This window comes from Agrobacterium sp. V1, assembly GCF_030518355.1.
GTDB classification, from domain to species: domain Bacteria; phylum Pseudomonadota; class Alphaproteobacteria; order Rhizobiales; family Rhizobiaceae; genus Agrobacterium; species Agrobacterium cucumeris.
This window is the reverse complement of sequence record NZ_JAULSF010000002.1, coordinates 1,263,970-1,378,910: the sequence shown is the minus strand read 5'-3', so window position 1 is coordinate 1,378,910 and position 114,941 is coordinate 1,263,970. Positions and strand designations below refer to the sequence as shown.

The window sequence follows — 114,941 nt, the reverse complement described above, 5'->3', positions numbered from 1 at the left end:
AAGGGATCCTGGAAGATATATTGCACTTCCTGGCGCATGCGGAAGCGCTCCCCAGCCGACATCTGCGAATAGCTGCGGCCATTAAAGGCAATTTCACCTGACACGGCTGTCTGGAGCTGCTGGATGGTGCGGCCGATGGTGGATTTGCCGGAACCGGACTCGCCCACCAGCGCCAGCGTCTCGCCGGCGTGAATATCGAAGCTGACCTTCTGTACGGCGCTGCAACGGTGCGTCGCCTTGCCGAACAGGTTCTTGCGGATATCGAAACGCACGAACAGGTCCTTGACCGACAGAAGCGGCTTGGCGTCATATTTTGCGGTGTTTTGCACGCGCTCCTCGCCGATCACGACCGGCTGGCCATCCTGCAGCACGGTAAGCGGCAGGCGCTTGGGAAACTCTTCGCCGGTCATGCTGCCGAGGCGCGGCACGGCGGAAAGCAGGGCGCGCGTGTAAGGGTGCTGCGGGTTGGCAAAGATGTCTTTTACAGGACCTTCCTCGACCTTCTTGCCTTTCCACATGACAACGACGTCATCGGCCATTTCCGCCACCACGCCCATATCATGTGTGATGAAGACCATGCCCATGCCGAGCTTCTTCTGCAGGTCGCGCATGATGTTGAGGATCTGCGCCTGAATGGTAACGTCGAGCGCCGTCGTCGGCTCGTCGGCGATCAAAAGCTTCGGCCGGCAGGCGAGCGCCATGGCGATCATCACCCGCTGGCGCATACCGCCGGAAAGCTGGTGCGGGTAGCGTTTCAGAAGCTCGGCCGCATCGGGCAGTCGCACCATTTCGAGAAGTTCGCGGGCCTGCGCCATGGCAGCCGTCTTGCCCAGCTTTTCATGTAGCATCAGCACTTCGCAGATCTGGTCACCGATGGTGAAGACCGGATTGAGCGAGGTCATCGGCTCCTGGAAGATCATGGCGATCTCCTTGCCGCGGATCGATCGCATCTCTTTCTGCGATGCCTTCAGCAAATCCCGGCCTTCAAAGAGGATACGGCCAGTGGGGTAAGTCGCGCCCATCATGTCTGCAAGGCGCATGGTGGACAGCGAGGTGACCGATTTTCCCGATCCGGACTCGCCGACGATCGCCACGGTCCTGCCGGCTTCCACGGAAAAGGAGATGTCGTCCACGACGCGGCTGTCGCCGAACTCGACGCTCAGGCCTTCGACCGAGAGGAGGGCGTTGCGGTTTGCGGCAGTCATGTCAGCGTCTCCGGCTTGGCGTGCGCGGCAATTCTGGCGCGGCCATCTGAATTATGGAAGGGCAAAAGGGCATCGGACAGGCGCGAGCATCAAGCGTGGCGCGAAAGAAGGCGAATGTCGCGGAAAAGCGCATGGTGGCTCACGCCGCCTCAAGGGCGCAATGCGCATCGGATGAGGCCGGCAGGCGCGGATATTGCGATCTTGCCCCGGCTCTGAAAGCCACCGCGTCGGTGCCGGCAAAACGCCCGGCATCGGCCCCGGAATCGATGTTGCGCATGAAACTGTATTCCCCACCCTTGTTTTACAAAAAAGCTAACAAAAGCCGACAATCATGTCCAGAGTGTTGAACAATTTTTGTGTAATGCTCTACAAATGCGCAGGTGCATTTATTTTGGGCGCGGGTGTCCCTGATTGTTCGGAGCGCGTGCCACGCTTCGTCAGGGCTTATTTTCGGGGAAGACTGTCGCCGGTCGGCGAGTGACGGAGATCGGTGACAACTCCGATATGTTCGACCTTATCCTCGGGCTTGACCCGAGGATCCATAACCCGTTGAAGTCGATGGATGCTCGGGTCAAGCCAGACGATGGCGGAGGAAGCATAAGCGGGCAAATTTTATCGCGATGCCGCAGTGGTAGACGATTGTATCGTTGCCTGTGTCACAGCGGATAAACAGTAATGCAACAGGGATACCAACATGACGAATAGAACGGGCGCTGTCAGATTATCCGGTTTCCTGCGTTGCGCATCGGTGGAGGATATCCGGGTTGTGGAAATCCATCTTCCCGAACACCTTCGTCTGACCAGAGCGGAACCTGGCTGTATTTCCTTTGACGTCACTCAGACCGACAATCCTCTGGTCTGGCGGGTAGAGGAACTGTTTGCCGATCGCGCCGCCTTTGATTTCCATCAGCAGCGGACGCGGGCATCGGAGTGGTTTACGGCCACCTCCGCCATTCCACGGGATTATGAGATAACGACACTGGCTTGAATGCGGGTTGGCCGCAGCGACATTCCTGTCGGCTGCGGCCTGATCGTATCGTGACGATGCCTATTCCCTCGGCATGCCGACCGGCGGGGCAAGGCGCCGCTGAGCGGCAATGCGGAAGGGTGCGTTCATGGCGCCATAGCCGGAATAGGCGCCACGCCGCTCGATAATCTCGAAGAAGAAACCTTCACCGAAGGTGCGGCTGTAGATCTGGAAATATTCGCCGTTGTCATCGCGGTCATAAAGAATGCTTGCTTCTCGCAGGGAATCGGAAAATTCCGGTTCCAGACCAAAGCGGGCTTCCAGATCGTCGTAATAATTGCGCGAGATCGGCAGGGCGTGGAAACCGCGCGCCTGCATTGCCTTGGCTGTCGCGAAAATATCATCGGTGGCAAATGCGATGTGCTGGATGCTGGTGCCGAAACCCTCGGCCAGAAATTTGCCGGCGAAGGTCTTGCGGTTATCCGCACCGTTCATGGTCAGGCGGAAATGCGGTGCCGGCACGCTTTCGATCGCCTGACTGCGCACCAGCCCGCCGGGATCGACCACATCAACCATCGGTGTGCGGCGGGTGGAAAACAGCGAGGTGTAAAATAGAAGCCAGGTCAGCATTTCATCATAATGCGTTGTTTGCGCAAGGTGATCGATGCGCTTCAGGCCGGCATTGTCGGCTGCTTTCTGTCCCTGCGTCGGCACAAATTCATTGTCCCAGATGGAAGCGAGCGCCGGCGAAGCATCGAGAAAATAGATGACGCCGTTGCCCACGCCCTGAATGGCGGGAACGGCGACTTCACCCGTCTTGCGCGGTTCCGTGAAGGTCGGCGCGCCGAGCGCTTCGGCCCGGGCAAGGGCCGCCTGCGCATCATCCACCTTCAGGCCAAAGGCATAGGCATTGGTGCCGTGGATGGAATAGGACGCGCCAGCGAAACTGTCGCCTTCATCGCTGGTATTGATGACAATGCGGATATCGCCCTGCGTATAAAGATCGACATCGCGATTGCGATGCTTGCCGGTTCTTTCGAAGCCGAGCGTGGTGAGCAATGTCTCCAGATGGGGCTTTTCTTCCGGTGCCGTGGTGAATTCGACGAATTCCACCCCTTGCGTTTGCACCCGTTCCGGCATGGCCGGCACATCGATGCGAATATCAGGCTCGAGACGACGCACCTGATCCATGAGGTTGATGAGCGAACGGTGCCCGTCTTCGGCGAGCAGGCGGGCTGAGCCACCACGGAACTGGTCGTTGAAGATTTCCAGCGACAGCGGGCCGCTATAGCCGGTGGCGGCGACGGCGCGCATGAAATCCACGACAGGCAGATCGCCTTCGCCGGGCATGTTGCGGAAATGACGGCTCCAATAAAGCAGGTCCATGTCGATCAGCGGCGCATCGGCCAGCTGCACGATGAAAATCTTGTCGCCGGGAATGGAGCGGATCGAATTGGGGTCGATCTTGCGCGACAAAGTGTGGAAACTGTCGAGAATGATGCCGACATTGGCGTGGTCGGCGCGGCGCACCACCTCCCAGGCATCGCGGTGATCGCTGATATGGCGGCCCCAGGCCAGCGCCTCATAACCGACACGCACGCCATGTTTGGCCGCAAGCTCGCCCAGTTGATGGAAATCGGCGGCGGCGCGGTCGATGCCGCCGAGCGACACGGGTGACACGTTGGAGCAGATCAGCATCAGATCGGTGCCGAGTTCGCCCATGATGTCAAATTTCCGCTGGGCGCGTTCAAAGGCGCGGGCGCGGTGCGGCTCCGGCATGCCCTCGAAATCGCGGAATGGCTGGAAAAGCGTGATATCCAGCCCATGATCGGCGGCCAGCGCCTTCACCTCGCGCGGGGAGGCGTCATAGGTCAGGAAATCGTTTTCGAAAATCTCCACGCCGCTGAAGCCCGCCTTGGCGATGGCCGCCAGCTTTTCGGGGAATTCGCCGCTGATCGATACGGTTGCAATGGATGTGCGCATTGGCATGCCGTGTCTGCCTGTGTCATAGCTCGCCATATTGCCTTCCTTTTCAGCCTTATGTACTGATTGGTTAATAATCAGGGCGTGACCGAAGGCCGCTGCCCCACCGATGGAATGGATGATGACCAAAAGCGCAATTTCGAACGGAACCCGAGACAGCCGGCAGGCGAAGCGCGATCCGGAAGGGGTTCGCCGCGACATTCTTTCGGTGGCCATGGAGGAGTTTTCGCAGAACGGTCTCTCCGGCGCCCGCATTGATGAAATTGCGGCCCGCACGCGCACGTCCAAGCGCATGATCTATTATTATTTCAGCGACAAGGAGAGCCTTTATCAGCGTGTGCTGGAAGAGGCCTATGCCAAGGTGCGCGGCGGTGAGAGCGATCTGGAGCTGGACGACCTGGAGCCGGCGGCGGCGCTCGACAAGCTCTGTCGGTTCACCTTTGATCACCACCGACGCAACCCGGCTTTCATCCGCATGGTGATGATCGAGAACATCCATCACGGCCGGCACATGCAATCGTCGGAAACGATCCGTCAGCTCAACCGGCCGGCCATCGATGCGCTGGAAAGCGTGTTGCTGCGCGGCCAGAAAGGCGGCATCTTCCGCGATGGCATTGATGCGCTGGAACTGCACTGGCAGATCAGCGCGCTGTCTTTCTTCAACGTTTCGAACGCCGAGACCTTTTCGTTCATCTTCGGCGATAGCCTGTTTACCGAAAAGGGCCAGGAGACATTGTCGCGGCATGTCAGCGACATGGTGCTGCGTTATGTGCTGACGCCCGGCCATATCACGACGATCGGGAAAAACGGTTGATGAGATGGCGAAGCGCCACCTCGTAACCTTCGATGCCGAGACCGGCGATTACGCCTTCGGCGCGGGTCGAGACGTAGGAATGGTGGCGGAAAACCTCGCGTTTGTGGATGTTGGAAATATGAACCTCGATGACAGGTGCTTCGAAGGCATTCAGCGCATCGAGGATCGCCACTGACGTGTGGGTAAAGGCGCCAGGATTGATGACGATGCCTGATGACTTGCCGCGCGCTTCGTGAATCCAGTCGATCAGCTCATATTCGCGGTTGCTCTGTGCAAAGAACAGCTCATGGCCGGCAGCATCGGCCACCTTGCGGCAGTTGGCCTCCACATCGGCCATGGTCTCATGGCCGTAAATTTCCGGCTGGCGCTGGCCGAGCAGGTTGAGATTGGGTCCGTTCAAAACAGTAAAAAGGCTCATGCTACGCCCTCCGCCATGCAAAGCTCGGTGAAATGTGCCGTCATGCGCTCAGCATCCGGCTCGCGGCCGCAAAAAAGGCGGAACGCGCCGACGGCCTGAAACACGGTCATGCCGCCGCCGGGCAGGGTGCGACAGCCTTTTTTCGCTGCCGTCGCCAGAAGTTCCGTGACGAGCGGCATATAGACGATATCGGCCACCCAGTGCCGCTGTTCGATGAGATCTGCCGCAACCGGCATGCCGGGATAGGCGGGCATGCCCATCGGCGTCGCATGGATGAGACCATCAGCGAAGGGCAGGGAGGCAGCCGGGTCTTTGACGGCAAAGGCGCGGCCCTCGCCGAAACGGGCGTTGAGTTCACCGGCAAGCCGCTCCGCCCGCGGGAAATCGCGGTCGAAAATATCGAGACGGGTGATGTCGAGCTTCAGTGCGGCATGGGCCACCGCCACACCCGCCCCGCCAGCGCCAACCAGCAGCGCCCGGTCACGTTTCGCATCCGGCAGGCCGCGCACGAAACTTTCATAAAAGCCGTACCAGTCGGTATTGTGGCCGATGCGGCGGCCCTCCTTGAAGACCACGGTGTTGACCGCGCCCAACATGCGGGCATCGTCAGAGAGTTCATCCAGATGCGGAATAACCGCCTGTTTGAACGGGTGGGTGATGTTGGTACCGGCAAAACCGCGCGTTTCCAGCTCGTCGAGCAGATCGGGAAGGGCGCTTGCCGGCAATTGGCGGGCGGTGACATCCACCAGCTCATAGGAATAGTCGAGCCCATGGGCCGCCCCTTCGCGCATGTGCAGCGCGGGCGACTTGGAAAGCTGGATATCGGCGCCTATCAGGCCGACCTTGAAGGATTTTGTTTCTGTCATGATCGGGTCGTTCGTCGTTTCGGGGCAGGCTCGCCTGCCTTCAGGTTGCTGGCGAGGTATTGAGACCTCTCCTTCGTCACCTCCCCGGGCTTGACCTGAGGATCCATAGCCCGTGGAAATCAGTGGTTCCTCGTGTCAAGCCCGAGAATGACGTTGCGTATGCCGTGAGGTCGCCGCAAGTCTGAGGGCAGATGGACGAACCTCAGTGGTGGGCGAGAATTTCGCCGAGGAAGGTGCGGGTGCGCTGGTGCTTGGGGTCGCGGAAGAACTCGTCCGGCGGGCCTTCCTCGATGATCTCGCCTTCCGACATGAAGATCACGCGGTCTGCCACCTGCCGGGCGAAACCCATTTCATGGGTGACGCAGATCATCGTCATGCCGTCACGGGCAAGACCGATCATGGTGTCGAGCACCTCTTTCACCATTTCCGGGTCGAGCGCCGAGGTCGGCTCGTCGAACAGCATGGCTTTCGGCTCCATGCACAACGCCCGGGCAATCGCTGCGCGCTGCTGCTGGCCGCCGGAAAGCTGGGCCGGGTATTTATCGGCCTGATTGAGAATGCGTACGCGCTCGAGATATTTGCGCGCCGTCGCCTCCGCATCAGCTTTCGACAGGCCCTTCACCCGCATGGGGGCCAGCGTGCAGTTTTCCATGATGGTCTTGTGCGGGAAGAGATTGAAGCTCTGGAACACCATGCCCACCTCGCGGCGAACCGCATCGATGGCGCGGCTGGAATCCGAAAGCGTGGTCCCCTCGACCGTGATCTTGCCCTCCTGGATTTCCTCCAGATGGTTGATGCAGCGGATGAGGGTGGATTTTCCCGAACCGGACGGGCCGCAAAGGACGATTTTTTCGCCCTTGCGAACCGTCATGTTGACATTTTTAAGCGCATGGAAGGCTCCATACCACTTTCCAACCCCTTGAAGGGCGATAAGCGGAACCTCGGCAGTGGCGGATTGCGGCATGGAAACCTCCTGCTTACTTCACGGTGAACGGGATGTCGGGCAGGCTGTCCGGGAAGGCCGGAACTTCGCGCTTCATCCACTTGTCGTAGATCTTGGCCAGCTGGCCATCGGACTTGATCTTGTCGAGGAAGGCATTGACGGTCTCGTTCCAGTCCTTTTCACCCGGGCGGGTGCCGGCGCCGTTATAAAGCGTCGTCAGATCGAACTTCGGCTCGTATTTGCCTTCGGCCGCCTTGTTCAGCCGGTCACCATAAAACTGGTTGCCGCCGACAACCTCGACCTGGCCGGAAATCAGCGCCTGAATATTGGCGGCGTCATCGTCGAAACGCAGGATATTGGCCTTTGAGCCAGCGCCTGCCGTGATCGAAGTGTCCATCGCGCTCGACTTCGGCACACCGACGGAAACGCCGGTCAGATCGTCATAACCGGCGATCTTCTTGTCTTTCGGGCCATAGACGGACAGCACGTTGCCGGCATAGGGCTTGGAGTATTGAATGGTCTTGGCGCGTTCGGCGGTCATGCCCATGGTCGCGAACAAGAGGTCGACCTTGCCGGTCAGAAGTGCCGGAATACGGTTGGCCACGGCAAGCGGCACGAATTCGACCTTGACGCCGAGATAATCGGCAAAGGCCTTGCCGATATCGGCATCGAGACCGTCCTGCACGCCGCTGGAATTGACGAAGCCCCATGGCGAATTGTCGCCCTGGATGCCAATGACGACCTTGCCCTTGGCTTTTGCCTCTTCCACCGTGCCGGCGAAAGCATCGACCGGGGCGACAAAGGGCAGGGCAACCGTTGCCGCGGCAAGCGCGAGCAGGGCGCGGCGTGAGAATTTCATGCTGGTGGTTTTCATCTTTTGCTCCTCCTTACAAAGCTGATGAGATGGTTATGGTTATTAACGGGAATTGGCCTGCATCCGTCTCTCCACGCCCGCGCCCCACAGGGAAAGCGGCCAGCAGATCAGGAAATAGATGATGCCGACGATGGCAAAGACGGTGAGCGGGCGGAACGTCTGGTTGGAGACGATCTGGCCGGCGCGCGACAGCTCGACGAAGCCGACGATGGCCGCAAGCGAGGTGCCCTTGATGAGCTGCACGAGGAAACCGATGGTCGCCGGCAGCGAAATCTTGAAGGCCTGCGGCAGAACCACGTCCTTCATGCGGGAGATATAATGCAGGCCAAGCGCATTGGCGGCCTCCGTCTGGCCCTTCGGCACCGCCTGGATGCCGCCACGCCAGATTTCACCCAGAAAGGCGCTGGCATGCAGGGTGAAGGCGATGGCGACAGCAATCCAGGCATCGACATTAAGGCCGGCAAGCGCCACGCCGTAATAAACCACGAAAAGCTGCATCAGGAGCGGCGTGCCCTGGAAGACGGCGATATAACCGGTGCTGGCGCGCTGGATCGCCGGGCTTTCGGCAACACGGGCAAGCGCCACGCAAAGACCGAATATGCCACCGCCGATAAAGCCGATGACCGTCAGCGCCAGCGTCCATTTCAGGCCTTGCATCAGGAAGAAGAGTTCGTTGGGACCGATGGATTCCATTGTCTTTTCCTCACTTGACCGGATAGCTGAAGGATGCGCGGGAGATGAGCGAGAAGATGCCCATCATCAGCGAGGAAATGACCAGATAGAGCAGCGTGATCGAGAAATAGACCTCGAACGACCGGAAGGTGTCCGCTTCGATCTTCTGGGCCACGGATGTCAGTTCGTAAGCGGCGATCGAGGTGCAGACCGAGGTGGTCAGCGTCAGCATGATGAACTGGCTGGTGAGCGACGGATAGACCGCCCGCAGCGCCGGTTTCAGAATGATGTGGCGGAATATCTGTGACCGGTGCAGGCCGAGCGCCAGCCCCGCCTCCACCTGTCCCTTGGGAATGGAATCCACGCCGCCGCGAATGATTTCAATGGCATAGGCACCGCCGTTGAGAGCCAGCGCAATGATGGCGGTAACGGTGGGGTTAAGCTTGATGCCAACCTGCGGCAGAGCGAAGAAAATGAAGAATATCTGCACCAGAAACGGCGTGTTGCGGATGGCTTCAACGAAGCCAATGACCAGACCGCGCAGCAGTTTGAACCGCGAACGACGAGCGACCACGCCGAGAACCCCGATGACGGTGGCAAGCGACATGCCGGCAATGGCAAGGCCGATCGTTGCCAGACAGGCCAAAAGCAGCTCGGGCAGGCGGTCCACGACCACCGAAAAATCGAGACTGTAAGACATTCTTCCTCCCAACCCCTTCGGGCCCGGACAGGCGTTTCGCCTTGTCCTTATCGCTTTTGGAACCTTTCGGCGCCAAAGCCCTCCATTCGTCTGACCATGTCCAGAAGGTTCTTTTTCTCATCTGCGGCACGGCTTCAACATGATTGTTTGTACCAGTTAGTTCATTTTTGTGTCAAGCGCTTCACCCTGTTAAAAAGCAGCTGAAAAGCCGTTTTTTCTACATTCGATATTTTTAAGAAAATCTTTTTTTATCAATGGCTAACGCGCAAAGGCGCAAGCGTTTTCAACGCGCGAAAACCCTGCCGCCAATGAGGTGACGTGAGGGGCATGAGAAGCTGATTTTAATCAAAAACCCGTGGGTCTTGCAGCTAGCCGTCTTCCGCGCCGAGCCTGTCTATCTGTCCTGCGACGCGTTCGGCGATCAGCAGGGACGCCCCCGTTGCCGTCACCATTTGCGGCAGTGTCATCCATTCCAGCATCCAGCCCGCGCCTGACCTTTCCTGTTCATGGACAAGCGACTGGTGCAACGCGGAGATCTGCACGGCGTTGAAGCGTGCCAGTGTCACCAGCGTTTCGGCATTGACCGGGTTCTGCTTGTGCGGCATGGCCGAGGAGCCGCCGCCGCCGGAGAGGCGGATTTCCGCGCCGAGTTCGGCCATCAGCGCGATATCCTGGCCGAACTTGCCGAGCGCGCCGCTGATGAGAGACAGCAGATTGGCGAATTCGGCAATGCCGTCGCGCTGGCTCTGCCATTGCGGCCTGTCGGCAAGGCCAAGGCGTTTTGCAAGATCGGCGCGGACCGCGCCGGCATTGTCGCCAAGTTTTTCCAGCGTGCCGGCCGCGCCGCCGAACTGAAGGGCAAAGCCGTTCTGCGCAAAGGTTTCAAGCCGCAGCAGGTGGCGCTCCAGCGGCGCGATCCAGCTTGCCGCCCGGTCGGCGACGGTGATGCCGATGGCGGCCTGCATGCGGGTATAACCCGTCAACGGGTTATGGCCGTCGCGGGAGGCGAGGTCACCGAGCGTATCGATGAGGTGGCCGAGGCGGGTCGTGATGATTTCCACCGCCACCTTCAGCCGCAGCATCAGACTGGTATCGATGACATCCTGACTGGTCGCGCCGAAATGCACCTTGTCCGCCGCCTTGCCGGCGACTGCCGCCCGCATCTGCCGCACCAGTTCCGGCACAACCACGCCATCCTTTGCGACGCCATGGCGAAGCGCCGTCATATCGGCCGCAAAGCTCGAAAGTCCCAAAACGATGGCTTCCGCCACCTCGTCCGTAATGATGCCGGCCTCCGCTTCCGCCTCAGCCAGCGCCATTTCGAAGCGGACCATTGCGTCGATATCCGCCTTTGCCGAAAACAGTTCGACGATCTCGCTATCACCGAAGAGGCCTGACAGAAACGGATGTTCGAAGGGGGAAAGGCTCATTTCACTCGTCCGTTGGGCTCAGATATCGAAAAACACGGTTTCGCCTTCGCCCTGAAGGCGGATATCGAAACGATAGATACTTCCCTCTTCCTTCTTGGCGACAAGCGTGGCGATGCGGCTTTTCTGTTCGACGCGGGCCAGAACCGGGTCGGCCGCATTGGCCTCCTGTTCTTCCGGGAAATACATGCGGGTCTGCAGGCCGATATTGATGCCGCGCGCCACGATCCAGAAGGTGATGTGCGGCGCCATCGGCCGACCGTCGCGGAACGGCACCATGCCCGGCTTGATGGTTTCGAAGATGAACTCGCCGGTATCCATGTCGCCGGGGGATCGACCCCAGCCGATGAAATTCGGATCGGCCTTGCCGCGTGTTTCGCTCGGGCTGTTGTAATAACCGTCCGTGTCGGCCTGCCAGATTTCGATCAGGGCGTCCTTCAGCGGCATTCCCGCGCCGTCATAGACCGTGCCGCGCACACTGATGCGCTCACCGCGCGCCCTGTCGTTATAAAGCGGACCGGAACCGAGATCCTTTTCGAACACGCCTTCGATGCCGACGAAATTGGGCGTGCAGCCGATATGCACATAGGGTCCCGCCGTCTGCGAGGCGGTTTCCTTGAAATAATTGAGCGGCTGAACCATGGTCAGTTGCCCTCCATGCGGTTTTCGAAAAGGGTCGAGCGGCGACCGCGCAGGACGATATCGAACTTATAGGCCAGCATGTCCATCGGCAGCGTCGCATTCATGTCCAGCGGCGCGATAAGCCGTTTGATGGCATCCTCATCCGGAATGGTCTTGACGATGGGACATTTCCAGATCAGCGGATCGCCCTCGAAATACATCTGGGTGATCAGCCGCTGGGCAAAGCCGTGACCGAAGACCGAGAAATGGATATGGGCCGGCCGCCAGTCATTGACGCCGTTCGGCCAAGGGTAAGCACCCGGCTGGATGGTCTTGAACCAGTAATAACCATTCTCATCGGTGATCGTGCGGCCAACGCCGCCGAAATTCGGATCGATGGCGGCGAGGTAGCTTTCCTTTTTGTGGCGGTAGCGGCCGCCGGCATTGGCCTGCCAGAACTCCACCAGCGCGCCATCCATACCGCGGCCGCGTTCGTCCAGCACCCGGCCGTGCACCAGAATGCGCGGGCCAACCGGCATTTCGCCGGGGCGGGCATAGTTGAGGATGAGGTCGTTATCCAGCGGGTTCAGCATGCCATGGCCGAAGACGGGGCCGGTGATCTCGCTCTTCGTACCTTCCAGCGAAATCAGCGCGCGCTGCGGCGAGCGCAGGATCGAAGTCTTGTAGCCGGGCGCATAGGCGAGCGGATGAATGTCGCGGTTGCGCGCGAAGAACGGCCCGGTTTCGGGCGGCTGGTTGCTCATTTCGTCTCCTCCCCATCGCCAGAATTATCAGTGTCAGAATTATCAGGGGAACTATCGGCCTTCATGCTGGCGAGGGCAAGCTTGGCGATCTTGAAAGCATGGTTGGCGGCGGGCACGCCGGCATAGATCGCCACATGCAGCAGCGCCTCGCGAATATCGGCTTCGGTGGCGCCGGTATTGGCGGTGGCGCGCACATGCATGGCCAGTTCCTCATCCTGCCCCAGCGCGGCAAGCAGGGCGATGGTGACCATCGAGCGCTCGCGCTTTGTCCAGTGATTGCCGGACCAAACCGTGCCCCAGGCGGCTTCGGTGATGAGCCGCTGGAAGGGCTGGTCGAAGCCGGATGTCATGGTCTGCGCCCGGTCGACATGGGCGTCGCCCAGTACCGAGCGGCGGGTCTTCATGCCCTGTTCGAAACGTTCATTCTTGTCGATATGGTCCGCCATCGGTCAATGCTCCGGCAAGGTATTGAGAAAAATGCACGCCGCCTGCGCATAGGTGAGCGGCTGTTCAAGGCAGGGAATATGGCCGCAGCCGGCAATGGTGACAAAGCGGCTTGCGGGAATGAAATCTGCCAGCGACTGCACCAGTTCCGGCGGTGTTGAGCCGTCCTGATCACCCGCGACGCAGAGTGTGGGCACGGCGATGCGGCCCGCTTCGTTGGTAAAATCAGCATCGCGAATGGCTGCGCAGGTGCCGCTGTAACCGGCTTCCGGCTGCTGCGAAAGCATGTTGCGCGCACCGGCATAGGCAGCATTGTCAGGCTGGCGAAACGCTGGCGTGAACCAGCGCTCCATGATGGGATCGACCAGCGAGACGAGGCCATCGGCGGCGATCTTGTCGATGCGAGCGTTCCACATCTCGGCCGTGCCGATCTTGTGGGCGGTGTTGCTGAGCACGAGTGCGCGCACCAGATCGGGACGGCGGGCATAAAGCCCCTGCGCAATCAGTCCGCCGACCGACAGGCCCCAGATGATGGCGCTTTTGACGCTGAGGTGATCGAGAAGTTCGATCAGGTCACCGGCATGATCGTCTATCGAATAGGGCGCGCGTCCGACATCCGAAAGTCCATGGCCGCGTTTGTCGTGCAGCACATAGGCATAATCATCGCCAAGCGCTTCGGTGACCGCATCCCAGATGCGGAAATCGGTGCCAAGCGAATTGATGAAGGCGATGACCGGCTTGCCGCTGTCCAATCCCTTGATGCGATAATGGATCACAGTCTCGCCGCAGCGCAGAAAATGCATGATGTGCTCCTCCTGCCCGGGATATTGCAAGCCGGTTCCGGTTAAGTAAAATGACATTATCGATGAAAATCATAACCTATGGATTATACGAGCGATGGTCGACCAGCGTATCAAGTTCCGCCACCTGCAGACTTTCGTGGAGGTGGCGCGCCAGAAAAGCGTCATCCGCGCCGCCGAAATCCTGCATGTCAGCCAGCCGGCGGTGACGAAGACCATCCGCGAGCTGGAAGAGATTCTCGGCGTATCATTGTTCGACCGGGAGGGGCGCGGCATCCGCATCAGCCGTTATGGCGAGGTGTTCCTGCGCCACGCCGGTGCGACGATGACGGCGTTGCGACAGGCGGTCGATTCGGTCTCGCAGGAGGCGGCACGGGCCGGTCCGCCGGTGCGGGTCGGCGCTCTGCCCACGGTTTCGGTGCGGATCATGCCGCAGGCAATGGCCGGTTTCCTGGCGGAAAAGACCGGCAGCCCGGTGAAGATCGTGACGGGCGAAAACGCCGTGCTTCTGGAGCAGCTGCGTGTCGGCGATCTTGACCTCGTCGTTGGGCGTCTCGCCGCGCCGCAGAAAATGGCGGGCTTTTCCTTCGAACATCTCTATTCTGAAAAGGTGCGCTTCGTGGTGCGCGCCGGCCACCCATTGCTGTCACCCGGCCTTTCGGTGTTCGATCACCTGCATGAATATCCGGTACTGATGCCGACACGGCAATCGGTGATTGGCCCTGTCGTCGAGCAGTTCCTGATCGCCAACGGCGTGCCGGCTCTGCCGATCCGCATCGAAACAGTATCCGACGCCTTCGGCCGCGCCTTCCTGCGCACCAGCGATGCGATCTGGATCATCTCCGAAGGCGTCGTGGCGGCGGATGTGACGGACGGCATTCTGGTGATCCTGCCGGTCGAAACCGGCGATACCAGCGGCCCGGTGGGGCTGACGGTCCGGGCCGATACGCAGCCCTCCCTGCCGCTTTCGCTGCTGATGCAGGCTATTCGCGAGGCGGCGGGTGAGTTGCTGGATGGGAGGACTGAAGGGTAAATACACTCTCGACGTCATCCTCGGCCTTGTGCCGAGGATCCAATCACGTCGAATAAAATCGATCGGTTGCAGATCCTCGGGGCAGGCCCGAGGATGACGTCGACGCAAATGGCGTGGCTCCTAATATGGAAGCCCGACATAATTCTCCGCAAGCGCTGTCGAGGCGGCGCGCGATTGCACGAGGTAATCCAGTTCCGCTTCCTGAATGCGCTGGCCGAAATCCCCCGTATCGGGAAAACGATGCATCATCGTCGTCATCCACCACGAGAAGCGCACGGCCTTCCAGACGCGGGAAAGCGCCTTCTGCGAATAGGCATCGATGCCGGCTTCAGATTTTTCGCGATAAAATTCGATCAGCGCCTCGCTCAGATAATGCACATCGCTGGCGGCAAGGTTCAGGCCCTTGGCGCCGGTCGGCGGCACGATATGGGCGGCGTCGCCGGCCAGAAACAGCCGACCAAACCGCATCGGTTCACTGACGAAGGACCGGAGCGGCGCGATGGATTTTTCGAAGGACGGGCCGGTTACCATTTCATCCGCATGGCTTTCCGGCAGACGGCGGCGGATTTCATCCCAGAAGCGCTCGTCGCTCCAGTCCTCCGGCCGGTCCTCCAGCGAACATTGGATGTAATACCGGCTGCGCGTGTTTGAGCGCATGGAACAGAGGGCAAAACCGCGCGGGTGGTTGGCATAGATGAGTTCGTGATTGACCGGCGGCACATCGGCCAGAATGCCGAGCCAGCCGAAGGGGTAGACCTTCTCGAATTCCTTGATCGCGCCTTGCGGCACGGATTTGCGGCTCACTCCGTGGAAACCGTCGCAGCCGGCGATGAAATCGCAATCGATCCGGTGGCTTACGCTGTCTTTCTGATAGGTGACATAGGGGCTTGCGCCATCGAAATCATGCGGCTCGACATTTCCGGCGTCGTAGATGGTGACGAGGTTTGCCGCTTCGCGCACATCCATCAGATCATGCGTCACTTCGGTCTGGCCATAGACCATAACGCGTTTGCCGCCCGTCAGATCGAACAGATCCATGCGGTGGTCTCGGCCGTCAAAGGTCAGCGAAAAACCGTCATGCGGCAGGCCCTCGCGGCGCAGGCGCTTGTCCGCGCTGACCTTTTCCATCAGCTGCACGGTGCCTTCTTCCAGCACGCCGGCGCGAACACGGCCGAGGATGTAATCCTTGCTCACCCGATCGAGAATGACGGTCTCGACGCCGGCTCCCGCCAGAAGCTGGCCAAGCAGCAGCCCCGATGGGCCGGAGCCGATGATGACGACCTGTGTGCGCATTGTTTCCTCCCGAACTTGTCTCCGGTCAAGAAATTGACCAAGGCGGGTCACAAGCTCAATGGACTTTCCGGTCCGTAAATTGCACAATCCGACCATCAGGCGGAGGAGTGGGGTGAGATGCGGGCGACTGCCAATGAAGGGCTTTATGGCGAAGAGGCCTTGCAAGGCACCGATTTTCGCTTCCATTGCGAGACGCTTTTTTCACGAAGCAGCCTGCACCGCTTTGAAATCGGCCTGCACCGTCATGTCGCCTTTCTGCAAATCTTGTACATTTTTGGCGGCGAGGGCGATGCATTGCTGGATGGCCGCATCGAACCTATCCGCCCGCCGGTCGCCATCATCGTACCGCCGGGTTTCGAACATGGCTTCCGCTTCTCACGCGATATTGGCGGGGTGATCGTCACCATGCTGCCGGGGTCGCTGCCGGCATCGGTGCAGGCGTTGTTGTTGCGAAATTTCCAGCAGCCGGTGCTTTTGCCCTTGCGGGATTTTGCCGAGAAAGACTATCTGCGCAGCGGTTTTGAACGGATTTCCGCGGAATATGAGGCGCGCGAGATCGGTCGCGATGCGATGATCGAAGGCCAGCTCGCCACCGTGGTTGCGTTTCTTTCACGGGCGGCGCGACCGCTTCTGGAAACCAGCGGCGAGGGCCTTGCCGAGCAACGTTTCGAACGGTTGCTGTCGCTGATTGCCCGCCATATCCGCGAGCCGCGAAAAGCCGGGTTTTACGCGAAGAAACTCGGCTTTTCAGAAACCCATCTCAACCGACTCGTCCGTTCGGTCTCCGGCCTCAGCCTGCAGCGGCTGATCGCTCGGCGGCAGATCGAGATCGCACAGCAGGAACTGATCTTCACGGTTTCCAGCGTGCAGATGATCGCCGAAGGGCTTGGTTTTGCCGATCCCGCTTATTTCAACCGCTTCTTCAGGCGGGAGACCGGTATGACGCCGCGCGCCTGGCGGCTGGAGGAGCAGCGCAAAATGGGTGATATGGGCGGGCGGCTGACACCGCCTCAGTCTCAGGCCAGCATTCGCGCCAGTTCCCGCTGAACGGAAAGAAGCGCCGGCAGATAACGCTCCACCAGTTCCTCCATCGAGGCGACTGAAGCGGCGAGCCCGACATTGAGCGCGGCAACCGTCTGGCCACGCATGGTTTTCAGCGGCACGGCGATGGAGCGAAGACCAATCTCCACTTCCTGATCGATCAGCGCATAACCGCGATGGCCGGTCACCTCGATTTCGGCAAGCAGGGCTTGCATGTCGGTGATCGTGTTTTCCGTGCGGGCAACCAGCCGCGAAGCTCCGAGAATGTCGCGTTGCCGCTCGGGTGTTTGTGCGGAAAGCAGAACGCGACCCATGGAGGTGCAATAGGCGGGCAGACGCGAACCCGGCATCAGCGCAATCGACATGACCCGCTGTTGCGCGGCGCGGGCGACATAAACGATTTCCGTCTCGTCCAGGATCGAAACCGACGTGCTCTGGCCGATCTCTTCCGAAAGACGGTCGATGAGCGGCTGGACGATCTTCGGCAGCGGCATGGTGGCCAGACAGCCGGTGCCAAGCCGCAGCACTTTCGGCGTGACGGTGAAGAACTTGCCGTCATAGGCGGCATAACCAAGCTCCGAAAGGGTCAGCAGACAGCGGCGTGTGGTGGCGCGGTCCAGCCCGGCGATCTCGGCGGCGTCGGAGATGGACAGGCGCGGGCGCTCGGCGCTGAAAGCCTCGATCACCCGCAATCCCTTGGCGAGACCGCCCATCATGTCTCTTTCGCTGACAGCCATGCCCAAGCTCCATTTGTGCGATATACGAACAAAAATCATATAACGCACAAAATCCTTGCCGTCGAGGCGATTTCGGCCTTACCTCATGGCCACGCAGCCTTGCCGGTTCCATCCGCCTGGCTGGATGGAGGTTTTGAGAATGGACAAGACAATCAAGAGCGCGGAAGAGGCGCTTTCCGGCATCGGTGACGGTGCGACGATCATGATCGGCGGTTTCGGCGGCTCCGGTGCGCCCATCGAGCTGATCCACGCGCTGATCGACAGAGGACCAAAGAACCTGACCGTCATCAACAACAATGCCGGCAACGGCCGCATCGGCATCGCCGCGATGATCGATGCCGGCATGGTCAGGAAGATGATTTGCTCCTTCCCGCGCTCTTCCGATCCGCGTGCCTTTACAGACCGGTATCTGGCCGGTGAAATTGAGCTGGAACTGGTGCCGCAGGGCACGCTTGCCGAGCGCATCCGCGCCGGCGGTGCGGGCATTCCGGCCTTCTACACCCCGACCGGTTTCGGCACGGAACTGGCTGAAGGCAAGGTTATCGCGGAATTCGACGGCCGCTCTTACGTTCAGGAACGCTGGCTGAAGGCGGATTTCGCCATCGTCAAGGCCGAGCTTGGCGATACCTATGGCAACCTCACCTACAACAAGGCGGGGCGCAATTTTAACCCGCTGATGTGCATGGCCGCGAAGACCACTATCGCGCAGGTCTCGAAGATCGTCGCCGCCGGCGAGATCGACCCGGAGCATGTCGTGACGCCAGGCATTTTCGTGAACGGCGTCGTGGAAATTCCCGATCCGCAACAGGAAGAAGTCCTCATTCGTGCGGGAGTAGCCTACGCATGACCCAGACCATCGACACCCGTGAAGACATCAAGCTTTCCAACGCCCAGATCGCGTGGCGCGCGGCGCAGGACATCGAAGACGGTGCTTACGTTAATCTCGGCATCGGCTTTCCCGAAATGGTGGCGCGCTACCAGCCACCCGGCCGTCAGGCGATTTTCCATACCGAAAACGGTATTCTCAATTTTGGCGAAGCGCCGCCGGAAGGTGAAGAGGACTGGAACCTCATCAATGCCGGCAAGAAGGCCGTGACGCTGAAACCCGGTGCCGCCTTTTTCCACCATGCCGACAGCTTTGCCATGGTGCGCGGCGGGCATCTGGATGTGGCGATCCTCGGGGCCTATCAGGTGGCGCAGAATGGCGATCTCGCCAATTGGCGCGTTGGCTCCAAGGGCGTGCCGGCGGTCGGCGGCGCCATGGATCTGGTGCATGGCGCCAAGCAGGTCTTCGTCATCACCGAACATGTGACCAAGAACGGCGAACCGAAGCTCGTTGAAAAATGCGCTTTCCCACTGACCGGCGTTGGCTGCATCACCCGCATCTATACCAGCCATGCCGTCATCGACGTGGTGGATGGCCGTTTCGTGCTGCGCGAGAAACTGCCGGCGATGACGTTCGATGAATTGCAGGCCATGACCGGTGCGCCGCTTCATGTCGACGGCGAGGTCGCCGATCTCGTCGCCCCGGAACTTTAAGGAAAAACCGATGACCGACGCATTCATCTGCGATTATATCCGCACCCCCATCGGCCGCTTCGGCGGCGCGTTGTCCCCGGTGCGGGCCGATGATCTCGGCGCGGTGCCGCTGAAGGCGCTTGTCGAGCGCAACCCGTCCGTTGACTGGGAAGCCGTCGAAGATGTGATCTTCGGCTGCGCCAATCAGGCGGGTGAGGACAACCGCAATGTGGCGCGCATGTCGCTGCTGCTTGCCGGTCTGCCGGTTTCCGTGACCGGAACGACGATGAACCGGCTGTGCGGCTCCGGCATGGATGCCATCATTGCAGCCGCTCGCGCCGTCAAATCCGGTGAGGCCGAATTGATGATCGCCGGCGGCGTGGAAAGCATGAGCCGCGCGCCCTTCGTTCTGCCCAAGGCGGAGAGCGCCTTTTCGCGCAATGCCGAAATCTATGACACCACCATCGGCTGGCGTTTCGTCAACCCGCTGATGAAGGCGCAATATGGCGTCGATTCCATGCCGGAAACGGGTGACAATGTTGCGGTCGATTATCAGGTCTCGCGCGAGGATCAGGACGGCTTTGCTGTGCGCAGCCAGCAGAAGGCGGCGGATGCGCAGGCCAATGGCCGTCTCGACAAGGAAATCGTCTCGGTGACGATCCCGCAGCGCAAGGGCGATCCGCTTGTTGTCTCTAGAGACGAACATCCGCGTGCGACCAGTCTTGAGGCGCTGGCGAAGCTGAAGCCGGTCAACAGGCGCGATGGCGCGACGGTGACGGCGGGTAATGCGTCTGGTGTCAATGATGGTGCCGCCGCGCTCATCATCGCTTCAGCGGAAGCGGCGAAGAAATACGGTCTGACGCCGATTGCCCGCATTCTCGGCGGTGCCGCCGCCGGCGTGCCGCCGCGCGTCATGGGCATCGGCCCGGCCCCGGCCTCGGCCAAGCTCCTGGCGCGGCTCGGGTTGAAGCAGGAACAGCTTGACGTGATCGAACTCAACGAGGCCTTTGCCAGTCAGGGCCTTGCGACGTTGCGCCAGCTTGGTATTGCCGATGACGATGCGCGGGTAAATGCCAATGGTGGCGCGATTGCGCTTGGTCATCCGCTCGGCATGTCCGGTGCGCGCATTGCCGGCACGGCGGCGCTCGAACTTTCGCTGACCGGCAAGCGGCTTGCGCTCGCCACCATGTGCATCGGCGTCGGGCAGGGTATTGCCGTGGCGCTGGAGCGGGTCTGACGGGACAAACGGCTTCGGTATGGGGATACAGGCGAGTGCTGTCGTGATAAGACGCAGCCTCAGCATTTTTCCCATGACGCTCGCCACCATATCCCTTCACCATGTTGGATTCCATCATCATCCGTGACATGTTTTGCGAGATATGACGGGAATCTTTCCGCCTGCGGGAGCCAACATGAAGCGTCCAACCATCACCGATGTCGCAAAAGCCGCCGGCGTCAGCGTCGCCACCGTCGACCGGGTGCTGAACGGCCGCCTGCCGGTGCGGGAGGAGACCGCGCGGCGGGTGTTTGAGGCGGCGGAGAAGGTCGGCTTTCATGCCACCAACATCATTCGCCAGCGCATGCTGGCCGATATGCCGTCCTATAGTCTCGGCATCATCCTGCGCAAGGAACGGCATGCCTTTTACCAGACCTTCGCCGACGAGCTGGAGCTTGCGGCGCGTAACGTCCGGGATCGTCATCTCAATCTGCGCATCGAATTCGCCCAGTCGGGCGAGCCGGGCGAGCTTGCGGCGCTGCTGACCGGCATGAAGGGCCGTGCGCAGGCGGTTGCCGCCACGGGGCCGGACCATCACGATGTCACGGCCGCTGTCGAGGGGTTGAAAGCCAAGGGTATACCGACCTTTTCGCTGCTGTCTGATTTTGCTCAAGGCGTGCGGGAGGCCTATCTCGGCGCCAACAACATGAAGGTGGGGCGCACGGCGGCCTGGATGATCTCGCAGCTGGCGCGCAGCAAGGGCAAGGTACTTCTGCTGCTGGGCGGGCACCGTTTCCACGGCCATTCGCTGCGCGAAACCGGCTTTCGCAGCTACATGCGGGAATATGCGCCGGAATTTGAGGTGATGGATGCCCTCATCACGCTGGAAACGCGTCGCCTGACCTATGAGCTTGTCATGGACACCATCGCCAAGCACCGCGATCTCGTCGGCATCTATTGCATCGGCGGTGGCATGGAAGGGGTGATCGAGGCGCTGCAGCAGGAAAACCGGCAGGAAAACATCGTCTGCCTCGTGAATGAACTGACGCCCGAATCCCGTCAGGCGCTGCTGGAAAGGCGCATCAGCGGCGTTTTCCAGACACCGTTACGCGAGCTATGCACCGACCTTCTGGCCACGATGGTTCACACCATCGAACACGGCATGGCGGAAACGCCGGGACAGCGTTTTGTGCCTGCACATCTGTGGGTTCCTGAGAGCCTTTGATGGTTTGATGGATTCCATCATAAATCCGATGCCCGTTTCTATCAGGCTTGATGGTTTCGGCGGTCTCTGACGCGTTGACGCCGGGGCCGGACTAGGAAATCTTGGCCGCCGGTGGAACGGGCAGGAGGCCGGACCCACACGACATTAGATTATTTCAAGGCTGTTTGACGCTGCGGGTTTTTCTTCGCGGCGAAGGCCAGCTTTTGCCGGAAGGCGGTGGCGGCGCGATGCGCTCAGGCCGGCTCGACCGGTTCTTTTCAAAGGGGTTTGGAGGAGAACGACATGAAAAGACATTTCGCAATTGCAGCTTTCGCCACGATGCTGGCAACGGGCGCTTCGGCGCAGACCGTCGGCGTTTCGATGGCCCTGTTCGACGATAATTTCCTGACCGTGCTGCGCAACGGCATGATCGATTATTCCAAGGGCATGAGCGGCGTTTCGCTGCAGGTCGAGGATGCGCAGAACGATGTCGGCAAGCAGCTGAGCCAGGTGCAGAACTTCGTCGCTGCCGGCGTCGATGCCATCATCGTCAATCCTGTCGATACGGACGCGACCGTAGCACTTTCGCAGGCCGCTGCCGCCGCCGGCATTCCGCTCGTTTACGTCAACCGCCAGCCGGTCAATCTCGACAGCCTGCCGGACAAACAGGCCTTTGTCGCCTCCGATGAAAAACAATCGGGCACCCTGCAGACGCAGGAAGTCTGCCGGCTTTTGAAGGAAGCGGGCAAGACGGAAGCCAAGGCGGTGGTGATGATGGGCGAGCTTTCCAACCAGGCCGCCCGCATGCGCACGCAAGATATCAAGGATGTCGTCGCCACGCCCGAATGCAGCTTCATCAAGCTTGTCGAGGAGCAATCCGCCAACTGGTCGCGCACGCAGGGCTCGGACCTGATGACCAACTGGCTTTCAGCCGGCGTTGAATTCGATGCCGTCATTTCCAACAATGACGAGATGGCCATTGGCGCCATCCAGTCGCTGAAGGCGGCAGGCCGGTCGATGGACAGCGTCATCATCGCCGGCATCGATGCCACGCAGGACGCGCTTGCCGCCATGGCGGCGGGCGATCTGGATGTGAGCGTTTTCCAGAACGCCGCTGGCCAGGGCAAGGGTGCGCTGGATGCGGCGCTGAAACTCGCCAAGGGCGATGCGGTGGACAAGAAGGTCTTCGTACCCTTCGAACTCGTCACGCCTGACAACCTCAAGAACTATCAGGCCAAGAACTGAGCCATCCAAGAAATGAGCCATGGCCTTGCCCAGGCGGCTTCTCCGCTCCCGGGGAGTGCCGCCGGGCAGGCCGAACGCGCCGGAGCCGGCAGGATGGCCGGCTCCGGCGACACGACATGAAGCAACCAGCAGCGATTTCCGTGGGAGGAAACCTTGAAGAAACTATTGATGTCGACGGCACTCTGCATTTTCGCGACACCGGCCCTTGCCGAGACCCGTATCGCGGTGTCCATGACGTCTTTCGACAATCCGTTTCTGACGATCCTGCTCAACGGCATCAGGGCCGAGGCCGGGCGCGATAAAAATATCGAGCTTCTGGTTGAGGATGCCCAGCTTGATCCGTCGAAACAGCTCAATCAGGTGCAGAATTTCATCGCCAATGGTGTCGACGCTATCATCGTCAATGCCGTGGATGGCGACGCCACTGCCGCAATCACCAAGGCCGCATCAGCCGCCAAAATTCCGCTTGTCTATGTCAACCATCCGCCGGCCGAGTTGGAAACCGGCCTGCCTGACGGAACGGCCTTTGTCGGTTCCAACGAACTCGATTCCGGCACCATGGAAGCTGAAGCCGCCTGCAAGCTGATGGGCGGCAAGGGCAAGGCCGTCATCCTGATGGGACCATTGGAAAATCACGCGGCGCTGGTGCGCACCAAGGATGTCGAAACGGTGTTTTCCAAACCGGAATGCAAGATCGAAATCCTCGAAAAGCAGACAGCGAACTGGAGCCGCACGCAGGCGCAGGACCTTGTCTCCTCCTGGCTGACGGCGGGCATCCAGTTCGATGCCGTCATCGCCAATAATGATGAAATGGCGATCGGCGCCGCGCAGGCCCTCAAGGCAGCGGGCGTTTCCATGAAGGATGTCGTCATTGCCGGCATCGACGCCACGCCGGACGGTCTTGCCGCCATGCAGGCCGGCGATCTCGACATCACCGTTTACCAGAATGCGACGAAGCAGGGCGAGGTCTCCGTCCAGACGGCGGTGAAGGCCGCTGCCGGGCAAGGTACCGAGAAGACGCTCTGGGTGCCGTTTGAACTCGTCACCCCGGAAAACATGTCCGCCTACGCGAAATAGACGGGGCTTCGGCCCCGTTCGTTTATCACTACACTGGAAACAGCCATGAAACATACGCTCGACCCCCACATGTTCCGACACCTTTCGCTGGCCGAGACCTGCCGCAAGGTTGCCGAACTCGGCTATGATTACGTCGAACTTTCGCCGCGTCCGGATTTTCTCTCGTGGTGGACACGGCCCAAGGTCTATCCCGAACGGGTCGCCGAATTCAAAAAGGCGTTGAAGGACCATGGTGTCGGCCTCGCCACGCTGCAGCCGATGTATCGCTGGGCAAGCCCTTACCCGGACGAATGGGAGGTGGCGATCGACAATTGGAAACGCGCCATCGAGATTGCCGTCGAGATGGAATGCCCGATGTTCGTTTCGGAATTCGGCCGTGGCGGCTCGCCGGAGCGCAGCCTTAACGACCGTTCCGGCCTGCACCGCCCGGAAACCTGCGAGGCGCAATTCTTCCGCGCCATGGATATTCTGGTGCCGATCCTCGAGCGGGAAGGGCTGGTGCTGTCGCTTGAGGCGCATCCCGAAGACTGGATCGAGGAAATCGCCCCGGCCATCGACATCATCAAGACCATCAATTCCAAGGCGGTAAAGGCATCCTTCATCGCGCCGCACACGTTCTTTTACGGGCCGGACATGGTGGCGAACCTGCGCGCGACCGAGGGCCATCTGGTGCATGTGCGCCTTGCCGACACCTATGACCACAACAAGTCGTCGCAGCTGCGTTACATCGTCAATCCCCCCGGCTCGAAGGTGAGGGTGCATCAGCACACCGATTTCGGCCAGGGCGAGATCGACTGGGAAACCTTCTTTGCGACGCTTGCCGACATGAAATTCGATGGCGTGCTGTCGAACTGCGTCTTTGCCTGGGAAGACCGCGTCGATGAAAGCGCGCGGTTCATGCTCAGCGAAACCCGGCGATACGTCGCCAAATACTGGAAATGAGGTTTTTCAGATGACTGTCAGAATTGGTGTCGTCGGCACCGGCGCAATCGGGCGTGATCATGCCCGCCGTATCAACAAGGTTCTGGGGGGCGCGAAGATCGTTGCGCTGAGCGACGTCAACCGCGCCTCGGCCGAGGCGGTCAAAAACGACATCGCCCCGGATGCCGTCGTGTTCGCCACCGGCGAAGAGCTGATCGCATCGCCGGACGTGGATGCCGTGCTCGTCACCTCATGGGGCGCAACCCATGAGCAATATGTGCTGGCGGCCATTGCCGCCGGCAAGCCGTGCTTCTGCGAAAAGCCGCTGGCGACAACGGCCGAAGGCGCAAGACGCATCGTCGACGCCGAGGTGGCGCATGGCAAACGGCTGGTTCAGGTGGGCTTCATGCGCCGTTACGACGCCGGTTACGTGGCGCTGAAAAAGGCCGTGGCTAACAGGATCGGCGCGCCGATCATGGTGCATGCCGCCCATCGCAACCCGACGGTTCCGGAGCAATATGTCACGCCCATGGCGATCCATGACACGATGATTCATGAGATCGACGTGCTGCGCTGGTTGCTTGACGATGACTATGTTTCGGCCCGCGTCCTCTTTCCCCGCTCCGCCGCCCGCAGCCATGCCAAGCTGAGGGACCCGCAGATCGTCATTCTGGAAACCGCCAAGGGCACGATCATCGACGTCGAAATCTTCGTCAATTGCCACTACGGCTATGATATCCAGTGCCAGGTGGTGGGCGAAGACGGCATTGCCAGCCTGCCGGAGCCGATGTCGGTGCAGACCCGCCTCGGTGCCAAGCTGCAGAACGATATCCTCACCGACTGGAAGGATCGCTTCATCGCCAGCTACGATGTCGAACTGCAGGATTTCATCCACGCGGCGGCAAAGGGCACGGCGTCCGGACCGAACTCCTGGGACGGGTACGTGGCCGCTATCACCTCTGACGCCTGCGTGGCCGCGCAGGAGAAGGACGGGGCGGCCGTCGCAATCGAACTTCCCACCCGTCCCGCCCTTTATCAGTGAGGTCTTTCATGCGTTTTGCCATCAACCACATCACCGCGCCGAAGCTTTCCCTTGAGGCGTTCTTCGCGACAGCCCGCGAACTCGGCCTCACCGAAGTCGAAATCCGCAACGACCTGCCAGACATCGTCGGCACGGTGAATCCGGCCGAGGTAAAAGCGGCGGCCGAAAAGGCAGGCGTGACGATCATCTCGATCAATGCGCTTTACCCCTTCAACGTCTGGTCGGGCGACCTGCCTGCGCGGGCCGTCGTGATGGCCGATTATGCGGCGGCAAGCGGCGCGAAGGCGCTGGTCATGTGCCCGCTCAATGACGGCACGGCGGTGTCTTTTGATAATCTCGTCACGGCGCTGAAGGCCATGAAACCGATCCTCGAGGAACGCGGGCTGACGGGCCTTGTCGAGCCACTCGGCTTCCCGGTCTCCTCGCTGCGCACCAAGGCCGAGGCCATCAAGGCCATCGACGCGGCCGGTGGCGGCGATGTCTACAGGTTGGTGCACGACACCTTCCACCACCATCTCGCAGGCGAGACCGAGTTCTTCCCGGAGCGAACGGGACTGGTCCACATTTCCGGGGTGATCGATCCCGCCGTCTCTGTCGCCGACATGCTCGACGCCCACCGCGTTCTGGTGGATGGCGGCGACCGGCTGGAGAATGTCGCCCAGATCAGGACGCTCGAGGCGGCCGGTTACAAGGGACCTTACAGCTTCGAACCCTTCGCGACGGAAGTGCACGACCTGAAAGACCCCGCCGCTGCCGTAAAGAGCAGCATCGACCATATCTCCCAGGCGCTCTGACCGCCTTGCCGCCCGTGGTTCGCCGCGGGCGGCGTTTCTTGCGGGGGATTAAAAACCCAAAGAAATCAATTCCGCATTTACGGATGATGCTGTAGTCTTCCGCAGATTAGAGAGCAGCAAACGGGCAAGGGTATTCTTCAGATCGACTGCGTGAGGCAGGCTTTCTGCCCGCACCGTCCGAAGAAGAGTGGTTGAATTTCCCCTTTATGAAAATAGACAGGAAAACGACGCTTAAGGACGTGGCGCGGGAGGCGAATGTTTCGCTGAGTACCGCTTCGCATGCCCTCAACGGCACCGCGCCCTTGACCGCACAGGTTCGCGAGCGGGTGCTGGAGGCGGCTCGCACGCTTGGTTACCTTGAAAACCGCCGGCAGAAGGCGACCATCGCCACCCTGCGTGTTGTGTTGCTCGCCATGACCAATGACGCCGCGCCGCAGAGCGATCTCAACATGGTCAGCTGGACGATGCTGAACGGCTTCCGGCGCGAATGCGAGAAGCGTGGCATTCGCATCGTTCCCTTTGTCAGCACGACGAGCCGGCTCGATCCCGTTTCCGTCGCGGAGGCTGCCGATGCCGACAATGTCGATGGCATTGTGGTCTTGAATGATGACAGGTCGCAACTGGTCGAGGCGCTGTCCGCGCTTGGCAGGCCGGTGGTGCTGATCAATGGCGAAGACCCGGCCATGATCGTTGATACGGTGACGGCCGAAAACCGTTTTGGCGCGCGGCTCGGTATCGAGCATCTGCTGTCGCTCGGACATCGCAATATCCTGCATATCACCTGGAAGGGCCGCACGACGATCCGCCGCCGGTATGATGGCTATAGCGACGCCTTTCTGGCGGCGGGACTGACGGTTCCGGCCGATATGGTCATGGAGGTGGAAAGCTACGAGCCGGAATGGGGTGAGGCCGCAATCCGCCGCCTGCTGGCCGAGACATGCCCGCTTAGAAACGCGACGGCGATCTTCTGTGCCGCTGACAATCTGGCGCTCGGCTGCCTGAAGGCGCTGACGGAAGCCGGTATCCGGGTTCCCGACGATGTCTCGGTGCTGGGTTTTGACGATATCATGCCGGCTGCCTTCAGCGCGCCGCCGCTCAGCACCATACAATTGCCCGCAGACCGGTTAGGCGGTGCCGCCCTTTCGTTACTGGAGCAGCGGCTTGTGGCGGCCGATCCGACCAGGCCGGCGCATCGGCTGGAACTTGGTTGTCGGCTGGTTTTAAGGGGCAGCATCGCGGCGCCACCCAAGTAGGGCGGTGGCGGCTCTTTCTGGTGGCCATATGCTTTGGGGCGGTCATCCGTCATTCCGGCCTTGAGCCGGAATCCAGCCAGCCCAAGTCCTTGGGCTGAAAAGACTCCTTTCGCCGCGCAGACGCGCGTCGGCTGGATACCGGCTCAAGGCCGGTATGACGGAGGGGATGGGCCTGCGTCATCCGAGTTGCCAACGGGGCTGCGGTTTCACCGCAAGCCGTATTGCTCCCTTTACTTCATCCCCGTGCCGGCAATTCCCGTCGTGATGTAACGCTGCAGGAACAGGAACACGACGGTAACAGGTGCGAGGCTAAGGAAGGTCATGGCGAGAATATAGTGCCATTGCACCGAGAACTCGCCCTGGAAGGCGTTCAGCCCCACCTGCAGCGTGAAGTTCTCGCGGCTGCTGAGAACGATCAGCGGCCAGAGGAAGTCGTTCCAGCGCCACAGAACCGAGAAGATGGCGAGAACCGCGAGCGCCGGCGCCGTCAGCGGCAGGATGATGCGCCAGAAGATACGGAATTCGCTGGCGGCATCGACGCGGGCCGCCTCGATCAGCTCATCGGGAATGGTCAGCATATATTGCCGCAGCAGGAACACGCCGGTTGGCGTCGCCACGGTGGGGATGATGACGCCCCAGAGATTGTCGACGAGACCGACGCCGACGATGACGAGATAGGCCGGCACCATGACGACGGTGAGCGGGATCATCAGGGTGGAGATGATCAGCACGAAAATCGCCTTTTCGCCGCGGAAGCGGTATTTCGAGAGGGCAAAGGCCGCCATGGCATTGACGATCAGCGTCAGGATGGTCGCCACGAAAGTGACGAAGACCGAGTTCTTGAGGAAGGTGAGGAAGCTGAAGCGGGTCAGCGGATCGGTGAAGTTCTCTGTCGCGATGGTCAGCTTCTGGACGGGCGTTATTTCCCGTGTATCAACGCTGACCGGCGGGCCGGGATTGGCCGGGTCGACCATCTGGGCTTTCAGGCCAACGCGGCGGACCATGGCCATTTCCCGCTCCACGCCATCGATGGTGGCTTTCCACAGGCTGAGCTGTTTGTCGTAACCTGGCACCTCCACCTGTACGGCGGCGCGTGGCAGAAGGCTTGGCGGAAACCGGGTGATTTCGGCTTCCGGCTTCAGCGATGACATGGCGGCCCAGACGACCGGGATGAGGACGGCGAGCGTGCCGCCGATGAGCCAGACCCAGGACAGGATATCGGTAAGGCCGATCCGGCCGGGGCGGCGGGTGCGCGTGAGGAACGCGACGGCGTTGGACATGGTCAGGACTCCATCTTTTTGCCGAGGCGCAGCTGCACGAGGGTGAGTGCGAGAAGCACAAGACCCATCAGAACCGATGCGGCGGAGGCAAGGCCGAACAGCCTGAGATCGCTGCCGAAGGCCATCTGGTAGATATATTGCACCACGAATGTATTGGCCGTGCCCGGCCCGCCGCCATTTGTCAGAACCCAAGCCTCATCAAAGATTTGCACCGAGCGGATCATCAACAGGATCAGCACGACGAGCAGGTTGGGGGCGAGCAGCGGCAGGGTGATACGCAGCAGCGTGCGCCGGGGCGAGGCGGCGTCGATGGCGGCGGCTTCGTAGAGGTCTTTCGGGATTGCCTGAAGGCCGGCCAGCAGGATGAGCGTATAAAAGCCCATATGGAACCAGACCGAGACCACCACGACGAAGAAGCGCGACCAGCCGACATCCAGCAGGAAGATTTCCGGCGGCACACCGAGCATCTGCAGGAAGGCGTTCAGCAGGCCGTTGCGGTCTAGGAACCATTTCCAGATAAGGCCGATGACGACCGGCGACAGCAGGACCGGATAAAAGAACATGGCGCGGAAGAAGCCGCGTGCCGCAATCGCCCGGTTGAGGATCAGCGCGGTGACCAGCGCGACGAACAGCGTCGCGGTGACATTAAAACCGACGAACCACAGCGTGTTCCAGATCGCCGTCCAGAACAGGGATTCCCGGCAGCTTCCGGGGTCCATATAGCTCTGGCAATCGAGCAGCTTGCCGAAATTTTCGAGCCCGACGAAGGGGCGGTCGCTGATCAGGAGTTCGGTGCCGCCGGTAAAGGCGTAACCGACGGCAATCGCAATCGGCAGGAAGGTGAAGATGCCGAACAGGACGAGGTTCGGCATGAGGAAAATATAAGGCATGCGCTTTTTGCCGATCACCCGCTCTATGAAGTTAAGCGGCACTTCGGCGATCGCCATCACGGCGTCGAGCGCGCGGTCGGACAGTCTGGCAAGCTTCTGATTGGCCATGCTACCCTCTCCCCTGGCTGTTGAGACGCGGCAATGCCAGTTCCGTTACGGGATCGAAAACGTGCACCCTTTCAGGCGCCGGCATGATCTTCAGCACCGAGCCGGAAGCCGGCGCAAAATGGCCCGCCTGATGCACGATGATCTGCTCTTTCTGGCCCTGAAGATTGCCATAGAGATAGGTCTCGGTGCCGAGGCTTTCGTGGTACTGCACCTCGAAGGGCAGGCCGGCATTGTCGGTGATGGTGAAATGCGAAGGGCGGATGCCCGCCAGAACCGCCTGTCCGGGAGATACCTCTCCCGGTTCGACGAGGCAGGGCAGGGAGACGCCGTATCCGGGGTCGATGGCGATGTTGCCGTCGCTGTCCCTGGTAATTGTGCCCTTGAGAATATTCATGCGCGGCGAACCGAGGAAACCGGCAACGAAGAGGTTGCGCGGATTGTCGAACAGCTGGAGCGGGCTGCCCACCTGCTCGATGCGCCCGGCGCGCAGCACCACGATCTTGTCAGCCATGGTCATGGCTTCCACCTGATCATGGGTGACGTAGATCATCGTCGTCTTGATATCGCGGTGCAGGCGGGTGATTTCGGCGCGCGTCTGCACGCGCAGCGCCGCATCGAGGTTCGACAGCGGCTCGTCGAACAGGAAGATGTCAGGCTCGCGCACGATGGCGCGGCCGATGGCGACGCGCTGACGCTGGCCACCGGAAAGCTGTTTCGGCTTGCGGTCGAGATAGGGCTCGATGGCCAGCATGCGCGCCGCCTCGTTGATGCGGCTTTCGATTTCCGCCCGCTTGAAACGCAGGTTTTCCAGGCCGAAGGCAAGGTTCTTGCGCACGCTCATATGCGGATAAAGCGCATAGGACTGGAACACCATGGCGATCTTGCGCTCGGCCGGCGACAGGGCGCTGACATCGCGCCCGCCAATGCCGATGGTGCCTGACGTGACATCCTCAAGGCCGGCGATGATGCGCAGCAGTGTCGATTTTCCGCAGCCCGAGGGGCCGACGAAAACGACGAACTCGCCGTTTTCGATCTGAAGATCGATATCATGCAGCACATGAACGGCACCGAATGCCTTGTTGAGATTTTCTAGTTTCAGACTTCCCATCACCTGCTCCCTTCGGACAAGTTCGTCATCGCGACGATCTCTTGTTTATTCCAGCCCTCGGGCAAGGGCGTCGTTCTTTTAATGGCGACATCGCGTGCCGCAAATCCTTCCACGCCGGCAAGATAGACCGCCGGCATTCCACCGGGATAATCTTCCAGACCGACGATCCTGCCTTCGGCATCCCGCGTCCAGGCATTGGCGCGGCCTGCCGCATCGGGGCTTGGGGCAATATCGGCATTGGTGGGGCGCAGATCATATTGCAGACCGGTGCCCAGCTTGCCGGGCTGCTGCGACAGCGTGATGCGCTCCAGCCTGACATTGTGGATGCCGGCTTTCGACGTGGCGACGAGATTGATTGCGCCTTCCATGGAGCCGCTCAGATCTTCCACGACCAGATTGTCGACGCTGCCGGCCTGACGCTCGGGGCGGCGGTCGACGACGGTGACGGTCACAGCCTCGCCGGAGCCCCAGAAGCCTCCCGGCGTTTCGTGGCACTCGGCCTCGATCCGTGAAAAGCGGATATTGCGCATGGCACCGCCATCCCGGGAGAAAAGGCCGATGCCGCGATTGGACTCGACGATTTTGCAATCCTCGAACACCACATTGGTGAAATCGCCGAAGGATTCCGTGCCAAGCTTCAGGGCGCAGCTGACGCTGGAAACGATGCAGCGGCGAACCGTGATGTCATCGCAGACGCCGACCGCCTTGCCGTCCGGCCCGGCGCTGGTCTTCAGGCAGATGCCGTCATCGGCAGTCGAGATAAAGCAATCCTCGATCAGCGCGCGCCGGCAGGCATCCAGCACGATGCCATCCGTATTGGGCAGGCGGCGGTCGTTTTCGATGCGGAGATTGCGGAAATTGAGATCGTCGCAATCGACCATATGCAGCGTCCACATGGGCGAGCCATTGACGAAGAGGTTTTCAAGGCGAATGTTGCGGCAGGCTTCCAGCACCATCACGCGTGGACGCCGTGCCGCCGGGATATAGGTTCCCATAGCCTCGTCATCGCCGGTGATGAAGTGCTCGCCGCCGGCCTCGATGCGGCCGGGGCCGGTGACGGCGATGTCGCTTGCGCCCCGGGCAACGATCATGCCGCGATTGGATGCCTCGGCGATCACCGAAACCGTTGTATGGGCATAGGCCTCGTAATCGGAAACAGGGGCGAGCACCGCATCTTCGGCAAGGTGCAGCTCCACGCCGCTCTTGAGCTGCAGGCCGCCGCTGATATGGCGACCGGCCGAAAGCGACACGCGACCGCCACCCGCTGCCGAGACCGTATCGATCGCCCGCTGAATGTCGGCCGTGGCATCACGGCCATCGGTCGTGATGGTGATGTCTGATTGCGCGCTCATGATACCTGCGGCCTTTTCAGGAACACGTCGATCAGCAGCAGCATCGTCAGCGCCTGCCCGTAGGGCGTCGGTAGATTGGGAATGCGGCGGTAGAAATCGAGATCATGGCCCATGGGGGTACCATCGGAGACGCCGTGAACAACGCCTTCGTCATCGATGTTGCCGAGCACCGCCTTCAACGCCCGTTCCGCATACGGCCGGTTCTCTTCTCCGAGAATGCCGGCTTCGATGCCACGCAGAATGCCATAGGCGATGCCTGATGTGGCCGACGTTTCCACCGGCGAGGTCGGGTCGTCGAGCAGCGTGTGGAACATGCCGTCTTCGCGCTGATATTGGCGCAGCGATCGCACCTGGCTTGCCAGCACATTGGCGAGGAAACGCCTATCCTTTTCGTCAAGTGTCGGCACCAGTTCGAAAAGTTCGGGAATGGCAACCGTTATCCAGGAATTGCCGCGCGCCCAGAAGGCATGAGCGAAATTGTGACGGCCGTTGAAGGTCCAGCCGTGATACCAGAGCCCGGTGACGGGGTCCGAGAGATAACGCGTATGGACCATGAACTGGTAGACCGCCTCGTCGATCCAGTCCTGACGTTTGCAGACGACGCCGGCGCGGGCGAGGAACAGACATGCCATGAACAGCGTGTCGTCCCAGAGTTCTCCCTCATTCAGCCGCTCCTTGACGACGTGCTGGAAGCCGCCATCTTCGGTTTTCGGCAATTTATGCACCAGCCATTCGGCCCAGTCTTCCACCAGCGTCCGGAAATCCGGCCGGTCGACATGTTCGGTGAGGATGACAAGCGGCAGCATCGGGGCGGAACTGTTGATCTGGCGCGGCGGCAGGCCACGTTCGATCTGCCAGCCATACCACGTCACGAGGTCATCCAATGCCTTCCGGTCGTTGGCGGCGAGCGCCCGGCGCAGGAAGCCGTAAAGGCCCACACCCACTTCCCAGTCCCACTCATCGAACTGGATCTTGCCATCGGAACTGCCGCTGACCAGACCTTCCTGAATGCCCTTGAGGCGGCTGAAGGCGGCGGCGACATTGTCGATCGTCGTCCTGAGAGTGTCTTTTTCCATGCTTGGCTGGTTCATCTGTCAAATTCCGCTAGGAGCATTTCCAGTAAAAGCGGGGATCGCTTTTACGTCCGGACAATGCGTTAAAACAAAGAGCTAGAGCGTTTTCGCGTTTCGCAGAAAAGCGGAAAGGCTCTGGGAGTAGAATGGTTGTGCCGCGCCGCCCGATGCGGGGTCGGCACTGTCGAAGGTGATTTCCGGCTGGGGCTGGTCGTGGTCGAAGGCCATGACCTGCCCGCCAATGGTGAATGCGCCGTCCCAGGTCAGGGTAAGCTCAGCTCCGCCCGGCGGCGTGACCGAGAGCAGCCGGCTTTCGGCATCGAAGGTGATCTGCGTGGCGAGGATTTTTGCCCGGAAGCGGGAGAAGGCTTCCATATCCCCGCAGCCGATGATGCCAACCCAGCCGGCGCGGCGGCCGGGCGATCTGACCTCGCGATTGGCGGTGGCGCCGGCAGTGATGGGCTGAAGCCCGTTCGTCGCATAAAGTGCGGCAAAGCCGCGGCTCGAGCGGGTGATGAGCCAGTTGCCTTCCGTCAGCACCTCGTCCAGCCCGTCGCGGCCGAGATAGGCATGGGTCCAGTCATTGCGGTGATCTTGCGTATCGAAGATCAGCATGGCCAGATCGCGATGTTGCGCCACGCGCGGCAGGATGCCGCTCCCCGCCCAGTAGGAGGGGCGCTGGGTGCCCCACGGATCGTCTTCGCCCGGATGATTGACCCAGAGCCGCGCCATCGGGTGGCCGGCGAGTTTGATATCCATGACGTGTTGCTGATGGCCCTTGCGGCCGGTCTTGTGGTCGACCACGGTGGAAAGCTGCGCGGCCTCGTTCTTGAACAGCACGAGCTTGCCGGGCTCCAGCCCCTGCGCGTAACGCGCCTCTACCATGCGGCCGCCCTCAAGCTGGGAAAGGGCGGCAAGATGTGCCGGTGGCAGGTAATCGCCGCAGCAGAACATCGGCAGAGAGGCGACGCCGTTGTTGAGCCAGCCTTGGCCGAAGGCGACCTCGGCGAAGGGTGCCAGTTCCGTCAGCGGCCCGGCGCGCAGCTCCTTGTCATAGGCTCTGCCCTGCGAACCGGAGGGGACGCCGCCGAGCGTATGCAGCGCGATCATTTCGAAGATGAGATCGAGCTGGTAGCGCGCACGTGCTGCAAGCTCCGGTCCGGCCCAATGTTCGATGGCGAGAAGGCCGATGAAATCCACGGGATAATAGGCGGCCGAATTCCATTCGGCGAGGCCGTGCGCCTCGACGCTGTCGAACCAGCGCTCCAGCCGGTCGGCGGCGAGCGCGGCCTGCTCTCTGCCGGTGCGGCCGGAGGCGGTGAAGACGGCGTCGGGCAGATAGTGTCCGGCGAGCAGCTGGCTGGTGTGGAAGCAGAGAACATGGTTCTCGCTCCAGAACCACATGACGTCGTTACCCGACTCGTCCACCCAGTAGCGATAGCCAAGGATCGAAGCGTCGATCCGCGCTCGCATTTCGGCCGGCAGGCGGTCACTATGGGCGCACACCAGCCAGAGCAGCGGGATCATGATGAAATCGGAGCAGTCCTCGCGCCGGTCGATGGAGCGCAGCGTCGCATCGACAATGCCGCCGATGGTTTTGAAGTCATCGCTGCCGGTGGCGACCATCGCCAGCGCCCGGCCGATGCGCCATGCGCCGAAACGGGCGCTGAAGGAGAGGGCGGCCTTTTTTCGCCCGTTGATATCGGGATTGGAGGTTTCCGGCGCTATATCATGCATGAAGGCTGCGTCGATGACGCGGGTGACCGTTCCCGCGCCCGAGCCCATGGTGATCCTGACGCCATGATATCCGTCCGAAATGCCCGTCGTCTCGGGGATTGTCAGCGTGGATTGCCCGGCCTTCAGCACGGTATCGACTTCCGCCAGCGCGGCGCGTTCATGCCCATGGCTTTTGACCGCAATGTGCACGGGCAGGTCGCGCGCAGGGGCTGCTCCGAAAACCAGTTCGAGGGCGGTACCGCAAAACACGTCGCGTGCCGGGCGAACATCGCGCACCAGCGCGGCAAGGCGCTTCGTTTCTTCGCGGTCGAGCGGTACCGGCAACACGACTGTCAGCGGCGTCGAATCGATAACCTCAAGCTCGAAGAACCAGATGATGTCGCGTTCCGCCAGATCCTCGCAGAGCAGCAGCACCTCGTTGTCGCCGGCCGCAAGGTCGAGCGTCACATCGCTGTTGGTTTCGACATTACGGATAAAAGGTTCGAAGCGCACCTGTTCAGCGCCGTTCACCCAGATGCGGACGCCGCCGCAGGTGCGCAGCCGGAAATGTGCTTTTCGTGCTGTGTTGCTGCGGAAGGTGCCTTTCAGCCAGCGCTGCACATGAGTGGGAACGTGCCAGAAACCGGTGAATTCGACGCGGCGGTTGGAACCCGGCAGGTTGAGGTGAGACACCGCAAAGCCACTCTCGGGCGCGATGTCGCGGCCGATCATGGTCTGCTGGAAAGCCTTGCGGCAGGGAAGGTCGCCGACATCGACGAAACCATTGATGAAACGGTAATTGACCCGGTCTTCCGCCGGTGCGGGTGTGCCCGGAAACGATGTCTCCACCGGATCTGAGACGATCCAGGCGGTCACCGTCTCGCCGTCGGCGACGGTATATGTTGGCTGCGACGCATCCGTCGCCAAAGGTCCATCCGTCATAATGGATCGCCTCCCTTCGATCTTTATGAAATTATTTTCACAATTCGATTTTCGCTTTTTCGCGTCGATTTGTGCGATTTATGTAAAACAAACAGCTTGACGTTTATTCTGTCAAGCCGCAAAACAGGATAAATCGAATTAAGCAGAGGAGCTTCTATTCGATTTGTGAAAATATTTTCATTGGGAGGATGAGCATGATGAAATTGTTTTCGGGCGTCAGCGCCCTTGTAATTGCCTCCGTCGCCGGTCTTGCAGCCGCGCAGGCCGAGACCCGCACGATCACTTTCCTTTTTACGGATGACGACCAGGGTTACGTGCAGCGCATGGCCGACCTCAGCAAGGAGTTCGAAACGGCCAATCCGGGCGTGAAGATCAACTTCGTGTCTTCGGGTTACGACGCCGTTTCCAAGCAGCTGCCGGTACAGCTGGCGGTCGGCGAAGGCCCTGACATTGCCAAGATCACCGACTGGCAGCTTGCCCCCTATTATCTCGACATGCGGCCTTACATGAAAGATGCGGAGGCCTTCGCAAAGCTGCATGGTTCGAGCCTCAATCAGCTTCGCCTGCCCAACGTCAACGATCCGCAGTCGATCAACGGTTACATGGCGTCGCAGACGCTGAACCTGCCCTTCGTCAACAAGACGCTGTTCGAGCAGGCGGGTGAGCCCTTGCCCGGCCCGACCGCGAAATTCAGCGAGATCGTCGAGGCTTCCGCCCGCGTCGCCAAGGCGACCGGCGTGCAGATCCCCTTCACCATGGACCGTTCCGGCCACCGCTTCTCCGGCGGCGCTTTCGCTTACGGTTCGAGCTATGTGAAGGACGGCAAGTTCAGCTTCCCGGATGATGCGGCGAAAAAATACATCGCCGATATCTATTCATGGACACAAAATGGCAGCTTCCCCAAGGAAATGTGGGGTGCCGCCGGCGGTTCGCAGTACAAGAACATGGGTGACGAATTCGTCAACGGCAATGTCGTGACCTATCTGGCCGGCAACTGGATGGTGAACCCGTTCCAGAACAAGATCGGCGACGCCTTCGAATGGACGGCGATCAATGCGCCCTGCGGCGATGCCGGATGCTACGCCATGCCGGGCGGCACCGCGATTGTCGGCTTTAAGCGTACCAAATATCCTGAAGATGTCGCTCATTTCGTCGAATTCCTCGGCTCCGAGAAGGTGCAGCGGGAAATCGCCGAGAACTATGTCGTCCTGACCGGCGCTGAAATCGTCGATCCGCAATACAAGCTGAAGAGCGAAGATGCCAAGGCGGCGATGAAGGTCTTCCTCGACAACAAGAAGAACGTGCCGCAGGCGGCTCGCGATTTCGAGCGCGCCAAGGGCGGCAGTGCCATGTATCAGCAGATCGTCCAGCGCATGAGCCAGCTGATCGTCGGCGAGTTGACGCTTGACCAGACCTATAAGGTCCTGGCTGACGATGTCGCCAAGATCAACGAGGCCGTTGCGGTCAAGAAGTAATTGGCCCGGCATCCGGCTTTGCCGGAGTAACGAAGCCATTGAACCCTATGCCCGGAGCCGGTCTTCGGGCATATCTCTCCGCTTTTTCCGGGCGGATATTGCCACATATGCTGTCTCGATCAGCATCATCGAAAAACTGAAATACGCTCCGTTTAAGCCTGATGACGAGGCGCGCGGAACGCTGCGCCGCCTGTTTTCGTCACGCGTCACTCGCTGAAAATCATAGGATTCGTCATGGCCAGACTGAAGATGTCGTCTTTATTTTCCGCACGCTCGAGCCTGCTCGCCTCCGTCGCATTGCTAATTCTGGTTCCGGGCGCGCAGGCGTTCGATCGCACCGGCCCGGCAGGTCAGGGTTATGCCATCACGGTGCCAGAGCCTGCCGCGACCTATCCGCTGCCGCTTGCCGACAATTATCGCAACCAAACCGGCAAGAATGAGAAGGGCGAGGACGTCCGCGCCTATGACGACCGGGACAACCCGATCATCGAAATCCTCTCGGGTTTTAACCGCATCTGGACGCTCGGCGATGAAAAATGGGCGGATGGCGGCGCCAATGGCGATGGTCCGGCGGATTTCAGCCATGTGAAGATTGTCGATCCCGCCGTCTGGCAGGAAAACATGCGTTACGTATTGTCCGTGACCGGGGAAAACCGCACCCGCGCTGCGGCTTTTGAAGCCTATATGAATGATCGCCGTTCACAGGGTTACAGCGTTATCGACGGCATGGGCCCGCTCGCCGACTGGTATCGCGAAGGCGCGGGCGCGACGACGACGATCAATCATACGCTTTCGGATTTCGATCCGAACGAGGTGATCACCCGCAAGGAGGACGACAAGGGCACCGAGGCGGGTGCGGCCGATAGCGAGCTGAAGGATTTCGTCGCTTTCATGAAGGTGATCCGTGGCCCGGAAGGCACGACATCGCCGGCGAAATATTTCTATTCCACACCGCGGCCCTGGCGCATGAATGACAGGGGAGAGGTGATCGAAACCGGTAAGGAAACCATCGGTGACCGTTCATTCGAAAGCTATGACAGCGACGCTGGCGTCATCGTGCCGGCACTGAAATATGCGCGGGAAAATCGCGGCCGCGCCAAGGATGGCGGTTTTCCGAGCGGTCACACCAACGCCGCCTATCTGGCCGCCGTCGCTTATGCCTATGCCGTGCCGGAGCGCTTTTCCGAATTGCTGACGGCTGCCTCCGAACTTGGTGAAAGCCGCATCGTCGCCGGCATGCATTCGCCGCTCGACGTGATCGGCGGCCGCATCACCGCAACCGCCATGGCCGCCGCCATGTTGCAGGACCCGAAAAATGCCGAGGTGAAGAAGGCCGCGCATGAGGCCTTGCAGGCCTATTTCGCCAAACGTCTGCCGCAGGGTCAGTCGCTCATCGATTTTGCCCATGGCGCAAAGCCGGATGTTGACCGGTTCGCGGATGCGGCGGCAAACGCGGCGGATTATCGCAGGCGCATGACCTTTTCCTTCAGCCGCGACAAAGCCGTGGGTGACGCGCCGATGATGGTGCCGAAAGGGGCCGAGGTTCTGCTGGAAACACGCCTGCCTTATCTTGATGCCGCAGAGCGGCGTGCCGTTCTGTTCTCCACTGGTATCGAGGCGGGTTATCCGCTGCTTGATGACAGCAATGGGTGGGGTCGCATCAATCTGGTGGCCGCCGCCGGTGGTTATGGCGCGTTTGATGGCGATGTTGAAGTTACGATGGATGCCGCCGCCGGCGGCTTCAACGCGGCAGACCGCTGGACGAACGACATTGCCGGGGCAGGGCGTCTCGTCAAATCCGGTAGCGGAGCGCTGACGCTCAGCGGTAATAACAGCTATGGTGGCGGCACAATTCTAAGGGATGGTGCGCTGATAGTCTCGTCTGCCGATGCGCTTGGAACCGGTGGCGTGCTGGTCAGCGGCGGCACGCTTTCGCTAACGGCAGGCAAGGATGTCGCCATCGGCGGTGATTATGCGCAGTCGGGCGGCATATTGGCGCTGGATCCGCAAAAGGCTGCTCTGCGTGTTAAAGGGAATGTGGTGCTGGACGGCGCGACGCTGAAGCTCGCTTTCGATGGTGGCGCACCGGGTGCCGGCACGCGCCTCGATGTGATCGCCGCCAATGGTCTGACCGGGACATTCGCCACGATCGATGCGGGCAATGTGAAAGTACGACCGGTCTATACCGGCTCGGCACTGTCCGTGGTGGTCGAATAGGCCATGATGCAATGATAGAGGCTGCCGCAACCCTCCGGTTACGGCGGCCCAAAGGATCTGCGGGGAACTGCAGGAAGACCACCCTACAGGAAGTACCGGACCCTCAGTGGCAATAGTGCGGCGCCGATGGCGGACGGATCGCCGACCGTTTCGCTGAGAACCAGCTTCGCCTCCTTCGGGCCGACACCATAACGGTGTTCGCGCTGGGACGGCATATGCGTGCGTTCGATCATCATCTGGCCGAGTGCGCGTGGCAATTGTCCGCCAAAGACGATGGCCTGCGGATCAAGTACCGCGATCAGGCTTGCAACCAGCCGGTCCACCTGCGGCATGGTTTCGGTCAGCCATTCCTCGACTCCTGGCCACGCCGGATCAAACTGCCGATAGAGTGTTTCAATCGAATGGATATCGACGCCGTTTTTCTGCAGGGTGGCGATCAGATATTGCAGCGCCGGCCGCTTGGGCGATTCATCGGGGCTGTATATGCCGCTGAATTCGCCGGCATTGCCGTGAAAGCCGTGAAACGGTTGGCCGCCGAGGATCAGTCCGCCGCCGAAACCGTAGTTGAAGGACAAGTAGGCAAAAGTCTCGCACCATGATCCGACACCGCGAAGGCTCTCGCCGATCGCCCCCGTGGTGGCATTGTTTTCCAGCCAGACCGGCAGGTGGAATTTTTCCTCAAGGATAGGCTTCAGGTCCATCAGCGACCAGTCGCGCAATGGCTCCGGCGCGTTGAAGGCGCGGTCTTCCGACACGAAGAAACCCGACATGGAAAAACCGAGGCCCAGCAGGCGCTTGCGCGGGATGCCGTGTTCTGCCAGCAGCCTTTCGAGGGCCAGCGACAAGGCCGCAAGCGTCTCTTGCCGGTCCTCCGGAAGCATCTTCAGCTTTTCCTCGACAATCACGTCACAGCGGAAATCGGCGATGCAGATCACCACGGAGTCGGTGTTGATGGAAATGCCGAGCGAATAGGCTGCCTCCGGCACCAGCTCGATGGTGGGGCTCGGCTGGCCACGTGTGCCCTTGAGCGGCGCGCCGGTCTGCAGAAGTCCGCGCTCCAGCAGGCCTTCGATCAGCCGGTGCACGGATTGCTGGGTCAGGTTGGTGTGGCCCGTGATCGATGCGCGGGCGATGGGCCCATGGCGGCGCACGATATCCAGAATGAGACGCTCGTTCTCGCTGGCAAGCGCCTGGCGATCGAAGGTCTGGTGCGGCGTCTGATCTGTTGTCATGGCCTTGGATAACGGCTGCGCGGAGCGGCGGCAACATGGGGCATTGGTTTGCGACAGCATTTTTCACTGGACTGTCACAAATATTACACTTAGAGTGTATTAATAAGAGGCCGGTCAACAACGGGTCCTCAGGAGGAACCATTCAATGCGCATGAAATTTCTTGCGACCGCCGCGCTTGCGCTGGCGACGACGGCAGCGCCGTGCCTTTCGGCTGACAGCAATATGAAAAACCTCGACTTCGATCTGTCGAAGGTCACGCGCGACAATTTCTATGAGATCGTCGTTCCCGCCGCCAAAGCCGAGGGCGCGGTGACGATGTATAATTTCGCCGGCAGTTTCGCCGATACGTGGAAGGAGCTGATCAGCCGTTTCGAAGCCAAATATGGCATCAAGGTCGCCTATAGCGACGTGAAGGGCGATCAAGCGAACCAGCAGCTCATCGCGGTTCAGGCGGCAGGGCAGGATTCGCCGGTTGATGCCTATTTCGCCGGTGGCGGCAGTTATCCGCTTCTCTCCTCCAAGGGGGTTGTCGGCAATATTGCACTGACGAAAATCCTGCCGAACATGGCCAATTACAATCCGGAAATGGCCGAAACCGTCTTCGGCAAGCCGCATGGCGGCAGCTTCCCGCTGGTGCATCTCAACCAGACGGCTATCGGTTATGACTCTGCCTTCGTGAAAGCCGAGGATGTGCCGAAGAGCTTCGAGGACCTGCTGGTCTGGGCCGAAAAGAACCCCAAACGGCTTGGCGTCACCCTGCCGGCCAAGGGCGGTTCGGGCGGCGGATTCATCTATTCGGTGGCGCTCAATTATCTCACCGGCGACTGCCGCAAGCAGCTGACCAACTATAACCAGACGCTGCAGCAGGCCGAAGACTGGGCCATGGAGTCCGAGTGCCTTACACCTGTCTGGGACTATTACCGCCGTCTTCTGGCCGTGGCTGAACTGACCAATGGCAATGCCGATACGCTCAACCTCATCAACAACCAGCAGCTTCACATGGGCACCGTCTGGGAAGATCAGGTCATGAGCTTCCTCGGCACCAAGCAATTGCCTGACAGTTTCCGCGTCACGCTTCTGGAAAAAGGGCAGGTCGGCTCTGGGGACGCCATGTTCGTGCCGGCCAACGCAAAGAACGTCGCTTCGGCGCTGCTGCTGATCGATATGGCCATGAGCAAGGAATTCCAGCTCTGGAAGCTGGAAAACAAGGCTTCCCGCTCTCCGCGCACGGATGTCACTAATGATCTGATGCCGAAGGCGGTGCAGGAGCATGTTCTGCCGCAGAGTGTCTATCCGCGCCTGTCGCTGCCAGCTTTCTGGGACATGTCGACGGCGCTTGCCGAAGCGCTCGATGAAAAAGTCCTCAACCAGTAACGCCGTTGGGATTGCCGGATCGTGTGCCGCAAGTGGCTGCACGGTCCGGATAGCCTTGGTCAAAAATATGAGGGAGGCTCGCCATGGGTGAACTCGAGATCAGCAATATCAGCAAGGATTACGGCGCCAGCCGGGCGCTTCATCCCGTATCGATCACCGTGGAGCGGGGCGAATTCGTCACTATTCTTGGGCCTTCGGGTTGCGGCAAGTCGACGCTTTTGCGCATCCTCACCGGCATCAGCCAGCCATCGGGCGGCGAAATCCGGCTGGGTGGCAAACGCATCGATCAGGCGCCGCCGGAAGCACGCGATATCGCCATGGTGTTCCAGTCCTATGCGCTTTTCCCGCATATGTCGGTCGCCAAAAATCTCGGCTTCGGGCTGAAGATGAAGAAGGTCGCGAAGGATGAGCGGGTGCGGCGTATCGCCCATGCGCTTGATATCTGCAATCTCACCGGGCTGGTGGATCGCATGCCCCGGCAGTTGTCCGGCGGCCAGCAGCAGCGGGTGGCGCTGGCGCGCGCCATTGTCATGCAGCCAAGCCTGCTTCTGTTCGACGAGCCGCTTTCCAATCTCGATGCCAAACTTCGCGATACGCTGCGCCATGAGCTGACCGAGCTTCACCGCCGCATCGGCGCGACAAGCCTTTATGTGACACATGATCAAGCCGAAGCCATGGCGATGTCGGACCGGATCGTCGTCATGAATGCCGGCCGGGTGGTCGAGATCGGCACGCCGCTCGAGCTTTACCGCGCGCCGAAACACGCCTTTACCGCCGGCTTCCTAGGCCAGACCAATCTGCTGCCCGTATCCGCCGAGGGCCAGCAGGCGCAGTTGCCCTGGGGGCAGTCCGTGACGCTTGACCGGGTTGCTGCCGGCAATGTCCAGATTTCCGTTCGTCCGGAGAACATCCACATCCGCGCCGATCAGGCCGGCGAGGGCACGGTTTCCGCCGTTTCTTTCATGGGGGCCAATGCACTCTATACGGTCGAGATCGGCGGTCGTCAGATCCGGATTAGCCAGTCCGGTGCTGAAACTCTGATCGATGCCGGGCAGAAGGTCGCCCTGCAGTTTCCCGGCTCGGTCCATCTTCTCGATGACAGGATGGCGGGGGAGGCGGCATGATGACCGGGCTCCTTCGAAACAGGCGCGCCCAGCTTCTATTCCTGCTTTTGCCGGGTGTTGGGTATCTTCTGGTCTTCTTCGGCGGGCCGCTGCTGTCGGCGCTGATCGGCAGTTTCAGGCAGGAGGATGGCAGCTTCACGCTGATGTTCTACCAGCGGATTTTCACCCGCGCGTCGATGATCCGTGGTCTTGCGACCTCCATCTATTACGGCGTCATGCCTGTCATCGTCTCGCTTGCGGCCTCGGTGCCGCTGGCGCTTCTGATCCGCAAGAGCTTTCTCGGTCGAAAACTGTTCAGCGGCCTCTACAAGCTGCCGATGGCGGTGCCGGGCATCATCGTCGGCCTGATGGTGATCGTCGTTTTCGAAAGGGGTGGGTTCCTCGACCGGCTGGTCGCGCCGCTTGGGATCGAACTGCCCAAGCTCGTGCGTGATGACTGGGGCATCGGCGTCATTCTCGCCAGCGTCTGGAAACAGATACCCTTCATGACGCTGATCATCACCAGCGCCTTTGCGGCCATTCCCGAGGATATACGTTATGCCTCGCGCACGCTTGGCGCGTCGCGGCTGAAGACATTTTTCTTCGTGGAAGTACCACTCGCCATGCCCGGCATCACCGCTGCCATTCTTCTGACCTTCATCGGCTCCATGGGCTCCTATGCCATTCCCGATATCGTCGGCCCGCCGACGGCCCGGCCGCTTTCGGTGCTGATGATCCAGGAGTTCAATCAGGGCCGCTTTAATCAGGTCTATGCCATGGGCATGGTGCTGAGCCTCTTCGCGGTCTCCGTCCTCATTCTCTATTATTCGCTGACATCCCGCATCGGCCCCGGCCAAACCCGCGGAGACGCATGATGAGCGCTATCACCATTGAACCTACCCTCACTCCCCGTCGCCGTGCCTTTACGCCGGAGGACAGGATTTTCGTCTCCATCGGGCTTTATGGCGCGCTGACGCTCGCCATTGCCGTGCCGCTGGCTCTGATGTTCCTCTGGAGCATTGCCGACGGCTGGTCGCCGCCGCTTGTCGTGCCGGAGCATTACACCACGGCGCGCTGGGCGGGCATTCTCGGCGATGCAAGCCTCATCCGCGCCGCGATCAACAGTATCCTCATCGCTGTCGTCGTCACCTTCCTGACGGCAGCCATAGCGTTACCCACGGCCTGGGCCATGGCGCGTTTTCCCTTCCGGCTGAAACGGCTGGTGGAGATTTTTATTCTGGCGCCGATCATCATTCCGGGGCTGGTCGTCGCCGTCGGCATCGGGCAGATGTTTCTTCTCTTCGGCCTTGCCTATTCAGTAACGGGGGTCATTCTCGTGCAGATCGTCGGCACCCTGCCGCTGATGATCCGGCTGATGACGGCGGCGCTGGAGACCATTCCAGACGATCTCATCCATGCCGCACGCTCGCTTGGCGCGGGCACTGTCGGCATCGTCCTGCACATCATATTGCCGCTGGCGGTGCCGGGCCTTCTCGCCGGCGGGCTGATGTCTTTCATCGGCAGCTTCGAGGAATTCGACAAGTCCTTCATCGTCGGGGCGCCTGTTGTCGAGACGCTGCCGATCAAGCTCTACATGTATCTCGACCCCTATTCGATGCAGCTGCCGCTCGCCTCCATCGTCTCCTTCATCCTGCTTCTTCCCGCACTCATCGTCTTCATCATCGCCGGCCGCATCCTGCGCGACGATCTGATGGCGGCGGGCATGGGGAAAATCTGATCCGGGCGCTCAAACCCGGTAATTGCAACGTCCGAAAGTGAAAACCATGCACCAAACCCTTGCAGCCTCCCGTAAGACCTCCAATCCCTGCAATGTCCTAGCGCTTTGCTCACGCGACAATCCGGCCATCCTCACCGTCGCCCATCGCGGATTCTGGACCGCCACCGCCGAAAACTCGCTCGCCTCCGTCCGCGCCGCAGTTGCGGCCGGCGTGGAGATGATCGAGATAGACACGCAGGCGACGGCCGATGGCCGGCTGGTTGTCATTCATGACGAAACGCTCGACCGCACCACGACGGGCAAGGGGACCGTGAGCGCACTGCCTTTCGAGGTGGTCCGCGCAGCGAGGCTGAAGGCCGGCGCGGGCGGCGATGCGGCTGGCGTGACCGATGAATGCGTGCCGACGCTGGAAGAATTGCTGGAGGAGGCGCGTGGCAAGATCACCGTCAATATCGACACCAAATTCACCCGCGATCTGCCACAGGTCATGGAAACCGTGCTGCGGCTCGGCGTCGAGGATCAGGTGCTGGTGAAAACCGATATCGATCCCGAGGCCGATCGTTTCGAGGTGCTGGAGACTGACTGGTTCGGCAAAATCCCGCATATGCCGATGTTCCCGGTGAGAAAGGGCAAGTTTGCCGAGGACCTGCGCCGGATCGAAGCCTTGAAGGCGCCGATGATCGAAGTGAAATTTACCGATATTGCCGATCTGGCCGAAGGCCGTGACGAGATGGAGCGCCAGAACATCCGCCTGTGGATCAACTCGCTCGACGTTTCCCATTGCCTTGATTTCAACGATACGCGTGCGCTTTCAAATCCGGAAGCCGTCTGGGGTGCACTTGCCGGGGCTGGCGTCGGCGCGATCCAGACCGATGAAGTCGAAGCCTTCACCAACTGGCTGAAGGCGGGCGCCGGCGAGACGGGCAGGGCGTGGACACGATGAACGAGCGTCTCGAACGCGCCGTCGCCATCATCGAGGAAGCGATGGGCCTTGCCCTTCGCTTTTTCGAGGCCCGCGACGCCATCGCCACCCGTACCAAGGGTTTTCAGGATTTCGTCTCGGAAGCCGACACCACTGTCGAAAAGCTGGTGCGCGACCGTCTGGCGGCGGCCTTTCCCGGAGAAACGGTGCTGGGTGAAGAAATGGGCGGCGTCGCCGATGACGCTTACTGGATCATCGATCCCATCGACGGCACCGCCAATTTCCTGCGCGGTTCGCCGCTCTGGGGCATCTCCCTCGGCTTCGTGCGCAACGGCCGGCCGGAACTCGGCGTCGTCGCCATGCCGGTTTTCAAGGACATTTATGCGGCGGCGGATGGAACCGGGCTGATGCTGAATGGCAAGCCGCTTGCCCGCCATGTGCCCTTCGAGGATGTGCAGGTCATGTCGCTTGGCGACAGCGCCGCTGCCGATGCGGAAGAGGTGGCGGCCTTCAACATCGGGCTTCGGCATGCGGGCTGGGTGGTGGAATCCATCCGCTCGACATCGATCGGCCTTGCCTTTGCCGCGCGCGGCATCTTCGACGGCCATCTGCAGAAGCTGACGACCATGTGGGATATCGCCGGCGGCGTCGTTCTCGCAAGGGAAGCGGGCTTGGACGTCCGTATCGGAACACGCCCCGGCAGCGACATCCCCTGGGTCGCAGCCGCGACACCGGCGCTGATGGCGGTGACGGAAGGGCTCTGGCCGGAGATCAGGGGAAAAGTGCCGGCGGAGCCCGCGTGAATCTCCTGAAATGCAGAAGCCGGGTGCTCTTCAGACACTCGGCATCCTGCTGCTTTCTGAAGGTCAGTGTTTGCGGGCGAGAGCGACGGCATCCGCGCCGGCTGGAAAGTGGAGCTGTCCCGAGTTGTCATGCACCGCGCTCCAAACCGCTTCGGCGACATCACTTTCATGGGTGGTCAACGCCGGTTGGGCAAAAGTCTCAAGAATTGGTCCTGCGAAGCCCATGTAATCTTCGGGAAGCAGCTGCTCAAACGGCAGAATGGCGTTGTTCGTGAAGCTGGTTGTCGGGGCATAACCCGGCTCAACCAGCTTCACGCCAATGTTGAAATGCGCCAGTTCATGCGTGAGCGAACCGGTAAATCCCTCAATAGCCTGCTTGCTGGCGGTATAGGCGGCGGCAAGCGGGAAAGAAGCAAGCGTAACACTGGACGTGACGTTGATGATCATGCCGGACTGGCGTTTTCTCATCTGCGGGATGACCGCCTGTGTCATGGCCATCACACCGAAGCTGTTGGTGTCGAAGATCGTGCGCACCGCCGACATTGGTGTAGCCTCAAAGGCACCGACCATACCGATGCCGGCATTATTCACCAATACGTCAATCGGGCCGGCCGCATCGATCGCTGCCGCAATGCTATCCTCGTCTGTCACATCCAGTGACAGCACGCGCAACCGGCCGGTATCGTCAGCAAAGCGGGCAGCGTTTGGACGCCGCATGGTGGCGATGACGTTCCAGCCGCGTGCGAGGAACAGTTCGGCAATCGCTTTGCCATAACCCGACGACGTGCCGGTGATGAGGATGGTGTTGGTCATGGTAGATCTCCGTTGTTGATGTGCAGGAGATAGACGGGCTGAACTGGATGGTATATGCTCAAATGGCTATTATTTGTTATTGATCGTCCAAACATGGATCCTCTCAGCGATATCGTCGACCTTTTACGACCCAGCGCCGCCGTCTCGAAGCCGATTTCCGGCAAGGGCAGATGGGGAGTGCGCTATCGCCCGCATGATGCGCCGGGTTTCGCGCTCGTCCTTGCCGGTGCGGCGTGGGTGATGATGGAAGGCCGGGCTCCTCTCAGGTTGACATGCGGAGATTTCCTGCTTCTGCCTACAACGCCCGCTTTTTCGCTTTGTAGCGAGACCGATGTCGAATGTGTTCCCGTCGAACCGCAGGAGCGGGCTGTCCGCCATGGCGAACAGGAGGGGGCGCCTGATTTTGTCGCGCTGGGCGGAAGCTTCAGGTTCGAACGCATCAATGCTTCACTTCTGCTGTCACTGATGCCCGAAATGATCTACGTGCCGGCAGAGGAGAAAGGCGCATCGCGGCTGGCGCGGCTGATCGAGCTACTGTCAGAGGAGTGCGCCGGCGAAGATCCGGGCAAGGAGCTGATCATCCGGCGCATGCTGGAAGTCCTTCTGGTGGAAGCGCTGCGCCGGCCGGGAGCGGGGAATGCGGCAATTCCCGCGGGATTGGTAAAGGCAATGCGTTTACCCGGCCTTGCCCGCGCATTATCGGCGATGCATGAAGATGTTCGTGTGGGCTGGACGGTTGCGGAACTGGCGGGAATCGCCGGCATGTCGCGTTCGGCCTTTTCCGCGCGTTTCGTTGAAATGGTGGGCTGCGCGCCGATCGAATATCTCGCCCGGTGGCGGATGGCGCTTGCCAGGGATGCGCTCATGAGCGGGGTAAAATCGCTCGACCGCATTGCCGATGAGATCGGCTATGAATCCGCCAGCGCATTCAGTACCGCGTTCCGCCGGAGAATGGGCGTTGCTCCGGGAAGCTTTGCCCGGGCAAACAATGACGATCGTCCCCATTCCACGGCTTTTCTCTAGCTATTGCCCTCATGGTAGCGCCTGAAACTCTTTAGGAGTTGGCTCCGCGTTCCTCCTTGACGGTATAGCCGCGTTCGCTCCAGAGCAGGGCCCTGCGTAGCGGGTCAGACGTCGCTTCAATGATGGCCCCGACAAACAGGATATGGTCGGCGGCATCGATGGAGCCGACAAGTTCGCAATCCAGGGATAGCAGCGCGCCGGCAAGCTTCGGGTTTCCCGAAGGCCAGAGACCCCAGTCGCCAACGGAAAATCGGTCCGGCAGGTTGCCTTTTCCGGCAAATACGTCGGCAATTTCCTCCTGTCCTTGGGCAAGTGCTGCGACGGAGAAACGTCGGCTTGCAGCGACGAGATCAACCATGCGGCTGCTGGCATCGATGGAGATCATCAGATACGGGGGCTCGGCGCTGAGCGGCATGAAGGAGGTGATCGTTCGTCCGACCCTTTCTCCGGCATGGGAGGCCGTGGCCAAAGCCACGGTAAAGGCAAGGGCGGCCATCGCGTCCTTGAATTCGCGGGGGGAAATCGTCGGTGAAACGGTGCCTTTGAGCGGAATATGCGTATGGCTTATCACGCTGCCATCGATCAGCCTGAGATTATGAGACATGTATTGCCGGGCTAACCGCCCGCTCCCGGGTTCTTGGAAAAAATGGAAAACTTGGCTGCGGCGCCATTCATGACGTCCGCATTATCAGGCGACTGCCTTTTCTGGTGTACGCGCGGCCAGATGCCCGAATAGTGGCGATTGAGGTCGAGCCAGACATGCAGCCCGGCTTCGGTATCCGGCCGGATTGCTGCCGCAGGACATTCGCGCTCGCAGATGCCGCAATCGATACATTGGTCGGGATGAATAACGAGCATGTTCTCGCCTTCGTAGAAACATTCGACCGGGCAGACTTCCACGCAGTCCATGTATTTGCAGGCGATGCAGTTTTCGGTGACGACATAGGGCATTGAAACGCTCGAATGAAGTTGCAGCCGGACGGCGGCTGTCCGGCTGCGCCTGACCCGGCCAGCCGCACGAGGGCAGCGGCAGAGGCCGGATCGGTGGGGCTCAGATCAGAGGCGGGCGGCCACGGCCTGCCAGTTCACCAGATTGTCGAGGAAGTTCTCGATATAGGCCGGGCGCTTGTTGCGGAAATCGATATAGTAGCTGTGCTCCCACACATCGCAGCCGAGAAGCGCCTTCTGGCCGAAGCACAGCGGATTGACGCCGTTTTCGGTGCGGGTGATTTTCAGCGTGCCGTCGGTATCCACCACCAACCATGCCCAGCCCGAGCCGAACTGTGATGCACCGGCGAGGGCGAAATTCTGCTTGAACAGCGATACCGAGCCGAAGGATTGCGTCAGCGCATCCTCAAGCGTCTTAGGGATGGCGTGATTTCCCGGTCCCATGATCTCCCAGAAGAGATTGTGGTTCCAGTGCTGGGAGGCATTGTTGAAGATGCCGGACTGGGCGATTGCGCCCTTCTCATAGGTGCCCCGGACGATGTCCTCGAGGTTGCTTTTCTCCCATTCGGTGCCTGATATCGCCTTGTTGAGATTATCGACATAGGCCTTGTGGTGAAGATCGTGATGAAACTTCAGCGTCTCTTCAGACATGCCCGAGGCAGCGAGCGCATCATGGGCATAGGGGAGGTCGGGAAGCTGGAAAGCCATGGGGTATCCTTTGTCAACTGTTCGCTCAAGAGCATGAAATGAGCCTTGCGGAAACAAGGTGACAATACTTCTAGGAGCTCAACCATGGTTGAGGTCAAGAGGTTTTTTTCATCGGGAGGGGATGGCGTGTTCACTCACGTCTGGCACGTCAAACTCAAACCTCGGTATCATCCTTCCCGGGATCGATCCTGAGGGAACCACGCCCGTCTCTTTGGCACCCATGCGCTTATAGAACGAGGCAGCACCGGGATCGGATTCGATGAGAAGGGTCCGCCTGGCATGATCCCGGCAGATCGAAATCGCCCACTGGAAGAGAGCTCGCCCTGTGCCCAGCCCCTGCAACCTCGGTTCGACGAAAAGAGCTTCGAGTTCGGCGGCGCTGCTTTCTTTAAGGGATAGCTGGGCGACGCCCGCGAGCTCCCCTTCGGCAATCGCGACCTGAAAAAATGACTCGCGCATTTTCCGGGGGGTGATTGTCAGCTCTAAACGACAGGCACGCAGGAATTCCTCATCATAACCCCACACGGCCTTCGATCGCAGACAAAGTTCTGTCAGCGCGTCTGCTTCCGCAAACGATGCCGCTCTAAGCGTCAGCATCTCATCTCTCCGGGGTGGGTATGTCTATATCTATCGTAAGCGATCGATATCATCGCCGCCTGCCGCTCTCCAGCCGTTACAACTTCGGGCTGGTGTTGACGTTGGTTCTGCTTGATATTTTGGGCGGTGGTGCACATCATCGCCTCCATTCTTGCGAAGCGGGAGAAATTCATGGCGAGAGCCGTTGGAATTGGTGGCGTTTTCTTCAGGGCCGGGGATCCCGCCGGCCTCGCCGAATGGTATCAGAAACATCTCGGCATAGACAATCTGCACATATCCGTATGGCAGCAGGAGGCCGGAATGACCATCTTCGGGCCTTTCGCTAGGGATAGCGATTATTTCGGCCGTGATGAACAACAGTGGATGATCAATTTCCGGGTCGATGATCTCGATGGTCTTATCGCGAAGCTCACCGCAGAGGGTGTCAAGGTAGAGACCCGGGCGGAGTGGGATTCGGAAGTCGGCCGTTTTGCCCGGATACATGATCCGGAAGGCAACCCAGTGGAATTATGGGAGCCTGAGGCGACCTGATGGCGATTTATCTGTCGCTGCCCGGGGTTTGGGGCAATTGTGGAGGCGAGAAAACAATCATCTCGTTGAAAATGTTGTGGCGCGCTGAAATACGTGCCTTCGGCGCAGAGCCCGCAAAAATCCAGAACAGCGCGATTTCTGACTAGCGCTCTGCCCGCTTCACCATCTCAACCCATTCCCCCAGTGCTTTCCGGATGGCCGAGCCCGCATCCTCACCACGGGTGAACGCCCACCAGGTGTGGGCCCCTTGCCAGACGGCCGCCATCTGCCAGCCAAGCCTTTCGGCGTTTCTGTCGTCGGCCGTGATCCGGCGTCCGAGCGCACGGGCAAGTGTTTTGCCCCAAAGTGCTCCCCGCGCTCGCAAGGATGGATTGCGAATATCTTCTCTCAGCAGCAGCAATCCATCACTTGCATTCTGTTCTGCGGCATCGCTGGGCATGAGCCGCAAGAGCAGGGAGATGGCGCCTTCAGGGTTCAGCGGTTCCTCGGCGTCGGCCGCGTCCGTTTCGGCCTGCAACCTGTCCCATGCGCGCAGAAGTACGGCCTCCACAAGGTCTTCGCGTTTGCCGTATCGCTGCACCAGCGTTGCGGCGGACAGGCCGCAGGCCTTTGCGGCTGCGGCAAAGGTCATACCATCTGGTCCGGTTTGCAACATGAGGGGCAGCAGCGCATCCAGCGCCTTCTCATCGGAAATCAGCTTGTGTCTAGGCATCGTCTATATATAAACGTATATTCATTTATAAATCAAGGAGAACAATATGGCTGTCATTCGTGGATACATCGCGACGAGTTTGGATGGCTTGATCGTCTCGGGAGACGGCTCCCTCGACTGGCTCTTCAAATATGACGACATGGACCTCGGCGAGCATGATTACCGACTGTTCCTGAAGGGGATCAGGACCGTGGTCATGGGACGGGCGACTTATGACTTTATCGCCGGCGAGGATTCACCGTGGGCCTATGGAGACCAGCGTGTCATCGTTGTCACGTCGCGCCCGATTGAACGACCGAAAGGACCGCTGGAAATCTACGCCGACGTCGATGCGCTGATCGCGGAATTACGCGCGCTCGAGGACGGCGATGTCTGGATGCTGGGCGGCGGCCGGTTGCAGATGGCCTTTATGGAGCGTGGTGCGCTGGATGAGATCGAGATTTACGTTATCCCCGAGATACTTGGCTCGGGCCAGCCCCTCTTTCCTCTCACCGGCTATCGCGCAAGTCCTCGCCTGCTCAGCGCCAAGCCGATTGAGAAAGGCTGTGTGCGATTGCATTACCGCTTTTGATCGCGAGGTTCCGGCTGCACGGCTGGCGGCATTCCCTCGGTTTCCGGCGGCTGGAGCTACGCACAGCGCCCCAATCCGCCAGCCTTTAAAAGTCTAACCGCTGACTGTCGTCGGACTGAGCCGGGCAAAGCCCTCCTGCCGCTGATACGGGAAATGCGGATAGGGTGCGGCTGTCTCGCTGGCCTCGTCCAGCCGCGCCACCTGTGCTGATGTCAGCTCCCATCCCACGGCATCGAGGTTCTGGCGAAGCTGTTCCTCATTGCGTGCGCCAATGATCACTGTGGAAACTGTGGGTTTCCTGAGCAGCCAGTTGAGAGCGATCTGCGGTACCGTCCTGCCGGTTTCTGCCGCGACAGCGTCGAGCGCATCGATTACGCGGTAGAGATGTTCATCATCCACCGGCGGACCGAAGCTCGCTGTCTCATGCAGGCGGCTACCTTCTGGCAGCGGTGTGCCGCGGCGGATTTTTCCGGTCAATCGGCCCCAGCCAAGCGGGCTCCAGACCATGGCGCCAAGGCCCTGATCCGCGCCTAGCGGCATCAGGTCCCATTCATAGTCCCGGCCAACAAGGGAATAATAGACCTGATTGACCACGTAACGCGGCCAGCCATATCGATCGGCGACCGCCAGCGATTTCATGATCTGCCAGCCCGAAAAATTCGAGACGCCCGTATATCTAACCTTTCCGGACCGGACGAGCGTATCGAGTGTCGACAGCACCTCCTCCACCGGTGTGAAAGCATCGAAGGCGTGGAGCTGGAGAATATCGATATGGTCGGTCTGGAGCCGCCGTAGCGCGTCTTCCACTGCGCGTATCAGCCGGAAGCGGGAGGAACCGGCGTCATTCGGCCCTTCGCCCATCGGCAGGCTGGTCTTGGTTGAAATCAGAACGCTGTCGCGCCTTCCCTTAATCGCTTCGCCCAGCACCTCCTCCGATGCGCCGTTGGAATAGACATCGGCCGTGTCGAACAGATTGACGCCGGCCTCCAGGCAAATGTCGACCATGCGGCGAGCTTCTCGAGCGTCCTGATTGCCCCAGTTGCTGAAGAGTGGCCCGGAACCGCCAAAGGTTCCTGTACCGAAACTCAAGACCGGCACTTTCAGGCCGGATTTGCCGAGATAGCGATATTCCATGGGGTGTTCCTTTGTTGCTGCGACATGGTTGCGGGCGAGGCGCCTGATGGCCCCATGCTCTGCCCATCCCGCCGTGATCTGGCAGACGAGGATTGCGGTGTGTTTCAATCGCTGTCTGAAGATAGACGCTCACCCTTCAATGAAATAGAATGCCGAAAATAATATCACTTGTGAGATGAAGTCATCATGGCGCGACTTGAGATCAACCGGGCAGGGGAGATGGAGATCTTCGTGCGGGTTGTCGAGCTCGGAGGTTTTTCCCGAGCGGCGGCGGCGGCAAACATGACGCCTTCGGCGGTGAGCAAGCTGATCGCACGGCTGGAAACGCGGCTCGGGGCGCGGCTGCTAAACCGCTCCACCCGGCAGCTGCAGATAACGCCGGAGGGTTGTGCTTTTTATGAGCGTGCCACGCGCATCCTTGCCGATCTCGAAGAGGCAGAACGCGCCGCGGGGGAGGGCGAACAGCCTGTTGGCCGCGTTCGGATCAACACCAGCGCTTCTTATGCCACGCATATTCTTGCGCCGCTCCTGCCACGGTTTCTGGCGCTTCATCCGGGCGTCACACTCGACATTGTCCAGACGGATCTGGTGGTTGATCTTCTTGCCGAGCGCATGGACATCGCCATTCGCGCCGGGCCACTGAAAAGCTCAAGCCTCGTTGCTAGAAAACTCGGTGAGACAAGGATGGTCATCGCTGCCGCGCCGGATTATCTGGAGCGCTGCGGCGTGCCGCAGACCATCGCCGATCTCGAGGACCACAATCGTCTCGGATTTGGCTATGCCCGGTCAGTCGATGGGTGGCCGTTGCGAGCCGACGGCAAGACCGTCATCATCCCTGCAACGGGGCGCGTACAGGTCAGCGATGGCGAGGGACTTCGCCGCCTCGCTCTTGCCGGTGTCGGCCTGGTTCGTCTTGCGGTTTTCACCGTTCGGGAGGACATCGCCGCCGGCCGGCTGATATCGGTCCTCGATGATTTTGATACGGGTGAGATGGAGATGTTTCATGCGGTCTATGTCGGCCAGCGCGGACCACTTCCCTCGCGTATTCGGGCGCTGCTCGATTTTCTGGGCGAATATGGGCGGGTGAAGTGATCATCCGGCGATATCGGAAAGCGCGACCGAGATGAAGACCGCAGGCGGCCACAGGAAACCGGACATCCGGATGGTGGTGCGCCTATGGTTTCGGACCGGACAAGGTGAAAGCACCGACCGATTTCAGCGTTATGTGTATCTCTTGGGCAAGTGTGCTTGGTATCACACCGCAGAGACTGCCCGTTGTTATGACATTGCCTGCTTTAAGCATGTCGCCTTTGTTGAATGCCGCGTTCGCAAAGGCGACCAGCGGCGCAAGCGGATCACCATTCGGGTGTTTTACCGTGGCATCGAACAGCTGTACCGAACCTTCCGTCACAGTTAGTTGCGGCAGGTCTGTTTCGTTTCCGGCAAAGACCTCCAGAACGCCGGTATCTATTTCCGGACCGACGACGAAGCCGTGGTTGGCAAGGCGGTCGGCCAGAAACAACGGAAAGGGCACCTGATTTTTCTCAGCCAGCCGGTAGCGAAGAAGTTCAACCCCCAGATGGACCTTGCCGATGTGCCGCATGAGGTCGCCTCTGGTGAACGGCACCGTGCCGCGGGCTGGTATATCGGAGGAAAGGGTGAAGCAGATCTCCACCTCGATGCCTTCAGTTCCCGCTTCCGGAAAAGAGGCGATATTGTTGTTTTCGACCCGGAAACAATCCAGTATCGGTGCGCCAACCGCCTCACCATCCGGGCGGATCGCCAGTTTCCAACCCGCAATGGTTTTTTCTGATGCTTCGACGAAAGCGCGCTGAACCGCCATTGCTTTTTCGAAATTGTCGGGAAGGACGCCATCGGCCTCCAGCGTCGCCAGAGGAATTCTTGTGCCTTGCTTGCTCGCTTTAACGAAGCGCTGGGCCAGCTTTTCAATTGTTCTCATACCGGTATATGTCCCCGCCGCTTATGTCGCAAAAGTAGTCATGATTTGCATGGTGGTAGATACTGCATCGAAATGTCAGTTGATGTCTTTGTTTTCAAGCTTTCTTGGCGTATGGAACCTCCAAATACGCTATAGAGTAGAGAGTTAACTGATGACAGTACAATTTCCGAGTGCCGCCCAGGCGCTTGCCGAAGAGATCGGAACATTATGGAAATGGCTGGATGAGGATGCCCTGCCGCTGTGGTGGGAGGCGGGTTCGGCCCGCCCGGATGGCGGCTTTTACGAGCGCCTCGGCCAGGATGCCAAACCGGTTTTTTCCGATGATCGCCGCGCCCGGGTGCAGCCGCGTCAGGCCTATTGTTTCGCCGCCGCCGGCCAGCACGGCTGGCAGGGGCCATGGAAAGACGCGCTCCTGCATGGCCTCAGCTGGTTCGAAAAGGTCTATCGTCTCGATAACGGTCTTTATGGCAACCTCGCCGACCAGACCGGCAAACTGATCGATCCGTCCTTCGATCTCTACAATCAGGCCTTTGCACTTTTCGCCGCCGCCCAGACCGCTGCGAGCCTGCCCGAGCGCAAGGACGAGATGCGCGGCCGGGCGCTGGATATTCTTGCCATCCTCAAGCGCGACTACAAACACCCCGTCGCCGGTTTCGAGGAGGAAAACCCGCCGCGCACGCCGCTCTGTTCCAACCCGCACATGCATCTGTTCGAGGCGATGCTGGCCTGGGAGGTGCAGGACCCGGAAGGCCCATGGTCGGCGCTGGCCGACGAGATCGCCGATCTGGCGCTCACCCGCTTCATCGATGGCGGCAATGGTGGCTTGCGGGAGTTCTTCGAGCATGACTGGACACCGCATAAGAGCGACAAGGGCCGGATCATGGAGCCGGGCCACCAGTTCGAATGGGCCTGGCTTCTGGTGCGCTGGGGCTGCCTGCGCAACAATGGTGAGGCGATCGAGAAGGCCAAACGCCTGTTCGAGATCGGCGAAGAACATGGCATCTGCCCACGCCGCAAGGTGGCGGTGATGAGCCTCTACGATGATTTTTCGGTGCATGACGGGTTGGCGCGGCTGTGGCCGCAGACGGAATGGCTGAAGGCGGCCGTGCGCCTTGCCAGCGTCACCTCCGGCGAGGAACGGCAGCGTTACCTCGCCTCGGGCCTCAGGGCCATCGGCGCGCTGCAACCCTTCCTTGATACGCCGGTCAAGGGATTGTGGTTCGACAAATGGCCGGCCGACAGGCCGATGCTGGACGAGCCGGCACCGGCAAGCACCTTCTACCACATCGTCTGCGCCATCTATGAGGCCGAGGTGGTGCTGGCGGTTAGTGGATGAATTGAAAATGATACCAATCGCCAAGGAGGAATAGCAGGAACTGTTTTCTAAATTGGCTCGTTTCATTTTTAAGCTTTTTTATTCCTATGTTTAAAATGGGATAGTGCTTTTGCTCTGTCAGCCAGTTAAAAAGACAAGGTGGGGCATCAAACTATGGTCACTCTTTCGAAAGGCACGTAATGGCCGTTGATCTGCTGAGCCACGAAGATGAGCTAAAAATTGCTAAAGAACTCAACTCCCTGTTAGCTTCAAAATATGCTCAGGAGGTGGTCAATCGTGTTGCAAATGATGTCATGTCAACACAATTGAATGGAGATCGGGTTGGCGATGGAAAAGTGAAAAATGATAGAGGTAGCTTCCGCGCGACACTCCGTTCGCTTAATCCTGAGCGTCTGATACGAAGAGCGTTACGGAAGCGGTTTTCAAAACAGGGAACGGTCTCGAAGTCGCGGGAATCTTTCGATTGTCCCGAATATTTTCCCTTATATGTTCAGGGTCTCAACATCCAATATAGTACCGGAACTTTAGTTGACAGGCGAGGTGTTGGCAGAGTTGCTCGTGAGATATTGAAGGAACTAATAAGGCGAGAGGCGCTCGCGACTCTCACGGTTGGATCAGCCTGCGAAAAGCCTATTCATTTTTTCCCTTCTGTTCATTGGTGTCCCTCAGAGCTGCCTCCTCGCTCTGTTGTTATGGTGCACGACGTTATTCCTTTGCTGTTTGAGGACATATTCCACAAATCAACTGTCGGCGAATGGAAGCAGAGATACATTCATACAATCAGGAACGCCGACCTTATTGTAACCGTTAGTGAAAGCAGTTCGGACGATATCTCGAGGATTATTGATATCCCGAAGGAAAAGATTCACGTCGTTTATAATGGTGTCGATGTTCTGGACTGGGAGGAAGACAAAAGTGTGGATTTGCTCACACCCGACGCTCCTTATTTCGTCTGTATAGGTTCCAACGATTACCATAAGAATATCGACGTCGTGATCAAGGCGATGGGCTACAGCAACGCAGATGATTATCATTTGGTCGTTGTTGGAAAATCACCAAAAGGGTTTTCTGCGGAGTTGACCTCCAGTAGCGCGGGAAAGATACATCCAGTCGGTCGCCTGACAGACGGGCAGTTGGCGAGAGTATTAAAAAGATCCAGGGGATTACTTTTCCCCAGTCTATATGAAGGCTTTGGTTTGCCTCCGTTAGAGGCGTTGATGCTTGAAGTTCCCTGCATATGCAGCACGAGACCTGCCATGACAGAATTGCTGCCCGACATGGTGATTTTTTGTGACCCGGATAAACCTCAGGATTGGGCGAATGCTATGCATCAATTGGCCAATTTCCCACCTGATACGAACATTAGAAGTCGAGTAGCCAGCGAACTTCGGCGCCAGTTCAATTGGGTGAGATCAACGGATTTGCTTTTATCTGTGCTTGGCAAACTTAAAGATGCTGAACGCTGAAAAGACTATGGACGCTGCGGTTGACGTGCACGAGGTTTTCCCAACGCTTTGCTACTCAGGAGGAAAATCTCAGCTGCCCAGGTTAGCTTCTGTCGTCTTGACCTGTTGAATGGAGCCGGACGCCGGTAATACGGATGCCGTGCAGCTTATTGCCGGCTATGCGAAATTCCCAGTTGCCAAGGTCCTGCTGTCCTATAGTGAATTCGAGGCTGGTCGTGGCGGGTTTTCCGTTTAACCCGCGTTGCAGACTCGTGGATATAGCTGGACCGGTTGCCGTATTGTACACTTCAATTGTGGCTTCGTCCGCACGCTCGTCGAAAATTCGTGCGTCTATGTCAACGCGGTATTTGCCCGGCGGCAACACTATGTCGGGGCCATAGAGCTTGTGTTTCCCGCCAGTACCGGCCAGATCGAGAATGGAGGTATTCACTTGACCGTATCGTGTTTTCATCTGCGGCAGCAGGTTACTGTCCATAACTGGCTGTAAGGCGAGACCGGCATTTTCCAGTTGCGCACGCGGTAGATGTGAGGCCAGATAGAATGGAGTGCCGGCAATTCGATAAAGCGACTCGGCCTCAAAGTTCGCCAATTGCTGGCGTACCTTGGCAAGGCTGATACTGTTCTTATGCCAAACCAATGTTTCGGTTGGGCCGTTATCACCATTTGGATTATCGAGATCGTCTTCTTGCAGAAAGGCGCGTGGACGCAGCGAAAGCAGTGCCGGGTCAGCCTTCATGCGCCCAAAGAGATGGCGGTTTTTCTCGATATTGTCTGCTGCCTTGTCAGTGTCTCTTACCACGTTGCTGTTCCAGGCCGGTAGTAGGGAAATCCAGGGGAAAGTCATGGAAATACCGGCGATCATAAATATTGGAATTAGTATATTTATACTTTTCAGACGTTGAAGCGTATCTGTTTTCTTAAGATGTGATATGTGCGGTGCTGCGCTCCACCACAGAAACCAGAAGATCGCGATCTGAAAGGGAAAGGGGTAATAGACGTCCATTCGGCCCGCAGCGTCGCTGAAGGCAGTGAAGTTGAGAAGTGACCATGGAATATAAGCCAGGAAACCGAAAAAAGGTATCGGATTGCGCCATACGATCGTCGCCAGCAAAGCAACGGCGGCGGGCAGCACGAGGTAGAGCCGCTCCGAGAACAAGATGGCGAGCCGCTCCTGGATCAGTGACCACGTGAGGTGTGCATAGGGTGGCACACCAGTGTAGATGCGGGTAAAGGCACCATCAGCTGTAAATAGCGAACTTCGGATCAGCACGGCTGCCAGAGACAGGCAGAAGGCCGGCAGTAGCAGCATCAGGATATTGCGACCAGCTGTCGCACGACGGTTAATCCACATGGTCCATACCCATAAGAGCCCGAGCGGCGCAACGATATGGAAGCCCATATCCTCACGAACCGAAAGTGCTAACATTAAAAACAATGCAGCCATCCGCCAATTGCCGCTAAAAAAGGCGGCAAGGCAGGCGCAGACCATTAACGTGCCCAACGCTTCGATATGGGGGTATGCCAAGATAAACATGGCCAGGCCGTTGAAAGCAAAAGCCAACGCCAGGAGGGAATGCCAAATCGGTCTTTCTGCAAAATAAGATATTCTGCGCAGGGCAATCCACGCCATTAAACCGCTGCCACCGAGAACTACGCCCTGGAAGCTGGCAAACCACGTTATCGGCCCCCATGGCCAGAAAAAGCTCAGCAGGCCAATCGCGTAAAGAATTGGCGACAAATGTGTGCTATAAAAAAGATTGTTGTCGAGAACAGCTGGATTGGTGAGGTAAAAATCCTGTGGGCGCCACATCAGTGCCGCAAACCAGCCGCTATCGTGCAGATAGCCACCCGACACATAGAAATGGTTCATGACAAAGCTGAAACCGGCTAGAAATGGTACAACAAAGGAGAGAAGTGCGGCTATGCATTCCTTCATTGGTGCGACTGTTGGCGCTGTCGGTTCAGGTGTTTGGCAAATCATTCCCATTTTGTTGCTTCTCCGTCGCCGTTCCTGCGACGATCTCTTAAATTACCATACAAGTACTGCACCGGTATCGGTGTGATCCCGATCAGGTATGCTTCTTCACGCAGAAACGGACGAATATACAATCTTTATATTTTCATCATTTTAAAGAAACGCTCCGGAATATTTCTAATGATCAGCATGATCAGCTGCCAGACGGGACGTACGTAAACGATGTTTCTCTTGCGTAGAACTGCGCGCTCAATCGCAACCGCAACCTCTTTTGGGTCGGCTGTCAGTGCTGCCGGTAAATCCATCCCCTCTGTCATTTTGGTTGCTACAAACCCCGGTAAAACTGTAACCACATGGACGCCACGCTTGGCGAGGCGGTTGCGTAGGCCGGAAAGAAACGCTGTGAAAGCAGCTTTGGCGGAACCGTAGACGTAATTAGTCGCGCGGCCGCGCTCACCAGCAACGGAACTGATCCCGACAAGCGTACCCGAGGCCCGTTGTTCAAAGCGATTGGCGAGAAGGGCCAGGATACTTGCCGGGCCTTCATAATTACTGCGCATGACCTGGCTTGCGGCAATAGGATCGCGTTCGCTTTCCTCCTGACGTCCCATCAACCCGATGGTGGATATTGCAATTTCGGGTAAACGGGGAAGGTTGCTCAGGAATTCTTCATGTGTTTCGATCGAGAGTGCATCAAATTCATGCAGTGTCACCTCGATACCATAACGGAGCTCGATATCACTTTTCTCGATGTTGAGACCTTCGGCATTTCGCGCTGCCAGTTGGATAGCGTATCCCCCTGCGGCAAATGTATGGGCTACAGCGTTGCCAATGTCCGACCGAGCTCCAATAATAAGGACAGCCGGTTTCGTCATATTGATAGCCTTTCTGCCTGAGACGAAATAAAGCGGCTTTTCCAGCCATTTTCGTCCCGGTTATTTATGAATTTTTCTACGCGGGCGTCTGAGGCACGTAGCGTGCGGGCGGACATACGGCTGTCTTTCGCCAAGTAGAAGCGCCCGCCATTCTCGACTGCAATTTCATCCAGATGCTTCAGCAGACGAAGGGTTTTCCTCGAGATTGGGAAATCGAGCGCAAGAGTGTAGCCTTCCATGGGAAAGGAAAATTTGCTGTCCTGGGGACCAAGTCTTTTAAGAACAGCCAGAAAAGAGCCTGCTCCAGATAGTGAGATGGCCTCGAGCAGGGCCGTAATTCCTTTTTCTGAACGATCAAGAGGCAGCACACATTGAAATTGAGCAAACCCACTCCGACCATATATCCTGTTCCAGCCCAGTATCGCATCTAATGGGTAGAAATATGAATCGCAATCAACGAGATGCTCTCCAGTTTTTCTTGCCCCCTTTTCGTAATACAGCTTGTTGAACAGGCTTACGGTTATTCGATTCAAGATACCGGATGGCAAAGTGATGGGTAATCTGACTTCACGTTTGTCCGGCTGCGCAAATGGTTTGTTGGCATATTTCGCTGGGAGGTCGGATATCGAGGCATGTTCGCCTAACATGATTAGAGAACGCCCTAAGTCCTTTCCACGTCCGAGGCAATCGATCCAAGCGACTGAGTAAGTTGCATCTTTGTATTTTTCGAAGACTTCAATCGCCGTCTGCAGGTTCGGAGCGGGGACAGTTGTTTGCCGGATCCACGAAGTCTCGACACGTTTGAGGCGGAACGCCGCACGTAGAATGATCCCGGTAAGACCCATGCCGCCCAATGTGTGTTCGAAAAGATTAGTATTCGTCTCGTGGGAGCATCGGATAGTCTCGCCTTTGAAGTCCAGGACATCTATCCAGTCGACACATGTTCTAAAACTGCCCTCTTTGTGGTGGTTTTTACCATGGATATCCGCAGCAATCATGCCACCGAGAGTAACGAATTTCGTTCCTGGTGTGACCATGGGGAACCAACCCCTAGGTAGAAATGCCTTGATGACGTCGCCCAACAGTACCCCAGCCTCAGCGACAAGCTGACCTGTCTGCGTTTGGAAAGAGAGCATGTGATTGAAATATTTCATCGAAATAGTGCTGAATGGATTAATCGCACTATCGCCATACGCACGGCCATTGCCGCGAGCTATCAGGCTATGTTTGGAGTTCACCAAATTGCGCAGTGTTTCCACATCGCGCGGAAAATAAAGTTGGGTGTCTATCGAAGGGTATCGACCCCAGCCTGATATGTTCATAACGCGAGCTCTCTGCGTTTATCGTTAAAGACAAACCTCTTGTCGAGATTGTATTTAACGACATATCCTATCGACAACCCGATAATGGCGCCGATTTCCCGCATAAGATCGGTTTGCCAGATTTGCCAAAACGTCGTTTCGGTTCCCCAGAATATCAGAGTGGTTAGAATGCCCATTATTGTGTACAGCGTGAATTTTCGGGTGTTGTTTTTCACTCCCATATCTTGGTCATAGAAAATCCATCGCTTGTCGAGTGTATATTTTATAACGAGACCTACGAGCGTTCCCAATGCCATGGCCGCAATAAGGTGGATACCGGTGCTTCCAGTCTGAAGAACAATCCGTTGCGTTGCCAGATTTGCAAAAGTCGCTACGACGGCGAATATCGCATACCGGAAAGTCAGCGTACCTAGTGTCATAATAATGCACTACCCAGTGTGAAGGCCAAGATTATCAATGCACATATTTGACTGGTGCCATCTTTAGCCGCGTATACGACTGGATCGTCATGCATCAAGCCTCGGTGTGCGATCATAACAGCACGAGTGATCCAATAAAGGAGAATAGCGCAGACACCCCAAAGCGCCTCCGGACACGCATAAAGCTCCATTACTGCAGGCGAATTGACATAAAGCGTCATCACGAGCACGGAGACGTACCCGGCAGCGATCGCGATCATTGAAATTATAGGCAAGTCATCGACATGATAACCCCTGCCGCTCGGCTTCAGATCGCCCCGCTCTGCGCTGTCTATTAGCTCGGCCTGCCTTTTGATGGCTGCCAGCGACAAGAAAAAGAAAACAGAGAAAGCCAGCAGCCAGATTGATATGTCAATTGACGTCGCTACGGAACCGGCAAAAATCCTTATCGTATAAAGTGCGGCGAGCATACAGATATCAATAATAATCAATCGCTTCAGATAGAGCGAATAAGCGGTCGTCAACAGATAGTAGCCGATCATGACTACCAGAAATTTCCAGCTTATAAAAAGTGCGAAAAAAGAACCGAGACCTACAAGCGTTCCCGCCATTAGGGTGCCATGTGCGATTGGAACGGTGCCGGCGGCAAACGGTCGTTCTCGTTTTCGAGGATGCGCTCTATCTGCAGAAAGGTCGAGCAGATCGTTCAAGATGTATACGCCTGAGGCTATCAGGCTGAAGCATACAAATGCCGCTATCGACGACAGTATAGTTCGTCCATCTATCTGATGTGCGGCAAGCATAGGTACGAATACGAGGAGATTCTTTAACCATTGGTGAGGCCTGAGTGCCTTGATATATGGTTTTATAGAATCTTTTTCGCTCTGAAGATGTTCCGCGATGTCGCAAAGTACGTCGACTTTCGCGCGTACTTTTCTTGGCGCATCGACTGTGATTGCTTTTTCCGCACGTTCCCACACGGGTAAATCGGCCGCGGTGTCCCCCATGTAAAAAAAGCCACTTTCGCCGAAGCGCTCTTCCAAAAAGGCGGCTTTCGTTGCACCTTTCAGATTTCGTGTGCCGTCAGAGCCGTGTACCTCATCAAAGATACCGAGGTGATCCGCTATTGCTTGTGCGACTTGCTGATCAGTGGCTGTAACGAGGACGGCACGACCACCGGCTTTTCTCCATTCCTCGATATAAGCCAGTACCATATCATTATAAGGAAGCACGCTAGCATCTACGGTTGCCGCGCAGGCGAGGTGGTGTTTCAAGTGAGCACGACCATGTGGCAATGCCGAAATTGCGCTGAAAATACAACGCCAATTCGAGCTGAAGGCCGACCAGAAATTTTCGTACAGCATGTCGGTGCGGAGAAGGGTTCCATCCAAGTCAACGACCAGCATTTTTCGGGTATCGAAATTCAACGGTTCATCGCTCTTTCGTCATGCGTTTTTGTTGTGGTGGAGCCCGGATAGGGAAAGGATGCTATCGGGCGGTTATTCCATCGCCGATGTGAGGGATCCTCGCTATCCATTTTAGGGCGTCTTAACGTATAGGGCTGGGTCACGCAATCGATTGATGGCCGCTTGGCGCAGAAACATTCTGAAAAGATCGGAAATAATTCGAAACCTATTGAAAACTTCCAACATTATCTGATAGCTGCTGCGGGCGCATAATTGCGGATTTTTCTTGTTGGGAAGAGACACATGAAAACGGCACTCGTCTGCGGAGCAGGTGGATTTATTGGCGCACATCTGGTCAAGCGCCTGAAACGTGAAGGTTTTTGGGTGAGAGGCGTAGACCTCAAGTTCCCAGAATACGCTGCAACTGAGGCTGACGATTTCGTTATCGCAGACTTGCGGGAGCAGGCTAACTGTCGAGCAGTAATTGATCGCAGGTTCGATGAGGTATATCAGCTCGCCGCCGATATGGGTGGTGCAGGATATATTTTTACCGGTGAGAATGACGCCGATATCATGCACAATTCGGCTACCATCAATCTCAACGTTCTGGATGCCTGCTACCGCCGCAATATAAAGCGGGTATTTTACAGTTCTTCAGCCTGTATGTATCCCGAGCATAACCAGACTGACCCGAGTGCTCCCGTAACGCGGGAAGACAGTGCTTATCCGGCAAATCCGGACAGCGAATATGGCTGGGAAAAGCTGTTTTCCGAACGTCTTTATCTTGCTTATAATCGCAATCACGGAATGGAATGCCGTGTTGCGCGTTATCATAACATCTTTGGCCCGGAGGGATCTTGGGTTGGTGGGCGAGAGAAGGCGCCGGCAGCACTTTGCCGTAAAGTTGCGGAGGCCGAAGCTGGTGGAGCGATCGAAATCTGGGGCGATGGTCTGCAGACGCGGTCATTTCTCTTTGTCGATGAATGCCTCGAGGCCACTCTACGGCTGACTCGTTGTGAAACCTTTGCTGGACCGGTGAATATTGGTTCTGAAGAGATGGTTTCTATCAACGAACTTGCCAAGATCACCATGCGAGTGGCTGGCAAGGATCTCGAAATTCACAATATTCCAGGCCCGCAAGGTGTACGTGGTCGTAACTCCCACAATGACCTTATTCGAGAAAAACTGGGATGGGAGCCAAGTCTCACGCTGGAGCAGGGGCTAGCCCGTACCTATCCCTGGATTGCTCGTCAGGCCGAGCTTGCACGTGGAAAAAACAAGTGACGGCCAGTGGCCCGATCTGTAGCGAGATATTATTATGAAGCCGAAACTCTCTGTTATAGGCCTGGGCAAACTTGGTGCGCCCATGCTTGCCGTCTTTGCCAAAAAGGGCTTTGATGTCATTGGTATGGACTTGAATTCCGCATTTGTGGATTCAATCAATCGTGGTGTGGCTCCGGTTCCGGAGCCGCAGCTCCAGGAATTGATCACGGAGCATGGTGGGCGCATTCGCGCTACGACCGATATGCGGGAGGCGGTGCTTTCCTCGGATGTGACCTTTATCATCGTTCCGACGCCAAGTGGGCCAGATCGTTTCTTCCGCAATGACTATGTGATCTCTGCGCTGGAGAGCATCGGCGCTGCGTTGCACGACAAGGTCGGCTACCACAACGTAGTCGTTACTTCGACCGTTATGCCGGGCTCTACAGGCGGTATATTGCGTCAGACCCTTGAGCGGGCATCCGGCCGGACTGTGGGCTCGGATCTCGGTTTGTGTTATAATCCGGAGTTTATCGCGCTTGGCACCGTGGTTCGCGATATGCTTTATCCTGATATGATTCTTATTGGAGAAAGCGACCCTAAAGCGGGTGATTTGCTGGAAAGTGTCTATCGTGGGTCTACCGAGAGCAGCCCCGAGTTTCAGCGGATGAACTGGGTCAATGCGGAATTGTGCAAGATTGCCGTCAACACCTACGTGACGACTAAGATCAGCTACGCGAACATGATTGCCGACATGTGTGATCATCTCGACGGAGCAGACGCAGACGTGGTAACCGACGCACTCGGTGCAGACAGCCGAATCGGCAAGAAGTATATCAAGGGCGCCATCGGTTACGGTGGGCCCTGTTTCCCGCGCGACAACAAGGCGTTTGCGGCGCTTGGACGCAGCCTTGGCGCACGCACCGATCTTGCCGAAGCGACGGATGTCATCAACGATCATCAGACCGAACGTCTTGTGAGGGCCATAGCGGCGTCGGCTGATCCCGGGGCAGAGGTTGCTATCCTCGGGCTGTCCTACAAACCGGAGACGCCGGTGATAGAGGAAAGTCAGGGATTGGCGCTCGCTCACAAACTGGTCAGCATTGGCTATCGTGTGCGGATCACGGACCCGCAGGCGCTCGTCAGTCTTCCGGATCAGATCGCCGATGGGATCGTAATCAAGGTTGATGCCGAAAGTGCCATGACGGGAGCAGATGTTGTGGCCATCGTGACGCCCTGGAAAGCCTATCGCAATCTCGACATTGCGGCGGCGGGACCGAAGGCGGTTATCGATCCATGGCGAGTTGTGGATGCTGCAAAGCTTTCGGCTGCAATAACACTGATCAGGCCCGGGATGGGCGATTGGCTCTCAGACGCCGCCGCAGCGAAACATAACCGGGTAATGTCATGATATCGATCGTCCTCTACGGAAGGAACGACAGTTACGGCTATAACCTCCACAAGAGGGCTGCTCTTAGCCTGAATTGTATGGCGGAAGTGCTGACCGACGAAAATGATGAAATTCTTTTCGTTGACTACAACACGCCGGATGATTTTCCGACCTTCCCGGAGGCGATCTGCGACACGCTGACAGACCGTGCGAAACGCCTTTTGCGGATTATCCGCATAAGACCGAGCCTTCATAATCAGCTGTTTGCATCTCGTACCCATCTGAAGGCTCTTGAGCCGATTTCGCGTAACGCTGCCGTGCGACGGTCCAACCCTGCAAACCGTTGGATCTTGTCGACCAATACCGACATGATCTTCGTGCCGCGCGGTTCGCAGTCCCTATCTGAGCAATTGGCAGAACTGAAAGACGGATTTTATTGCGCGCCTCGTTTTGAAATCCCGGAGACGTTATGGGAGAGCTTTGATAGGCTTGATCCGGCAGGGGTTATCGCTGAAACGCGTGCGATGGGCGAGACCCTTCATCTTAATGAAATTGTCTACGGCGCTGATTCAATTCTCTACGATGCACCGGGCGATTTCCAACTCATGAGACGCGAAGATCTTTTTGCCATCCATGGGTTCGATGAGCGGATGCTATTGGGCTGGCACGTCGATTCGAATATTTCCAAGCGTCTTGTAATGCTTCACGGAAAAGTTGGCGATGCGGTACCCGCAGTTTTTGGTTATCACTGCGATCACACACGTCAGACGACGCCAATGCACGCGCATAAAAGCGTGGAGAATAATCCTGAAGAATTTATCGACAGGGTGAAAAGGCCTGACATCCCCGATCAATCGGAAGTTTGGGGGCTTAACGGAGTAGAGCTAGAAGAAATTAGCCTGACGAATACGGTCAATATGGCTTATCGTCTTGCCCTTTCTGAAGCGATAGAGATACCGCTTACTCGTCCGCTAGAAGCAAGATATCGATCAGAGTCTTATGACAATGAAACCGGCAGTCCAGAACACGTTTTGCCGTTTCTCGTTGATCTCTTTGCGAATGCCCCACGGGAAACAAACGTTGTCTGGATTGGCCCTCGGGATCGCATGTTCGGGCTTTTTACCCGTTGTTGGGATAGTCTTGGTTTCTCCAATCGCGTAGCAGTTTGGCAAGCGGGTTCGGAGCATTCGGCTACGCTTGCTCAGGCGGATGCTTTCGTAATCAATTTTGGCCTTCCCGAAAAGGCTGAAGGCGAGGTTCTTGCCGATGTTTTAAACGGATTCTTTGCTGCAATAGTTGATGAGCGTCGGCATTTGGCAAAGAAGGGCGAACCGAGGCGCTTCATTGGAATTAATGCGATTCATAATCGCTTTGAATCTATTATGCAGCGGTTTATTGGGTGCGGACGCACGCCGTTTTCTGCGCGACTTCGTCATGGTTATCTTCTTCAGTCTATATTCAAGGATGTAGACGATTGGACACCAGAAATGCACACTGGCGCAGCAGGTGTTCGAGAGAAGGATGCTATACGCTCCAATAGTGAAGTTGGGCACATTTTTTTTGGGCCTTATGCTCATTTGCCGCCCGGGGATTACCGAATAGATTTGACCCTATCGCGTCGGTGGGATCATTCGTTAAAATGCAGGCTTAACCTTGACCTAGTTCAAGGTGAGAGGGTTGTTTACGAAACAAAAATAAGTGTCCTTCGGGGGAAGGTGACTGCTAAGCTATTGTTGCAGGTAACGCCGCGTGACGTATTGCTTCCCGTACAAGTTCGTCTTCACTCGTCTGGCAAGGCACGCGTTACGCTCGAAAGCGTGGTGGTTAGGCGCACCTCTGATCTTTTGGAGGATTGGTCGGTATGACGCTATCTGCTTTTCGCCATAGCTCCACTTTTTTAAATGAATGTAAAAAGAGAGGTGTTCTAGAAAATTTAGATGTCTCCTTGCTTGATGTAGGATGCAGTGGCGGAATCGATAGCTTTTGGGACCAGTTTGGTGCCAGTTTTCGTGCGGTTGGCTTTGATCCATTAGTTTCAGAAGTCGACCGTTTGAATGCCGACGAAAAAAATCGGAACATTCGTTATGTTGCTGCGTGGGTTGGGAATGGAAGTCGACCACTCCCGTCTTCTGTTCGTATAGATACAGAAGTAAAAGGAGGGGCCACGAGCGCATTTGCGTTGAGCAGTGCGCAACGTGCATCAGAGAAAACGGGCCTTTCCTTCACCGCAGATGTTTTCAATCGTGGGGCAGAGTTGCGGTTTGCTGATCAACGCCTTTCTCTTGACGACTGGCTGGCACTGAATGACTTTGGACGCGTTGACGTGGTTAAATGCGACGTCGACGGCTTTGATTTTGAAGTTTTCGTCGGTGCTCAAAACCTTCTTTCAGCGCCAATACGTCCGCTTGCTCTGATTACTGAAGCTCAATTACAAGAAATGCGTGATCGCCGCGGTACCGTTTGGGGAGACCTAGATGGGCTCTTGCGTGGCCATGGTTATCGCTTGTTTGACGTCGATGTCCATCGTTATACGCGTGGTGCATTACCAGGACAATTTGCAATTCCACTGTTTGCTCAGACGGTAGGTGGGCCAGTACTGTCTTGTGATGCACTCTACATGCTTGATCCGGTCATGGATCCTGAGGTGATGGATGAATTAGTCCAACTCGACGATCCAACTGTTTTTCTTCGGTTAATTCTTCTGTATGAAGCGTTTGGACTGTCGGATTGTGCTGCTGCCTTGATAGTCGCGTTGCGAGAAAAAGGCGTGTATCTTGCTGGCTTTGATGAGACTTGGGCACTCAATGCACTCGTGCCGCCAAATCCTTACAATAAAAACGAGTATTATGACTATTTAAAAGCGTTCGACGATAACCCTCGGCAATTGTTTCCCAAAAACTCCTCGTCAACAGCAGAAGGGTTCGAGCCAGAAACGACAGTTGACTGGACATCGAGTATGCTACCGGGAGAGGGCGCGCGTCGCGACGGACTGGAGATTGTTTCGGAACGAGGAGTGGGGGGGCATGTTTGTTTCGGTCCTTATCATTGCCTCCAAGCAGGACGTTACGTCGCGCGGTTGCAAGTTAAGACGGATGCTTCGTTAGGTCGGAAATTGTCACTTGAAGTCGTTGCCAACGAAAAAGTAGTATCTCGATCTTCCAAAATATTGTGGATTCCAGGTTCGTACTGGCTGGAGATTCCATTTAGTATTGAAGCTTCGGGAGCCTCTCCTTCAATCCAATTGCGACTGAGTGCTGACCGAAAAGCAAAGCAACGTTTGCTGCGGGTCTTAGTTAGGCGTGAAAGCTGAGCCATGAACTCAACTGATGCAATAGGAAGTGGGGCGCCTTGGAAGGTGATGCAAACCCATACCATTTATGACGCTCCACCATTTGTGACGCTTTCGGTTGAGACGGTTTCATTGCCGGATGGGCGCGTTGTCAACGATTATCATCAAGTTCACTTGCCTGATTTTTCGATCGCCGTTCCGATTCTCGCGGACGGTCGTATCTTGACTTTATGGCAATATAAACATGGTGCTCGGTGTTATTCCATGACCTTTCCCGCTGGCCATGTGGAGCCCGGGGAAGATGCTGTTGAAGCGATGCAGCGGGAACTGCGAGAAGAAACCGGTTACGTGGCTGAGAACGCGGTTAGCTTTGGCAGTTATGCCGTTAGCGGCAATCAGGGCTGTGGGCGGGCGCATCTTTTTGCCTTGACGGGTTGCCGTTCCGCCGGCGTTGCTGATCATGACGATCTTGAAACTTTCGATCTTAGAGTTATGACAGTGGAGGAAATAAATGCGGCGATCGATCAGGGACATTGTTCAATCCTTCCTCAGCTCGCCGTCTGGCTCGCGACCAGAGCACATTTCGGGTTCTGACGATCAGCCACTAGCCGAACGCCAACCCGACTTGGCAGTTGAATCGACGGCACCGGCTGTCCAGCTTGATCTTGCTCCGATCTGGACAATGGTTCCTGACGCAGAGCCAATTCGGCTCGGCTCCTATTATGCCCATATGCGTGGCTATTATCCCTATTGTGAGATGCAAACCAAACGGTGGTGTGTCCGCAACATTGGCCGTGATTGGCACATTTTTGATGTCGGGGGTAATATTGGATATTACTCCGCACTTTTTGGCCGCTGCGCACCTGAAGGTCGCGTTGTGGCGTTCGAGCCTACGGAAACGCATCGTATGCTCAGACACAATCTTGAGGTCAACGGGATTTCAAATGTCGAAGTCCGGCAGATAGCCATGGGTGAGACCGAGGGGAACCGTCGGGACGCGATATTCCGCGTCTGGGGCAGTCCGGCGGAAGTGGAGGAGTTCCCTTTCTCGACAGTGGACGCGGAAATGCGGCGTCTGGAATGGGACAGACTCGATCTTCTTAAAGTTGATGTCGATAGCTTCGATCTCGAAGTGTTGAAAGGCTCTCTTCAGACCCTCGACAAATTTAACCCGTGGGTTCTCGTCGAGCTTAATCACGCCTTGGCAGAGAGAAAACAGAGCGTGTCTCAGGCGCTCGAATGGTTGGCATCAGTAGGTTACCACGATGCTCTCGTGATGGACGGTGAGAATTTCCTTTTGCGCCGTTCGGAGGGCGCACCGGTTGCCGTTGACGGCTTGCGGCTCGTTCATGAACGAGAGCCTGTCTATGTTGTGCCTGCTCTTATAGCGACGGAAGCCTTGGCAGCCGATGTTGCTGACGCTTTTGAAACGGCCGGTACGGGTGTTTTGGATGAAGAAACCGGTGAATTGATTATCGATGCTCCCTCTTGGGGCTATGGCTTGACTTGGAAAGTGCAACCGATCTGCGAAGGACCGGCAATCGTACGTTTGTCGGTTGGTGTTTCTGGAGCGGATATCGGGGTTCTCTGCGTAAGAGACGGGTTTTCGGATATCATTGGATCGGAAGCTTTTATACTCCCGGGCGGAGAAACTACAGTCGAGATAGCGCTTGATCAGGTCCAGGACCTGCGCGGGATTGTTATCAGAAGAGGCCCGACGCTACCCGGCGTGGCTCGAGTGCGTTTCAATGAGCCGGTTGTCCTGCAAGCGGAAGCTCGGCGCAATGTTACCCCGCCGCTTTCGATGAACCCGGCTCAAAAAGAGACCAACTTGAGTGTTGCCGCGCAAGCGCTGCCACCATTGCCTTTTGATGTGCCAGAAGACCGGCTCGAGATTGTTGATGCCCATATGCTGGGAGAACGCCTCGGCCTGGACTACTCGTTCCGAGCTCCGATAAATCTCGTCAATATGCCGCTTACACAGTTCCGTATGGAAGTCCATGACGCGAGGATATTGACACAACTCTACCGCGCCTTTCGACCAAAACATCACCTGGAGTTTGGGACCTGGGAGGGGTTTGGCGCGCGGCTTTGCCTGCAAAATTCCGAAGCTCTCGTCTGGACGCTGAACCTTCCCGAAGGAGAAAAAGATGATGAAGGGCGTCCTTTGTATTCAGACGCATCCGGCGTCACTGATGGCGGAAACCGGATCGGACGACTTTATCGCGAAGCTGGATTGGCCGGGCGAGTAACCCAGATGTTGATGGACAGCCGGGAGTTCGACACAGCTGCTTTCGGTCCGGATTTCTTCGATACTGTTCTGATCGACGGTGGCCATACGGCCGATGTGGTGACCAACGATACCGAAAAGGCGTTGCAGGTGGTTCGTCCGGGCGGACTTGTCATGTGGCATGACTTTTGTCCGGACCCCCTGATTGTAGCTGAACAAAATGCTGCTCAGGGCGTCGTTGAAGCAGTGCTGCAGAATTGGAAGCAGTGGCGTCCGCGCTTTTCATCCTTATTTTGGGTAAGACCCTCCTGGCTTCTGGTCGGGGTCGTTGCTGATGGCGGTATAAATGTAAATGAAGACAATGATACGCAATAAACAGGTTACATCCGCGACTTTTCCTTCGGCTTACGCGCAAGGCTTTGTTCGCTGTGCGGTTGCTTCACATTTGGTTACGCCTGCTTCGCCGTTGGCCAATGCCGCAGCGACGATACCATTACTAGAATCGGCAGACGAACAGTCTGTAGGCCTTCTCGTCCTACCGGAGCTAGGTCTGACTGGTTACGCGATTGATGATCTGCTGCACCAGCAGACGCTCCTTGACGAGGCGGAATCGGCTCTTGAACTGCTGCGAAAGCGCACTGAGACGCTAATGCCTGTCGTTCTCGTCGGAATGCCGGTCCGCTGGCAGGGACACCTTCTCAATTGTGCGTTTGTGCTGCATCGAGGTCGGCTTTTGGGTATTGTACCAAAAACCTATCTGCCCAATTATCGCGAATTCTACGAGGCGCGACATTTCGCATCGGGTGCCATAGTTGAAAAGGGCGCTACGATAGAGGTGTTGGGAACTGAAGTTCCAATCGGTACGGACCTTTTGTTCACTGCGCATGATATAGAGAATTTTGTGCTGGCGATTGAAATTTGCGAAGATGTTTGGGTGCCAACACCGCCCTCATCCATGGCCGCTCTTGCAGGCGCGACAGTCATAGCAAATCTTTCTGCGTCCAATGCTATTATCGGCAAGTCGGCCGAACGTCACGCGCTTTGCCGTGTGCAATCTGCTCGTTGCAATGCTGCTTACCTCTATTCGGCCGCCGGTTTTGGTGAGTCGACTACTGACCTTGCCTGGGATGGCCATGCGATGGTCTATGAAGCTGGTACTCTTTTGGCTGAATCCGAGCGCTTTTCTACAAGCGCCGGCATGATTGTTACGGATGTCGATCTGGAACTTCTGGCAGCCGAGCGACTGCGAAACGGTAGCCTTGTTGCAAATCGGCGCGATCTTGCGCCGAAAGCCTATAGGCACATCGGCTTTCATCTTCAGCCCCCAGCAAGTGACATAGGCCTGCATCGAAAAGTTGCCCGCTTTCCATTCGTCCCGGATGACAAAGATCAGCTTGATGTTCTCTGTGAGGAGGCTTTCCAGATACAATCTCAAGGTCTTGCTCGCCGTTTAAAGGCCAGTAACATTGAGCGTGTGGTCATCGGTGTTTCGGGTGGATTGGATAGTTCACACGCGCTGCTGGTTGCGCTTCACGCCATGGATCTGCTGAAACTTCCCCGTTCAAATGTCCTAGCGTGGACCTTGCCTGCTTTTGCGACCTCTAATACGACGAAATCGAATGCTTGGCGACTTATGCGAGCGTTGGGAGTGACCGCGGACGAGATCGACGTAGGCCCGGCTTCAATGCAGATGTTGCGGGATATCGGCCATCCCGCCGCAGAGGGAGAGAAGGTTTATGATATTACCTTCGAGAACGTCCAGGCGGGGGCTAGGACGTCGCTCCTTTTCCGACTGGCAAACCGTCACAACGCGATTGTTCTAGGCACCGGCGATCTCTCTGAACTCGCTCTTGGCTGGGCAACCTATGGCGTCGGTGATCATATGAGCCACTACAACGTCAATTGCTCGGTCCCAAAAACGCTTATCCAGCACCTTATTCGATGGGTCGCGGCACGCGGGCTGTACGGTGAAGAGGCATCCGACGTTCTTCGGAATATATTGTCCACAGAAATCAGTCCAGAATTAGTACCGGGTGATGCAGATGCGCCGAGCCAGAGGACGGAAGATTTTGTCGGACCTTATGCGCTTCAAGATTTCAATCTTTTTTATACGGTAAGATATGGCATGAGGCCGTCTAAGCTGGCTTTCCTTGCGTGGCACGCTTGGCGGGATGTCAAAACGGGTAGCTGGCCACCGGATTTCGCAGACGCTGATAGACGGGACTACGATTTGGAAACCGTTCGATCATGGCTAAGAGTTTTCATCAGGCGCTTTTTCCAAACCAGCCAATTCAAACGAAGCGCCGTTCCAAACGGTCCCAAAACGAGCTCAGGCGGCTCTTTGTCTCCGCGTGGCGACTGGCGTATGCCATCAGATGCGTCAGCGGATGCCTGGTTGCGGGAGCTTGACCTAGCACTAGCCCCGCCGCCGAAAAGTTAAGAAGGGCTGGCAGCGCATTCTGGTCAAATGACATCTCTCTATCGACTATAATCCGAATGCTCCGTTTATGTCAGGAGCATTCGTTAATTACGTTCTTTTATAATCATCCTCAATGCGGATGACATCATCCTCGCCGATATAGGCTCCGGTCTGAATTTCAACCAGCTCCAGCGGGATCTGCCCCTCATTGGCCAGCCGGTGCGGCTGGCCGATCGGGATATAAACCGACTGGTTTTCCGTCAGCAGCTTGGTTTCTTCGCCAATCGTCACCGTCGCCGTTCCCTTGACGACGATCCAGTGTTCCGAGCGATGATAATGTTTCTGGAACGAGATGCGGTGGCCGGGATCGACCGTGATATGACCGACCCGATAGCGCTCGTCCACATACATGTGTTCGATATAACCCCAGGGACGATAAACGCGTTTGTGCGCCTGCGTCTGCGGCGCATGGTCGCCGTCCTTCAGCGTCTCCACCAGCCCCTTCACATCCTGCACCCGGTTTTTCGGCACCACCAGAACTGCATCCTTGGTGGCCACCACCACCAGATCCTTGGCGCCCACCACCGTCGTCAGCAATTGCGTGGAGTGAATGAGGCAGCCCTCGGAATCGATGAACACGCCATCGCCCTCGAGCGCATTGTCATTGCCGCGCTTGTCGGCAATTTCCCAGATCGCGTCCCAGCTGCCGATATCCGACCAGCGGAAATGGCCATGCACAACCGCCATGCGTTTGGTTTTTTCAATCACCGCATAATCGATGGAGTTTTTCGGCGAAGCCTCGAAGCTTTGCTGATGCAGGCGCACGAAGCCAAGGTCGCTTTCATATTGTTCGACCGCCTGTGTCACTGCCGAAAGAATCTCCGGCGCGAAGGCCTTGAGTTCGGCGATCATCACGTCGGAGCGGAACAGGAAGTTGCCGGAATTCCAGAGATACCCTTTTTCCAGATAGGAAATCGCCGTCTTCATGTCAGGCTTTTCCACGAAGGCATCGACGGTGCTGAGATCGGCCTCACCGTCGATCGCCTCACCTGGCTTGATATAACCATAGGAAGTGCGCGGCTCGGTCGGCACCAGACCGAAGACGACGATATTGCCCTGATCGGCAGCTTTTGCGCCGAGTTTCACGGCATCGGAAAACTTGTCGGCATCGAGCACCACGTGGTCGGCGGCAAGCGCCAGTACCAGGCATCCTGGCTCACGGCGCTCGGCCAGCACGGCGGCGGCAGCCATGGCGGCGGCGCTGTCGCGGCGGGCGGGCTCCAGCACCACGGTTGCCGGCAGATCGATCTCTTCGGCCTGACGGCGGGCGAAGAAACGGAAATCCTCATTGGTGATCACCAGCGGCTCGGCATAAAGCCCCTTGTCGCCCACCCGCATCAACGTCTGTTGATAGGTCGAAAGATTGCCGACCAGCGGCTGGAACTGCTTGGGCAGCTGGTCACGAGAAACAGGCCAGAGCCGCGAACCAGCACCGCCAGCAAGAAGAACCGGCGTGATCTTTCGAGAGTGTTCCTTCACAATAAAACCTTTCCAACGCGGCCTGATAAGGGTCAGGATTATGCTACGTCCGCATCGAACTGGATGCTGTGTAGGCGTTTATAAAGACCATCCGTTGCAAGCAATTCTCGCCGACTGCCTTCTTCGACAACCTGTCCATTATCCATAACGACGATCTTGTCGGCTCGATTGATTGTTGAAAGCCGATGAGCAATAACAATAGATGTCTTGTTCAGGGTCAGGCGCTCAAGTGCATCCCTCACGAGGGATTCGGATTCTGAATCCAGTGCACTGGTCGCCTCGTCGAGGATAAGAATGTCAGCGTCTCTCAGCATGGCGCGAGCGATCGCAACACGTTGTCTCTGGCCGCCGGATAGGCCTGAGCCATTTTCACCAAGCTTGCTATCATAACCGTCAGGCATCTTCATGATGAAGTCATGCGCATTGGCAGCCTTGGCCGCAGCTATGATTTCTTCTTCTGTCGCATCGTCCCGGCCAACGGAAATATTGTGCTTTACGGTGCCCGAAAACAGGAAGGTTTCCTGACCTACATAGGATACGTGCTCGCGCAGGCTCGCAAATGACACATCACGCAAATCCATGCCGTTGATTTCAACGGAACCGTTTTGAGGATCGTAAAGGCGCATCATAAGATTGATTATGGTGGATTTCCCACTGCCGGAAGGACCGACCAGTGCGGTCATTTTGCCGCCCTCGAAGAGCACGCTGACATCCTTCAGAACTGGCTGGCCCGAAACATATTCGAAGCTGACGTTCTTCAGTTCCACATCGCCACTTGCCCTGGGGAGAGGCAGAGCATCCTTTTTTTCGGCAAGCGTCAAAGGTGCGTCCAGAACCTCGAACATCATGCGGACCCCGATCATGCCGCTTTCGATCTGGATTCTCATACGCGCCAGACGTTTTGCCGGTTCGTAGGCAAGAAGCAGAGCGGTTATAAAGGCCATCAGATCGCCAGGAGAACCACCTTTTTCCAGAACAGTATAACCGGAAACGGCAATGACGACGGCAATCGCGAGGCCCGACAGCGTTTCCATGATCGGGCTGGTCGCCGCTTCAAGCTTCGCGATACCATTGGCGCGATGCTCGACATCGGACACCGCCTTGTTCATACGTTGACGCATAAGCTTCTCAAGCGAAAACGCTTTGATCACGCGGACGCCGATGCTGGTTTCCTGCACGACGTTGACGATTTCGCCAAGCGAAGCAAGTTCCGCCTCCATGATTTTGCGCACACGACGCAAGACAAGACGGACACTGAAAATTGCAAGGGGTCCTATAATCATTGAAATCGCGCTCAGAAGAAAATTCTGGGCGAACATCACCACGATCAAGCCGATGAGCGAAAGCAGGTCGCGTATGAAGGACGTGACGATCGTATCAATAACGCTTCTGGCGGCCTGTGCATTGTAGGTTACGCGAACCAGCAGCTCCGACGATGGCAGGTTCTGAAAGAATGATACGCCTTGCTTCAGCAGGCGATCATAGATTTTGCGCTGCTGCTCTGCGACGATACTGTTGCCTGCTTTGCTCAGATAGTAGCTCTGAACGAACGTGGCGAGGCCCTTGACGATGAATATAGCGGCGACCGCGAAAGCAATCTCAAGAACGACATCAAAGCCCTGCTTCAGGTAAACGCTGTTGACGATATCGCGCATGATCCAGGCGCTGAGAGATGTCGTTGCAGCAACGACAACCATTGCCGCGATTGCCATCGAGTACCAGCTAACATGCTTTTTAAAGTTCTCTTTGAACAGTCGTACCAGCAGCTTCTTGTCGTTTGGCGACAAAAATGATCCGATCACAGCGATATTCCTAAATTGGTGCAGAAACTACATTTGGTGAGTGTTATCACGTTAGACGAACAAACCCAAACTCGTGGAGTTATGTTGTGCGTATGACGCTCATATATGATCTGCCCAAGTTTCATACTCAGAAAACTCAAAGCTTAACACTGATCCCAAATGCCGAGGCACGTCTAATCCAAAATTGGTTTAGTGCACTTAAATGGGTGATCGCTAAGTGTCAATCTCCCTCTGGTGAGGAAGCCATAACGTGCAGTTCTGCCTAGAGCAGAATAGTGGGCAATTCGCGCTTTAGTTGTTAGGCGAAAATGTGTAGTTTTCCCCAACTGAAAGGTTCTCAACATTGACAAATGGGCTGCCCAAAATCTATATGCCAAATTCAATGGTGGGCTATTGACAACGGCGTGGCATATAAACTCGTAAGTTTTTGCAATCTAATGTGTTTTATGACGGAAGTGTCCGTCAGGCAGGACGGTAAATGCCCCAAGTATTTTTTGATCTGTCGGAACTGTTCCTGAACTCGGGAGTGAAATTTAAGTATTACGGAATCGCTCGAACCGTAATGGAAGTCGCTTATGAACTGACTTTGGCGGATAAATCAGTAAGGTATGTAATCTATTCGCCGTTGCATCGTCGTTTTTTTGAAGTTTTTCCGCGTATAGGTGATGCATCGCCAACCGGCGTTTTAGATCCGAATGTCCCTTCAAGTGCGACGCCACTGCGCCTCAGACAAAATCTTTTTGATACGAATTTTTTGAAGTCTTTGCTCTACAGGGCGGTGCGCACTGTAGTTGAGCATCGCAATCGCAAACGTTGGGCAACTATTCCGGCGGGTGCAGTTCGAGAGGTTGATCTAGACGGGCAGATTCTGGTCTCGCTGGGTAGGCCTAAAATTATGTCAGATTATATCATGGCGTTGAGTGAACGGGGCGAAAAAGCCACCTTTATTCCAATGCTGCATGATATGATTCCGTTGCATAATTTCACCCACCGGAATCAGTTTTCGTTTCCGAGGAATTTCATTCATGATAATAAGGTCGCTATAGGAGCAGCGGCACTGATTTTGACGAATTCAGAATTTACGGCGCGGGAAGTAGAGCATTTTTCTAACATGGGAACATTGCCGCCCGTGCCGGACGTTGTGGCTATACCACTTTGCAACGAGCTTCGGCCGACAGTTGAGCCGATTGATAAGCGGCCTCCTCAAGGCCGTTACCTGTTGGGTGTTGGTATTTATAACGGCCGTAAAAACCTGGAATGTGTTGTTGAAGCCATGCTTCTATTGCAGGCTTCCGGCGTCGTGCCGCCTGCGTTGGTGTTGGCAGGTGCAAGGCGCAAAAGGGTTGAAAAATTTTTAAAACTGGAAAAATTCCGTCCGATCGTCGACAACTTTCACTTTGTTCTTAATCCGAACCAGGCGGAATTACGTTTGCTGTACGAAAACGCCTACGGTCTCGTTTTACCGAGCAGGATGGAGGGGTGGGGTTTGCCGATCAGTGAAGCTCTGTGGTGCGGGACCCCGGCGTTTGCAGCGGATGTGCCGGCATTGAGAGAGGCCGGTGGGACGCTGGCACTTTATTTTGATCCGGAGAAACCAGACGAGTTGGCGGATTTGGTTCGTGTATTGTTGTTGGATCCGGACAAGTATGCTGCCTTGAAAGCGAAGATAGCCGAGTTCAAACCACAAATGCGAACATGGAAGGATGTTGCGTCAGACATACTCCGTGCAGTTCATGAATTGGATAACAACGAGAGGCGGGCGACCACCTAAAGCGGCAAGTCGAAGCTGCGACGGGTTCGACAATCTGCTCTTTGTCCGTTCGTGCGGCGTGCGTGCCGATATTGTCGCTAGCCTGCCAATGGTTTCTATCTGATCACAAGCGACGCCTGTACGAAGAAGATACCCGAACTCCGCTTTTTTATTTCCACATCGCCCGCATTCGCGCACCCACATCAATCCGGATCTGCTGCGCGCTGCGCTCCGAAGCTGCGGCCGAAACAATCGGCCATGTCGTCGTTTCGAAGAATTGCAGCAGGGTTGCAGGTATGAAGCGGGTTCTTGAGGCGTAGACATGCCGGTCGCCCTGCTGGCTCTGGCCGCCCGTGAAGAAGCGTTGTGGCGTGATCAGCGACAGGCCGTCCTTGGCGCGGGTCATAGCGACATAGAGCAGCCTTCGCTCTTCCTCCAGTTCCTGGGTGGTGCCGACGCCAAGGTCGGATGGGATGCAGCCATCGATGACGTTCAGGATGAAGACGGAACGCCATTCCTGGCCTTTTGCTGAATGGATGGTCGACAGGGTCAGGTAATCCTCGTCAAGCAGCGGCACGCCGGCCTGATCACTGGTGGCGTCAGGCGGATCGAGCGTCAGCTCGGTCAAAAATCGTTCGCGCGAGGGATAACCGCTGGCGATCTGCTCGAGCTGTAGCAGATCGGCCTTGCGGGTATCGGCATCCTCATGGATGCGTTCGAGATGGGGTTCGTACCATAGCCTTGCCTGGCCGATTTCGCCTGGCCAGCCGTTTTGGCCCCGCCGCAGCCCCACCAGCATTTGCGTGAAGGCTGTCCAGTCATCGCCGGTCTTGGGTGGCGGCGGAATTTCGGCAAGGGCAAGCAGCGGCTCGGCGTCTGCAGCGATCGTATCGAGAATGTTGCCGGCTTTCTTCGGTCCGACGCCGGGCAGCATCTGCAGCAGCCGGAAGCCGGCGACACGGTCACGCGGGTTCTGGGCGAAGCGGAGAACCGCCAGCATGTCCTTCACATGGGCGCTGTCGAGGAATTTCAGGCCACCGAATTTGACGAAGGGGATGTTGCGGCGGGTCAGTTCCACTTCAAGCGGGCCGCTGTGGCTGGAGGTGCGAAACAACACGGCCTGCTGTTTCAGCGTCATGCCGGTCTCGCGATTGGCAAGTACTTGATCGATGATGAAGTTCGCCTGTTCGGTTTCGTCCTTCACCGTCACCAGCTTCGGGCGTTCGAGTGACTGCCGCTCCGTCCAGAGGTTTTTGGTAAACCGCTCACGCGCCAGATCGATGACGCCATTGGCGGCGGCAAGAATCGGCTGCGTCGAGCGATAGTTGCGATCAAGCGTGATGATATCCGCCGCCGGGCTGAAGGATGCCGGAAAATCGAGGATGTTTCGCACCGTCGCAGCCCGGAACGAATAGATCGACTGCGCATCGTCGCCCACTACCGTCAACCCACGGCCACCGGGTTTGAGGGCCATCAGCACCGAAGCCTGCAGCCGGTTGGTATCCTGATATTCGTCGACCATGACATGGTCGAAACGGTTGCCGATATCGTCTGCCAGGGTGGGGTCGCTCACCATCTGCGCCCAATAGAGCAGGAGATCGTCGTAATCGAGCACGTTCTGGACCTGCTTGGCCTCGACATAGGCCGCGAACAGTTGCTTAAGTTCGCTCTCCCAGCTGGCAACCCAAGGATAATGCTGGCGCAGGATCTCCTTCAGCGGCGTCTGGGAATTCACCGCACGCGAGTAGATCGCAAGGCATGTTCCCTTGGTCGGAAAGCGGCTTTCGGTCTTGGAAAAGCCCAGCTCGTGCCGGGCAAGGTTCATCAGGTCGGCGCTGTCTTCGCGGTCGTGGATGGTGAAATCGATATTGAGGCCGATCTGTTCGGCATAGATGCGCAACAGGCGCGCGCCGATGCCATGAAACGTGCCGGACCATGCCAGCGCATCGGTCAGCGCACCTGAATTGCCGCCGAGGACATGTTTACAGATACGCTCTACACGCCGCGACATTTCCGAGGCCGCGCGTCTGGAAAAGGTCATCAGCAGGATGCGGCGGGGGTCGGCGCCGTTGACGATCAGATGCGCGACACGATGGGCAAGCGTATTGGTCTTGCCGGAACCGGCGCCGGCAATGATCAAGAGCGGTCCGGCCGTCTGTCCCTCTGCCAGCCCGACGCCGTGTTCCACTGCCTTGCGTTGTTGTTCGTTCAACTTGTCCAGATAGGCAACCGCCATGCCTGTAATCCTTGATATGTGGTTGTCCGTCCGTGGATAGCGGTGGAAATGGTCAGCCGTCGAGGCATCGGCTGGCCATTTCCACCGTTCCAGCAATGATTAGCAAAGACTCAAACACCAATCCAGAACAAATAATGAACGCCTCGCCTTGATAATCCAAGCCGATATACCGGCCCGGGCGTCGATGGGTGGCAAGAACCTGATTTTCCCATCGCGATAAGAATAGTAATAAGGAAAATATCGTACTTAATTGAAATATATAATCATTTATTCTCGTCGCTCTCGCGTTTCCCGTTTCGGCTCGGAAAGGCTTGAACCAGGCCGGAGGCTTGCGAGTTCAATCATCGGCCTTGGGGAAAAGGCCTGTCTGTTGGGAGGACCAAATGAAAAATCTGAAATTCTGCCTGATCGCCGTAGCTGCCCTTACCACCTCGACATTTGCCTCGGCCGAGCAGAAAGCCGTGAAATCCGATGTCACAATCGCCTCAGACATCAATTACCTGCTTTACACCCCGAAGGATTATGCCGGTTCGGACAAGACCTATCCTCTCGTCGTCTGGCTGCATGGCGGTGACCAGGGTGGCAGCGATGTCGAGAAGCTGCGCAGAAGTGGTCTGCCGAAAATGATCGAAGAGGGGCGTGATTTTCCTTTCCTGGTGTTCTCGCCGCAAAACCCCAGTGAGGAACTGCTTTATCCGATCGAGCGTGTTGCAGCCACTCTGCGGTCGGTGGTGGCCGATCATCGGGTGGATCGCAGCCGCATCTACCTGATCGGTTATAGCCGGGGTGGATTTGGCGCATGGTCAATGGCCGAACAGTTTCCGGAGACCTTTGCCGCTGTCGTGCCGATCGCCGGCGGCGGTATCCGGCATTATCTCAACCGCACCAATGAAAAGACCGCCTTCTGGGCTTTCCACGGTGCAAATGACGAGGTGATACCGCTGTCAGACACCGTGGTTCTCGTACAACGCCTTCAGGAGTTGAAACGCAATGTTCGGCTCACCGTGTTCGAGGAGACAAATCATCAGGCGGTGGAGGGAAAAGTGCTGAAAGACGAGGCGATGTGGACGTGGCTTCTCGAACAGAAGCTCGCTGAGGTCAAAGCACCGTCTTCTCCCTGAGTTTCCGGATTGCTGATTGAGGCGATCACAGACAAAGCCGCCCGGCGCTTCTGCCGGACGGTTGTCTCTAGAGGCTCGATGTCGATCTAAAGGAAGCTGCTTTCGAACAGCTCGCCCGAATAGGCGGCATGGGTAACGCCCGCTTCAAGGTCGGCCCTCGTCAACTCATCGACAAAAACGCCGTTCTGCATGACGAGAACGCGGTCGCACATATGGGCGATGACCGCGAGATCGTGGCTGACGAGAACGAAAGTAAGGTCGCGTTCCTCGCGCTGGTCGGCGAGCAGATTGAGGATTTCCGCCTGAATGGAGACGTCGAGCGCGGATGTCGGCTCATCGAGCAGCAGGATGGGCGGCTCGAGGATCAGCGCGCGCGCGATCGCCACACGCTGGCGCTGGCCGCCGGACAGTTCATGCGGGAATCGCTCGGCAAAATGTGCGGGCAGGCCGACCTGTTGCAGGGCGGCCGGTACTTTCGACCAGCCATCGCCAAGCCCCATGGAGCGGATCGGTTCGGCCAGAGCCCGGCCGATGCGATGGCGTGGGTGCAGCGAACCGTACGGGTCCTGAAACACCATCTGCGCCAGTTTCAGTTCCTCGCGGCTGCGCACCTTGCCGACCGGCTTGCCGTCGAAACTGATCGATCCGGTCCACACCGATTCCAGCCCCGCAAGCGACCGCAGCAATGTCGATTTGCCGCAACCGCTTTCACCGACGATGCCGAGCGTTTCACCCCTGTTGACCTTGAGGCTGACGCCGCGAACGACGTGATTGCGGTTTTCCTTCGTGCCATAGACGACATCGAGCTTGTCTACCGTGATCATCACATCACCTCCGCATCAATTGCCTGTCGGTCCAGTACCTTGAGACGCCTGACAGGATTGCGGGGGTCGGGCATCGCCGCGATCAGGCCGCGCGTATAGGGATGTTGCGCATCCTCGAGCTTCGTCAGCGTTTCCACCACGCGTCCGCCATACATGACCAGCACGCGTTCGCAGAAGGCCGAGACCATGCGGATGTCATGGCTGATGAGAATGAGGCCCGAATTGTTTTCACGCACCATCTCGTCCAGAAGCAGAAGCACATCCTTGCGAACGCTGACGTCGAGCGCCGAGGTCGGCTCGTCGGCGATAACCAGCTTCGGTTTGGCGAGCAGCATCATGGCGATCATCACGCGCTGCCCCATGCCGCCGGAAATCTGATGCGGATAAAGCCCCATCACGCGGTCGGGATCGTTGATGCGCACGCGCAGCAGCATGTCGCGCGCGGCGTTTCTGGCGGCCTTGCCGGTGAGAGCGAGATGCAGTTCGGCCGCCTCCGCCACCTGTTTTCCGATCGGCAGGACCGGATTGAGCGAATAACGCGGGTCCTGCATGATCAGCGCCATCTCGCTGCCGCGGATCGCGCCCATCTGGCGCTCGGATTTTGTGAGCAATGGCTCGGAGAGGAAGTCCATGCGCTCCGCCGTAACGGTGGCGCTTTTCGGCAGAAGCCGCATGGCGGCGCGGCCGGTCGTGGACTTGCCGGAGCCGGATTCGCCGACGATGCCGACACGCTCGCGCCCGACGTCGAAGTTGACATTGGAAACGGCGGGAATGGAGTTGCGGCCGAAGCGAACGTTGAGATCGCGGACCGAAAGAATGGGGGAGCTATCAGGAACGGGCATGGCGCGGATCCAGCAGGTCTCGCAGCGTATCGCCGGCGATGTTGAAGGCAAGGCTCGTCAGCAGGATGGCGATGCCGGGCATGACGGCGACCCACCAGTAATCGAGCATGAATTTACGGCCGCTGGAGATCATCGCTCCCCATTCCGGCAGCGGTGGCTGAGCGCCCAGACCGAGGAAGCCTAGCGACGCGGCAGTGAGAATGATGCCGGCCATGTTCAGCGTCAGGCGGACGATGACCGAAGGAATGCACATCGGCGCAATGTATAAAAACAGGATGCGCAGCGGTGACGCGCCATAAAGGCGGGCGGCGGCGACATAATCCGTATTGCGCACGACGAGAGCTTCGGCACGGGCGAGACGCGCGATTGGCGGCCAGGCGGTCAGCGAGATCGCGATGATCGCCGTGCCGAGACCCGCACCCATGGCGGCCGCAAAGGCAAGCGCCAGCACGAGCGATGGGAAGGACAGAACGATATCGGTGGCGCGCATCAGGATCGCGTCGGTTCTGCCGCCGAAGAAACCGGCCATGACGCCAATGGCAAGGCCGATGGGGCCGACGATAACCGAGACCGACAAGACGGTCTGGATGGTGATGCGGGTGCCATAGACAAGCCGGCTGAAAATATCCCGGCCGAATTCGTCGGTTCCGGCCAGATGCAGCCAGCTGGGCGGCTGAAGTGCATTGTCGAGCGCCTGGCGCGCCGGATCGAATGGCGCAATGAGCGGCGCAAAGATCGCGACGATAACCAGGATGGCAAGGATGGCAAAACCGAACATTCCAAGCGGCTCGTCACCGAGCTTTCTTAATGTTCGGAATGTCGTGGTCGATAGGCGTGACAGGGCGCTGCGGCCGTGAACGCCATTATTCTGGGTGATATCGGTCATCGAGCGACCTCCCGTGTGCGCGGGTCCAGCGTGGTATAGGCCACGTCTGCCAGGAAGTTGAGCATCATGAAGATGAATCCGATGACGATGGTGGCCGCGAGAATGGCATTCATGTCACCGATGAGCAGGGCGTTGGTCATATATTGACCGATCCCGGGCCAGGAAAAGACGATTTCCGTCACCACGGCACCTTCGAGAAGATTGCCATAGGAGATGGCGAGAACGGTGATGAGCTGTACGGCGATATTGGGCAGCACGTGCCGGGTGACCGTGCGTGCCGGGCTGACGCCCTTGGCGCGCGCTGCGATCACATAATCCTGGCTGAGTTGCTCGAGTGTGAAAGCGCGTGTCATGCGGGTGATGTAGGCCATCGCCATATAGGCAAGGATGATCGCCGGCAGGAGGATGTGCGAAAGCGCGTTCCAGAAAATCTCGGTTTCGCCGGCGAGCAGGGTATCAACCAGCATCAGCCCCGTTTTCGGTTCCACGAGGCCTTCGTAAAAAACGTCGACACGGCCGGGGCCTGCAACAAGGTTGAGATTGGCGTAGAAAATCACCAGCCCGACGATACCGAACCAGAAGACCGGGATCGAATGTCCCACCAGCGCGAAGACACGCGCGAATTTGTCGATGAACGTATCACGAAACAGCGCGGCGGAAAGACCAAGCGGCACGCCGATAACGGTGGAGATGATGATTGCCAGCGTCGCCAGTTCCAGCGTTGCCGGAAATGCCTGTGCCAGATCCTTGGTCACCGGATTGCCGGTCAGGATCGCTATGCCGAAATCGCCATGCAGCAGGCCACGCAGATAAAGGAAGAACTGCTGGTAGAGCGGCAGATCAAGTCCGAGCCGCGCCCGCATGGCCTCATAGGCCTTGGGGTCCGCAAGCTCGCCGACGATTGCGCCAACCGGATCGGTCGGCATGACGCGGCCAATGATGAACGTGATGCAAAGCAGAATGAAGAGGCTGACGACAAGTTGCAGGAAGCGATGTCCAAGCCCGCGCAGTGAGATTTCCGTCATTGCAGGCCGCACTTCCGCAAGAGGGAACCGTCAGCGAATGGCGTACCGCGAACCGCTCGCCGATGACGCGCAATTCTCCATTGCAAAAACTCTTGATGGTACTTCATCCCAACTCCTCCCTGAGCTAACATGAAAACATATGACGTAACACAAAGTCATCATATGAGTAACGAAGGGATTCGTATTTCGCAAGAGGGAAGAGTGGCATGAGGGACGATATGGCAAAACCGCGGGAGCGACGGGCGCAACAGATCATCGACAATCTCAGCGCGGAAATTCGCAGCGGTAAACTGAGAAATGGTGACCAGCTTCCCACGGAGCCGCAGCTTGAGCGCACCTATGGCGTGAGCCGAACGGTGGTGCGCGAAGCGATCGCGGATCTGCGCTCTGCCGGTTATGTCGTTCCCATCCAGGGCAAGGGGGTTTTTGTCAGCAATACCAGTGAATGGGCCGGGGTAAAGCTGACCCAGTCAGAAGCTGGCACCATTGCGGAAACGCTGGAAATGCTGGAGTTCCGGCTGGCAACGGAAGGGGAGGCGGCGGCGATTGCCGCATACCGCCGGACGGCCCAGCAGGAAGCTGCAATCTCGGCCGCGCACCGGAAAATGGCGCGCGCCATAGATGCCGGCGAAACCACCGTTGACGCCGATTACGAGTTCCACACAGCCATCGCGATCGCCACGAATAACCGCTTTTATCTGGAGGCTCTGCGCCAGTTCGGTTCGCGCTCTATACCGCGCGGTCAGTTTCCGACGCTGCCTGAGACGGGGGATGCGAATTATCTTCGCAAAGTGCAGGCGGAACACGATGCAATCTTGCGCGCCATCGTCGAGCAGGACCCGGATGCGGCGCGAAAAGCCATGCGCGAACATATGCTTGCGAGCCAACGTCGATATCGCCTGCTTTCGGAGGCGCAATAGCATCTCGACACTCATCTTATTTCGTGCGATGTCATATGATGACTTGCATGGAGAGAGGAGAGAATCGATGTATGTCGGCACCCAGGTTGCTGCACGCGATGATGAGGATTTCAAGGTTTGGGCGCAGCTCGGCGTCAAAAACATAAGCGCTGACCCGCCCGGAAAACCCGCGAGCTGGGTTCTCGATGACTTCGAGCGTCTGCGCGACAAGGTCGAAAGTTTTGGTCTGGTGCTGGACATGGTGCAGCTGCCCCTGCCTTCCCGGCCGATCGAACAGGCATCGTATCCCGATATCCTGCTTGCCGGTCCGGAGCGTGACCGGCAGATCGATGCCGTCTGCACGATGATCGAGAATATTGCCAAGGCAGGTATTCCGGCAGCGAAATACAATCTCAACCTCATCGGCATTCCGCGCACTGAAATGGAACGTGGCCGCGGCGGTTCGCTGAATGAAGCGTGGCGCTGGGACAGGGCCGACCACAATGCCGATCCGGGTCTGGCCGGGGTACTTTCGGAAGACGAGAACTGGGAGCGCATCGATTATTTCCTCGAGCGCGTGGTGCCGGTCGCGGCAAGCAACCGGGTTCGCTTGGCATGCCATCCACATGATCCCTATACGCCGCCGGGCTATAAGGGCGTCACCCGCGTGCTTGGCACGGTCGAAGGCCTGAAGAAATTCGTGCAGATGCGCGAAAACCCCTATCACGGCCTGAATTTCTGCCAGGGGTCGATTGGCGAGATGCTCGATAATCCGCGTGAGGAGATCGACGACATCATCCGCTGGTTCGGCAGCCGCGACAAGATTTTCAACGTCCATTTCCGCAATATCAGCGGCGGCAAGCTGTCGTTCATGGAGACGTTCCCCGATGAGGGCGACATGGACATGGTGCGTTCGCTGAAGCTCTACCATGAGCTGGGCTATCGCTACATGATCATGCCCGATCATGTGCCGACGATTGCCGGCCGTGACGCTGTCGGCGTCGCCTTCGCCTTCTGCTACGGCTACATCGCAGCACTTCTGGAAGCACTCAACAACAAGCATCTTTGACCGTTTCAGGTCGGTCGGCGCAGGTCCGCGCCGCCGGCTTCATCCATAACTACCGATCTGTAGGAGGAGCAGGTATGAGAAAATCATTGATCCGTCTCGCATTCACCACCGTTCTGGGGGCAATGCTTGTGCCGGCGGCCCCAAGTCTGGCAAAAACCCCCAACGACCAGCTTATCATTGCAACGTCGCTGGCTCAGGTTCTGTCGCTTGACCCGCATCAGGCCACCGAAGCCAAGGCCAACGAAATCATGGCCAATCTTTATGATCGCCTGATTTCGGTCGATGGTTCGGGCAAGGTTTCGCCGCAGCTGGCGGAGCGTTGGGAGACAGACGACAAGGGCATCACGTTCCATCTTCGCGAGGCAAAATTCGCGTCCGGCAATCCCGTCACCTCTGCTGATGTGGTTTATTCGTTCAGCCGCCTGTTGAAGATGAACCAGGCGGCTGCCGCCAATCTTAAGCGTGTCGGTTATAATGCTGACAATGTCGACAAGCTGGTGAGCGCGCCGGATGAAAAAACGGTCCGCATCGAACTTTCCGGTGAAACCACGTCCGAACTGCTGCTCTATCGCCTAGCCATGGTCATTGCCAGCGTTGTCGACAGCAAGGAACTCAAGTCCCATGAAGTCAATGATGATTGGGGCAATGCCTGGCTGAGAACGAATTCCGCCGGCTCCGGCCCGTTCACGCTCAATCGCTGGTCGCCCAATGAGATCATCATTCTCGAGGCCAACAAGGATTATGTGGCCGGCAGCCCGAAAATGCGCCGCGTCATCGTGCGACACGTGCCGGAAAGCCAGGTCGAGCGTCTGATGCTGGAACGCGGCGATATCGACATTGCCAGCGCGCTGACGGCGGCCGACCTTGCGATCTTCAACAACAAGGAAGGTTTTCAGATCCAGCGCGTGCCGACCGGTGGTTTCTACGTTCTGTCCATGAATGCCGGCAAGGAGCCTTTGTCCAACCCCAAGGTCCGCGAAGCGATTGCCTATGGCATCGATTACAAGGGCATGGAAAAGACCATCATGGGGCCTTATGGCCGGGCACGCACGGTGCCGGTGCCGGAGAATTTCGAATATGCCATTCCAAGCCCGGACTGGAAACTCGATGTTCCCAAAGCCAAGGAACTGCTTAAGGAAGCCGGATATGAGAACGGCTTTACGCTTAATCTGAAGACGATTGCGCAGACACCGCGTATCGACCTTGCCACCGCAATCCAGGCGTCACTGAGCCAGATAGGCATCAAGGTCAACATTCAGCAGGGCAACGGTTCGGACGTCATTGCCGCCCACCGCGCCCGCGATTTCGATCTGCTCATTCCGCAGACCGGCGCCTATATGCCGAATGTGCTGGGTTCGATGGAGCAGTTTTCCAGCAACCCCGACAATTCGCTTGCCGCCAACAATGCCGGTAATTTCGTCTGGCGCTCGGCCTGGGACATTCCGGAACTGACTGCGTTGACGGCAAAGGCTTCGCTTGAGCCCGACGCCAAGAAGCGTGGTGCAATCTACACCGAGATGCAGGAAAAGTTCGTAGCGCAGAATCCGGCCGTGCTGCCGATGTTCGAGCGGTTCGAACCGATCGTGCTGAATGCGCGCGTGAAGGACTATGTCGGCCATCCAAGCCAGACGACGCGGCTGGAAAAAGTGACGAAGGACTAAGGGTAAAACCACATACCATCTGAAAACCTGTGACGGGCGGTCTTACCGCCCGTTTTTTATGGGCAGTTGCAGCGTGATGTTTTAGGGCAAACCGTTGGTTTCAGGCGATTATCGTCATCATCCCGAAATTTCGGGGGTTTTCTCAGGGACTTCATCGGATTAGACCGTGTGATGATCATTCCTTCCGCTGGGCGAGAGTCGCAAACTCCGCTCATCAACCTCCCGCAAAATACGTTGACGATCATGAACCTTGCACAGATAAAACTTCCGTCGCGGCCGCTGAGCCTCAAGCGTGGCGTCATTTCGGTGCCGGCAGCCTATTATTTTTCCATTCCGGTGCTTCTGGTAATCCTGGCGGTGATGCTTGTGGCCGAGGGCCCGGGCATATTGCGCGATTACCAGATCAGCAAAGATCCGCTGGAGATTGAAAGCGGCGATATCAACGGCAGCTGCAAGACACGCAAGGCGATCTTTACGACCTGCGAGGCGGACCTTTCTTATGAGCACGCCGGCGTGAGCTACACGAAGGAAGTCGAGGTTATGTTCGTCGATTTCCATTCCGGCGACTATGAGACCGGGCTGGTCATTTCCGCGAAAAACCCGGAGCTTGCAACGATCTCCCTCGGCTTCGATATGCTCTGGAACCGCATCATCACGCTCGGCGTATTTGTCGCCCTGCTTGGTTTCGGCAGTCTGGCAATGCTGTTTACGCTTATCCGCGTTCTGCGAACCCGCCTGCAGCTGCGGCATCCGGCCCCTTTGACCGTCATCCCCGTGGCGCTGACGGCAGTCGCCGAAAAACGCAGCCGTCTTTTCGTGACCTATGCCGATACGGTGAGAGATGCCAGGACCAAGCGGCAGTCCTTCACCCATCTGGAGAGGGGACGCATCCCCGTCGTCGTTGGTCACACCGGAAAACACGATGTGGCGCTGGCAGTCTGGCACGGCAATACCGCGCTTCCGGTTCTGCTCGACGACCAGCTGGAACGGATCGACCTGTCGAATGAGGAGCGGGCGCAGGCTCTTGCATCAATTGCACCGATGGTTGCAAGCCAGGCGCAGGAAGGCTCCTCCACTGCCGGTGCTGCGATAAAGAAACAACCGGGCCTTCTGCGGCGGCTGGGCACTTTCGTCGCAATCGTGGCCGTCATCATTGTCGCGGTCTTCGGTTACTGGTTGTGGTACGTCACAGCCGCGCCGTCGCAATTCAATTCGCCGGGCATGGACCTCAACAACATGATGCCTGCAGCCCTCAATGAATGGGGTTGCGCCCGTCTGCAGGAGCGTTTCGCGGACGGCCCGGCACCCTTTGGATGCACTGCGGCCGACTATCGAAGCTGGAAATAACGGCTTTTCTCTCTGATGTCGCCGGGCCGAGCGCCGTGTTTTGCGCCGGTCCGGTGCATTTCCTGTTAGGCGCAGAACGGATGGCGTCATTTATCAATAGTTGCATTAGAGATTTATAAATAAACCAAATTCATAGTGCGAGCATGGGCGGTTCTTCAGAGGCTGGGAGAGTGCATCATGTTCACGGTTCTGGAATGCGTTGCCGTACAACACGACAGGGCTGTCGTGCTTCTTGCGGCATTGATCTGCCTGCTTGGCATGCTCGCCTTTTTTCACCTGTTGTTACGTGCGGAGGAAAGTCCGGCTGGCCGCAAGCCCTATTGGGTGCTGACGGCCGCCTTTGCCGGAGGGCTCAGCGTCTGGGCCACACATTTCGTCGCCATGCTTGCCTATAAGGGTTCGGTCCCTATCGGCTTTGATTTTTTCTTCACGGCTCTTTCGGCAGGACTTCCGGTTCTGGGTTTCTGGCTGGCGCTCAGGGTGCCCTCGCAGGCAGGTTACAGCCCGGCAATCGTTGGAACTCTGGTGACCGTGTCGGTCGCCGTCATGCATTTCGTCGGCATGGCGGGAATGGATGTCGCCGCTACCGTCAGCTATCGCTGGGGGTCGGTTATTGGCGGTTTTGCCGTTGCCTGGGTGTTTTTTCTTCTGGCTTTTTTCCTGTTTCGCCGTTCCGGCTCCTGGAAACAGCGTATCTTCCTCCCGGCCGGCTCTTCGATCCTGGCAATCTGCGCGCTGCACTTCACCACCGTTTCGGCAACGGTTCTGTCGCCGGATCCCTCCATTTCCGGTCCTGACCCCGATAGTCTCGCAAGGCTGATGGTGATCGGCGCCGTGTCCGGCGTAACGTTCCTGATCCTTTGTGCGACCGCTACCGCGGCTCTGGTGGATCGCTACCTTGTCGATCTCAAGGGCCTTGTCGATGCGACACTGGATGGCCTTGCCGTTGTGCGTGACGGTCGTATCGTTGAGCTTAACACCCGTTTTGCCGGTCTTCTCGGCAATGATGAGGTATCCCTGATCGGGAAAAATCCCGATGATCTGTTCCAGGCCATCGACGGGCAGCCCGCCTATCTGCCGCGCCATGCACCGGTCGAGGCGATCCGCGAGCGGGCCGACCGGCAGCAGGTGTTCGAGCTTGCCGTGCGTACCATCGAATATCGCGGTCGCCCCTGCGAGGTGATGGCCATTCGCGACCTGACGGAGAAGCGCGAGGCGCAGCGGGAAATCGAATATCTCGCACGCCATGACGTGCTGACGGGTCTTGCCAACCGTACGATGTTCCAGACGCGGCTACGCCAGCAGATTGAGAATTGCGACGAAGAGGACGAATTTGCGCTGCTGGCGCTCGATCTCGATCGGTTCAAGGCGGTCAATGACATATTCGGCCATGCCGAGGGCGACCGGGTGCTGAAAAGGGTTGCCGCCATTCTCCACGAATGCGCAAGGGCAGGGGATGTGGTCGCGCGCCTCGGCGGCGATGAGTTCGTCATCCTGACTGCCCGGCACACCAAGGCGGATGAGGCGCGCCTGCTCGCCGAGACCATCCTTGGCATGTTCGCGCTGAAAATGAATGTTGCCAACGACCCGACCGCGGTCGGCGTCAGCATCGGCATCGCCGTTTTCCCGCGCGACGGTCGGGATGATGAAAGCATCATGCACGCGGCAGATCTGGCGCTTTACCGCGCCAAGGTCGGCGGGCGCGGCATATTGGCTTTTTACGATCCTCTGATGGATCAGGAGGCGCGTGAGCGCCGGCAGCTCGAAACGGATTTGCGGCTTGCCGTCAATCGCAACGAGTTGCTGTTGAACTATCAGCCGGTCCTGTCGGTGGAATGCGGTCAGGTCGTTGGTTACGAGGCGCTGGTGCGCTGGCAACATCCGACAAGGGGTGTCGTGTCGCCGGATGTTTTCATTCCGATAGCGGAAGAAAGCGGCATCATCATCTCGCTCGGCGAGTGGGTGTTGCGTGAGGCCTGCCGCCAGGCGAGCACCTGGGCACCGCATCTGAAAATTGCCGTCAATGTCTCGCCATTGCAATTTTCTCTGGCAAATCTCGGCCATGTCGTCTGCACGGTGCTGATGCAGACCGGTCTTTCGCCGAACCGGCTGGAACTGGAAATCACCGAGGCGGCACTGCTGAAAGACCGCAAGGCGACGCTGATCATCCTCAACCAGTTGAAGGCGCTGGGCGTTGCCATCGTCATGGACGATTTCGGCACGGGTTATTCTTCGCTCAGCAATCTCCAGAGCTTCCCATTCGACAAGATCAAGATCGATCGCAGCTTCATTGCCGCCATGAGCGATGATGACAATGCCCGCGCCATCGTGCGCGCGGTAATCGGCCTTGGCCGCAGCCTCGATCTGCCTGTGACGGCGGAAGGCATCGAAACCGATGCCCAATATCGCATGGTCGTGGATGAAGGATGCGCGCAGGCGCAAGGTTATCTCTTCGGCAAACCCGATGTGGCGCCCGCCGGGGCCGCAGGTACGACCACGCGGAAGAAATATTCCGTTTGAAATAAAGCGCGACGGCATGATGCCGTTGCCTGCCTTTCCCCAAATGATGGAACGAGAGCGGACGCAGATCGTTAGGGTCACGTGTGATGCGTCCACATCGTCGGCGAGATCCGGCACCGGACGGCCGGCGTTATCGAGCGATACAGACGCGCTTGTCGCGGGACGCACCACGGATGGATATCTATCTATGGAGAGACCGCGATGACAGACCGCCTCGAGCCGCAGGACCCACGCAGCCAGTATCCGCGTCCGCCATTTTCGACACCGGAACAGGAAATGCCGGGTCTGGTGACGAATATGACGCCTTTTCCGGACCACGGCGAAAAGAGCTACAAGGGCTCGGGCAAGCTTGCCGGGCGCAAGGCGCTGATAACCGGCGGCGATTCTGGCATTGGCCGTGCTGTTGCCATCGCCTTTGCGCGGGAGGGTGCTGATGTGGCGATCTCCTATCTGCCCGAAGAGGAATCCGATGCCGAAGAGGTCGTGGCGCTCATCGAGGCGGAAGGTCGCGTGGCCGTGGCGTTGCCCGGCGATATCACAGATGAGGGCTGGTGCCGGGAATTGGTTGAAAAGGCGGCCGGTGATCTCGACGGGCTGGACATTCTTGTCATCAATGCTGCGAGACAGCAGTATCGCCAAGGCATAGACGAGCTGTCGACCGACGATTTCGACCGCACCATGAAGACCAATCTCTATGCGCTGCACTGGATTGCCCAGGCTGCCGTTCCACACCTGAAGCCGGGTTCGTCGGTGATCACGACAGCATCGATACAGGCCTATGAGCCGTCGCCGATCCTGCTCGACTACGCAACCACCAAGGCCGGCATTGTTGCCTACACCAAAGCGCTTGCCAAACAGCTGATCGAAAAAGGCGTTCGTGCGAATGCGGTGGCGCCCGGACCTTTCTGGACTGTGCTGCAGCCGAGCGGCGGCCAGCCCGACGAAAAGGTGCGCAATTTCGGCAAGGACAGCGATTTTGGCCGGCCGGGACAGCCTGTGGAACTCGCGCCCGTCTATGTGCTGCTGGCCTCTCAGGACGGGAGCTTCATCAATGGCGAGGTCTATGGCGTGACCGGTGGCAGGGGCATTGCCTGAGGGCGGTGTGTCAGTCTTGAGGATATGACATGAAACGGCAGGCAGAACGTTCAGATACGCAGGTAAATGCCCTCGACGTCCGCGACCGGCTGATACTGGCGCTTTATGCCCAGCTGAAGGCGGAGCGGCAGACACGTGAGGCGATGGAATGGGTCATCCGTAACGGTGGCCTCACGCCCGAGGTGCTGGAGGCAATGGCATCCGACCCCGTGCCGGTGCTGGCTGAGGCGGATATTCCCGCTATCGAGCGTATCCTTGGTGCTGATCGATCTCCACGTGACACTAATAGCGGACGGCCATCATGAACCGGAGAGCCAGTTGGAAGGGCCATCTTGCCTTTGCCGATTTCAACTGCGAAATCGGCCTCTATTCCGCGCTGACCTCCACGGAGAAAATCTCGTTCAACATCGTCAACCGCAAGACCGGCCACCGGGTTGAACGGCAATATGTCGATAGCGATACCGGCGAGGCTGTCGGGCGTGACGATCAGGTCAAGGGTTACGAGCGCGACAATGGTGACTACATCGTCATCGAAGGCGATGAAATCGCGAAACTGATGCCGGAGAGTGACAAGATCATTCGCATCCGGCATTTTCTTGAATGTGACGACATCGACAAGCTGTTTTTCGACAAATCCTATTACCTCGCCCCAACGCAGGAAGGTGGGGAGGAGGCGCTGACACTGCTGGCAAAGGCCATGCAGGACGAAAACGTCGTTGCGCTTGGCGAGGCGGTGCTTTTCCGCCGCAACCGCATGCTGCTGATCCGCCCAAGCGGCAAGGCGCTTGTCGCCACCACGCTGAATTTCGGTTACGAGGTGCGCGCTGAGAGCAGCGTGTTCAAGTCTATTCCCGATATCCAGTTCGATGACGAGATGCTGGAGCTTGCCGGTCATATCATCGAAACACGCGCCGGCACCTTTGATCCCTCCGAATATAGCGACCGTTACAATGATGCCCTCGCGGAACTGGTGAAGGCCAAGATCGAGGGCCGGGAAATCCCCAGGCGGGCCGCGCCGAAAGAAGACAATGTCATCGATCTGAAAGAGGCCCTGCGCCGCAGCGCGAAGGCCGAGGGCGGGAAGAAAACCACGACGGGCCGCAGGACTTCCCGGAAAGCGAGCTGATGCATGGGATTGCAGACCTATAACGCCAAGCGCAGTTTCGACAAGACGCCGGAGCCGAAGGGCACCCGGGCCGAAGCTCAGGGTTCGAGTTTCGTGATCCAGAAACACGATGCCCGCCGGCTGCATTATGATTTCCGGCTGGAAATGGACGGGGTGCTGAAAAGCTGGGCGGTGACGCGTGGCCCCAGCCTCGACCCCGAGGACAAACGCCTTGCGGTGCATGTGGAAGACCACCCGCTGAGCTATGGTGATTTCGAAGGCGTCATTCCCAAGGGCCAATATGGCGGCGGAACGGTCATCGTCTGGGATCGTGGCGTCTGGAGGCCGATTGGTGATGCGAGGAAAGGATATCGCAAGGGCCATCTCGAATTTGAACTTGATGGCGAAAAGCTGAAAGGGCGCTGGCACCTGGTGCGTATGCACGGAAAACCCGGTGAGAGCAGGGAAAACTGGCTGCTGATCAAGGGGGATGATGAAGAAGCCCGGCATCAGGGTGGTGCGGATATTCTGGAGGAGCGGCCGGAATCGGTAAAGACCGGACGCAGCGTCGAGGATGTCGCGGCCAAACCAAAAGACACGTGGAATTCCAAACCGGTATCGAAAAAGGCTGCTGCCTCTTCTTCCGGCCAAAAGCAGGCGCATGCCTTGCCGAAGGGAGCACGCAAACAGGCGCTTCCGTCCTTCGTGCCGCCGGCGCTGGCAACGCTGAAGCCGAAACCGCCGAGCGGTTCCCGCTGGCTGCATGAGATCAAATTCGATGGTTACCGGCTGCAGGTGCGGCTCGATCACGGCAAACTCCAGCTTCTGACCCGCAGCGGGCTGGACTGGACGGAGAAGTTTGGCGATGCGGTGGCACGCGCGCTAAAGGCCCTGCCGGCCGAAACATTGCTCATGGACGGGGAAATCGTCGTGGAACGCGACAGCGGCGCCTCCGATTTTTCGGCATTGCAGCAGGATCTGAGCGAGGGGCGAAGCGACCGTTTCGTTTTTTACGCCTTCGATCTGCTTTATCTTGATGGCACCGATCTACGCGGGGCGGCATTGACCAACCGCAAGGCTCTGCTGGAAAAGCTGTTGCCGGCGGGTGATCCCAAGCTGCGATACAGTGAACATTTCGAGGAGAGTGGCGAGCTCGTGCTGGACCATGCCTGCCGTCTCAGCCTTGAGGGCGTTATTTCCAAGGTCAAGAACAGCCAATATGTTTCCGGCCGCAAAGGCGAATGGGTCAAATCCAAATGCTCCATGCGGCAGGAATTCGTCATCGGCGGCTACACGGTCTCTTCGACATCGGACCACGCCATCGGCTCGCTGGCGCTTGGCGTTTATGAAAAGGGCAAGCTGCGCCATGTCGGCCGTGTCGGCACCGGCTACACGGGTGAGGTGGCCGAAATGCTGCTTGGCCGCCTGAAACCGCTGGACCGCAAGGAGAGCCCGTTCGGCGACAAGCTCACCGCGCTTGCACGCCGCGACCTTCACTTCGTCACGCCGCAACTGGTGGCGGAAGTCGAGTTTCGGGCCTGGTCTGGCGATGGCAATCTGCGTCACGCTTCCTTCCGCGGCCTGCGCGAAGACAAGCCGGTGGAAGAAATCGAACGCGAGGAGAAGGCCGTGAGCGATACAGGCGCGCCGCAATCCACCATCAAATTCACCCATCCGGACCGGCTTTATTGGCCTGATGATGGAGTGACCAAGGAGGGGCTCGCCGATTATTACGCGCAGGTGTGGCGGCATATGGCGCCCTTCGTCGTCGACCGACCGCTGGCGTTGCTGCGCTGTCCCGAGGGTATAGAGGGGCAGCGTTTTTTCCAGAAACACGCCTGGCGCGGCATCAACAAGGCCGTGGAACAGATCAAGGATCCCAAGGACAAGGGCGGCGAACCGCTGATCCGCATCACCGATTTCGACGGCCTTATGGCTCTGGTCCAGTCCGCCACGCTTGAAATTCACCCATGGGGCGCAACGACTGCCAACTGGGAGAAGCCGGACATGATCACCATGGATATCGACCCCGGGGAAGACGTGGCCTGGGAAGAGGTGATCGAGGCGGCGTTGGAACTGAAACGGCGTTTCGAAGACGCCGGGCTTGCGGCCTTCGTCAAGACGTCCGGCGGTAAGGGCCTGCATGTCGTGGCGCCGCTCAAACCGCAGGCGGGCTGGGCCGCCGTCAAGGCTTTCTCAAAAGCGATGGCCGCCGATATGTCGAAGGCTGAACCCGATAAATATCTTTCCGTGGCAACGAAAGCAAAACGCAAAGGCCGCCTTTTCATCGATTATCTGCGCAATGGCAGGGGCAATACGGCGGTAGCGCCCTATTCGACCCGTGCCCGGCCGGGGGCGGCGATTTCCGCGCCGCTGGAGTGGTCGGAACTCACGGCTGAGATCGGCCCGGCGCATTTTACCGTCAACAATATCGGCGCGCGCCTTTCAGCCCTGAAAAAAGACCCATGGGACGGTTTTTTCGCCGCAGCGAAACCGCTGCCGAAAAAAGCCCGCTGATCATCAGCTTCGTTTTTCGGCGGCGAGGCTTTTCTTCAATGCGTCCATGATGTTGATGACATTGCCGCCGGTGCGGGCTTTCGTGCCGGTTTTCTTGTTGGACGACGGCGCCTCGTCGCCTTTGGTCTTCAAAAGCGCCTTGATCTTTTTCTGGATCGGGTCCTGCACCAGAGTTGGCTTCCAGCCGGTCATCTGTTTGCCGATGCGCTTTTCCATGGCCTGCAGCAGCGGTTTTTCAATTTTCATTTTCGGGTCGAGCGCGTCGATGCTCTCGCGCACCTCTTCGCCATAATGCAGCGTCCACAGGATGATGCCCTTGCCTGAAGGTTCCAGCAGAACTGCCCGTTCGCGTCGGTAGAGCACCAGCCGCGCGATGCCGAACACGCCATTGGCCGTCATGGCTTCGCGAATGACGCTGAAGGCCTCGGTGCCGATCTTGTCTTCCGGACGCAGAAAGTGCGGTCGGTCATACCAGATCCAGTCGATGGACCCCTTCGGTACAAAAGTCTTGATATCGATAGTCCGGGTACTTTCGAGCGCCACGGCATCGATCTCGTCATCTTCGAGCAGCACGTAATCGTCCTCGGCGCGGGGAAACCCCCTTACCTGATTTTTTGCTGCCACGGGCCGGTGAGTGATACTGTCGACATACCGGCTTTCGACGCGATTGCCGGTGTTGCGATTGAGAATGTGGAAACGGTATTTGTTGCCTTCGGTGGTGGCGGGCGTCAGCGAGACGGAGGCTGTTACCAGCGACAGCTTCAGATAACCCTTCCAGAAAACCTGCCGTGCCATTGTCCGCGATCCGTTTCGCCGTTGATCTCCCGGATCAAACTTCCGCGGGGCGGTATTTGTTCCGGGAGAGTGGCAATCGGGCAGTGGGGCGTCAGCCGAACAGCGAGGTCAGCCCGTAGACGGCGGCGGAAATCAGTGCGGCGGCCGGCATGGTCACGATCCATGCGATGACGATGTTACCGGCAAGTCCCCAGCGCACCGCGGAAACCCGGCGTGCAGCCCCCACGCCGACGATGGCGCCGGTAATCGTGTGGGTGGTGGAGACCGGAATGCCGAGCCATGTTGCGCCGAACAATGTCAGCGCCCCGCCGGTTTCGGCGCAGAAACCCTGCATCGGGTTCAGCCGGGTGATCTTCGAGCCCATGGTGTGCACGATGCGCCAGCCGCCGAACAGCGTGCCGAGCGCCATGGCCGACTGGCAGGAAATGACCACCCAGAACGGCACGTAGAAGCTTTCGCCCAGATGCCCCTGGCTGAACAGCAGCACGGCGATGATGCCCATGGTCTTCTGCGCGTCGTTGCCGCCATGGCCGAGCGAATAAAGCGAGGCGGAGATGAACTGCATGACGCGAAAGGTACGGTCCACCGCAAAAGGTGTCTGCCGCACGAACAGCCAGGAAACGGCGAGCACCAGAAGCAGCGCCAGGAAGAAGCCGATGGCCGGCGACATGAAGATGGCCCCGACGGTTTTCAAGAGGCCCGACCAGACGATCGAGTTAAAACCCACTTTTGCAAATCCGGCACCGACGAGGCCGCCGATCAGCGCATGTGACGAACTGGAAGGAATGCCAAAAACCCAGGTGACGATGTTCCAGACAATCGCGCCGATGAGGGCGGCAAAGATAACCTGCGGCGAAACGATGGCCGGATCGATGATGCCGGTGCCGAGTGTTTCCGCTACATGCAGGCCGAAAAACAGGAAGGCGATGAAATTGAAGAAAGCCGCCCAGGCAACCGCATATTGCGGGCGCAATACGCGGGTGGAAACGATGGTGGCGATGGAATTTGCAGCGTCATGGAGACCATTCAGGAAATCGAAGAACAGCGCGATGGCGATAAGGCCGACAAGCAGCGGCAGGGCAAGTGCGACATCCATCAGACGTTCTCGATAACGATGCCGCTGATCTCGTTGGCCACATCCTCGAAGCGGTCGACGACCTTTTCGAGCTCGCCGTAGATCTCGCTGCCGATCATATAGGCCATGGCGTTACCGGCCGCACCGTGGCGACGGAAAAGGTCTTTCAGGCCCTGATCATGAAGCTCGTCGGAGCGGCCTTCGACGCGGGTGACTTCTTCGGCAATCGCCGAGAGGCGCTGCGCATTGGTGCCGACCTTTTCCAGAAGCGGAATGGCTTCGGCGATCAGGCTTGCCGCACGCACGATCTCATGGCCCATCTCTTTCATCAGCGGATCGAATTCGCCCTGTTCGAACAGGCGGATGGTCTTCACCGTCTTGTGCATCATGTCGATGGCGTCATCCATGGACTGGATGAGGTCCTTGATGTCGCCGCGATCAAAGGGGGTGATGAAGCTGCGCCGCACCGCAAGCAGCACATCGCGGGTAATCTCATCAGCCTGATCTTCGAGGGCGACGATAAGGTCGCAATTCTTCTCGACATCGATGCCGCTTAACAGTTGATTGAGAGCACCAGCCGCCTTGACGACGGTTTCGGAATGTTTGCTGAACAGGTCGAAGAAACGATCCTCGCGCGGCATCAGCTTGCGGAAAATGCTCATCATGCGAATTGGCCCTCAATGGCGCTATTTATGTTGTAGGGGGTAATTGTCATAAAACTGTCATAAATGCAGGCAGGGCATTGATGCAACCCGGAAAATCGGCACTATCAACGCAAATGAAATCTTCCAAGAAAAGCCGGAAAACCCGTCCGGCGCGCCCCCTGACACTGCTTCAGCAGCTCGCTGCCGTTCCCGAAAAGCTCTTCACCGGCGCTTTCCGGCAGCAATATGCCGCCTTGTGTTTTCGCTACTGCGGCAACGGAGACGATGTTGAAATCCTCCTCGTCACGTCGCGCACCACCCAGCGCTGGATTATTCCGCGCGGTTGGCCGATGAAACGCAAGAAGCCGCATGAGGCGGCGGCGATTGAGGCGTGGGAAGAGGCGGGCGTGCGCGGCCGGGTGAGAAAGGCTGCCATTGGCCGTTACACCTATCTGAAGATGCTCGACAATGGCGACGTCGTCCCGTGCATGGTCGATGTATTCCAGATCGAGGTGACGGGTACGGAAACAAGTTTCAAGGAACGGGGCGAACGCCTGGTTGAATGGGTCCGCCCGGATGAGGCCGCGAGGCGCGTTCGGGAAATCGAACTGAAATCACTGCTGGTTGATTTCAGGCCCAAGGGCAAAAGGAAAGACAGGGCGGGTGATAAACCCTGAGGGGCCGCCATGTTCTGTGTGCGCAGAGCCCAGATATTACGCTGTCCGAAGCTTTTGCCGTAATGCCATTACAATATGACGCGCCCAGTTTTGCCGGATGAATTTCATCAGGTGCATTATGCGTTTACGTCGTGCCGCCATGCGGCTTCCCGGCCGCTACCTCCATGCCATCATCGTTCTTTCCGTACTTCTGGCAGGGGCCGGCCACCGTGCTTCTGCTCCGATAAGAACCGTTGCCCCATCGACGGAAAAAGCATTGCTGCCTCTCCCGCCAATGGGCGGTCTGCATGCAAACAAGGGGCTTTCAGCCGGGCTGCGCCTCGCGCGGCTGGACCGGGTTATCCGTCGCGTCCGCTTTCCCTGCCTCATCCGGTGCTTTCGGCAAAAGGTTGGCGAAACGCCTGGTGATGCTGTCGATATAGGACAGGATGGTCGGCACGACGATTAGGGTGAGAAGGGTGGAGCTGATGAGGCCGCCGACCACCGCATGCGCCATTGGCGCGCGCTGTGCACCACCACCGCCGATGGCGAGCCCAAGCGGGATCATTCCGAAGATCATCGCAAGCGTCGTCATGATGATCGGCCGGAAGCGGATGACACCGGCATTCGCCAGCGCTTCGTTGAGCGAAAGTCCGCGTTTCCGTTCCCTGTTGGCGAAATCCACCAGCAGGATGCCGTTCTTGGTGACGAGGCCCATCAGCATGATGAAGCCGATCAGCGAGAACATGTTGATCGTGCTGCCGGCCACCATCAACCCCAGAAGGACGCCGGCCAGCGAGAGCGGCAGTGAAGCCATGATGGCGAGCGGTTGCAGGAAGCTGCCGAATTGCGAGGCAAGCACGATGTAAATGAAAATAACCGCCATGATGAGGGCCTTGACCATGTGGCCAATCGTTTCCTGCATGGTCTCGGCCTCGCCGCCGAAGCGGATGCGGTAACCATCCGGCAGATCGCGCGCGGCGGTCAGATTTTGCACGGTCTCCATCACGTCGCCAAGCGTGCGGCCGGAGATGTTGGCCGAAACCAGCACCTCACGGCGATTGTCTATGCGACGGATTTCGGCCGGTGCCGGCGAGGTGCCGATCTCGGCGACCTGATCGAGACGCACCATCACCGGTGTGCCGTTCGATGCCGTGCGACCGGTCGCGATCATCAATTCGCCGAGGGTTGCGGCATCGGAGCGCCGATCGCCGGGCAGGCGCACGACGATGTCATAACTGTTGCCACCCGTATCCGTCCATTTCGAAACGTCCTCACCACCGATGAGCGAGGAGAGGGCCGTGGCCAGATCGGAGCGGGAAATGCCGAGATCGCTTGCCGCCTCACGTTTCAGACGCACGGAAAGAACCGAGGTCACGTTGCGGGCGCTGGAATTCACATCCACGAGGCCGGGGATTTTTCTCATGTCCTCGACCAGACCAGCGGCTATTTTTTCAAGGACGGCACGGTCGTCGCCGAGGATGCTGAGCTTTACCGGGCTTTCGCCGCCGCCAAGACCATCCTGAAGGATTGCGACCTCTATGCCGGGTATGGCTGACAGGCGCTTGCGGATCGGTTCGGCCAGCGTCGCGGGTGTTTGTGTGCGTGCTGTCAGCGGCACCAGCCCCACCAGCACCATGCCGCGCTGCTTGCCCGCCGCGCCGCCGGTATTGATGGTGGAATAGAGTGTTTCAACCTCGGGAAACGCCCTCAGTGCCTTTTCGACCTGCCGAACTTTAGCCGTCGTGTAATCCAGTGACGAACCGGCCGGGGCCGTCACGCTAATCTGGAAGCGGCCCTCATCGGTAGCAGATACGAATTCCATGCCGACCAGCGGCACCATGAACAGGCTGCCGATGAAGATGCCCGATGTGGTGAGCAGCGTGATGAGCCGGTGGCGCAATGTCCAGCCGATCACATGCCGATATTGTTCGGCCAGCCATTCGAAACCACGGTCGAAACGCGTAATCAGCCGGCCAATTGGCCCGCGCCTGGCATCCGGTTGCGCATCCGGATCGTACCAGACGCTCGAAAGCATCGGATCAAGCGTGAAGGCGACGAAGAGCGAGATCAGTACTGCGGCTGACACGGTGACGCCGAATTCATAGAAGAACCGGCCGATAATGCCGTCCATGAAGGCGACCGGCAGGAAGACCGCCACGATGGTCGCGGTCGTCGCGATCACCGCAAGGCCGATTTCGTTGGTGCCGTCGAGCGCCGCGTGGATATGGGATTTGCCCATGTGCAGATGACGGGTGATGTTCTCGCGCACGACGATCGCGTCATCCACCAGAATGCCGATGGAGAGTGTGAGGGCCAGAAGGCTGAGTGTATTGAGGGTGAAACCAAGAAAATCGATGACGGCAAGCGTACCGATGATGGCGATTGGCAGTGTCAGGCCGGTGATGACCGTGCTTCGCCAGGAATTCAAAAACAGGAAAACGATGGCGATGGCGAGCGCTGCCCCTTCGATCAGCGTCGTCTGCACCTGATCGACGGATTCCCGGATGGGCGTGGAGGTGTCGGTGACGATGCGCAATTGCACATTCTGCGTGGCCAGCTCGGTATTGAGCTGCTGGATGCGTTTCTTCACATCCGTCACGACCTGAACCGTGTTGGCGTCCTGAACCTTGATGATATCGATCGCCAGCGCCGTCTGGCCATTATAGAGGGCGCGACTTTCGGCATCGACCGCCCCTTCGGAAACCGTGGCGACATCGCGCAGCAGGATCGCCGCGCCACCACGCCTCGCCACCACCATGTCCAGCAGCGCCTGCGGCTCCTCGACGCGACCCTGAACCTGGATCGTGCGTTCGGAGACGGGATCGACGATGCTGCCGGCCGGGCTGTTGCCGTTGCCGGTGCGCAGCGCGTTCACCACCTCGTTGACGCCGACCCCGAGCGCCCGCATGCGCGTTTCGTCCATAGCAACGTCGATCTGCCGTTTGCGGCCACCCACCAGCGTCGCCTGTCCCACACCTTCAACGGTCGTCAGCTGGCGCACCACCTTCTGGTCGGCAAGGGTGGTGAGTGCCGGCACATCGAGCGACGTCGAACTGATTGCCAGCGAGAGGATAGGTTCGGCGGCGGGATCGAAACGGGAGATGACCGGCTTCTTGGCGTCTTCGGGCAAATTCGCATCGATGGCGGCGACCTTGTCGCGCACATCCTGTGCCGCGGCGGCCCCCTTTACCTCGAGCTTGAATTTCACGACAACCACGGAGCGCCCCTCATAAGAGGTCGAGGTGATCTCATCCAGACCACCAATGGCGTTCAGCGCATCCTCGACCGGGCGCGTTATTTCGGTTTCCACGGTCTCCGGCGTCGCACCGGGATAGGTGGTGACCACGACGACGACGGGCACGTCGACATTGGGATATTGATCCAGCCCCAGCCGCTGCAGCGAAAAGAGGCCCATGACCAGCAATGTCACCATCATCATGGTGGCGAAGACGGGATGGGAGACTGATATACGCGTCAGAAACATTTCAGCCTGCCTTATCGATGGTCACAGCCATGTCCGGCTGCAATTCCGGAAGCGGCGCAGTCAGGATCGTTTCGCCATCCTTCAGGCCCGTGGCAATCTCGATCAGGCTGCCGCCGTTCCAGCGCGATCCGAGCGCCACCGTCTGGCGGCGCAGATGACCGTCCGTCACCTTGAGCACATGGTAGCCGGTCTCATCCTTGCGAAGCGCGATGGCGGGAACGACAAGCGCGTCGTTTTTTTCGCGGACGAGGATTGATCCGCTGGCAAACATTCCACCCCATAGCCGCCCGTCGCGATTGGCAAGCTGCAGATAGACGGCGACGAAACGTGTGCCATCCTCGGCAACCGGGCTGATACGCTCGACAGTACTCTTGACGGTCTGGCCAACGAGGCCGTCAATCGCCAGTTCGGCTGTCTGGCCAAGGGTTACACGGGGAATGTCGCGGGTAGCGACCAGAACCTTCGCTTCCAGCACGCTGGTATCGACCAGTGTGAGAAGTTCGCCATCGGCACTGACGCGCGCGCCTGCCTCTGCCAGCTGGCGGGTGACCGTGCCACTGAAAGGCGCGCGGATTTCGGCATTGCTCAATGCAAGGCGGGCAATATCCGTCTGCGCCGAAAGGCTTTGAACCCTTGCGGTTTTTACCACGACATCGCTTTTCGCCTTGTCCAGCTGTTCCGCCGATGTGATGTTTTTGGTGGCAAGCTGTTCGGTCCTCGTCAGTGCCAGCATCGCCAGCGTCAGTTCGGCCTCGGCCGCGTCCCGGTCGCTTTGCCGTTGCAGCAACGCCGCTTGCAGGTCGTCGGTTTCAAATCGCACCAGCACATCACCGGCCTGCACCGCCTGTCCGTCCCGAACGTTCATCTCCAGAATTTTCCCGGCCTCGCGGGCGCGGATCACGATACGGCTGACCGGCTGGAGTTCGCCGCTGATGCTGAGCTTTTCCACCATCTGGCGCGTGCCGATCTTCGCCGTTTCTGAAGCCGTCAATTCGAAGGGAATGCCGGCCGGGCTCAGGGAGGTGGCCTCGACAATTCCCCTGGCGCGTTCATTCGCATCGACGCTGCCGCGCGCCGGGTCGAGGGCAGTAACGACGAGAACGCAGCCCGCAAGCGCGATCCCGGCCTTGATGCTTCTCTTCACCCACATAATACAATCCTTCCAGGCAAAGTTCCTTGGGTAGCGGCTCACCGAGCCGTCACGTCGCCGGTTATTCAGGCGGATGGTATCTGGATAAGTGACCATAATTGCAGCAGCATTACCCTGCCGCATCGTCTTCACCGCAATACTGCCGCAACCTTTCTGGCAGACAAAGGCTGGCGAAGGGACGGTGACGCATGAGACTTCTGTTGATCGAAGACGAAAGGGAAATGGCCGATGCGCTGTCGGCGACGCTCGGCAAGCAGGGCATCGTCATCGACCATACGATGTGGCTCGGTGACGCGATGGAACTGACGCGCCAGCATGTTTACGACGCCATCCTGCTCGACCGCCGGCTACCGGACGGGGAGGGGCTTGCGCTCATCCCGAAACTGCGCCGTGCCGGTGTCGATACGCCGATCATCCTGCTTACCGCCATGAATGAGCCGGAGGACCGCATTGCGGGACTGGATGGCGGCGCCGATGATTATCTGGGCAAGCCGTTTCTCGTCGGCGAGCTTCTGGCGCGGGTGCGCGCGGTTCTGAGGCGACCGGTAAACCTTGCGCCAGCCCAGATCACCGTAGGCCGTATCGTGATCGATCCACTGCATCTCAGCGTCACCATCAATTCCCTTCCCTTCGATCTTCCCAGACGCGAACTTCTGGTTCTCGTCGCGCTCGCCAAGCGCAAGGGTAAATCTATGCTGCGTTCAACCCTTGAGGCGGCCGTTTATAATTACGAAGAAGAAATCCAGTCGAATGCGCTCGACGCGCATATATCGCGGCTGCGCAAACGCCTGCTCGACGCCTCGGCCGGTGTGAGCGTGCACAATATTCGTGGCATCGGGTATCTGTTGAAGGAAGAGGCATGAAAGCGCCGGGCAAATCCAACCCGTCCCTGTGGTGGCAACTGAGCTGGCAACTCAGCATGGTCGTCTCCGCCATGATCGCCGTCGTCATCATCGGGCTTTGTGTTTACGGGGTGATGCGGGTCTCTCCCAATATCGGGCTTTGGGAGGATCTGTCTTCGACACTCGGCGAGTCGCTTTCGCTCGATCCGCAGAAGGGGCTCGTCCTCACCGAGGGGCCGGCGCTGAAGGCCCTCAAGGCGGAGAATAAAGAACTCTGGTTCGTTGCCTCGACGCTGGATGGACAGTCCGTGACCTATGGCGCTGTGCCAGCGGTCTATGCCGAGCTGTCGCGTTACGCCCATCTGATGATGGATGCCGATATTCGCGGCGGTGCCGGCATATCCGAGGTCGCGCTGTCTGAAAGCCTCGATACGGCATCTGGGCCGCTGAGGGTCATGTTCGGCGGAACCTCCCATATCAGCGCGTCGTTTCTGACGCTTCTTCTCGGCACCTATCCAATCTATGTTCCGCTGCTGGCGGTTATCCTGCCTGCGGTGTTCTTTTCCGTGCCGCGCATCGTGCGCCAGGCGCTCGCCGGTCTCAGTTCCGTCGTCCGGAAAGCCCCGGAGATCGACCCGCGCCGGGCGGGCTCGAAGCTGCCCGTCGAGGATGTGCCGCGGGAAGTCGTGCCGCTGATCGTGTCTTTCAACAGCATCATCGAACGGCTTGAGCAGCAGTTTCGGGCGCGGCAACGGTTTCTCGTCGATGCGGCGCATGAACTCAGAACACCGATCGCCATCATGCAGACCCGGATAGAGGGTCTGCCGGAAGGGCCGGAACGGCAGCGCCTGATGGAGGATGTCGCGCGGCTTGGCGAGACTGCAGAGCAGCTTCTGGCCGTGGAGCGGAACGATCAGGTGCACGACCGATGGGAGACGGTCGATCTCGTCGAGATCGCCCGTACAGTCGTCGCCGATCTTGCGCCGCTGGCGCTGTCTGCGGGTTACGATATTTCCTTCGACACGCAGATCGCGCGCTACGAGATGCAGGGCAATCCCTTCGCCCTGCCGCGCGCCGTCAATAATATCGTGCGCAACGCCATCGACCATGGCGGAAACAGAGGAATGATCCAGGTCTCGGTTCTCGCAAACGGGGAAGTTGCGATTTCCGATGAAGGGCAGGGCATAGCCGAAGACCAGCAGGAGCGGATATTCGAGCCATTTTATCGTGTGACGCCGCGAAGCACGGGAGCAGGCCTTGGTCTCAGCCTCGTCAAGCAGATCGTCGCTGACCACAATGGACGTGTCCGTCTGGAGAGTTCCGCCTTCGGAAGCACATTCCGGCTCTGCTTCTGATCGCCATTTTTGCAGCGCCTGCGGACCGCGATTGTAATGCTGCCGCAATTTTAGCTGTCGTAGCGTGCGGGGCACAGGAAATCTTTCCAACCGGAGCACATGCAATGAAACACCAGCGGAATCCGTTCGTCACGGCCAGCGGCAGCAAAGTCGCGCGCAGCCGCAGCGCCACCTTCGCCACCTTGCCTTTTGCCCTCATCATGTCCGGCTGTGCCTCCGTTCCGCTGCAGGAAGGCGGTACGCTGACATCCTATGCGCAGCTCAGCCCCGCCAAGGGCAAGTTTACCAAGACCAGAACCTTCGTGGATGCCAAGGGACTGGCCGCGGTTAAAACCGTTGCCATCGTGCCCACCACCTTTTCCTTCACCGCTTCGTCGCGGGTCACCTCGGAAAAGGACCGCGCGCTTGTCTCGAACGCGCTCGATCGCGCCATCTGCGTGGCGCTCAGCGACAGATACCGGATCGCTGCTCTTGGCCAGCCGGCGGACATGACGGTGCGCACCGTCATCACCGATCTGGTGCCGACCGACAAGACCATGGCCGGTGTTTCGACGGCGGTGTCGCTCGGCAGCAACTTTGTCCTGCCGGTCGGCGTGCCGCGTCTGCCCGTTGGCCTCGGCGGCCTGGCGGTCGAGTCGGAGGCGGTGGACAGTACCGGCGTCCAGCGCGCAGCCGCCGTCTGGTCGAAGGGTGCCAATTCCTTCACCGACAATGCCCGTGTTTCGGAAATCGGCGATGCCTACGGGCTGGCCTCGGACTTCGCCAATTATTTTGCGCGCATCCTCGTCACCGGCAAGGCCTCCGAAGGTCTGGATATCTCGATCCCGTCCGGCCATCGCATGCGCTCGGCCCTCGGCGGCAAGCCGAAATATGCCGAGTGCGATGCCTATGGCCGGTCGCGTGGATTGCAGGGCATGGTGGCCGATCAATTCGGCGCGCCGCCTGACTGGACGGACAAGCAGGCAAAAGCCGCTTCGCGATAGGATCAACAGGTCTCATCCGCACCCGCCGTTGCCGTGTTGGCGGGACGGGCGGCCTGCGCCCATAATGCCTGCGCCATCGTCTTCAGCCGCAGCGATTCCGCCCATCTGTCGGTGGAATCGTTGCCGTCCCGGTCGGTAATCGCATAGGGTCGAGGGCCGAGTTCGCAGGTGAAGACCAGCTCGGCATTATCGGGCGCACGGGATCGCCAGTGCCGGAACCCATAGTCCCACCAGTCCAGAAACAGATCGACCCATGGCCGGTGATGGGCAAAGGAAATCTCGATCTGGATCTGCTCGCACGAGCCGATGCGTCCGTGAAAGGCCTGCGCATTATGAAGGATGCGGTGGATTTGCCTGTGGCTCTCGTCTTCCACTGGAAAGGCGAATTCGCGGGCAACGAGATAATGGGAGAGATCGGCGAGAAGCGGCAGATCGGGTCGCTGCTCGAGCAGGTCCAGCGTGAATAGGAGATCGCTGGTGATGCGGTTGCGGTGGGTCTCGATGTAGACGGGAACGCCGGCCTCTTCGGCAAGCCGCATCCAGCCGTCCAGCAACGGCAGGCAGTCCTCCACCCGGCGCGGGCGGACATCCGCCTGCAGATCGATATGGCTGACCGGAAATTCCTGCGCCAATTCCAGCGTGTGGTGCAGGTCGTCGACATTGCGTGGAAAGCACACGCCTTCGATCCTGAGACAAGTGCCGCTGATCGCCTCATTGAGACGCCGCACATCCGCACGGTTGGTATAATGCGCGCTGATGCCATCGAACCCGGCTTCGGCGATCCGGGCAATGTTTTCCTCAAGGCCGGGTTCAGGGCCATTGCCGTTTAGCCGTTCCATGGCCCAGAGCGATTGAAAGATGAGCAACTTCTGCATCAGGCAGCCCGCGCGCTTTTCAGCAATGTCTTGAGGTTGAGGCCGGGATCGGCAAGCGCCGCCGGATCGGGGCTGATGCCGGCGGCAATCAGCATCTCGGCCAGTTTTATGTCTTTGGCGACGCTGTTGCCGATACCCAGCCCGGCTGCTGCGACAAGCTGGCCGTCCTCAAGGAAGAATTCCAGCTCGCCATTGCCGAGCGGACGGATGACGCTTTGATGTCCCGGCTGCGGCAGGCCCGCGACCTGAAGGCCGAGATCATATTGATCCGACCAGAACCACGGGAGGGCGGTAAAAGCCTCGTTTGCGCCGAGACTGTTGCGCGCGGCGATTTCTGCCTGACTGCGGGCATTGCGCCAGCTTTCGAACCGGATATGCCCGCCGGCGGCTTGCGAGACGGCCGCGCAATCGCCCGCCGCGAAGATGTGGGGATCGCTGGTGCGCAGAAAGGCATCGGTCAGAATGCCGTTGCCGGTCGCAAGCCCCGCCGCTTGGGCCAGAGCGATATTGGGCACGACACCTATGGCGGAGACGACGATATCGGCGGGCACGCGTACACCATCGGTCAGCAGGACCGCTTCCGGCGTAATCTCCGAAACGCCTTGACCCAGATGGAAATGCACCCCTTCATCGCGATGGCGCGCATGTATCTTTTCGGCAAAACGCGGCGGAACCGCCCGGCCGAGCGGCCGCGCCGCCGCTTCGCTAACGCTGACCGTAAGCCCCTTGCCGCGCAGCACCGCCGCAAGCTCCATTCCGATCAGTCCGCCGCCGATGATCGCAATCCGTGCGCTGCTATCGGCGCGGGAGAAAATCACTTCCGCATCCGCATGGGTGCGGAAATTAAGCGCCTGTGCGGCACCGGGGCATGCGAGTGTTCGCGGCTGTGCCCCGGTTGCGAGGAGCAGCCTGTCATAACCGAGTATCCGCCCGTCATCGAGCGTCACCAGGCGGTCTTTCGCATCGATACGGCTGGCCGACACGCCTTGCAAATAGGCGATACGGGCGTCCTCCAGCGCTCCGCCCGCGCAGATGGGTTTCATCCGCACCGCAGCTTCCAGCGGCTTGGAAAGCGGCGGCCGTTCATAGGGCGGATGCGGCTCGGCGCCGACCAGCGTGATATCGCCGTCGAAGCCCGTTTCGCGCAAAGTAAAGGCGGCGCGGGTTCCCGCCTCGCCGGCGCCGATGATGACGATTGCGTCCATGATATCTCCGTGAGAAGGGGCCGGCGCGCTTTTCAGGGCGCACCGGCTGGGGGAGGGTCAGTTGCGGCTGGCGTAGTCGGTCATGTTTTTCCGCGTCACCAGTTCGAAGGGCACCATGACCTGCTTGTCGACCGGCGTGCCGCGCATCAGGGCGACGGCGGCATCGAGCGCACTTGTCGATTGCCCCCTGGCGTTCTGGAACACCGTGGCATCCAGATCGCCGGCGGCCATGGAGGCAAGCCCGTCCGGGGTGGCGTCGATGCCGATGACGATGACATCATCCATCGAAACGCTTGCTGCCTTCAGCGCCTGCACCGCGCCGATGGCCATTTCGTCATTATTGGCGAAGACGACGTCGATGGGACGTCCGGCGGTGATCCAGTTCGTCGTCATGTCCATGGCGTTTGTCCGTGTCCAGGCCGCCGACTGTTCGTCGGCGATGGTGACGGCCTTGCAGTCGCCGGATGCGAGCGCCTGTTTAAAGGACGAGGTACGGTCGCGCGATGCCTGATGGGCAAGGTCGCCCATCAATATGTAAGCCTGCGCATCCGCCGCCTTTCCCTTTTCCTTGAGCAGCGAACAGGCCGCTTCGCCGGCCAGCCGCCCGGCATCGGTTTCCCTTGAGCCGACATAGGCCTGTTTTTCCGGAAGCCTGGCGACATTGTCCGGTTCGAGATTGAGATAGACGAGCGGAATGCCTGCCTTGGCGGCGGCATCACTGATGCCGGGTGCGGCCGAGGTGTCCGCCAGCGTCACGATGATCGCATCGACGTCGGCGGCTATGAAATTATTGACCTGGTTGAGCTGTTTGGAAATATCGGCCTGCGCGTCCTCGACCTGGATCTTGACGCCGTCGACTTCCGATGCCCGGGCGCCGAGCCCTTCGCGCAGCAAAGTCTGGAAATTATTGTCGAAGCTCTGCATCGAAACGCCGATGGTCTCGGCCGACGCCGTGCCGGCGAAAAGGACCGCTAGAGCGGCCATGGTACAGATGGATTTCATGTTTGTCCTCCCTTGGGGCGCCGGGCCGCCCGGGTGCATTCCGGAGGCCCTTTCGGGCCTGCTCGAAAGCCCGGCCTAGCCGATGGTGACGCGTACTTCGCCGTCCACCACCTGCGCCGGATAGGTCTTCAGATTCTCGCAGGCGGGAAGCCGCAGGGCTTCGCCGGTGCGGTAATCGAAGGCGCCGGAATGCTTGGGACATTCCACCTCGAAATCCATTACCAGCCCTTCGGCAAGGTGAATCGCCTCATGGGTGCACAGGCCGGCGGTGCAATAAACGCTGTCATCCGGCCCGCGATAGATCGCGTAGGTGCGTCCGGCGTGGTCGAAGCGGATCGCCCCTTCCTGTTCGATGTCGTCCAGTTTGCAGGCTGAAACCCAGCTCATTCGGCTGCCTCCCCGATGGTGTTGCGCGCCTTGCGGGCCGCGAGTTTTTCTTTGCGTTTGCGATAGCGTTCCTGCATGCGGGCCTCTCCCTCAGCCGAACCGTCGTGCCAGGTGCCGAACCACCGATCGAGCGGAATGAGGGCATCGCCGTAATTCACCTCGAAATATTTGTGGTGGAGGTAATGCGCATAGGCATGGCTATCGACCAGCTTGTCCTCGCCGACCTCGACCTTGTCGAAGCCGACATGGCCGGGGATCGCGCCGAAACCCGCATAATGCAGTTGGTAGAGCATGAGGACCGGATTGGACGGCAGGATCAGGTGATAAAAGGCCGTGCCGAAATAGAGCAGATGCTCGACCGGATGCATGGAGAGCGACGACCAGGGCGACGGGTTAACCGAATTGTGGTGGACGGAATGCACCCATTTATAAAGCAGCGGCACATGGATGAGCCGGTGAATGCAGAAGAAGTGAAATTCGTGGATGATCGGCACCACAAGCGCCACGATCGCAAGCGTCCACGGATTTTCGGCAAAGCTGAGCCAGGGGGCATAACCATTGGCATAGGCCCAAAGCATTGCCACTTCGATGGCGGTCCAGATCGTCACGCCGGAAAGGAAGGTGCGCAGGATGTTGTCGAGGTTCTGGCTCTCGAAC

General features: G+C 58.4%; 104 protein-coding genes (2 of these 104 only partly in view). 51 read left to right on the top strand and 53 right to left on the bottom strand.

Annotation, left to right across the window (positions count from 1 at the left end; translation table 11 throughout):
* Together QSV77_RS20215 and QSV77_RS20210 are read right to left on the bottom strand one after the other, a co-directional pair.
* Positions 1-1,205 carry the 5' portion of an ABC transporter ATP-binding protein gene (locus QSV77_RS20215; protein WP_302734842.1) on the bottom strand. Its footprint begins 616 nt before the window's first position, so only the first 1,205 of its 1,821 coding nucleotides appear in the window; the start codon lies at positions 1,203-1,205; its stop codon lies beyond the left edge, outside the window.
* 139 nt (positions 1,206-1,344) lie between these two features.
* Positions 1,345-1,482, bottom strand: a complete 138-nt coding sequence (locus tag QSV77_RS20210) for a hypothetical protein (RefSeq protein WP_302734841.1) — start codon at positions 1,480-1,482, stop codon at positions 1,345-1,347.
* Positions 1,483-1,899: 417 nt separating this feature from the next.
* On the opposite strand from QSV77_RS20210, the gene QSV77_RS20205 reads away from it, so the two are divergent.
* Complete coding sequence (locus QSV77_RS20205; protein ID WP_302734840.1) at positions 1,900-2,193, top strand: putative quinol monooxygenase; 294 nt, start codon at positions 1,900-1,902, stop codon at positions 2,191-2,193.
* A gap of 60 nt (positions 2,194-2,253) precedes the next feature.
* On the opposite strand, the gene QSV77_RS20200 is transcribed toward QSV77_RS20205, so the two are convergent.
* Entirely contained in the window at positions 2,254-4,155 is a 1,902-nt protein-coding gene (locus QSV77_RS20200; protein WP_302735283.1) for a bifunctional sugar phosphate isomerase/epimerase/4-hydroxyphenylpyruvate dioxygenase family protein, read from the bottom strand.
* Positions 4,156-4,276: 121 nt separating this feature from the next.
* Here QSV77_RS20200 and QSV77_RS20195 point away from each other — a divergent pair, with 121 nt between their 5' ends.
* Positions 4,277-4,969 (top strand): TetR/AcrR family transcriptional regulator, encoded by a 693-nt coding sequence (locus QSV77_RS20195; protein ID WP_271363716.1) that lies wholly within the window; start codon positions 4,277-4,279, stop codon positions 4,967-4,969.
* Here QSV77_RS20195 and aroQ read toward each other — a convergent pair.
* From aroQ to pcaD, 11 genes are all read right to left on the bottom strand, one after another.
* The gene (gene aroQ, locus QSV77_RS20190; protein WP_271363715.1) at positions 4,944-5,387 is read right to left on the bottom strand and encodes a type II 3-dehydroquinate dehydratase; all 444 of its coding nucleotides are present in this window, start codon (positions 5,385-5,387) and stop codon (positions 4,944-4,946) included. The two genes, QSV77_RS20195 and aroQ, sit on opposite strands and share 26 nt — an antisense overlap.
* Positions 5,384-6,253, bottom strand: a complete 870-nt coding sequence (locus QSV77_RS20185; RefSeq protein ID WP_302734839.1) for a shikimate dehydrogenase — start codon at positions 6,251-6,253, stop codon at positions 5,384-5,386. The genes aroQ and QSV77_RS20185 overlap by 4 nt, the downstream gene beginning before the upstream one ends.
* 202 nt (positions 6,254-6,455) lie before the next feature.
* Positions 6,456-7,217 carry an amino acid ABC transporter ATP-binding protein gene (locus tag QSV77_RS20180; protein ID WP_271363713.1) on the bottom strand — a complete coding sequence of 254 codons (762 nt, stop codon included), beginning with the start codon at positions 7,215-7,217 and terminating at the stop codon, positions 6,456-6,458.
* A gap of 13 nt (positions 7,218-7,230) precedes the next feature.
* Positions 7,231-8,070: a transporter substrate-binding domain-containing protein gene (locus QSV77_RS20175; protein WP_142841836.1), complete on the bottom strand. Its 840-nt coding sequence runs from the start codon at positions 8,068-8,070 to the stop codon at positions 7,231-7,233.
* Positions 8,071-8,112: 42 nt separating this feature from the next.
* Complete coding sequence (locus tag QSV77_RS20170; protein ID WP_142841837.1) at positions 8,113-8,763, bottom strand: amino acid ABC transporter permease; 651 nt, start codon at positions 8,761-8,763, stop codon at positions 8,113-8,115.
* A 10-nt stretch (positions 8,764-8,773) separates the two neighbouring features.
* Positions 8,774-9,442 (bottom strand): amino acid ABC transporter permease, encoded by a 669-nt coding sequence (locus QSV77_RS20165; RefSeq protein ID WP_271363711.1) that lies wholly within the window; start codon positions 9,440-9,442, stop codon positions 8,774-8,776.
* Positions 9,443-9,810: 368 nt separating this feature from the next.
* Positions 9,811-10,872 carry a 3-carboxy-cis,cis-muconate cycloisomerase gene (locus tag QSV77_RS20160; RefSeq protein WP_302734838.1) on the bottom strand — a complete coding sequence of 354 codons (1,062 nt, stop codon included), beginning with the start codon at positions 10,870-10,872 and terminating at the stop codon, positions 9,811-9,813.
* Positions 10,873-10,890: 18 nt separating this feature from the next.
* On the bottom strand, positions 10,891-11,511 hold the full coding sequence (gene pcaG / locus QSV77_RS20155; protein WP_302734837.1) for a protocatechuate 3,4-dioxygenase subunit alpha: 621 nt from the start codon (positions 11,509-11,511) through the stop codon (positions 10,891-10,893).
* 2 nt (positions 11,512-11,513) lie between these two features.
* The gene (pcaH, locus tag QSV77_RS20150; protein WP_302734836.1) at positions 11,514-12,254 is read right to left on the bottom strand and encodes a protocatechuate 3,4-dioxygenase subunit beta; all 741 of its coding nucleotides are present in this window, start codon (positions 12,252-12,254) and stop codon (positions 11,514-11,516) included.
* Complete coding sequence (gene pcaC / locus QSV77_RS20145) at positions 12,251-12,700, bottom strand: 4-carboxymuconolactone decarboxylase (protein ID WP_302734835.1); 450 nt, start codon at positions 12,698-12,700, stop codon at positions 12,251-12,253. The genes pcaH and pcaC overlap by 4 nt, the downstream gene beginning before the upstream one ends.
* Positions 12,701-12,703: 3 nt before the next feature.
* A complete protein-coding gene (gene pcaD, locus QSV77_RS20140; RefSeq protein WP_302734834.1) occupies positions 12,704-13,501 on the bottom strand; it encodes a 3-oxoadipate enol-lactonase in 798 nt (265 codons plus the stop codon).
* 94 nt (positions 13,502-13,595) lie between these two features.
* Here pcaD and pcaQ point away from each other — a divergent pair, with 94 nt between their 5' ends.
* A complete protein-coding gene (gene pcaQ / locus QSV77_RS20135; RefSeq protein ID WP_302734833.1) occupies positions 13,596-14,531 on the top strand; it encodes a pca operon transcription factor PcaQ in 936 nt (311 codons plus the stop codon).
* 120 nt (positions 14,532-14,651) lie between these two features.
* Here the strand turns inward: pcaQ and pobA are convergent, their stop codons facing one another.
* A complete protein-coding gene (gene pobA, locus QSV77_RS20130) occupies positions 14,652-15,824 on the bottom strand; it encodes a 4-hydroxybenzoate 3-monooxygenase (RefSeq protein WP_302734832.1) in 1,173 nt (390 codons plus the stop codon).
* A 117-nt stretch (positions 15,825-15,941) separates the two neighbouring features.
* On the opposite strand from pobA, the gene QSV77_RS20125 reads away from it, so the two are divergent.
* Positions 15,942-16,871, top strand: a complete 930-nt coding sequence (locus QSV77_RS20125; protein WP_302734831.1) for a helix-turn-helix domain-containing protein — start codon at positions 15,942-15,944, stop codon at positions 16,869-16,871.
* On the opposite strand, the gene QSV77_RS20120 is transcribed toward QSV77_RS20125, so the two are convergent.
* Positions 16,841-17,602, bottom strand: coding sequence for an IclR family transcriptional regulator (locus QSV77_RS20120; RefSeq protein WP_302734830.1), 762 nt, complete (start codon positions 17,600-17,602; stop codon positions 16,841-16,843). The two genes, QSV77_RS20125 and QSV77_RS20120, sit on opposite strands and share 31 nt — an antisense overlap.
* Positions 17,603-17,741: 139 nt before the next feature.
* On the opposite strand from QSV77_RS20120, the gene QSV77_RS20115 reads away from it, so the two are divergent.
* The 10 genes from QSV77_RS20115 (at position 17,742) to QSV77_RS20070 (ending at position 27,872) form a co-directional block, all read left to right on the top strand.
* Positions 17,742-18,449 carry a 3-oxoacid CoA-transferase subunit A gene (locus QSV77_RS20115; protein WP_110759985.1) on the top strand — a complete coding sequence of 236 codons (708 nt, stop codon included), beginning with the start codon at positions 17,742-17,744 and terminating at the stop codon, positions 18,447-18,449.
* On the top strand, positions 18,446-19,141 hold the full coding sequence (locus tag QSV77_RS20110) for a CoA transferase subunit B (RefSeq protein ID WP_269699883.1): 696 nt from the start codon (positions 18,446-18,448) through the stop codon (positions 19,139-19,141). The genes QSV77_RS20115 and QSV77_RS20110 overlap by 4 nt, the downstream gene beginning before the upstream one ends.
* A gap of 10 nt (positions 19,142-19,151) precedes the next feature.
* A complete protein-coding gene (gene pcaF / locus QSV77_RS20105; RefSeq protein WP_302734829.1) occupies positions 19,152-20,357 on the top strand; it encodes a 3-oxoadipyl-CoA thiolase in 1,206 nt (401 codons plus the stop codon).
* 175 nt (positions 20,358-20,532) lie between these two features.
* On the top strand, positions 20,533-21,561 hold the full coding sequence (locus QSV77_RS20100) for a LacI family DNA-binding transcriptional regulator (protein WP_302734828.1): 1,029 nt from the start codon (positions 20,533-20,535) through the stop codon (positions 21,559-21,561).
* 282 nt (positions 21,562-21,843) lie between these two features.
* On the top strand, positions 21,844-22,785 hold the full coding sequence (locus QSV77_RS20095) for a sugar ABC transporter substrate-binding protein (protein WP_110760023.1): 942 nt from the start codon (positions 21,844-21,846) through the stop codon (positions 22,783-22,785).
* 168 nt (positions 22,786-22,953) lie between these two features.
* Positions 22,954-23,862 carry a substrate-binding domain-containing protein gene (locus tag QSV77_RS20090; RefSeq protein WP_302735282.1) on the top strand — a complete coding sequence of 303 codons (909 nt, stop codon included), beginning with the start codon at positions 22,954-22,956 and terminating at the stop codon, positions 23,860-23,862.
* A 45-nt stretch (positions 23,863-23,907) separates the two neighbouring features.
* Positions 23,908-24,804, top strand: a complete 897-nt coding sequence (locus QSV77_RS20085; RefSeq protein ID WP_080819044.1) for a sugar phosphate isomerase/epimerase family protein — start codon at positions 23,908-23,910, stop codon at positions 24,802-24,804.
* 10 nt (positions 24,805-24,814) lie between these two features.
* On the top strand, positions 24,815-25,825 hold the full coding sequence (locus QSV77_RS20080) for a Gfo/Idh/MocA family protein (RefSeq protein ID WP_302734827.1): 1,011 nt from the start codon (positions 24,815-24,817) through the stop codon (positions 25,823-25,825).
* An 8-nt stretch (positions 25,826-25,833) separates the two neighbouring features.
* Positions 25,834-26,619 (top strand): TIM barrel protein, encoded by a 786-nt coding sequence (locus QSV77_RS20075; RefSeq protein ID WP_302734826.1) that lies wholly within the window; start codon positions 25,834-25,836, stop codon positions 26,617-26,619.
* A 206-nt stretch (positions 26,620-26,825) separates the two neighbouring features.
* Entirely contained in the window at positions 26,826-27,872 is a 1,047-nt protein-coding gene (locus tag QSV77_RS20070; protein WP_302734825.1) for a LacI family DNA-binding transcriptional regulator, read from the top strand.
* A gap of 230 nt (positions 27,873-28,102) precedes the next feature.
* Here the strand turns inward: QSV77_RS20070 and QSV77_RS20065 are convergent, their stop codons facing one another.
* The 6 genes from QSV77_RS20065 to QSV77_RS20040 form a co-directional block, all read right to left on the bottom strand.
* Positions 28,103-29,152 carry a carbohydrate ABC transporter permease gene (locus QSV77_RS20065; protein WP_269699890.1) on the bottom strand — a complete coding sequence of 350 codons (1,050 nt, stop codon included), beginning with the start codon at positions 29,150-29,152 and terminating at the stop codon, positions 28,103-28,105.
* 2 nt (positions 29,153-29,154) lie between these two features.
* Positions 29,155-30,150, bottom strand: coding sequence for a carbohydrate ABC transporter permease (locus QSV77_RS20060; protein WP_302734824.1), 996 nt, complete (start codon positions 30,148-30,150; stop codon positions 29,155-29,157).
* Between the two features lies 1 nt (position 30,151).
* Entirely contained in the window at positions 30,152-31,258 is a 1,107-nt protein-coding gene (locus QSV77_RS20055; protein ID WP_302734823.1) for an ABC transporter ATP-binding protein, read from the bottom strand.
* Positions 31,258-32,610 carry a glycoside hydrolase family 28 protein gene (locus tag QSV77_RS20050; RefSeq protein WP_302734822.1) on the bottom strand — a complete coding sequence of 451 codons (1,353 nt, stop codon included), beginning with the start codon at positions 32,608-32,610 and terminating at the stop codon, positions 31,258-31,260. Before QSV77_RS20050 ends, QSV77_RS20055 begins: the two co-directional genes overlap by 1 nt.
* Positions 32,607-33,701 (bottom strand): glycoside hydrolase family 105 protein, encoded by a 1,095-nt coding sequence (locus tag QSV77_RS20045; protein WP_302734821.1) that lies wholly within the window; start codon positions 33,699-33,701, stop codon positions 32,607-32,609. Before QSV77_RS20045 ends, QSV77_RS20050 begins: the two co-directional genes overlap by 4 nt.
* Before the next feature lie 78 nt (positions 33,702-33,779).
* Positions 33,780-36,341, bottom strand: a complete 2,562-nt coding sequence (locus tag QSV77_RS20040) for a hypothetical protein (protein ID WP_302734820.1) — start codon at positions 36,339-36,341, stop codon at positions 33,780-33,782.
* Positions 36,342-36,535: 194 nt separating this feature from the next.
* Between QSV77_RS20040 and QSV77_RS20035 the strand changes: the two genes are divergently transcribed.
* Both QSV77_RS20035 and QSV77_RS20030 read left to right on the top strand, forming a co-directional pair.
* On the top strand, positions 36,536-37,816 hold the full coding sequence (locus QSV77_RS20035) for an ABC transporter substrate-binding protein (protein WP_142841866.1): 1,281 nt from the start codon (positions 36,536-36,538) through the stop codon (positions 37,814-37,816).
* Positions 37,817-38,050: 234 nt separating this feature from the next.
* Positions 38,051-40,033: a phosphatase PAP2 family protein gene (locus QSV77_RS20030; protein ID WP_302734819.1), complete on the top strand. Its 1,983-nt coding sequence runs from the start codon at positions 38,051-38,053 to the stop codon at positions 40,031-40,033.
* A gap of 83 nt (positions 40,034-40,116) precedes the next feature.
* Here QSV77_RS20030 and QSV77_RS20025 read toward each other — a convergent pair whose 3' ends face one another.
* Complete coding sequence (locus tag QSV77_RS20025; protein WP_302734818.1) at positions 40,117-41,265, bottom strand: ROK family transcriptional regulator; 1,149 nt, start codon at positions 41,263-41,265, stop codon at positions 40,117-40,119.
* 145 nt (positions 41,266-41,410) lie between these two features.
* Between QSV77_RS20025 and QSV77_RS20020 the strand changes: the two genes are divergently transcribed.
* The 6 genes from QSV77_RS20020 (at position 41,411) to QSV77_RS19995 (ending at position 47,206) form a co-directional block, all read left to right on the top strand.
* Positions 41,411-42,640: an extracellular solute-binding protein gene (locus QSV77_RS20020; RefSeq protein WP_302734817.1), complete on the top strand. Its 1,230-nt coding sequence runs from the start codon at positions 41,411-41,413 to the stop codon at positions 42,638-42,640.
* 83 nt (positions 42,641-42,723) lie between these two features.
* Positions 42,724-43,764: an ABC transporter ATP-binding protein gene (locus tag QSV77_RS20015; RefSeq protein ID WP_302734816.1), complete on the top strand. Its 1,041-nt coding sequence runs from the start codon at positions 42,724-42,726 to the stop codon at positions 43,762-43,764.
* Positions 43,764-44,618 carry an ABC transporter permease gene (locus tag QSV77_RS20010; protein WP_302735281.1) on the top strand — a complete coding sequence of 285 codons (855 nt, stop codon included), beginning with the start codon at positions 43,764-43,766 and terminating at the stop codon, positions 44,616-44,618. The genes QSV77_RS20015 and QSV77_RS20010 overlap by 1 nt, the downstream gene beginning before the upstream one ends.
* A complete protein-coding gene (locus tag QSV77_RS20005) occupies positions 44,618-45,481 on the top strand; it encodes an ABC transporter permease (protein WP_302734815.1) in 864 nt (287 codons plus the stop codon). Before QSV77_RS20010 ends, QSV77_RS20005 begins: the two co-directional genes overlap by 1 nt.
* Before the next feature lie 46 nt (positions 45,482-45,527).
* On the top strand, positions 45,528-46,424 hold the full coding sequence (locus tag QSV77_RS20000; RefSeq protein WP_302734814.1) for a glycerophosphodiester phosphodiesterase family protein: 897 nt from the start codon (positions 45,528-45,530) through the stop codon (positions 46,422-46,424).
* On the top strand, positions 46,421-47,206 hold the full coding sequence (locus QSV77_RS19995) for an inositol monophosphatase family protein (protein WP_302734813.1): 786 nt from the start codon (positions 46,421-46,423) through the stop codon (positions 47,204-47,206). Before QSV77_RS20000 ends, QSV77_RS19995 begins: the two co-directional genes overlap by 4 nt.
* Before the next feature lie 63 nt (positions 47,207-47,269).
* On the opposite strand, the gene QSV77_RS19990 is transcribed toward QSV77_RS19995, so the two are convergent.
* The gene (locus QSV77_RS19990; protein WP_302734812.1) at positions 47,270-48,019 is read right to left on the bottom strand and encodes an SDR family oxidoreductase; all 750 of its coding nucleotides are present in this window, start codon (positions 48,017-48,019) and stop codon (positions 47,270-47,272) included.
* 93 nt (positions 48,020-48,112) lie between these two features.
* Here QSV77_RS19990 and QSV77_RS19985 point away from each other — a divergent pair, with 93 nt between their 5' ends.
* Entirely contained in the window at positions 48,113-49,042 is a 930-nt protein-coding gene (locus QSV77_RS19985; RefSeq protein ID WP_302734811.1) for an AraC family transcriptional regulator, read from the top strand.
* Positions 49,043-49,073: 31 nt separating this feature from the next.
* Here QSV77_RS19985 and QSV77_RS19980 read toward each other — a convergent pair whose 3' ends face one another.
* From QSV77_RS19980 to QSV77_RS19965, 4 genes are all read right to left on the bottom strand, one after another.
* Positions 49,074-49,646, bottom strand: coding sequence for a flavin reductase family protein (locus QSV77_RS19980; RefSeq protein WP_302734810.1), 573 nt, complete (start codon positions 49,644-49,646; stop codon positions 49,074-49,076).
* 11 nt (positions 49,647-49,657) lie between these two features.
* Positions 49,658-49,993, bottom strand: coding sequence for a ferredoxin FdxA (fdxA, locus tag QSV77_RS19975; protein ID WP_142841876.1), 336 nt, complete (start codon positions 49,991-49,993; stop codon positions 49,658-49,660).
* Positions 49,994-50,098: 105 nt separating this feature from the next.
* Complete coding sequence (locus QSV77_RS19970) at positions 50,099-50,698, bottom strand: superoxide dismutase (protein WP_302734809.1); 600 nt, start codon at positions 50,696-50,698, stop codon at positions 50,099-50,101.
* A 108-nt stretch (positions 50,699-50,806) separates the two neighbouring features.
* Positions 50,807-51,295 carry a GNAT family N-acetyltransferase gene (locus QSV77_RS19965; RefSeq protein WP_302734808.1) on the bottom strand — a complete coding sequence of 163 codons (489 nt, stop codon included), beginning with the start codon at positions 51,293-51,295 and terminating at the stop codon, positions 50,807-50,809.
* A gap of 171 nt (positions 51,296-51,466) precedes the next feature.
* Here QSV77_RS19965 and QSV77_RS19960 point away from each other — a divergent pair, with 171 nt between their 5' ends.
* Together QSV77_RS19960 and QSV77_RS19955 are read left to right on the top strand one after the other, a co-directional pair.
* Positions 51,467-51,826: a VOC family protein gene (locus tag QSV77_RS19960; protein WP_302734807.1), complete on the top strand. Its 360-nt coding sequence runs from the start codon at positions 51,467-51,469 to the stop codon at positions 51,824-51,826.
* Positions 51,826-51,972 (top strand): hypothetical protein, encoded by a 147-nt coding sequence (locus tag QSV77_RS19955; RefSeq protein WP_302734806.1) that lies wholly within the window; start codon positions 51,826-51,828, stop codon positions 51,970-51,972. The genes QSV77_RS19960 and QSV77_RS19955 overlap by 1 nt, the downstream gene beginning before the upstream one ends.
* Here the strand turns inward: QSV77_RS19955 and QSV77_RS19950 are convergent.
* The gene (locus QSV77_RS19950; RefSeq protein WP_302734805.1) at positions 51,969-52,538 is read right to left on the bottom strand and encodes a TetR/AcrR family transcriptional regulator; all 570 of its coding nucleotides are present in this window, start codon (positions 52,536-52,538) and stop codon (positions 51,969-51,971) included. The two genes, QSV77_RS19955 and QSV77_RS19950, sit on opposite strands and share 4 nt — an antisense overlap.
* A 46-nt stretch (positions 52,539-52,584) precedes the next feature.
* Between QSV77_RS19950 and QSV77_RS19945 the strand changes: the two genes are divergently transcribed.
* The gene (locus tag QSV77_RS19945) at positions 52,585-53,109 is read left to right on the top strand and encodes a dihydrofolate reductase family protein (RefSeq protein WP_302734804.1); all 525 of its coding nucleotides are present in this window, start codon (positions 52,585-52,587) and stop codon (positions 53,107-53,109) included.
* Positions 53,110-53,202: 93 nt separating this feature from the next.
* Here QSV77_RS19945 and QSV77_RS19940 read toward each other — a convergent pair whose 3' ends face one another.
* Positions 53,203-54,243: an aldo/keto reductase gene (locus tag QSV77_RS19940; protein ID WP_302735280.1), complete on the bottom strand. Its 1,041-nt coding sequence runs from the start codon at positions 54,241-54,243 to the stop codon at positions 53,203-53,205.
* Positions 54,244-54,429: 186 nt separating this feature from the next.
* Between QSV77_RS19940 and QSV77_RS19935 the strand changes: the two genes are divergently transcribed.
* Positions 54,430-55,335 carry a LysR family transcriptional regulator gene (locus QSV77_RS19935; RefSeq protein WP_302734803.1) on the top strand — a complete coding sequence of 302 codons (906 nt, stop codon included), beginning with the start codon at positions 54,430-54,432 and terminating at the stop codon, positions 55,333-55,335.
* Positions 55,336-55,417: 82 nt separating this feature from the next.
* Here QSV77_RS19935 and QSV77_RS19930 read toward each other — a convergent pair whose 3' ends face one another.
* On the bottom strand, positions 55,418-56,203 hold the full coding sequence (locus tag QSV77_RS19930; protein ID WP_302734802.1) for a 2-keto-4-pentenoate hydratase: 786 nt from the start codon (positions 56,201-56,203) through the stop codon (positions 55,418-55,420).
* Between the two features lie 151 nt (positions 56,204-56,354).
* Between QSV77_RS19930 and QSV77_RS19925 the strand changes: the two genes are divergently transcribed.
* Together QSV77_RS19925 and QSV77_RS19920 are read left to right on the top strand one after the other, a co-directional pair.
* Positions 56,355-57,539 carry an AGE family epimerase/isomerase gene (locus QSV77_RS19925; RefSeq protein ID WP_302734801.1) on the top strand — a complete coding sequence of 395 codons (1,185 nt, stop codon included), beginning with the start codon at positions 56,355-56,357 and terminating at the stop codon, positions 57,537-57,539.
* Positions 57,540-57,718: 179 nt separating this feature from the next.
* Positions 57,719-59,005, top strand: coding sequence for a glycosyltransferase family 1 protein (locus QSV77_RS19920; protein WP_302734800.1), 1,287 nt, complete (start codon positions 57,719-57,721; stop codon positions 59,003-59,005).
* Positions 59,006-59,087: 82 nt separating this feature from the next.
* Here QSV77_RS19920 and QSV77_RS19915 read toward each other — a convergent pair whose 3' ends face one another.
* The 5 genes from QSV77_RS19915 to QSV77_RS19895 form a co-directional block, all read right to left on the bottom strand.
* Positions 59,088-60,992, bottom strand: a complete 1,905-nt coding sequence (locus tag QSV77_RS19915) for a hypothetical protein (protein ID WP_302734799.1) — start codon at positions 60,990-60,992, stop codon at positions 59,088-59,090.
* Between the two features lie 125 nt (positions 60,993-61,117).
* Positions 61,118-61,855: an SDR family oxidoreductase gene (locus tag QSV77_RS19910; RefSeq protein WP_271363855.1), complete on the bottom strand. Its 738-nt coding sequence runs from the start codon at positions 61,853-61,855 to the stop codon at positions 61,118-61,120.
* Positions 61,852-63,177 (bottom strand): FAD-binding oxidoreductase, encoded by a 1,326-nt coding sequence (locus tag QSV77_RS19905; protein ID WP_302734798.1) that lies wholly within the window; start codon positions 63,175-63,177, stop codon positions 61,852-61,854. Before QSV77_RS19905 ends, QSV77_RS19910 begins: the two co-directional genes overlap by 4 nt.
* Positions 63,174-63,596 (bottom strand): GtrA family protein, encoded by a 423-nt coding sequence (locus tag QSV77_RS19900; protein WP_302734797.1) that lies wholly within the window; start codon positions 63,594-63,596, stop codon positions 63,174-63,176. The genes QSV77_RS19905 and QSV77_RS19900 overlap by 4 nt, the downstream gene beginning before the upstream one ends.
* A complete protein-coding gene (locus QSV77_RS19895) occupies positions 63,593-65,023 on the bottom strand; it encodes a UbiA family prenyltransferase (protein ID WP_302734796.1) in 1,431 nt (476 codons plus the stop codon). The genes QSV77_RS19900 and QSV77_RS19895 overlap by 4 nt, the downstream gene beginning before the upstream one ends.
* A gap of 282 nt (positions 65,024-65,305) precedes the next feature.
* Between QSV77_RS19895 and QSV77_RS19890 the strand changes: the two genes are divergently transcribed.
* Genes QSV77_RS19890 through QSV77_RS19860 form a run of 7 tightly spaced genes read left to right on the top strand, consistent with a single transcriptional unit; the run spans position 65,306 to position 75,611 of the window.
* Complete coding sequence (locus tag QSV77_RS19890) at positions 65,306-66,286, top strand: NAD-dependent epimerase/dehydratase family protein (protein WP_271363851.1); 981 nt, start codon at positions 65,306-65,308, stop codon at positions 66,284-66,286.
* Positions 66,287-66,320: 34 nt separating this feature from the next.
* Entirely contained in the window at positions 66,321-67,673 is a 1,353-nt protein-coding gene (locus QSV77_RS19885) for a UDP-glucose/GDP-mannose dehydrogenase family protein (RefSeq protein ID WP_302734795.1), read from the top strand.
* Positions 67,670-69,517 carry a hypothetical protein gene (locus QSV77_RS19880; RefSeq protein ID WP_302734794.1) on the top strand — a complete coding sequence of 616 codons (1,848 nt, stop codon included), beginning with the start codon at positions 67,670-67,672 and terminating at the stop codon, positions 69,515-69,517. Before QSV77_RS19885 ends, QSV77_RS19880 begins: the two co-directional genes overlap by 4 nt.
* Complete coding sequence (locus tag QSV77_RS19875) at positions 69,514-70,962, top strand: FkbM family methyltransferase (RefSeq protein ID WP_302734793.1); 1,449 nt, start codon at positions 69,514-69,516, stop codon at positions 70,960-70,962. Before QSV77_RS19880 ends, QSV77_RS19875 begins: the two co-directional genes overlap by 4 nt.
* A gap of 3 nt (positions 70,963-70,965) precedes the next feature.
* Positions 70,966-71,535, top strand: a complete 570-nt coding sequence (locus tag QSV77_RS19870; protein ID WP_302734792.1) for an NUDIX hydrolase — start codon at positions 70,966-70,968, stop codon at positions 71,533-71,535.
* Complete coding sequence (locus QSV77_RS19865) at positions 71,453-73,546, top strand: FkbM family methyltransferase (protein WP_302734791.1); 2,094 nt, start codon at positions 71,453-71,455, stop codon at positions 73,544-73,546. Before QSV77_RS19870 ends, QSV77_RS19865 begins: the two co-directional genes overlap by 83 nt.
* On the top strand, positions 73,524-75,611 hold the full coding sequence (locus QSV77_RS19860; protein WP_302734790.1) for an NAD(+) synthase: 2,088 nt from the start codon (positions 73,524-73,526) through the stop codon (positions 75,609-75,611). Before QSV77_RS19865 ends, QSV77_RS19860 begins: the two co-directional genes overlap by 23 nt.
* Before the next feature lie 87 nt (positions 75,612-75,698).
* On the opposite strand, the gene QSV77_RS19855 is transcribed toward QSV77_RS19860, so the two are convergent.
* Together QSV77_RS19855 and QSV77_RS19850 are read right to left on the bottom strand one after the other, a co-directional pair.
* A complete protein-coding gene (locus QSV77_RS19855) occupies positions 75,699-77,129 on the bottom strand; it encodes a mannose-1-phosphate guanylyltransferase/mannose-6-phosphate isomerase (RefSeq protein WP_302734789.1) in 1,431 nt (476 codons plus the stop codon).
* Between the two features lie 38 nt (positions 77,130-77,167).
* Complete coding sequence (locus tag QSV77_RS19850; protein WP_302734788.1) at positions 77,168-78,931, bottom strand: ABC transporter ATP-binding protein; 1,764 nt, start codon at positions 78,929-78,931, stop codon at positions 77,168-77,170.
* A gap of 478 nt (positions 78,932-79,409) precedes the next feature.
* Between QSV77_RS19850 and QSV77_RS19845 the strand changes: the two genes are divergently transcribed.
* Complete coding sequence (locus QSV77_RS19845) at positions 79,410-80,702, top strand: glycosyltransferase family 1 protein (RefSeq protein WP_302734787.1); 1,293 nt, start codon at positions 79,410-79,412, stop codon at positions 80,700-80,702.
* A 148-nt stretch (positions 80,703-80,850) separates the two neighbouring features.
* On the opposite strand, the gene QSV77_RS19840 is transcribed toward QSV77_RS19845, so the two are convergent.
* The gene (locus QSV77_RS19840) at positions 80,851-82,917 is read right to left on the bottom strand and encodes an ATP-dependent helicase (RefSeq protein ID WP_302734786.1); all 2,067 of its coding nucleotides are present in this window, start codon (positions 82,915-82,917) and stop codon (positions 80,851-80,853) included.
* A 383-nt stretch (positions 82,918-83,300) separates the two neighbouring features.
* Between QSV77_RS19840 and QSV77_RS19835 the strand changes: the two genes are divergently transcribed.
* Positions 83,301-84,038, top strand: coding sequence for a prolyl oligopeptidase family serine peptidase (locus tag QSV77_RS19835; RefSeq protein WP_302734785.1), 738 nt, complete (start codon positions 83,301-83,303; stop codon positions 84,036-84,038).
* Positions 84,039-84,124: 86 nt separating this feature from the next.
* Here QSV77_RS19835 and QSV77_RS19830 read toward each other — a convergent pair whose 3' ends face one another.
* Genes QSV77_RS19830 through QSV77_RS19815 form a run of 4 tightly spaced genes read right to left on the bottom strand, consistent with a single transcriptional unit; the run spans position 84,125 to position 87,615 of the window.
* Positions 84,125-84,862, bottom strand: coding sequence for an ABC transporter ATP-binding protein (locus tag QSV77_RS19830; protein WP_302734784.1), 738 nt, complete (start codon positions 84,860-84,862; stop codon positions 84,125-84,127).
* The gene (locus QSV77_RS19825) at positions 84,862-85,704 is read right to left on the bottom strand and encodes an ABC transporter ATP-binding protein (RefSeq protein ID WP_302734783.1); all 843 of its coding nucleotides are present in this window, start codon (positions 85,702-85,704) and stop codon (positions 84,862-84,864) included. Before QSV77_RS19825 ends, QSV77_RS19830 begins: the two co-directional genes overlap by 1 nt.
* Positions 85,691-86,590, bottom strand: coding sequence for an ABC transporter permease (locus QSV77_RS19820; RefSeq protein ID WP_302734782.1), 900 nt, complete (start codon positions 86,588-86,590; stop codon positions 85,691-85,693). The genes QSV77_RS19825 and QSV77_RS19820 overlap by 14 nt, the downstream gene beginning before the upstream one ends.
* Entirely contained in the window at positions 86,587-87,615 is a 1,029-nt protein-coding gene (locus tag QSV77_RS19815) for an ABC transporter permease (protein WP_080843016.1), read from the bottom strand. The genes QSV77_RS19820 and QSV77_RS19815 overlap by 4 nt, the downstream gene beginning before the upstream one ends.
* Positions 87,616-87,821: 206 nt before the next feature.
* On the opposite strand from QSV77_RS19815, the gene QSV77_RS19810 reads away from it, so the two are divergent.
* The 9 genes from QSV77_RS19810 (at position 87,822) to ligD (ending at position 99,828) form a co-directional block, all read left to right on the top strand.
* Positions 87,822-88,535 (top strand): FadR/GntR family transcriptional regulator, encoded by a 714-nt coding sequence (locus QSV77_RS19810; RefSeq protein WP_046801148.1) that lies wholly within the window; start codon positions 87,822-87,824, stop codon positions 88,533-88,535.
* 67 nt (positions 88,536-88,602) lie between these two features.
* Positions 88,603-89,583 carry a mannonate dehydratase gene (locus QSV77_RS19805; RefSeq protein WP_302734781.1) on the top strand — a complete coding sequence of 327 codons (981 nt, stop codon included), beginning with the start codon at positions 88,603-88,605 and terminating at the stop codon, positions 89,581-89,583.
* Between the two features lie 74 nt (positions 89,584-89,657).
* Complete coding sequence (locus QSV77_RS19800) at positions 89,658-91,244, top strand: ABC transporter substrate-binding protein (protein ID WP_142841898.1); 1,587 nt, start codon at positions 89,658-89,660, stop codon at positions 91,242-91,244.
* Between the two features lie 243 nt (positions 91,245-91,487).
* Positions 91,488-92,591 carry a hypothetical protein gene (locus QSV77_RS19795; RefSeq protein ID WP_302735279.1) on the top strand — a complete coding sequence of 368 codons (1,104 nt, stop codon included), beginning with the start codon at positions 91,488-91,490 and terminating at the stop codon, positions 92,589-92,591.
* A 177-nt stretch (positions 92,592-92,768) separates the two neighbouring features.
* A complete protein-coding gene (locus QSV77_RS19790; RefSeq protein WP_302734780.1) occupies positions 92,769-95,111 on the top strand; it encodes an EAL domain-containing protein in 2,343 nt (780 codons plus the stop codon).
* A gap of 201 nt (positions 95,112-95,312) precedes the next feature.
* Complete coding sequence (locus QSV77_RS19785; protein WP_302734779.1) at positions 95,313-96,206, top strand: SDR family oxidoreductase; 894 nt, start codon at positions 95,313-95,315, stop codon at positions 96,204-96,206.
* A 29-nt stretch (positions 96,207-96,235) separates the two neighbouring features.
* Positions 96,236-96,511, top strand: a complete 276-nt coding sequence (locus QSV77_RS19780) for a hypothetical protein (protein ID WP_302734778.1) — start codon at positions 96,236-96,238, stop codon at positions 96,509-96,511.
* The gene (locus QSV77_RS19775; protein ID WP_302734777.1) at positions 96,508-97,332 is read left to right on the top strand and encodes a Ku protein; all 825 of its coding nucleotides are present in this window, start codon (positions 96,508-96,510) and stop codon (positions 97,330-97,332) included. Before QSV77_RS19780 ends, QSV77_RS19775 begins: the two co-directional genes overlap by 4 nt.
* Before the next feature lie 3 nt (positions 97,333-97,335).
* Entirely contained in the window at positions 97,336-99,828 is a 2,493-nt protein-coding gene (gene ligD / locus QSV77_RS19770) for a DNA ligase D (protein ID WP_302734776.1), read from the top strand.
* A 3-nt stretch (positions 99,829-99,831) separates the two neighbouring features.
* Here ligD and QSV77_RS19765 read toward each other — a convergent pair whose 3' ends face one another.
* From QSV77_RS19765 to QSV77_RS19755, 3 genes are all read right to left on the bottom strand, one after another.
* Positions 99,832-100,623: a Ku protein gene (locus QSV77_RS19765; protein WP_302734775.1), complete on the bottom strand. Its 792-nt coding sequence runs from the start codon at positions 100,621-100,623 to the stop codon at positions 99,832-99,834.
* 91 nt (positions 100,624-100,714) lie between these two features.
* Positions 100,715-101,719: an inorganic phosphate transporter gene (locus tag QSV77_RS19760; RefSeq protein WP_302734774.1), complete on the bottom strand. Its 1,005-nt coding sequence runs from the start codon at positions 101,717-101,719 to the stop codon at positions 100,715-100,717.
* A complete protein-coding gene (locus QSV77_RS19755) occupies positions 101,719-102,363 on the bottom strand; it encodes a DUF47 domain-containing protein (protein WP_271363068.1) in 645 nt (214 codons plus the stop codon). The genes QSV77_RS19760 and QSV77_RS19755 overlap by 1 nt, the downstream gene beginning before the upstream one ends.
* 113 nt (positions 102,364-102,476) lie before the next feature.
* Between QSV77_RS19755 and QSV77_RS19750 the strand changes: the two genes are divergently transcribed.
* Complete coding sequence (locus QSV77_RS19750) at positions 102,477-103,019, top strand: NUDIX hydrolase (RefSeq protein WP_302734773.1); 543 nt, start codon at positions 102,477-102,479, stop codon at positions 103,017-103,019.
* Positions 103,020-103,323: 304 nt separating this feature from the next.
* Here QSV77_RS19750 and QSV77_RS19745 read toward each other — a convergent pair whose 3' ends face one another.
* Both QSV77_RS19745 and QSV77_RS19740 read right to left on the bottom strand, forming a co-directional pair.
* Positions 103,324-106,485 carry an efflux RND transporter permease subunit gene (locus QSV77_RS19745; RefSeq protein WP_302734772.1) on the bottom strand — a complete coding sequence of 1,054 codons (3,162 nt, stop codon included), beginning with the start codon at positions 106,483-106,485 and terminating at the stop codon, positions 103,324-103,326.
* A gap of 1 nt (position 106,486) precedes the next feature.
* Positions 106,487-107,635 (bottom strand): efflux RND transporter periplasmic adaptor subunit, encoded by a 1,149-nt coding sequence (locus QSV77_RS19740; protein ID WP_302734771.1) that lies wholly within the window; start codon positions 107,633-107,635, stop codon positions 106,487-106,489.
* A 188-nt stretch (positions 107,636-107,823) separates the two neighbouring features.
* Between QSV77_RS19740 and QSV77_RS19735 the strand changes: the two genes are divergently transcribed.
* The 3 genes from QSV77_RS19735 to QSV77_RS19725 all read left to right on the top strand — a co-directional run bounded on the left by QSV77_RS19735 (position 107,824) and on the right by QSV77_RS19725 (position 110,815).
* Positions 107,824-108,498: a response regulator transcription factor gene (locus QSV77_RS19735; protein ID WP_302734770.1), complete on the top strand. Its 675-nt coding sequence runs from the start codon at positions 107,824-107,826 to the stop codon at positions 108,496-108,498.
* On the top strand, positions 108,495-109,832 hold the full coding sequence (locus QSV77_RS19730) for a HAMP domain-containing sensor histidine kinase (RefSeq protein WP_302734769.1): 1,338 nt from the start codon (positions 108,495-108,497) through the stop codon (positions 109,830-109,832). Before QSV77_RS19735 ends, QSV77_RS19730 begins: the two co-directional genes overlap by 4 nt.
* 104 nt (positions 109,833-109,936) lie before the next feature.
* Positions 109,937-110,815, top strand: coding sequence for a DUF3313 domain-containing protein (locus tag QSV77_RS19725; protein WP_302734768.1), 879 nt, complete (start codon positions 109,937-109,939; stop codon positions 110,813-110,815).
* 2 nt (positions 110,816-110,817) lie between these two features.
* Here the strand turns inward: QSV77_RS19725 and QSV77_RS19720 are convergent, their stop codons facing one another.
* From QSV77_RS19720 to QSV77_RS19700, 5 genes are all read right to left on the bottom strand, one after another.
* On the bottom strand, positions 110,818-111,690 hold the full coding sequence (locus tag QSV77_RS19720) for a sugar phosphate isomerase/epimerase (RefSeq protein WP_302734767.1): 873 nt from the start codon (positions 111,688-111,690) through the stop codon (positions 110,818-110,820).
* Positions 111,690-112,895, bottom strand: coding sequence for an NAD(P)/FAD-dependent oxidoreductase (locus QSV77_RS19715; RefSeq protein ID WP_302734766.1), 1,206 nt, complete (start codon positions 112,893-112,895; stop codon positions 111,690-111,692). The genes QSV77_RS19720 and QSV77_RS19715 overlap by 1 nt, the downstream gene beginning before the upstream one ends.
* Positions 112,896-112,952: 57 nt before the next feature.
* Positions 112,953-113,897: a substrate-binding domain-containing protein gene (locus QSV77_RS19710; protein WP_302734765.1), complete on the bottom strand. Its 945-nt coding sequence runs from the start codon at positions 113,895-113,897 to the stop codon at positions 112,953-112,955.
* A gap of 75 nt (positions 113,898-113,972) precedes the next feature.
* On the bottom strand, positions 113,973-114,284 hold the full coding sequence (locus QSV77_RS19705; protein WP_065116896.1) for a MocE family 2Fe-2S type ferredoxin: 312 nt from the start codon (positions 114,282-114,284) through the stop codon (positions 113,973-113,975).
* Positions 114,281-114,941 carry the 3' portion of a sterol desaturase family protein gene (locus QSV77_RS19700; RefSeq protein WP_302734764.1) on the bottom strand. Its footprint extends 374 nt past the window's final position, so the window shows 661 of its 1,035 coding nt (coding positions 375-1,035); its start codon lies beyond the right edge, outside the window — the gene reads right to left on this strand; it ends in the stop codon at positions 114,281-114,283. The genes QSV77_RS19705 and QSV77_RS19700 overlap by 4 nt, the downstream gene beginning before the upstream one ends.

Coding starts and splice junctions, on each gene's coding strand:
- QSV77_RS20090 (WP_302735282.1), top strand. CDS start 22,954: ATGTCGACGGCACTCTGCATTTTCGCGACACCGGCCCTTGCCGAGACC.
- QSV77_RS19950 (WP_302734805.1), bottom strand. CDS start 52,538: ATGCCTAGACACAAGCTGATTTCCGATGAGAAGGCGCTGGATGCGCTG.
- QSV77_RS20175 (WP_142841836.1), bottom strand. CDS start 8,070: ATGAAAACCACCAGCATGAAATTCTCACGCCGCGCCCTGCTCGCGCTT.
- QSV77_RS19870 (WP_302734792.1), top strand. CDS start 70,966: ATGAACTCAACTGATGCAATAGGAAGTGGGGCGCCTTGGAAGGTGATG.
- QSV77_RS20060 (WP_302734824.1), bottom strand. CDS start 30,150: ATGGCCAATCAGAAGCTTGCCAGACTGTCCGACCGCGCGCTCGACGCC.
- QSV77_RS20100 (WP_302734828.1), top strand. CDS start 20,533: ATGAAGCGTCCAACCATCACCGATGTCGCAAAAGCCGCCGGCGTCAGC.
- QSV77_RS19990 (WP_302734812.1), bottom strand. CDS start 48,019: ATGACCAACACCATCCTCATCACCGGCACGTCGTCGGGTTATGGCAAA.
- QSV77_RS19775 (WP_302734777.1), top strand. CDS start 96,508: ATGAACCGGAGAGCCAGTTGGAAGGGCCATCTTGCCTTTGCCGATTTC.
- pcaQ (WP_302734833.1), top strand. CDS start 13,596: ATGGTCGACCAGCGTATCAAGTTCCGCCACCTGCAGACTTTCGTGGAG.
- QSV77_RS19970 (WP_302734809.1), bottom strand. CDS start 50,698: ATGGCTTTCCAGCTTCCCGACCTCCCCTATGCCCATGATGCGCTCGCT.
- pcaD (WP_302734834.1), bottom strand. CDS start 13,501: ATGCATTTTCTGCGCTGCGGCGAGACTGTGATCCATTATCGCATCAAG.
- QSV77_RS19800 (WP_142841898.1), top strand. CDS start 89,658: ATGAGAAAATCATTGATCCGTCTCGCATTCACCACCGTTCTGGGGGCA.
- QSV77_RS19765 (WP_302734775.1), bottom strand. CDS start 100,623: ATGGCACGGCAGGTTTTCTGGAAGGGTTATCTGAAGCTGTCGCTGGTA.
- QSV77_RS19920 (WP_302734800.1), top strand. CDS start 57,719: ATGGCCGTTGATCTGCTGAGCCACGAAGATGAGCTAAAAATTGCTAAA.
- QSV77_RS19860 (WP_302734790.1), top strand. CDS start 73,524: ATGAAGACAATGATACGCAATAAACAGGTTACATCCGCGACTTTTCCT.
- QSV77_RS20080 (WP_302734827.1), top strand. CDS start 24,815: ATGACTGTCAGAATTGGTGTCGTCGGCACCGGCGCAATCGGGCGTGAT.
- QSV77_RS20015 (WP_302734816.1), top strand. CDS start 42,724: ATGGGTGAACTCGAGATCAGCAATATCAGCAAGGATTACGGCGCCAGC.
- pcaC (WP_302734835.1), bottom strand. CDS start 12,700: ATGGCGGACCATATCGACAAGAATGAACGTTTCGAACAGGGCATGAAG.
- QSV77_RS19820 (WP_302734782.1), bottom strand. CDS start 86,590: ATGACCGATATCACCCAGAATAATGGCGTTCACGGCCGCAGCGCCCTG.
- QSV77_RS19790 (WP_302734780.1), top strand. CDS start 92,769: ATGTTCACGGTTCTGGAATGCGTTGCCGTACAACACGACAGGGCTGTC.
- QSV77_RS19875 (WP_302734793.1), top strand. CDS start 69,514: ATGACGCTATCTGCTTTTCGCCATAGCTCCACTTTTTTAAATGAATGT.
- QSV77_RS19900 (WP_302734797.1), bottom strand. CDS start 63,596: ATGACACTAGGTACGCTGACTTTCCGGTATGCGATATTCGCCGTCGTA.
- QSV77_RS20055 (WP_302734823.1), bottom strand. CDS start 31,258: ATGGGAAGTCTGAAACTAGAAAATCTCAACAAGGCATTCGGTGCCGTT.
- QSV77_RS19865 (WP_302734791.1), top strand. CDS start 71,453: ATGCGGCGATCGATCAGGGACATTGTTCAATCCTTCCTCAGCTCGCCG.
- QSV77_RS19915 (WP_302734799.1), bottom strand. CDS start 60,992: ATGGGAATGATTTGCCAAACACCTGAACCGACAGCGCCAACAGTCGCA.
- QSV77_RS19880 (WP_302734794.1), top strand. CDS start 67,670: ATGATATCGATCGTCCTCTACGGAAGGAACGACAGTTACGGCTATAAC.
- QSV77_RS20120 (WP_302734830.1), bottom strand. CDS start 17,602: ATGGCTGTCAGCGAAAGAGACATGATGGGCGGTCTCGCCAAGGGATTG.
- QSV77_RS19985 (WP_302734811.1), top strand. CDS start 48,113: ATGGATCCTCTCAGCGATATCGTCGACCTTTTACGACCCAGCGCCGCC.
- QSV77_RS19740 (WP_302734771.1), bottom strand. CDS start 107,635: ATGTGGGTGAAGAGAAGCATCAAGGCCGGGATCGCGCTTGCGGGCTGC.
- QSV77_RS19760 (WP_302734774.1), bottom strand. CDS start 101,719: ATGGATGTCGCACTTGCCCTGCCGCTGCTTGTCGGCCTTATCGCCATC.
- QSV77_RS19810 (WP_046801148.1), top strand. CDS start 87,822: ATGAGGGACGATATGGCAAAACCGCGGGAGCGACGGGCGCAACAGATC.
- QSV77_RS19735 (WP_302734770.1), top strand. CDS start 107,824: ATGAGACTTCTGTTGATCGAAGACGAAAGGGAAATGGCCGATGCGCTG.
- pcaH (WP_302734836.1), bottom strand. CDS start 12,254: ATGAGCAACCAGCCGCCCGAAACCGGGCCGTTCTTCGCGCGCAACCGC.
- QSV77_RS20180 (WP_271363713.1), bottom strand. CDS start 7,217: ATGCCGCAATCCGCCACTGCCGAGGTTCCGCTTATCGCCCTTCAAGGG.
- QSV77_RS20005 (WP_302734815.1), top strand. CDS start 44,618: ATGAGCGCTATCACCATTGAACCTACCCTCACTCCCCGTCGCCGTGCC.
- QSV77_RS19905 (WP_302734798.1), bottom strand. CDS start 63,177: ATGAACATATCAGGCTGGGGTCGATACCCTTCGATAGACACCCAACTT.
- QSV77_RS20020 (WP_302734817.1), top strand. CDS start 41,411: ATGCGCATGAAATTTCTTGCGACCGCCGCGCTTGCGCTGGCGACGACG.
- QSV77_RS20030 (WP_302734819.1), top strand. CDS start 38,051: ATGGCCAGACTGAAGATGTCGTCTTTATTTTCCGCACGCTCGAGCCTG.
- QSV77_RS20160 (WP_302734838.1), bottom strand. CDS start 10,872: ATGAGCCTTTCCCCCTTCGAACATCCGTTTCTGTCAGGCCTCTTCGGT.
- QSV77_RS20095 (WP_110760023.1), top strand. CDS start 21,844: ATGAAAAGACATTTCGCAATTGCAGCTTTCGCCACGATGCTGGCAACG.
- QSV77_RS19745 (WP_302734772.1), bottom strand. CDS start 106,485: ATGTTTCTGACGCGTATATCAGTCTCCCATCCCGTCTTCGCCACCATG.
- aroQ (WP_271363715.1), bottom strand. CDS start 5,387: ATGAGCCTTTTTACTGTTTTGAACGGACCCAATCTCAACCTGCTCGGC.
- QSV77_RS19925 (WP_302734801.1), top strand. CDS start 56,355: ATGACAGTACAATTTCCGAGTGCCGCCCAGGCGCTTGCCGAAGAGATC.
- QSV77_RS20200 (WP_302735283.1), bottom strand. CDS start 4,155: ATGCGCACATCCATTGCAACCGTATCGATCAGCGGCGAATTCCCCGAA.
- fdxA (WP_142841876.1), bottom strand. CDS start 49,993: ATGCCCTATGTCGTCACCGAAAACTGCATCGCCTGCAAATACATGGAC.
- pcaG (WP_302734837.1), bottom strand. CDS start 11,511: ATGGTTCAGCCGCTCAATTATTTCAAGGAAACCGCCTCGCAGACGGCG.
- QSV77_RS20085 (WP_080819044.1), top strand. CDS start 23,908: ATGAAACATACGCTCGACCCCCACATGTTCCGACACCTTTCGCTGGCC.
- QSV77_RS19715 (WP_302734766.1), bottom strand. CDS start 112,895: ATGGACGCAATCGTCATCATCGGCGCCGGCGAGGCGGGAACCCGCGCC.
- QSV77_RS20025 (WP_302734818.1), bottom strand. CDS start 41,265: ATGACAACAGATCAGACGCCGCACCAGACCTTCGATCGCCAGGCGCTT.
- QSV77_RS20125 (WP_302734831.1), top strand. CDS start 15,942: ATGCGGGCGACTGCCAATGAAGGGCTTTATGGCGAAGAGGCCTTGCAA.
- QSV77_RS19890 (WP_271363851.1), top strand. CDS start 65,306: ATGAAAACGGCACTCGTCTGCGGAGCAGGTGGATTTATTGGCGCACAT.
- QSV77_RS20045 (WP_302734821.1), bottom strand. CDS start 33,701: ATGAACCAGCCAAGCATGGAAAAAGACACTCTCAGGACGACGATCGAC.
- QSV77_RS19930 (WP_302734802.1), bottom strand. CDS start 56,203: ATGAGAACAATTGAAAAGCTGGCCCAGCGCTTCGTTAAAGCGAGCAAG.
- QSV77_RS20170 (WP_142841837.1), bottom strand. CDS start 8,763: ATGGAATCCATCGGTCCCAACGAACTCTTCTTCCTGATGCAAGGCCTG.
- QSV77_RS20210 (WP_302734841.1), bottom strand. CDS start 1,482: ATGCGCAACATCGATTCCGGGGCCGATGCCGGGCGTTTTGCCGGCACC.
- QSV77_RS19805 (WP_302734781.1), top strand. CDS start 88,603: ATGTATGTCGGCACCCAGGTTGCTGCACGCGATGATGAGGATTTCAAG.
- QSV77_RS20185 (WP_302734839.1), bottom strand. CDS start 6,253: ATGACAGAAACAAAATCCTTCAAGGTCGGCCTGATAGGCGCCGATATC.
- QSV77_RS20165 (WP_271363711.1), bottom strand. CDS start 9,442: ATGTCTTACAGTCTCGATTTTTCGGTGGTCGTGGACCGCCTGCCCGAG.
- QSV77_RS19755 (WP_271363068.1), bottom strand. CDS start 102,363: ATGATGAGCATTTTCCGCAAGCTGATGCCGCGCGAGGATCGTTTCTTC.
- QSV77_RS19835 (WP_302734785.1), top strand. CDS start 83,301: ATGAAAAATCTGAAATTCTGCCTGATCGCCGTAGCTGCCCTTACCACC.
- QSV77_RS19785 (WP_302734779.1), top strand. CDS start 95,313: ATGACAGACCGCCTCGAGCCGCAGGACCCACGCAGCCAGTATCCGCGT.
- QSV77_RS19945 (WP_302734804.1), top strand. CDS start 52,585: ATGGCTGTCATTCGTGGATACATCGCGACGAGTTTGGATGGCTTGATC.
- QSV77_RS19955 (WP_302734806.1), top strand. CDS start 51,826: ATGGCGATTTATCTGTCGCTGCCCGGGGTTTGGGGCAATTGTGGAGGC.
- pobA (WP_302734832.1), bottom strand. CDS start 15,824: ATGCGCACACAGGTCGTCATCATCGGCTCCGGCCCATCGGGGCTGCTG.
- QSV77_RS19910 (WP_271363855.1), bottom strand. CDS start 61,855: ATGACGAAACCGGCTGTCCTTATTATTGGAGCTCGGTCGGACATTGGC.
- QSV77_RS19845 (WP_302734787.1), top strand. CDS start 79,410: ATGCCCCAAGTATTTTTTGATCTGTCGGAACTGTTCCTGAACTCGGGA.
- QSV77_RS19935 (WP_302734803.1), top strand. CDS start 54,430: ATGGCGCGACTTGAGATCAACCGGGCAGGGGAGATGGAGATCTTCGTG.
- QSV77_RS20010 (WP_302735281.1), top strand. CDS start 43,764: ATGACCGGGCTCCTTCGAAACAGGCGCGCCCAGCTTCTATTCCTGCTT.
- QSV77_RS20040 (WP_302734820.1), bottom strand. CDS start 36,341: ATGACGGATGGACCTTTGGCGACGGATGCGTCGCAGCCAACATATACC.
- QSV77_RS20035 (WP_142841866.1), top strand. CDS start 36,536: ATGATGAAATTGTTTTCGGGCGTCAGCGCCCTTGTAATTGCCTCCGTC.
- QSV77_RS19825 (WP_302734783.1), bottom strand. CDS start 85,704: ATGCCCGTTCCTGATAGCTCCCCCATTCTTTCGGTCCGCGATCTCAAC.
- pcaF (WP_302734829.1), top strand. CDS start 19,152: ATGACCGACGCATTCATCTGCGATTATATCCGCACCCCCATCGGCCGC.
- QSV77_RS19885 (WP_302734795.1), top strand. CDS start 66,321: ATGAAGCCGAAACTCTCTGTTATAGGCCTGGGCAAACTTGGTGCGCCC.
- QSV77_RS19795 (WP_302735279.1), top strand. CDS start 91,488: ATGAACCTTGCACAGATAAAACTTCCGTCGCGGCCGCTGAGCCTCAAG.
- QSV77_RS19705 (WP_065116896.1), bottom strand. CDS start 114,284: ATGAGCTGGGTTTCAGCCTGCAAACTGGACGACATCGAACAGGAAGGG.
- QSV77_RS19815 (WP_080843016.1), bottom strand. CDS start 87,615: ATGACGGAAATCTCACTGCGCGGGCTTGGACATCGCTTCCTGCAACTT.
- QSV77_RS20000 (WP_302734814.1), top strand. CDS start 45,528: ATGCACCAAACCCTTGCAGCCTCCCGTAAGACCTCCAATCCCTGCAAT.
- QSV77_RS19940 (WP_302735280.1), bottom strand. CDS start 54,243: ATGGAATATCGCTATCTCGGCAAATCCGGCCTGAAAGTGCCGGTCTTG.
- QSV77_RS19725 (WP_302734768.1), top strand. CDS start 109,937: ATGAAACACCAGCGGAATCCGTTCGTCACGGCCAGCGGCAGCAAAGTC.
- ligD (WP_302734776.1), top strand. CDS start 97,336: ATGGGATTGCAGACCTATAACGCCAAGCGCAGTTTCGACAAGACGCCG.
- QSV77_RS20050 (WP_302734822.1), bottom strand. CDS start 32,610: ATGAGCGCGCAATCAGACATCACCATCACGACCGATGGCCGTGATGCC.
- QSV77_RS19960 (WP_302734807.1), top strand. CDS start 51,467: ATGGCGAGAGCCGTTGGAATTGGTGGCGTTTTCTTCAGGGCCGGGGAT.
- QSV77_RS19780 (WP_302734778.1), top strand. CDS start 96,236: ATGAAACGGCAGGCAGAACGTTCAGATACGCAGGTAAATGCCCTCGAC.
- QSV77_RS20070 (WP_302734825.1), top strand. CDS start 26,826: ATGAAAATAGACAGGAAAACGACGCTTAAGGACGTGGCGCGGGAGGCG.
- QSV77_RS19730 (WP_302734769.1), top strand. CDS start 108,495: ATGAAAGCGCCGGGCAAATCCAACCCGTCCCTGTGGTGGCAACTGAGC.
- QSV77_RS19830 (WP_302734784.1), bottom strand. CDS start 84,862: ATGATCACGGTAGACAAGCTCGATGTCGTCTATGGCACGAAGGAAAAC.
- QSV77_RS19965 (WP_302734808.1), bottom strand. CDS start 51,295: ATGCTGACGCTTAGAGCGGCATCGTTTGCGGAAGCAGACGCGCTGACA.
- QSV77_RS20110 (WP_269699883.1), top strand. CDS start 18,446: ATGACCCAGACCATCGACACCCGTGAAGACATCAAGCTTTCCAACGCC.
- QSV77_RS19720 (WP_302734767.1), bottom strand. CDS start 111,690: ATGCAGAAGTTGCTCATCTTTCAATCGCTCTGGGCCATGGAACGGCTA.
- QSV77_RS20065 (WP_269699890.1), bottom strand. CDS start 29,152: ATGTCCAACGCCGTCGCGTTCCTCACGCGCACCCGCCGCCCCGGCCGG.
- QSV77_RS20205 (WP_302734840.1), top strand. CDS start 1,900: ATGACGAATAGAACGGGCGCTGTCAGATTATCCGGTTTCCTGCGTTGC.
- QSV77_RS19995 (WP_302734813.1), top strand. CDS start 46,421: ATGAACGAGCGTCTCGAACGCGCCGTCGCCATCATCGAGGAAGCGATG.
- QSV77_RS20195 (WP_271363716.1), top strand. CDS start 4,277: ATGACCAAAAGCGCAATTTCGAACGGAACCCGAGACAGCCGGCAGGCG.
- QSV77_RS20115 (WP_110759985.1), top strand. CDS start 17,742: ATGGACAAGACAATCAAGAGCGCGGAAGAGGCGCTTTCCGGCATCGGT.
- QSV77_RS19840 (WP_302734786.1), bottom strand. CDS start 82,917: ATGGCGGTTGCCTATCTGGACAAGTTGAACGAACAACAACGCAAGGCA.
- QSV77_RS19980 (WP_302734810.1), bottom strand. CDS start 49,646: ATGTCTCATAATCTCAGGCTGATCGATGGCAGCGTGATAAGCCATACG.
- QSV77_RS20075 (WP_302734826.1), top strand. CDS start 25,834: ATGCGTTTTGCCATCAACCACATCACCGCGCCGAAGCTTTCCCTTGAG.
- QSV77_RS19710 (WP_302734765.1), bottom strand. CDS start 113,897: ATGAAATCCATCTGTACCATGGCCGCTCTAGCGGTCCTTTTCGCCGGC.
- QSV77_RS19750 (WP_302734773.1), top strand. CDS start 102,477: ATGAAATCTTCCAAGAAAAGCCGGAAAACCCGTCCGGCGCGCCCCCTG.